The organism is Aquimarina sp. Aq78, assembly GCF_900299525.1.
Classification (GTDB): domain Bacteria; phylum Bacteroidota; class Bacteroidia; order Flavobacteriales; family Flavobacteriaceae; genus Aquimarina.
Genome location: NZ_OMKA01000020.1, coordinates 57,672 through 173,014, shown reverse-complemented (window position 1 = coordinate 173,014; position 115,343 = coordinate 57,672). Strand labels below are relative to the sequence as shown.

Below are 115,343 nucleotides of genomic sequence, written 5' to 3'. Positions count from 1 at the left end.
TGGATACTTTTTATAGTCTATGCTGCGTGTTTCGGTATGGAGTTAACAGTTTATGGAACGATGGATGATTATCTTCAAAATACATTTCAGCTTGAAAGAATTACAGCAGGAAATATTGTATTGTCATTTGCGTTGATGAATATTTTTGCAAGAACCTTGGGCGGTGTTTTTGGGGATAGGTTTGGGAAAATGAAAGGTTTGAGAGGGCGTGTTTTATTTCTTGCAATTATTTTAGGAATTGAAGGGATTATGTTATCTCTATTTTCGGGAATGAATGAGTTGACTTTAGGAATTATATTTTTGATAGGATTTAGCATTACGGTTCAAATGGCAGAAGGAGCTACTTTTTCGGTTGTACCTTTTATTAATAAGAAAGCAATTGGATCCATTTCTGGTGTTGTTGGTGCAGGGGGAAATGTAGGCGCCTTTATAGCTGCATTGGTATTAAAATCAAAATCAGCAGTTGCAGAAAAGAAAGCAATAATCTATAATCAAGATTTTAGCCAGGAAGCTATACAAGCAGCTCAGACTTTTGCTTCGTCTGAAGCCGTATCTAATGGATATTTTACTATTGGAGTTTTTGTGGTTTTTACTGCTGCTATCTCACTTATGATTAAGTTTTCTACAGAGGATGAGAAAGCAGTTGCGAAAGAAATGAAAAATACTCCTGCGTATAGTTAATGATAATATAACTCTAAATTAATGTTGGAGTATTTATGTGTTTTTATGGAGTTAATTATAAAATATTAGCCATCTTTTTTTATAAGAGATTTAATAAAATAAACCTTCTATAATCTCAAAATCTATTTTTAAACTACAGTATTTTATTGAATTGATAATTCTTTTAATTCAAACATAGAAAACAGTTATGAAGCTATGATGAATACGTATTAATACTTAGTTTTGATATAAAGAAATTGTGTATAAAACTATATCTTATGCCTACATTCAAATCATACAAAACAACATGCTCATACTGCGGAGTTGGTTGTGGAATTATAGCAAAAAAAGACGCAAAAGATTTGATTACGGTAAAAGGAGATCCGGACCATCCAGTTAATCATGGAATGTTATGTTCTAAAGGGATGAATCTTCACCATGTAATTCAAGATAGAAGTGATAGAATTCTATATCCAGAAATGCGCTGGAGTAAAGGGCATGACCGTCAACGGGTATCCTGGGACCAGGCTCTAGATAGGGTAGCATCAGTTTTTAGTACGATAATCGAAAAATATGGCCCGGATAGCGTTGGATTTTATGTTTCTGGGCAATGCCTCACCGAAGAATATTATCTAGCAAATAAGTTAGTAAAGGGGTTCATAGGAACCAATAATATTGATACCAATTCTAGACTATGTATGAGTTCTGCTGTGGTGGGATATAAACAGGCATTCGGAGAAGATAGTGTTCCAATAGCTTATGATGATATAGAACTGGCAGATTGTTTTATGATTGCCGGAGCAAATCCTGCTTGGTGCCATCCTATTTTGTTTAGAAGAATAGAAGCGCATAAGGAAAAGAATCCTGGCATAAAGATTATAGTTGTTGATCCTCGTAGAACACAATCCTGCGATATAGCAGATTTACATTTACAGATTCTTCCAGGAACAGATGCAGTTTTATACAATGCAATCGCCAAACGATTAATTGATCGAAAAAAAATTAACAAGAGTTTTATTACTAATCATACAGATAATTATGAAAAGTTTAAAAAATATTTACAATCAATATCTCTATCTAAGGCTGCTATTACCTGTGGGATAACGGTTGCAGATATTAAAAAAGCAGCTTCCTATATTGCAGATGCAAAAGGGTTTATTACCCTGTGGGCAATGGGATTAAATCAAAGCTCTATTGGAGTTAATAAAAACAATGCATTATTAAATTTATCTATACTCACAGGGCATATTGGTAAACCTGGATCTGGTCCATTTTCTTTAACGGGGCAGCCTAATGCAATGGGAGGAAGAGAGGTAGGAGGGATGGCTAATTTGTTGGCAGTTCATAAAGAACTTTCAAATGAAGAAGACAGGAAGGAAGTAGCAAATTTTTGGGGAGGAAAAGAGATTTTAGAAAAACCTGGGCTTACTGCTACTGAAATGTTTGATGCATTAGAAAATGGAAAACTAAAAGCCATTTGGATTATATGTACTAATCCATTAGTAAGTCTTCCTAATGCTAATAAAGTAGAAAAAGCTTTACAGAATGCCAGATTTGTTGTAGTTCAGGATATATCACATCGATCTGAGACAATCCAGTGTGCAGATTTAGTACTTCCAGCTGCCGGATGGGCAGAAAAGGAAGGTACAATGACAAATAGTGAGCGTAGGATTACTTACCTTAATAAAGTGATTGATCCTCCGGGAGAAGCAATGCCAGATGTAGAAATTCTTTGGAATTTTGCACAAAAAATGGGGTATCAAGGATTTGATTATAATACAGTAGAAGAAGTATATAAAGAACATTGCACACTTACCAGAGGAACCAATATTGATATTTCTGGACTTAGCTACTCACGTCTTAAAACAGAAGGGAGTTTTCAATGGCCCGTACCCAAGAATAATCACCCGGGGACATCGCGATTATTTGAAGATAAAAAATTTCATACAGATACTGGAAATGTAAAATTTGTAATCCCAAAGTTTACTAAACCAACCTCTGAGTTATTGACAGAAAAATATCCATTGATTCTTACAACAGGTAGAGTACGTGATCAATGGCATACCAGAACAAAGACAGGTAAAGTAAATAGACTACGAACTCATACTCCAGATCCTTATTTGGAAATTAACCAAGTTGATGCATTTTTGAGGAAAATAAAAGAAGGAGATATTGTTATTATTGAGAGTAAACGAGGTAAAGTACAGGTAAAAGCAAAAATTAGTGATGGTATTAATAAAGGGGTGGTTTTTCTTCCGATACATTGGGGTAAAGTTCTGGGTAATGATTATGCAAGAGCAAACAATTTGACGACAAGTATTATTGATGTAACATCTAAAGAACCTGATTTTAAATATTCTGCGGTTCGGGTTTATAAATTTGTAAAACCAAAACAAAAAATCTGTATAGTAGGAGCAGGAACAGCTGCATATCGTTTTATTCAAACGTATAGAGAATTTAATACCGAGGATGAAATTGTAGTATTTTCTAAAGAACCATATCCATTTTATGACAGAGTTTTACTTCCTGAATATATAAGTGAAGAATTAAAATGGGAACAATTGCAGAAGATGCGAGAGGGAAATATGAAATCACTTAATGTAACGCTCTTCGTAAGTAACCCTGTTATTGAAATTAATAGAGAAAAAAAATATCTTATTGATAGTAAAAGTCAAAAACATGATTATGATGTTATCTTGATGGCAACTGGTAGCCGCGCATTTATCCCAAAGGAAGTCCCGATACATCGTCCGGGAAGATTTACTCTACGCAATCGTAGCGATGCCGATAAGTTAAAATCATATCTCAATCAAACAGGTATACAAGAGAATAGACAGCATGTAACCATAGTAGGTGGTGGATTACTAGGGTTAGAATTGGCAGCAGTACTTCGTAAAAAAGAAATAACAATTACAATTGTACAAAAAGGAAACCGATTAATGGAACGTCAACTTGATATTGTTGCCAGTCGTTTATTAGCAGAACATGTTAAAGAAAAAGGAATTCAAATCTATTTTGACAACGAAGTAGATACTGTTTTTAAACAAAATAAGGGCGATTTACTGGTTAATTTAAAGTCTGGTAAATCCTTTAACTGTAATGCAGTAGTGTACTCTATAGGTACAATCCCTAATATCGATTTGCTTAAAAAAACAGGAGTTCATTGCCGCCGAGGAATATTGGTAAATCAATATTTGCAGTCAAGTGATTCTAACATATTTGCTATTGGGGAAATTGCTGAATTTAACGGAAACTTATTTGGCATTACTGCAGCAGCAGAACAGCAAGCTGATATTGTAGCTAAATATTTGTTGGGGGATTATAGCGCAATATATAAAGGTTCTGTGTTTATGAATATTCTCAAATTTGAAGATCTAGACCTTTGTAGTATTGGTAATATAGATGTACCTGCCAATGATAACTCTTTTGAAGAAGTGGTATTTATGGATGTAAGCAGGCGTTTTTATAAGAAATGTATTGTGAAAGATGATAGATTGATAGGAGCTATTTTAATGGGAGATAAAAAAGAATTTGCCGATTTTAAACGTCTTATAGAGGAAAAAATAGAATTATCAGAGAAACGAGACGAATTGTTAAAGTCTTCAAAACCTGATAGACCTGTTATAGGTAAACTTATTTGTTCCTGTAGTCAAATAGGAGAAGGAAATCTTGAGAAAGAGATTACATCAGGATGTGAGGTTTTTTCTGAACTATGTAGCAGAACCGGAGCGGGATTAGGTTGTGGTAGTTGCAAACCCGAAATAAAAGAGGTGTTGAAAAATGTCTTACAATTGACTTAGTTATGAAAAAAGAAAAATATTTACATCGAGTAGATGTTAAAGGAGGTGTTTTGTCTCCGATAGAATTGCTACGTATTATTAAGTATGCTCAGAATCTGGGACTTGATGTTTTTCATTTTGGATCTCGGCAGGATATTATTTTTCCTAAAAAAAATAGTAATGGAAACATTATTACCAGAAATGATTTTTTTGACTCGTCTTTTTTTGCCTCAGAAACACAACAAAATATCAGCTGTTCTTATGTTTCTATTGATATTTTTAATGCTACCGTCTGGTTAAGAGACACGACCTATTTATATATTCTTGAGGAATTTAGGTATAGTCCAAAATTAAAAATAAACATTACTGATCCTAAGCAACAGATCGTTCCTGTCTTTACAGGTGATTTAAACTTTATAGCTTCTTCTCATGAAGATTATTGGTATTTATTTTTAAAGTTACCCGACTGGGAAGAAGTGTTTTACCCTGTGTTAATTTATACATGGGATATTGCAAAAGTTGCAAAAGCGATTGAAAATAAATATCAAAACGCGAATAATGTTAATGAGCTGTTTCAATTTTTGAATAAGAACCTAGAAACTAATAATAAAGTAATAGAAAAACCACTTCAAATTAATTTTGGCCCGTTTCCTTATTATGAAGGAATGAATAAAATGGATGAACATCAATATTGGTTGGGGTTATATTGGAGAAACAATAGATATAATTTAGAATTTCTAAATACTCTATGCGAATTTTGCATAGAATATCGAATAGGAAAAATATGTCTAACTCCTTGGAAATCTTTTATAATAAAAGGAATACCAAAAGAAAGTAAGTTGGTTTTGGAAAAATTACTAGGAAAATTTGGTATAAATGTTCGACACTCTGCCTTAGAATTAAACTGGCATATACCAGTTGATAATAAAAAAGCATTTGATCTAAAAAAGTTTTTAGTGATGAACTTTGATCAAAATGATATCAGTACCTATGGATTAACTTTTGGAATCATATTTAAACATGATCAAAAGCGATATTTTACATCTATAATGATTGAAGAAAATAAGATATCAGACATTATTCAGGATTTTGTAGTAAGGCCAACATATAATGTGTTATATGCTAAAAATTTTAACCCTAATACCCAACAATATATTGTATATGCGCAAGATATAGATCAAATGGATTTACCAGGAATATTACTCGAATTAACAAAAACATATTTTCGGAATTTAGGAAAAACAGAAGATGATCAACCCCCTGAGCTAGGCATTAAAAAAGAAACTCTTGAGATTGAAGTATATCAATGTAATAATTGTCAAACTATTTATGACTCTTTAATTGGAGATGTGCTCAACAAAATCCCTAGAGGAATAGATTTTGTTGAATTACCAGACAATTATAGTTGTTCTCTCTGTGAGGCTCCAAAAAATAATTTTAAGAAAATTAAAATGCTGGTGGAGTAAAGGTTATTCTGATATTAAGTTAAGGAATAGAATAGTGTAGACAGTAATGATAACCAAAATTTTCACTTATGAATTTAGAAGAAATAATTATGGTCTCTATTTCAGAATTTTTAGAAGTAGAAGTACATAGAGATACAGAGGCTTTGGATTTAGCTTCCAAAATCGAAATTGTAAAAAAAAGAATACAGGATAAAACTAAAAATAATCCAAACTCTTCTTTCGGCAAAAACAAATTAAAAGACTGTGAGTATGAAATGTTTTTTAGTAGCAATCCTAATGATAAAATTAAAATAGATGGTTGGATTCCTATAGCAACCGAAAATGTTAAAGAGATCAACAAAATTTCAGAATATATCGAAACAGGACTTTTAAGAAAAATTGAAATTCATACAATATAATTGTTAATACTTCTGTGTAAAAGTATTCTACTTCTTTATCTTTTTGAGTAAGTTTTAAACTTATTTTTACTGACGAACTTTATGGAACTGTACAATCATAAAATATAGTTCAGAAAATAAATTACCGTATGACAGAATATGTACTTTTAACAGATGATCAAAGTTATTTTGTTGAATATCTTATCGGCGAACTAGTATTATCAAATAGTATTAGTGAGGCGATGAAGTTTAACGATGAGCATCTTGCATTAAGATTTAAGCAAATGTTGCATAATTCGTGTGAATTAGTGACTAGTGTAAATACATATATTGCATAATTTAGGATAGTAAGAAGCTAGTTTTTACCTAGCCACGAATCAATTTTAGAACATAATCCAGATCAGGATCTCTACCAGAGATTAAATCATCAATAGAGAATATAGTTTGTCTATCAGGAAGCACACCAGACCCTTTAGGAACTCTTTTGTCTTTTACATAATGGTTGATCTTTTCCATATACATTACCATTATTATTTTGGAATTAGGAAATTCATAATACACAGGAAATTCTCCATTAGAAAAATGATATCCACCACCGGTCTCTTCTCCTACTAAAATAATATTTGGATCATTTTTTACATTTAGCGCAAAGGTAGATCCTGCAGAAAAAGTTGCTCCTCCGGCAAGTACATATACATTTCCTCGAAACCTATCTTTATCAGGAACCATAATGGCTTCCATATCATCAAAAACAAGCTTCCATCCATCATATATAGGATGGTTATAAAACTTATCTTTTAAAAAAACCTTTTCACTAAGATACGTTCTGGTGACATATTTTCGCTCCGGAACGGCAAGTGAAGCGACATACTCACTAGTTATCTGTTTAAATACATTGTTGGTTATAAATGAGAATAAATGTACTGCATTAGGTCTAAAACCTCCATCATTTTGTCGAACATCAACAACAAGATTGGTAATTTTCTTTTTATTAATTTCTTTGAAAATTTTTATCAGATTTGATTTAAAAATCCTGATGTCTCCTCTAAATGAATTAACAACCAGAACAGCCGTATTTAAGTCGTCTTTGTAATATACAAATGGGCTTTTGTTATTAATAAATGTATCAAAGTAATCAAAACCATTTTCTTGCTTATGGTATTTAGCAAAATAAGAATTACGCTTGGCGTTTCTAAGTCTTACAGTTACAAAAGATTCTGCTGGTAAGACTATATTTGTTTCTGTTCCATCTGGGGCTGTATAGTCAATATTAAATTTTTTCTCAACACCATATTCATATGCAAAGTACAACCCGAATTTTAACTCTATTTCTCGATATTTACGAGTGAGATTATATCCATCACTAGACACATATTTCTTTAGGCGATGTAAAATTTCATAAGTTTGGTGGCCATTAATTCGATTAATTTTTGAACCTATCGGGATATCAAAATCATCGGTATCTGTATAAAACTCTGTATTTATCAATTTAAGAATCAAAGGAAAATAATATTGATCTGTTTTTATGGTATTGGGAGCAAAAAACAAAAGATGTCCATCTTTTATTTTATCTGTAACCTCGAGGATGTTTTGATATAATTTTATATCAGAATCTGTTGTAGTCAAAGATTCTTTTGCAACCTTAAAGACATACTCTAAAGAATCTTGATCAATATATTCGTATAAACTAGGGTGTCCTTTTTTAAGGATATTTTCAAAAATTCTGAAATCTTCTCTAATCGCAAGAGAATCCATACGTTTTTGTGCAGAAAGTACACAGGTAAGTGTGCAAAAAAGTACAAAACACTGTATTTTTTTCATTAGATGATTTTAACGATATAACTTAATTGACTTCTTTAGATTGCCTATTGTTGCAATCTTTTTATTTTCCCAGATGTAAAAGTAATGAAATTGTTGAGTGATTTTTATGTATTACTGAATTTAATAAAATGAGTTTACTAAAAAAAGAGTATGAAAAACATACTCTTTTTAGATTGCAAATTGTTTTGTTTTTAGTTTAATTTTCGCAGTTGTCTTTGTATTTTTTTGATTGCTGATTCTATAGATTTTTCTGGTTCTATAACATTATATTCACCCCAAAATACTGGATCAGAGAATCCAGATGCTTCATCACTAATTACTACAGAAGATTTTAACTGGTCTCTTGGTCTAACGGTTTCGTTATTGATATTTTTTTTCCAATCGGTAACCGCCATTTCTACATTTAATTTATAGACAGAGTTAAATAATTTCTTTTTCCAATTGATTTTTACGACAAGATCAATCCTTCCATAACCATAGTACCATTTCCCATCTTTTTGGCGATAATCAATAGTGTAAGATGCCTGGGTAGGGTATACTTTTGCTTTTTTTGGTTTTTTTCTAACAAACATTTTACTAACCTCTTCTTTATTTTCCATATTAAGACTAAAGACTGCTTTGGTCATTGCTAATGTTTCGGCATCTATATACAATTTTCCGTAATACAATGGCTCTTTTATGTAAGAACGTTGTTTAAAATTTAATACATAAATATACTGATCATGAATTTTTGTGGACTTATCAAAACTAAAAGCATAAGTATCGGTCATGTTTTCTGTAAAAAGAATCTCGGGGTTTTTCATCACATCAATATAAAGTGTACTGGTAGGCCCTCCCTGTAATTTTAATGTAAGTGTGTCTAATTTTTTATAATCGGCACTTTTTCGGGCTTTAAAAAGCTTGATGATATCTGTTTTTGTGGATTCATAAGGATTTTTATAAACATCTACTACGGCTTCAGAAAGAGAAACATAGCTTCTACGTTTTTTGATAGTTTCTCTATAAAAAGCAGTCATAATGCTGTTTTCATTAAGGTAATTGCTTCCTTTTCTTTTTATTACTTCACGTATAAGTGCATTTGGATCCTTTGGGTCAATATTAACTTCGGATAATTCAGTGATAGAGACATTAAGTTTTATTTTTAATTCCTTACCATTAAATTTTGATAGCATAATTACCTTGTCTCTGTATCCAAGATATGAGGCCGTTATTTTACCATTAGCCATATCTTTAGGGACCTTTAATGAAAATTTCCCTTCATCATTTGTAACTGTAGAAATATTAGTTTCATTTACAGCAATAGATGCAGATACCAAAGGGCGATTGGTCTCATTATCGAGTAAATATCCTTTGTATTCATTATAGTTGGTGTCATCTTGATTACTATCCTGAAAATAGGTGAATGCTTGTATATGAGCAGAGTATGAGAGGGTTAGCAAAATAAACAATAGAAAAGCAGTATGCCTATTGTGAAAAAAAATATTTTTTTTATTCATAGCTCGAGTTTTTTTGGTTGTAAATTCTTTTTTAAAGAGCTTAATCCTACATTACAAGGTAAGAAATTTTACCGAAGAAAATTGATGTCAATACGTTAAAACAGTAGCTTATGTTAAATTTCTGATTGTTTTAAATAAGATTAATGATACTTGTAATGATCTCCAAACCAGTTCCTGAGTTTAATGTTTAAAATTTCTGTAGTAAAGGGTTTAGTAATATAATCATCCAGTCCTTTGGCGATAAATCGCTCTGCATCACCGGGTAAGGCATTAGAGGTTAAGGCAATTACCGGAGGGACTTTTTTATAGTTTTTACGAATCAGGTTACAAGTTTGAACACCATCAAGTTCTGGCAGATTGATATCCATTAAGATAAGATCATAAGTGTCTTCTTTAAACATGTCGAATGCTTGTTTCCCGTCTTTTGCTATATCTGATGTACAACCAAGATATTTTAGAATTTGTTTGGATACCATTATGTTGGTTTCAGAATCTTCTACTAACAATACATGTAAATTATAGTTGTAATTTTTTATTCGTGTAGGAACTTTACTTTCTTGAACTAATAATGGTGTGTTGGCGATATTTGTTTTAAAAGTAAACCAAAAATTACTGCCTTTTCCGAGCTCGCTTTTTACACCAAGTTTTCCTTGCATTAGATCTACTAGTTTTTTACATATAGAAAGCCCTAGTCCGCTTCCTTGACCAGCTAGGATTGTTTCGTCATTAAATTGGCTGAAACGACTAAAAAGTGTTTCCTGATCTTTTTTACCAATACCAATTCCAGAGTCGATCACTTCCACTTTAATGGTTAAATGATCATTTTTTTGAGATACAGCAGAAATATGTATGTGTATCTCTCCACCATTAGTAAATTTTATGGCATTACCAATAAGGTTAGAAATAACCTGAGTTAAACGATTACCATCTGCTATTATATTTTCGGGCAATTCTTCAGGGTATTTAGGAATTAAATTAATTTCTTTAGCTGTAGCAGTAGCCAAAAAGAGATCTACATTTTGATGAATTAATTCTTTAAAATTAATGGGAGTAGGGGATAAATTAAATTTTCCTTCTTCCATTTTTGATAGATCCAAAATTTGATTTAAGATTTCTAATAAATTATGCGAAGATTGGTGAATTGTAGTAACATATTCTTTTTGAAGATCATTAAGTTTTGTAGTGTTAAAAAGTAAATCAATCATACCTATAACCCCAACCATAGGGGTTCTGATTTCATGACTCATATTAGCAAGGAACTCTTGTTTAAATTTTGAGCCCTTTAAGATTTGTTGATTTTTTTCTTTTAATTGATCTAGATTTCTACCTCCAAACATAGCAAACAGGCCCAGAAATAGGGGAGCAGTATCTATAATATAATGAATAGGGAAATTTCTTTGTACATAGGTTATAGATTGCCATGAGAATTCAAGGTCAAGTCTGGCAATGTCAATACTTGTGGCCAGAATAGGAAATGCAAATCCGAAAGATATCCCGTATAAAGTATATCTAGCCGCTTCAGATTTGAACCATGATATTCGTGCCATAATAATAATTTTGTGAGCTCTTACGTTTTTTATTATTTAGTTACGTTCTTTATTATTTAAAAAACCGGCGTATTAGGGAGAAGCTTAGGGAGAATAATTGCTAAATATAGTTTTTTTTTGAAATATTAAGCAATGTTTTAAGGATTTATATACCAGAGGATTAGAGTATTCTTAAAAAAATCCACGACAGGGGATTGTCGTGGATTTTAAACCTTACTTTTAATGATTAAATCACATTTTGAAAATTATCTTTTTTAATTTGTATCCATCAATTTTAATTAAATAGGTCTTTGGGTCAATATAATTTTGAATATAATCATCAACTTCTCCTTTGTCTAATAATCTTCCAGACATGTTGTAAAGACTATATTTAAGGCCTTGGGGAACTTCTTTTATATCTTTAAAGGTTTTTTGATCTGTAGTTTGTTGACAGGTATCATCTGCCAAAAAATTATTGATAAAAGTAATTCTTCCTTGCTCTTCTCCTTCTAATGTTACGGTTGCTGTATCATCGATATCAATAATACCATTACCTGTTAAATCACCAAGAATTATTAAACAAGCGTTTCTTACTTTAATACGTACTCCAGCTTCAAGATGTAAACTTTCTGTAATGAAAATAACACCTTCTTCAGAATTTTCGTCCAAACCATCAACTACAGTGTTTTCTGTTACCGACATTAATTTATAAGAAATGTCAATTTTAGTGTTTGCAAATGTTATGCTTGTTAATAACAAGGCTAATAAGGGTAGAAATTTTTTCATAAAGTTTGGTTTTGGGGTTGAACTTCAATTTTGTAAGTAATTACTTACTTTAAATGATTTTTTATCGTTGTAAAACACAAAATCAACGACAATATACAACATTTTATGCTAAAAACGTAACTTTATTAAGCTTAGTATTGATTTTTATTTTTGATTTGTAAACAAAAATCACGCATGACCCTCTGGTTACGGGTAGTTTATTAAAAATTATTTTTTTGTTTTTTTTAACAATTTTTGAAAGCAGACACCATATTTGTTTGATTTTAATGAATAATAAATTAAAATATATTTAGACATGAGTATTCGTTTTATTCATTAGATTTATATTCTTATTCTTAAAATCTAATTATTACAGAAATGGTAAAACTGTTGTTGTTTTTTCAACAATTTAGTATATGGTTTAAAATACTGTTGAGCGAGTTGTCTAATAACCTAATTAGCCTCTTTTTTATTTTGGCTTTATATTTTGCTTTATGGCATTTTCCTCAAACTATAGATTTATTGTTAATCCTTAATCAAGCAGATGCCTTTATGTTCGAGGTACCGTTGTATTTTTTCTTACTTATGGTCTCGGCATTTTTGATCTGGAATATACCAAAGTATTTCTACTATTATAATTATAAGGATATCTCGTTTTCTAACCTGATCGGCTTTATACCTAATCAACATTATAAATTTCAGGATAAAAATAAATCGGTTAGATACCATTACCTGGTTAGAGTACATATGAGAAAAGTACTGCCTAGAATATTAGCTCTTTTGTTATTGATTATTTCTGCTTTAAGTATTCTTAATGCGATGGAGTTGTTTGAACTAGATAATATCTACACTAATTTTTTAGAACCAACAAATACACTTATTTACTGTATCTTTTTTTTATTTCTTTTATCAGAACCTACTATATACGGTCATATACAGGAATTTATTAATAAAATCCCCAAGACGAATGCGTTTATAATTCTATTATCGGTAGGATTGATTGTTTTTATTATATCTCTGGGTACTTTAAATACTCAAACAGAAAAGGATTTAGGGAATCTTTTTCTGTCTAATTGTGCACTGGCTTTGTTTTTCTTTACATTATCGTTTAATAGCTATCGTTTTTTAAAAGAATTTCCTCAAAAGCTCTTTTATGGGGTTGTTCTCTTTTCAGGTTTTATTTTATTATTTTCTTTTCTGGCACTTAATTTTGTTCCCGAATGGGCTAGTAGAATAAATCCTTTATCTATTTTAATATTATCATTATTAAGCTTGTTTATGATAAGTTTTGTGCTAATTCTTTCTGGTAAAAAGCTAAAACTACCTTTATTTTCTATAGTTGTTGTTTTATGTTTATTTTCTTCCAGACTTTTTTCAGAAAGTTCTGATCATTATCAGCTTACCATAAAACCTTCAGAAGTAGATAGGCCAGTTATGGAGCAATATATGTATCAATGGATAAAAGATAGAATTGATATCATAGAAAAGAAAGAAGGGAAGTTTCCTGCTCTTTTGGTTTCTTCTGAAGGAGGAGGGTCCAGAGCTGGGCTTTGGTCTTTTTTAGTACATAGTTATTTGTATGAGAAGTCTAATGGAAGTTATTTTGAAGAAAATTTACTATCCTTAACCGGAGCATCAGGAGGAAGTGTAGGCAATGCTATGTTTTTTGCTGAAGCACAACTTGCTATGTATGATAACAAAAAGGCTAATTTTAAAACTAAATCGACCGATGGATACCCGGATTTGAAATATAAAGCAAGTGCAGTGTATAAAGAAAATTATTTATCTGTTTCATTACTTTCACTATTAGGTAGAGATCTGTTTAAGGAAACAACAAGTTTGTTTCGTTTTAAAGACAGAGGCAAACTGTTAGAAGAACAATGGAGTGATATTTACAAAAAATACTTTTCTAAAAAATCGAATGAAGATATCTTACAGAAAGAATTTTTATCTTTTTATAATAATATTCCCAATACAGAAGAGAAGACAACCCCACCACTTTTGTTTATTAATACTACACATACACAGACAGGAAACTATAATGTAATAAGCCCCGTTAAATATGCTCATCTAAGACCTCTTACCGGGATGCGTGATTTTATAGAAAATTTGCAAAAAAGCTACCCCGATAGCTCTATTGGATTATCAACAGCAATGCGTATAAATGCAGGGTTTCCTTATATAACCCCGGTTGGAGAGGTAAAAAAATCTTCTATTTCAGGTGAAGAATATTCTGATCAATATGCAGATGCAGGGTATTATGATAATGTAGGAGGTATAGTATCCAAAGGTGTTGAAGAAGTTTTTAGAAATGTATTACGAGATTCTTTCCCTGAGTTACAGGATAAAATCAATATCAAACATATTATCATTGCTAATAGTGAAGAGCGTAAAATGATAAAAACGCAAACACAATATAAAGCCCCTTTAACAACCTTGCAAAATGTTAGATATGGGCATACTCAGGAAATTATCAAAAAACTTGGGAGTAAGTATATAATAAAATTAGAGCCAACTATGATACCTCTTTCTTTATCAGAATCAGAAAATATAGAAAAAGAAGTTCTTATGATTAAACCAGTTTTACCGTTAGGTCGATACCTGTCGACTGTGGCAGTTAGATCTATGGAAGCAAGGTTGAGTAAGGTAAAACCACAATTAGATTCAATTTTAACAGTAAACTAAGACAGTTGTCATTTTTTTTTGTATTTTTGTCATAAAATAGGTAATCATGAGTGCAGTATCTCCATTAGATTTTGATAGTTTCGAAAATAAAGGTTTATTACGATACCTTAATATAGATATCCCTTTACGTAACATGTATGATTTTATTGAGCTATCAAGAAATGGGATAGATAAAAAGGCATTGCTACATCTTGCTAAGACTATTGGTTTTGACCTTAAAGAACTTGCACATATACTTCATATGTCTGAACGCACTATCCAACGTTATGATTTAAATAAAAAATTAGGAACAGAAGCTAGCGCTAGAGTATTACAGTTGGCTAAGCTTTATGCAAGAGGAGAAAATATTTTTGGAGACCTTTCTCGTTTTAAAAATTGGATGGGACACCCAAGTGTGGCATTAGCCATGAAAAAACCAAAAGAATTATTAGATACTACATTTGGTTTTCAGTTACTTAATGAAGAATTAGTTAGAATAGAACATGGAATTTTTGCCTAATGCGAGTATATCGAATAGCTAAACAAAAATACATAAAAGATCTTACCGGAATCGGAGCAAAAACAGTAGGAGGAAGATGGAATCCTAAAGGAGTTGCTGTTTTGTATACTAGTACTACAGCAGCACTTTCGGCCCTCGAAGTACTAGCTCATTTGCCAGCTGCATATTTTCCAGATGATATGTCAATTGCTACTATAGAAGTTCCTGATACATTAATTACCACGATAGACATAGAAAAGATACCAGATAATTGGAATCAAATTCCTGTACCTATCGAGATTCAAAATTTTGCAATGCAATGGATTGCAGAAGAACAATACCTAGGTCTTAAAGTGCCTAGCATCATAATTCCGAAAGAAAGAAACCTTCTTGTTAATCCAATGCACCCTAAATTTGATAAAGTAAAACTTATTGATGTTGAACCATTTTGTTTTGATACCAGGTTGTTAAAATAAAATCTGTTTGTTAAATCTTATTTTTTCGTTAAAACTGGGTACAAAACTCACCAACATATTTCATTTTGTATAAATTACGAGCTTAATATACGTAACGAATTTTCGGTTCAGACGTCATATTTACTAATAACTAATCTTAATTTAATAACAGAATGAGTATAAAAATGAAAAATGTTTACTTTTTGGCTGCATTTATTTTCGCTTTTGTGAGTTGTAAAAACGAAACAAAAAAAAGTGATAGCGAAAGCGAAGTAGTAGCTGAAGTAGAGAAAGTTCCTGGCATAGTTCTGGAAAACATGGACACAAGTGTGAGTCCTAAAGATGATTTCTATAACTATGTTAATGGGAGTTGGATGAAAAACACAAAAATTCCTGATGACCGTACAAGTTGGGGAGGATTTGGAGTTCTTCGTAAGTCTACAGATCAGGATGTGTTAGATATTTTGGCAAATGCCAAAAAAAGTGGAAAATATGGTGCAGATACAGATCAGGCAAAAGCACTGGCTATTTTTGACACAAAATTAGATACGATAGCAAGAAATGAGGCAGGTATAAAACCATTACAACCTGCACTTGATGATATTGCATCAATTAAAAATTTATCCGATTTACAAACTGTATTGGCCAAAAACCCTTCAGTTTCTTCTCCGTTTATGGGTATCGGTGTTCAAGCAGATCTAAATAACAGTGCGATGAATGCTGTATATTTAGGAGCAAATGGATTAGGGTTACCTGATCGTGATTATTATTTAGATCAGGATGAAAAGTCAAAAGAGATTCGTGAGGAATACAAAAAGCATATTGTTAAAATGCTACAAATATTGGGAGACTCAGAATCTGATGCGACTGCTTCAGCAAATAAAATTCTTGAACTTGAAACCAAGTTGGCAGAACCAAGATTGGATAAAGTAGAAAGAAGAGATGCTCGTAATTATAATAATCCTAGAACAATAGCAGAAGCTGATAAAATATTATCTTCAATTGATTTCAGTAAATTGATCAGTGATCTTGGTGTAACCAAAAAGTTTGATACTATAATTATCGCTCAATTGCGTTATACTAAAGCCTTAGACGGTTTTTTAAAGAATACACCCATCGAAGATTTAAAAACTTTGGTAAGATGGGATACTTTTAATAGTGCGACTAACCAACTAACTACAGATATAGAGAAAATTAATTGGGAGTTTTATAGTAAGTATCTAAGAGGTCAGAAAGAACAACGTCCTGCTGATGAGAGAGCTTTAGCTGTGGTTAATGGTACTGTAGGAGAAGCCTTAGGACAATTGTATGTAGATGCAAAATTCCCGCCAGAAGCAAAGGCAAAGGCAGAAAAAATGATTGCCAATGTAATCGATGCTTATAAAGCACGTATTCAGAACTTGGATTGGATGGGAGATGAGACCAAAACAAAGGCTATCGAAAAACTAAATAAGTTTACAGTTAAAATAGGTTACCCAAATAAGTGGGAAGATTATTCTGAAATGAAAGTATCTGCAGATAAAACCTATTTTGAAAATATGGTAGCGGTAAATAAGTGGGCTACAGATAAAAACTATGAGGACATAGGAGAACCTGTTGATAAAACAAAATGGGGAATGTCACCACAAACGGTTAATGCATATTTTAACCCGCTTAACAATGAAATTGTATTTCCTGCAGCAATACTTCAACCACCATTCTATAATTATACTGCAGATGAAGCGGTTAATTACGGAGGTATTGGAGCTGTGATTGGTCATGAAATATCTCATGCTTTTGATGATTCTGGAGCTCGCTTTGATGCAGATGGGAATCTTAAAAACTGGTGGACAGAAGATGATCTTAAAGCTTTTACAGAAAGAGGAGATGCACTAGCAGAGCAGTATAGTAATTTAGAAGTACTAGATAGTGTATATGTAAATGGTAAATTTACATTAGGTGAGAATATTGGAGATTTAGGAGGAGTATTAGGAGCATATGATGGGCTTCAGAAATTTTTGACAGAAAATGGTAGACCAGAAGATATCGATGGATTTACTGCAGAACAGCGTTTCTTTATGTCTTGGGCTACAGTATGGCGTACTTTAGTACGTGATGATGCTTTAAGAACTCAAATAAAGACAGATCCACATTCTCCGGGTAAAATACGAGCTATACAACCTTTATTAAATGTTCCTGCATTTTATGAAGCTTTTGATATAAAAGAAGGAGATAAAATGTATTTGACACCAGAAAAACGAGTACATATTTGGTAAAATATAATATGAAATGTATTAAAACCCTGCTCAACAGCAGGGTTTTTTTGTTTAAGGTCATTTGAACTTTTTGTCTGGAAGTGAAAAAATAGGCTTTTGTGCTATAATAAATCCATTTTTGAGTAGCATAGCCATAGCTACGATGCGAAAAAAGGATGAAATTAGGGTGTAAAATGCATTTTTGTAGCCCAGAATTAAAAGTTCAAATGACTTCTTCAAAACGATTGATCTTCTTTAACTTCATTCATTAATAAAAATGCTTTATTAACATATTCTTTTTCTAAAAATAAAGTGAAATAGTTTGAAGTAGAAATGACTTCAAAAACAGGAATGCCTTCATAAGCTAATAGCTTAAAAATATAAAAATATAAACCAATTACTTTAGAATTATCTTCGGGTAGCGCAATAGAAATAGAAGATAAATCATCTGCAACAGAGATACAGACTTCATTTTTAAAATGTTTCTCAACAGTAGATTTAAGTGATGAAGACACTAATATATTACTCTCTTGAAAATTACTGGAATATGTAAAATAAGCTTTTGTTTCGTTTTTTACACTTTCTAAAAGATTACTCTGACTGGTTAAAATACTATTGGAGTTTAAAAATGTATACTCGGTTATCCCCGATCGTACCATGATATCACCAAGATTCCTTAGATTATCAATATGTTTTATTTTTCGTGGGTGATAACGCCTTAATGCCATCACAATAGAACCAGGTTTAACAGGCTTTTTCATGATTTTTTCCACTTTAGGTAATAGATCGACAGCCAACGAACTGAAATTAATAATGTCCCTTGATAGTGCGTCCTCTAGAAAAGGCTGATGCCTTAAAATATTGTGTACACAATCTGTAATTGTTTTCATTGTTACATATTTAACATTCTGTGCAAATTTATGCTTTTTCTTTTAAAATATTTATTATTTGTGAGTTATTAATTAACTATGCATTGTTAAAAACAAATGAAAAAGCAAGATTGATGAAAATTTTAAAGTTTGGAGGAACTTCTGTAGGATCTGTTGAAAACCTAAATAAGGTAAAGGAAATTTTAATCTCGGATCAAGAAGATAAAATTGTAGTTTGTTCTGCAATGTCTGGTGTTACAGATCAGTTAATTCGTCTTGTAGAAAATGTGAAATTTAACGATGTTGATGCTATTACGAGAAATTTACATCGATTAGAAAGCAAACATAATGATGTTATTGATGAACTAATTGAGAATCAAGAAACAAGAAATGTTCTTAAAGACGGATTATCTACAATGATTACAGAAATGTTTGAGATCTCTAGTCAAGAATACTCTGAGGCTGTTAACTCTAAGCTCATTACCTTTGGTGAAGCTCTTTTGACATATATATTCTCTGGATTTCTAAAAGCAGAAGGTATATCTAATGTTTTATTAGATGCAAAGGAATTTATGTATGTAGGATCTGTTGAAAACCCAAACATAGATAAGGTTAGTGAAAAACTAAATAAAGTAATAGAAAGTAATATCCATACGTCATTATATATTACTCAAGGGTTTGTATGTAGAGACGAGGTAGAACAAATTAGTCATTTAAAAAGGGGAGGTAGTGATTATACAGCTACAATTATTGGAGCAGCATTAAACGCTTCAGAAGTACAAATATGGACCGATATTGATGGACTACATAATAACGATCCAAGGTATGTTGATGAAACACATCCTATCTCTCATCTTACATATAATGAAGCAGCAGAATTAGCATATTTTGGAGCCAAAATTCTTCATCCGCAAACTATTTCTCCTGTTGTAGGTAAGGATATACCAGTACTTCTTAAAAATACATTTGATCCCGAAGCACCAGGGACTGTAATTTCTAATAAAACATATCAAAAAGGATTAAAGGCAATTTCAGCAAAAGATGGGATTACAGTGATTAAAATTAAGTCTAATCGAATGTTGATGGCTCATGGATACCTGAGAAGAATTTTTGAAGTCTTTGATAACTATCATACTTCAATAGATATGATTACAACTTCAGAGATTGCTATATCATTAACAATTGATAATACAAGTAACCTGGATGAAATCGTAAAAGAAATAGAAACCTATGCAGAAATAACCGTAGAGCAAGATCATAGTATTATATGCATTGTAGGAGAATCGGTTATCAATGATAAGAATTCATATAGGCTTTTCGAAATATTAAATTTCATTCCGGTACGTATGATATCTTATGGAGGAAGCAATAATAATATATCTATTTTGGTAGATACCAAAGACAAAATACCAACACTAAAATTTTTAAATAAAAAACTGTTTCAAACTACAGTAGAAGCAGTTGTATGATTGTTTGTTATGTAATTTTATACATAAAATAAGTAGGGCATGAGCTTGGGGTATTCTATCATACGTAATATATCTTTATAAAGCGAGGGCCCTACTTTTCAATTTTAACCTTCTTAAGTCTAAACAGAGTAGGTTATTTATCTTTAAAATGTATCCTGAAATATTTTTGATACAAAATCCCAGTTTCATTTTTTAAAACTCATCGTACCTATGTTTGCATGGATGTAAAACACAACACATGCTTACAAAAGTTTTTGGGAGTGCTGTTTTTGGAGTCGAAGCAACATCCATTACAGTCGAGGTGAATATTGATAAAGGAATCGGATATCACCTTGTAGGGTTACCAGATAATGCAATACGAGAAAGTAGTTATCGTATAGCTGCCGCTTTGCAAAACAATGGATACAAATTACCAGGAAAGAAAATAACGATTAATATGGCTCCTGCAGACTTAAGAAAAGAAGGATCTGCTTACGATCTTACCTTAGCTTTAGGAATTCTTGCAGCAAGTTCACAAATCAAAGGAGATACAATTTCAGAATATTTGATTATGGGAGAACTATCTCTGGATGGAAGTTTGCTGTCAATTACAAAAGTAAATGCTAAAATACATTAGTTTATGCAAAAAATACAGAAGTAAATGCTAAAGAACGAAAGAAAAAAAACATATTGGTTGTAGTAGTTAAAATATGTGCTTCGATGTATATTCTCTCTTTTTACATACCTAAAAATATATTGGCAAGGTTAAAGAATTAAGCATACCTGTAAATAAATAGTGATTTGATAATCTGTTGATATGTTGTGAGTTAAAAATAAAATTGTATATTTAGATTAATTACCCCGTGCTGAAAACCATTATTCGGCATGGGTTTTTTTATTTAACTTATAATCAAACATGTTATGAAATTAATTTATGTATTTTTTTTATCATTTATTTTATTGTTAGGTTGCAAAAAAACAGAAAAGACACAAGAAGAAATTATTAAATCAAATGTTACAGGGGAAGCAACGATAGAAAAGAAGGACAATGGAGAATATTGTGTAACGTGCGCTAATGGGTACAAATATTGTTGCACTTCTCCTAAAAGTCCTGTCGTAAATTGTATTAAAAAGACTGGATATTGTCAGTGAATTTAATTTTAGACCAAAAGCTTTACTTTAAAAGGGAAAAGATAATAACACTAGTATGAGTAATAAGACTTAGATAGTTTTATAAAATTTTAATTTTCAAGAATATCAAGAATAAAGTATTATTTAAAATGAAGATAACCTAAGAAGGATTAGAATCTTAAGTAGCATTACCTGCACAGGATTTCACTATAACATGGAATATGAATATTTTACCATCTTTTCAATTCCTTTGTAAAGCCTATAGATCTACTTGTAGATAAGGTATTCAATTGTAAATGATGTTATTTGATTTTCATTCTAAAGAAAAAAATATCAGACTTTAGATTAAGGTATTATTTAATAGTGTCATAATTATCAAGTAAATACCCATTAATAGGTATAGTTTTACTTTCCTTTTAAGAATTATTTTAACTATTTGAAATTATGCTTATTATTCTAAAAATAAAAACTAAAAATAGGTTTGTGCTAAATTTTTTGCTTTTACTACTAATTGTCCTCTTTAGCAGTTGTAATAGTTGTGAAAAAGAACAGAAGAACGAGCACAAATTAGAAAAAGGTAAGGAAAAGGGTAAGGCATTGTTAATAGGAATGCGAAAGACTAATATTTCGAAGTATAGTAATACAGCAACCTTTCGGAGCAGGTCTAATATTAAAAGAATCAAAAAAATATTGGAGAAAGAAGATTTTTCTAAAATCGAAATTTTGGAGAGCCCAAAGGATACTGAGTTTTTAAATTCTCTTAAAATGATGATTAATGAACTTAATAATGATGAGCTTTTGGTAATCTATTATTTCGGTCACGGAGGGCAAATAGAAGATGATATTGGCGGTTATGATAATGAGTATGATGGCTTGGATGAAACATTTGTTACAAAAAATCGAGAAGTTAGGGATGACGAAATTTATAAAATCCTTAATGAGGCTTCAAGTAATGGAAAAATTCTTTTCATAATAGATGCATGCAACTCTGAAAGCTTAATAAAGTTTACTCAAGTTATTCAACATGATATAGCGATTGAGTTGGATTCTAGCCTAGATGTACTTTATCTGGGAGCAACAAATGATGGAAAGGAAATACCTCCAAATACCTTTTCCAAATTATTGGAAAAGGTTTGGGATAATGGGAAATTTGATGGCAATTATTTAGATTTTCATAATGAACTCATAAATGAATCACGAAATATAAGAGGAATGAACCCTATTCTTGATGATGAATGGGCAAGTGAAGGTTTTATAAAACGACAACCATTCAAAATTTATTAATATGAAACATAAATGTCTTATAATTATAAATTTTATATTTTTATTTGGATGTTCTAGCATCCAAACAGTGAGCTTAAGTGATAGTAAAAACTCTAACGATGGCTTTTATTACACCTTACCGAGGCAAAACCTTATAGTAAGTTTTGATATTAAAAAGACTACTTTATCCAAAGGGAAGTATTCAGATTTTGCTGAATCTTGTTTGGGACTCAAGCCTGATAAAGAATTTTATAATGGTAAGGACCCAAAAATTATTTACAAAGTAAATAGTGTAGCTATTAGTCCAAAGACATATTTAGACAATAAACATATCTATCAATTAAAAGTTAATCAAGCATTTGTAAATAAAACAAACTTTAGCTTAGAATATGCTAAGAATGGTGAATTGACTTCAGCAGCTCAATCGATTGAAAGTCAGGTAATTCCGTTTGTGGTAACAGTCGCAAACACGATTTCAAGTTTGTCATTATCTTCTTTAACCTTATCAAGCAAAGATTATAATATTCAGAAAGGATGCACAAATGAATTTGCAAAAAATGATATAGAGCTTTTGTCAAGCTTGCAGGCTACAACTCAAGAAATTCTTGAAGCAGAGACACAAATGACCAATGAGCAACTGGATAAACGTCTTGAGAAAATTGAGGGAATGAAATCGAGTATTCTCAGTAAGTTTATAGGGATTAAAAAAATAGAAACAAAGAGACTTACATTTGAAATAACACCTGAAGAATTCGTTGGGAAAGAATTTATTACATTATTCAAAATTCATAAGCAATTAGGGTTGAAGAGGGAGTACCCTAAGAACTCTAATGGAAAAGTTTTAGAAGACTATATTATATTTCAATCCAAATCAAAGTCAGACGAAAATTTTAAAGATGTAAAAATAAAGGTGGCTGTTGAAGATGGTGTAACTAAAGCGATTGAAAATCATATTTTTGAATCGAAAAAAGAAAAAAAGGAAACTAATCAATCGAATGAGAATTCAGTTAAAACTGTACCAAAAGGTGCTTTTTATTATAGAATACCTTCTAATACTAATATATTGGTTAAGAAAGAAAACGAAATAATAAAGAATATTAACTTGCCATTGCCGCAATTAGGGACAGTGGTTTTGGCTCCTGACAATTTAAGAAAGTTTAGTTTTAAACTCTATCCTGGCTTAGGTTCAATTCAGATAATAAGTGCTAAAACAGATTCTCTTTCTTTAAAAGATATAGATTCATTAAGGAATACTGTTTTCAAAAATAAAGAAGATAAGACTATTGAATCACTTGAAAAAGAATTAAAGATTAAAGAATTGAGAGATAAAATAGAAAAAGTTGGTACCAACAACGAAGAAGAAACTGAAAGCGGAAATGAAGGATGATTAGTTCTTTCTGTTTTTAAGAGGGGGTTTCCAAGTTTTAGATAGCATTATAGATTTTACATCACTATATGATAAAGGGTAGAAATTATGACAATCTACACCTATATCAAAGGATAATGAATTCGGATTATCAGGTAATGTTCCGTGGGAATGACCGTATAAGTGATATGTACCCCAATGTGAAGCGTTCCATACTCGCATTCCGTAGTGAAAAAGCACTAGTAATTGATTTCCTTTCTCGAAATCGGCATCATTAACTATTAATTCGTAATAGTCCTTTATCCATTCAAATCTATCTTTACAACTTTCTGCAGATTTTTCGTGGTTGCCTTTTATCAGATAAATTTTTCCATTTAGTCTACTTAAAATTTTTTCTAATTTTTTAGGGTTGATTAAGCCAACATCTCCCAAATGATAGACATGATCATTTTTGCGAATCTTTTCATTCCATTTATCAATTAGAACTTCATTCATTTCTTCTATACTCTGAAACGGTCTATTAGAGAATTTTATAATATTACTATGACCAAAATGATGATCTGATGTAAAAAATATTTTTCCCATTTACTTTAGTTATATAAGAATTCATTTACAAGGTAGTAAATACTGCTCATAAATTATAATATATGTAATTCCTACAAAAGCTAAGTCTTATAAAATGGTCGTTTTATGAGACTTTTGTGACACCCTGTTAGAAATAATTTAACTGGTAACATTTTCGGTCTTTTTTATTAGTTTTGTAAAATAACCTTTTATGAGACAATTATGATTGTTGGATATGCAAGAGTATCAACACCTGATCAAAAAATAGAATCACAAATAGATTTACTTAAGGAAGCTGGGTGTGAAAAAATTTATACAGATATTGCCAGTGGAGTTAGAGAAGATCGTTCTGGATTAAATGAGATGATAGAATACCTCAGAAAAGGAGATATAGTTTATACTTATAAAAATGATAGAATCTTTAGATCATTGAAAAACATGATTAATCTTATAGATACTTTTAATGAAAAAGGTATTCATTTTAAAAGTCTTAGTGAGCCAGAATTTGATACAACATCTGCTAATGGAAAGTTTTTACTACAGATCTTTGCTGCTGTAGCGGAATTCGAACGTAATCTTATTAGTGAACGAACTAAAATTGGTCTAAATAACGCAAGAAAAAGGAAAAAACTTCTAGGAAGACCTAAAGGGCCTAAAAAGGAAACAATAGAAAAATATCAATATGCGAAGCACCTTTATGATAATCAAGATATTCCGATTGAGCAAGCCTGTAAAAAAGCAGGGTTGAGTAAGGCTACTTTTTATAGAGTTGAAAAGGATATTTGATGTTTTATCCAGGAAGACAATATAAAAAATAGTTTAGCGTAAATAACTAAGTTGTTTTTTTACTCCAGTAATATTGATTCTATATCTTACCATCTCTTTACTGGCATTAAAATGTATTGAGATTTGTTCTAAAGACATGTTCTTCTTTAAAGCCCAAATTAACGCTGGCCTAGGAAGCTGCAAGCAGGCTCCAAGCCATTCTGCTTCATTTTCTTGATTTTCATCATGATTTCTTAAAAAGCCAGATAATCCATTGATTTTCTTATCATCAGGAATTTTATGTTCGCAAATGATATGAGCTAACTCATGCATTAAATTACTTTGTTGTCTAGATGAAGAATGTCTAGGATTATGAATAATAATATATTCTTTATTATTTATTGGAATAGTGGCGGCTGACCAATGTTTGCTACCAGAATTTAATAGTTTATCAAGATGTTGTTCTGACATACCGTTAATTTCTTTTGGTTCAAATATGGGAATATTAAGATATTTAGATAGGTCAAAAGCGCATAGAGGAGAAGAAGCTACTAACCCTAATTCTTTTCTTAATTCAATAGCTTTATCGTCGGACCATTTTTTAAAGCCTCTTCTATATTTAGTTCCTTTTTTGGGCAGCGTCATATGCGAGATTAATCATTTGAATTAATGCTTCAGAAGTTTCAGGCGATAAAGTTTTATCAGCTCTAAGGTGAGCAATAACTTCTACCTTTGTATTTTCTTCATCAGAATTTGTTATTGTAAAAAAATCTGAAGGAACTTCGAGCCATGTACATAATTTAAGATATGTGTCTATATCAGGTAAATTTCCTTGCTCTACTCTGGATAAGGTTGAAGCACTTATACCAATTTCAGAGGCTAGTGCTCGTAAACCTATTCCTCCTCTTTTAGATTTGATCATTTCCGAAAATTTCTTTGTATCTAAGGATGTGCTCATTTGGTGAGGTGTTAATAGATTGTTGATAACGTTTCGTCAAATGTACAAATGTTTCTTTGGTAATACAAAGGATTTATCGTTTCTTTGTTAAAACAAATGTATCATATGTAGGATTTTAAGTTTTTAACTTTGCAAAATGATACTAAGTTAAGTTTAGAGACAAAATCTAATAGGGTAATTTTTAAATTGTTTATCGAAAAAAATGTATGCCAAAACTTAAAGTTAACTGACATTTAACTTATTTGGCATAAATTTAAGTGAAAATATGGCATAGAAACAACAAAAAATGCCAATATGTCATAATAAGACATAATGGCTTAATTTTTGTAATAAAATAAAATTGTGAATTGTTAAAATAAAACTATTAATTTCATCTATTGTTATAGGCTGACATCCTCTTTCAATAGTTTTTAAAAGTTTTATTTAGGTGTTTTTTATTAAGGATATTTGGTAGATATCCGGATGCAAATATATATTAAAATTGCTAATAACAATGTTAATAACGTTAAATTTTGAAAATTATTGTCGTAGAGAAAATTGAATATGTAGGAATTTAGAAGCTATAAAGCTTTTAAAATTGAGTGCTAAGTAATGAATTTAAGCACTTTAAGAAATAAGATAATAATTTTAAAAATTTAAAAAAAATGACAAACATTAGTTCATTTTATAGGTTGGGTATTCAACAGCCCGAATTACAATTTGTTGACATAAAATTGGATCAGGATAATTTATTATTTTTCGATCCGAGATTGATAGAGTATCTACAAACTCCTTTAACGAAAAAAATGCAAAAGCATTTAGAAGTATTTTGGGGCGAAGTTATTAAGAGCGTAAAGCTCAAATCATATGAAAAATCTAATTATTTATTATCTGGTTTAGGGGAACCAAATGAAACCAGATTGGGTTATTCGTTAGATAGACCATATGGTAACTCGGTTGGAAATAAATTGATAAAGAAAATATTCGATACAATTTATAATAATTTGGCAGTTAGGACCGGTGTATTAAGTCATTTTGCAGATATAGAACTTTTCTTTGAAGACATTAGTTCAGATAGGATTTCAGATATGACTACAAAAATAGTTAAGTCTGTTCTGATTGATTACACACAGGAACAATGTCGACTTCATAATATACCTATGGAAAAATGTATACAAAAGGACATATTTGATTATGAAAATGTAAAATGGATAACAAAGAAAGTTGAACTTCCAATTTATAATGGAAAACCAATTTTGTTTACTCCTAAGGCTATAGTTAGGTTGGAAGGTGCAGCAGGTAAAAACGTTAGTTGTTTTTATAGATTTGCAATTAGACAATTTGTTAGTCATGATAGAAATATGCTGAAAGATGTAAGTTCAACAGGCAAAGATGGGAAGATTCTAATTAGAGATGTGCAAGCTAAGTATCCGGTTTCTAAAGAATCACTTGCTAATTGGTCAGTTCACCATTACGGGAAGTTATTGGTGGATTATAAAACCGACCATTTGCAAGGTAGGTTGAGACCTCTTTCTGATATGGAAATAATGGAAATTGTTTATGACTCAAATCATTCTCAGACAGGTTAATTATTCTTAATTATATATAGTTTTTAAAGCAGGCTCCGGTCTGCTTTTTTATTTGATTTACTTCCTTACGATTTTAGTCCTATAAAATGCTATTTTGTAAGACTATTTTAAAGAACCAAAAATGGAACGATACTCAAAAAGAAACTACGTTACTAAAATTAGCATAATAAAGCGTACATTTTAAAGTATTGTTTCTAACTTAATTTATTTACACTAAGTATTACTTAGAACGTTTATAGTTCTGGTTTTCCTGGAACCGTTTTGTAACTTATTTCTTCGTCTATTCTTTTCTGCCATTTACGTGCTTGGTTTTCAAAATTTATGAATGTTCTTTTTTCATTATTAGCTCTTTTTTTTTCTTCTATGAATTCAACACCCCATCGATAATATCCTGTATACATAAGGCCTAAAAAATCGTAACATATATCTTCATCAACAACTTTATTTTTAATACTTATTGATAGGACTTCGAAAAGATTAAAAATTCTTGTAACTGTATGTTGTAGCAATTTCTTATCCGTTTCATCCTGAAGTTTTATTATTGATTTCGAATAATCTTCAGATACATTATTTACTTCTACTTTTAGGTCAATTGTCAGAATTTTGGAAAGCTCTAAATAGTCTCCAGATACTAAGTCGTTAATAAACTCATGAGTAGTTTTTCTTCTATTCCACTCTTGATTTTTTCTTATAGTGATAATTATTAGATAAGCAGAAATTGAAAGTATTATGATGTGAGTAATCTTATAAGATATTTCAAAAGTTTCCATAAATTATATAGGTTTTAAGTCTATAAATCAATCAAATAACCCCATACTCGAAGAATGTTTCGAATATGGGGTTATTATTTTAGTTATATGTAACTAAGTTAACAATTTTTGAAGGATTAATTACACAACAATCTGATATTTTCAGATATGTGCTAAAATGTTTGATTAAAAATAAGTTTTCTAAAACTATTCGAATAGGTTTTTATTTTAACGAAATTTTTAGTAATTTTAAAATACCCTAATGTCGAAACTATATGTTTTGGATTAGGGTTTTTTTTATTAAAAATAACTCTATCAAATGGACTCTATCTTTAAAACCATTAGTGCTGTTGCAGGAATTGGCGGAGTATCTTTAGGTGTTCTCTTAATAATATTCAAAGAAGTCATTAGAAAAAAAATATTTCCCAAACTTGATCGGTCTCAATCTTATAGAATTATTAGAGCAATTATTTTTTATACTTTTATTACTGCTATTATTGGATTAGTATCTTATGTCGTTATAGAACTAAATAGAACAAATAGACCAGAACCGATTGTAATTCAAACAAATGGGGATAATTCTCCGGCATTAGAGTCTTCAGGAAGTGTTGAAATTAACTACGGAGACAATGAAGAAGTTCATAACAACAGTAATCCTGGCAAATGACTTTTGGCAAAAAAATAAGTTTCTTATTACAATACTTGAATATTCTTTATCTATTGATATTATGTAATATAAATAATGCCTATTCTCAAAAGATAATATCAACAACAGGGGAAAACAGCCCTTCAATTATTGCAAAAAAAATATCTATTAACTATGGTGTAAGGACCAAAACTGTGGAAGAACTATTAAAGATCTATGAAAAACAAGGAGTTTCACAAAAAAAAAGAGAGGATAAAGTCAATAGTCTTTTAGAAAAATATAAAAATATTATTAGTAGGAAAAAAATTATAAAAGAGTCTGAAATTGACCAGTTAGGAATAAAAAAAAAATCTGAAATTCTGAACATACTTAACTGGGATATTTTTTTATCCACAACAGGTCAAAATAGTCCAGCCATATATTCTCCTGAATCAAATGTAGAAATTTGGTATGGTATCTCTCCAAAAGCATTTTTAGCAATATATCAAACACTGGAAAATCAAAAACTAGAATCTTACTCTTCAAGAACACAGATGAATATTTTTCGAAAGCAAGCTATAAATTTTGAACAGCAACTGACAGAATTAATCGAAAAATATAAAGTACTAAAACATAAATTATCTTTAAGAAGTAGTTTCGAAGAAATGGCTAGAAAAGTTAAAATTCTTTTGGATGAAGGAGAAATTTTGGAAGCTGAAAGAATATTAGAAAATGACGCACTTAATAGGAATAAAAGTTCTGCGTTAAGAAATTTTGAAGTAGGTAAGATTAAAGAAATTAACTTGAAATACAAGGAAGCAACAAAGTATTATCTAATTGCTAGTACGCTTGAAGAACAAAACTGGGAATATTCAATGGCTTATATTGATAAATTATTCGACAATGGATTGTATTCTAAATGTGCTAAACAAATAAAAAAATCTGAAAAATTTCTATCGAAAAAAGATAGCTTATATGAAAAAAAGAGTAGAATTTTTAACAGATATCTTGGAATGACCGGTCTTTTTCTAGAAAAGTATGATGAAGCTATAATCTACTTTAACAAATATTTGAATTTAAAGAATATTGATGATATAGATTCTTTAAATCTTGCAGCAAGCTATCATAATCTTGGGCAGGTATATTACATGAAAAGGTCTTTTAATCAAGCTATAGTTTATCATAATAAGTCTTTAGAAATAGTAGAAAATATAAATCCTAATAAAAAGGGAAAATACGAAAATATTTTAGAAGGAGGGATTTATATAGGTCTCGGTAATGCATACTCTGAAATAGATTCAATAAATAAAGCAATGAAACATTATGATAAATCTCTAAAGATTCATTTGAAAAATGTTACCACTGAACATCCTAGGTTAGGTGAGGTTTATAGTAACATAGGAGATTTTTATTTAAGAATACGCTTACTTGAAAAAGCGGAAGAATACCTTAATAAGTCTTTAGAGATTTATCATAATGTTTACGGTAATCAATATGTTAAACTACACAATGTTTATTATAACCTTGGTGTTTTGTATTCTTTGAAAGGAAATCAATTAAAAGCTTTAGATTTTTTAAATAAATCTTTAAAGATTCGTCTAAACGAGTTAGGGGAGAAGCACCCAAAAATACCCATTACATATTCAACAATTAGTGGTATATATATTAAAAAAAATGATCCGGTTAAAGCACTTGAATATCACAATAAATCTATAGAGATATACCTAAAAATTGCAGGAGCTCAAAGTTATTATGATATAATTGTTAAAAACAATGTACAATGGTTTATTTATTCTCGCACAAAATCATACCGATTAGCATTAAAACCCCTAAAAAAAAATCTAAATATTTACTTAGAGGTTTTTGGAAACCAACATGTTTTGTTGGAGGAACTTTACTATGTGATTGGTGTTACCTATTTTCAAAAAAACCGTTTAGAGAATGCAATAGATTTTTTTGAAAAATCTTTAAAGGTTTACTCAAAAAATAATAAGCATTATAATAAAGTTGTTTCTCAAATTTATACTTTTTTAGGAAATATCTACATAAAGAAAAAAATGCTTGATAAAGCAATAGATTCCTTTGAAAAATCTTTAAAAATTGATTTAAGAATACACGGGAATCAACATTCTGATATTAAGGTTAAAACAGAATATTTAAATATATTAAAAACAAAAAAGCTTTAAAGTAATTTGTTTGAGGTTACTTTACAGATTATAAAAATGGCCTTCGATTAAGTTTCGTAAACCCTACGTTTTAGAGAACTAAAAGGATTTAATCTTCGAGTTGTTCATTTTTCATAATGGAATACCCTATTCCAAACCTCTTTACCTCGTGAATTATGATGTTTTCATATTTGAAAGGAAATCCCATCAGTACCAACCGCCCCATCTAAAAAGCCAATCCATCCTGATAATATTAGACTTTCAGGTAATAATTGCCATGGCAACCAGGCTTTTATTGTTCCATTTTCAACCCATTTGGGATGCATATGTAAGACATTGGTCCTTGCCCCGTTCTCCATTACCACGTTTGTCATAGATCCCACAAACCCGTTTTCAAGTAAGGTTCGGTCATTCCAAGCTAGGTTTTGAGTATCCCGCATGTTATCTTCATTGGTTAACTGTCCGGTTTAGAACCTTACCCTTGAGGCAATTTCTATTAAAATTATCATAACAATAATATTTTTAATATCTATTTGTTTATCAATACTTGATACAGATTTTCTTTGGCAACTTTAATCAATTCCTGATCCAGTCCTGATCCAGCCTGGATTGACAACTTTTTCTAACATCACTTTAACATCTCTAGCAAATTTTGGAGCTAAAATATCGGCAGCTCCAATTTGTAATTTACCTACAGGCGTGTTTATTGTTGTCGTTCCACAACCCCTCCCGTCTAGCCCAGGTTGTGCTGTTGGATTGTTGCATTGTTCTTCTACCATTCTGTTCCAAATGCTGACAAAATCGTTATGCTCCATTTTGTTTTGGCAGTACTTGACATTTTCAACAGTATTTGGAACATACGGTTGCCATGGACCATTTGGCCCAGGCGTGCCTCCGCTTCCTCCACTAGTATTCATAACTACACCCGATACATTTTCTGCTGGGTTCTCACAATCTTGTTGGCGCATCATTTTTTGTATATTATCTAAGGAATATGCATTTTTTATTTGAGTACGCCTTTTGCAATAACTTTCCCAATCAGCTTGGGGTTCCTCCCCAGGGATTGGATCATTAGTAGAATTTTCGCTGTTACTTTCGGTTCCTGTATCAGTAATCGCATTAATCAAAGCGACCCCACCAGCAACAGTTAGAGTTGCCACAGCAACAGCAGGAGCCGCCGCCGCGGTAACAATAAGCGCAAGCCCCATAACAGCGCGTGCTCCCCAGATACCAGCAGTCACTCCCCAATCACTAACCAACTCTGGTCCTAAAATATTCGAAGTGCTCTTTAAGACTTCAGTGCAAAAATTGTCAATTACATCTGCAGGCTTACTCATAGAATTTCCAAATGGTTGAATAGAAGGCATGCTAAAACCGCCAAAAACACCATTCTCTCCGCAACCCGAATAAATGGTATTTCTGTTAGCACTTGCTCCGATACCAATTTGTGGTTCGCCGGTTGAAGCACCCCTTGTTCTTCCCATTTGGCAAAAAATGTTTCGTCCATTTATCATTTCTTCATAATTTTTAAACGCTTCTGCTGTCTCCAACACAAATACAGAAGTCCTTCTATTTAAGCCATCATAAACTTCCATATGATCTATTACACCATCTAAATTATAATCTAAACGGATAACCAATTTTTTGTGGTCAGTAAGCGTAAGTAAACCAATATTTTGACCAAATTTGTTTTCAATGAATTTCGATATACTATTTCCATCATTATGTAGATAACCATAATCTTTGGCTCCTGAACTTACTTGTGATATGTTTAAATTATTGGCGTAGTCGTATTCTACTTTATCCAAACCTACTAAAGTGCCATTACCATTTTTACTTGGGTCAAACATAAACATGGCCGTATTTAAGTATTCTCTTCTAGTACCATTACTATCATGCATATAGACTCTATACCTTGGAGTTTCAGATAATGACTCGTATGTGAGCACATTAAACCATTCGTTTGGTGGTATGTTATCTCTATTTAAGTTCAATATCTGCCACGTATTCGTACCTGGTCTTCCAGCAATATTAAAATTTTGATAAGAAACTGCCGTGTTGCTCTGGTTTGCTGACCGAGGAGATTTGGACCTTTGAGTGGTGAAAACTAATTTTTCCGGCTTGTTGTTTGTATAAGTATTGTCAATCATCTTAACTCTACCCCCATGAATAGCAACACCAGCTGTTGTAAATATGTCTTCATTGATGTATATGTTAAATACACAATTCATGGGCATTCTTTCTAGGTTCTTATTAAATATGTACCAATACCCATTTCCATAATAAATACCCACAGAATTCTTATTACTAATTAATCTAGATCCATTTCCTTGAACCATTCTAACAACTTGCTGTGATACAATAAATTTTGCATTGGGATTATTATCCAGTCGTGGATGCCGCAATCGGGTATCGTACGAACCCGTATATATTTGGATGTTACCTCTATTTCTATTTTGATGGATATACACGTTTGGATGATCTCTTGGCAAGGCAAGTACGTTGAAATTTGCACCTCTTGGCATTCTAGTTCGGTCAAGATTGATTATTTGCCATTTATCATTCCTATAGCGCACACCAATTGGATGATTATCTGTTGATTTACTGCTTGTAACATTTTGGGTTACGAACAATGCCCTTTCGGGTTGGTTATTGGTTAACGGATTGTCAATGGAGGTTGTGTGACGCAACGGTCGGGTAAGTTTGGTATTCGAATATGTAGTTCTGTGTAAGAATGCACTACCATAGCTCTCTTGAGAAAATAGCATATCGGGAACTAAGACCATGATTAATAAAATAAAAAAAAGTGGTTTACCCGAAAATTGTGGCTTATTCATTACTATTGTTTTTAATGGTTAATAAATGCGTATAGAGCCTTTCTACCTATGATGCATTGGGCTTATGGCCCTATCATTATGAAGATACTTTGAAGAAAGACTAGGTGGGGGGTAAAAAAACGACTAAAATGTAATCTGATTTAAGAATGTTTGGGCAGCCTTATTTTGAAAACCCAAATAAGAAGCAAGCGTGGTTTGGGTCAACTGTTTGAATTGTTTACGAAAATGGGACTTATCGTGGTATTCGTATTGGCATAGTAGATCGATCAACGAAGCGTTGGAACAATTAAAATCATTTACAATATGATTGACCTTAACAATGGTAGCATACTGATGGGGGCAAAGACCAATACGTTCTTTAAAGGATCGCTGTAAGTGTCGCTCACTTACTTTTAAGGCTTTAGCCAGCGAATTTGTGGTAATAACGCCTTTTCGTTTAATGATCTCCGCTACCGCCCAATCGGTGAATACTATATCTTGCTGGGCCTGCCCTATGAAGGAGACAAACCATTGTTCAAATTGCCAGATGCGATCGGTAAAAGGAGTCCCATCCATTTTTTCATGAAGCTTCCTAAGACCTTTGGAGATATGATAATCTGCTTCAAATACCGAATTCCGTAATTCATTAACGGGGATTTTTATTAACCGACTAATGGTCGTAGGGTGCATAACCACTACAAATAAATCAGTCTTTTTAAAAAAGTTTATAGAATAAAAACTATCACATTGACCACTAAAATAGATTGGAAAATCTATAAGACAAGGAGATTGATTACAGATTTCAAATTCTATTGGATTTGAGAAATTAAACCCGATAAAAGTATAACCTGTAGGTAAGGTGTGCTGTTTATACAGAAAATTACCATCTTGTTCATTATTCAAAATTTTTTGTTGAAAATAAAATGAAATATATGGTTCTAATAATTTAGAAGGCTTATGCGTAATAAACTCTTGAGAAGCCATATTTGAAAATAGAATTTAGAATCTTATTCAAGTTTTGCATGCATTACTGTCCCATATAATGGTCAACATAGTTTACCATTAATTAAATTGAAGGTTTTCCTTTAAACTTAAGTTATATAGTCCATAGAAATGATAAATAGAAAATCAAATACTAAAATAATTCTTAAAAATAAAGAATTTTAGCTTCATTATGTCGGGTTGAATACCCCCTATTACATGGGGGATATGCCCTGTTGCTATTTATAATAATAAGTTTTTTAGTTACCTAAAACGTACATTTTAGAGAACTGTTTTAAGTTTATCCGTATTTCATTTTAGTATAAATTATTTTTAATAAATTGTATATCATTTTAAAAAAATAATTTCCCCGATCAATGTCAGAAAGAAAACATAAACTTAACTTCCCTGAAGCACCTGGAGAGTATTGGTATTTATATTGGATTGAAGAGATTGATCGGAAAAGTAAGACTTGGAAAGTTCAATTATACTTTGTTAATAAAAACAATTTAGATGATGAATTAAGAGATTTTAATTTAAAATTTACCTGTATTCAAAATATACCAGCTTCTTATTTAAGTGAATACAATATAGGAACTTTATATAGTATCAAAGGAGAAAAGGCTGTACAATATGAATTAAAAAAATCAAGAAATATTAAGGTTGTATCTTCAGGAGAATTATATCAAACAAAAAAAGAGTTTCCTTTAGTTGGAAATAAGTATTTTCCTTTAATAATGGGAACACGTGAAAAGAAATTTTCTTATTTGAAATTTTTTCATTCCTCAAAGTATAGACCTAAAGTGTTTGCCTATGTTACACCATATTGTATTGCTCAGTATTTTTTGTTTTCATCTAGTCGTTTCATAAATAAAATTCTTTCAGGTGAGTTAATGTCTGGTTTTGAACTTGATAACACAGAGTTTTTAAAAAAAGAAGGAACTGATAAAACAATTGCAAAAATCCCATATGATCAAGCTAAACTTAAAAATAAAGAAGCTATTGCTATAGCTCCTTTATTATTTCTTAAGAATGGAGTAGGAATAAAAATGATTGAAAGTATATATTCTAATTTGCATCATCAACTTCTTTTATCTAATACAGATGATGAGACATCAAAAAACTATTTATACCTTAACTTTGAAATGTCTGGTTATGAATTAGAATTGGAAGGTAAATTTTACGAGACCAGTAGAGATAATCAGAATGATAAAGAATCTGGTTCAGATACTTTTATAGCTTATAAAATCAACAATATCTCTTTTTTTGATAAAAACCCTTACATTGTTGATCAAATAGATTTACTTCCTTTTAATTCCAAAACTTCAACGGAAGAAAGAGAGAATCTTGATCCAATAGATGTTACAAGACCTGCAGAACCCAATACACAATTTTTATCATTATTGTTACACGAAGAAGCATCAAGTACATCGAATACCATAAATGATACTCTAGAAACAAATCAAAAAAATCCTTTTAATATTCCTGTTCTTGTTAAGGATAGAGAGGATCAAAAAGAAGCATATAATGTTACTGTAATTGATAGTTTAGATGAATATGAAGGTATAGTTAGAGATTTGCAAAACTTTTCAAAGGATGTGAAAAACCTTCGTGAAGATATAATCAAAGAATATATGCACGAAGAATATTTGGACAATTTTGTGTACTTCACAAAAGTAATTGCTTACCTGAAAGAAAATTATAAGATAATTATTTCTAATGACCCTTTAGGTATAGGCAGGTCTATGTATCCAGTAAAATTTATTGATAAAGACACGAAAGAGCCAAGAGCTATGGATTTGATCGAACTTAAACATCTTTATGGTTATACTTATTTAATTGAATTTGGTAATGGTTTGATAGGAATATTTAATGACTTTAACTTTAATCAAATTCCTTATCAAAAAATAAGACAACTAGTTAAGATTTTTTTAAAAAAAGAAAAATCATTGGAAAAAGGCAGGTTACTTTGGACTGCAATTTTTGGTGACTCTTTTTATTATAAACGAGAATTTAATATTGTAATCCAAAGAGGTGTTAAACATAGTAGAGAACAAAAAAATAATGGAAAGAGTGTTATCTCTATGACAGGGGATAGGATTTATGAAGATAGAATACTTAAAGATTCTCTTTAAATATTTTATAAAACCAAAATGGTAATTTGTTATTATCCTTGGAAAAATCAGAATAACGAATATTATTTGATTTACAGAATTTAATAAAGTTTATAGGCCATTTATCAAGTAAGGTGTAAATAAGAGGAAGTATTACTTTTCTATAGGATAAAGAAGAAAATTGATTGGATCGATATTGTTCAGTATGTTTAATGTTGAATTCTTTTTTCATACCATTTCTAACTCTATTCCATGTTTCTGATTTTGTACATGATTTCCTGAGAATAAGAAAAAGAATTTTAAAATATAAAAATGAATATTGGCTGTGTATATTATAACCTTTTTTAATGGTTTTATTTATATAATATTGATATTCAGTTAATAGTTTTTCATTATCTGATACGGCAACATAGGAAAGTCTGAGGTCATATTTACAATTCCAACATAAGTAAACAGGTAGTTCAAAGTAATCATTTTTATCTCCAATAGACAATCTTTGAAAAACAATTGGTTCATTACATTTAATACAAGAATCTATTAAATGGCAAGAACAATCTAGACATATTATGGACGAAAGAAGTCTCCATGATTTTTTGAAATAAGGGTCTTTGGTAAGACATCCTGGGCAAGCTAATAAACCCTTTCTCTTTCTTGCCCTATGATAAATTCCAAGGTTAAGAACACCTTCAATAAATGCATAATTTGAACTTTCTTCAAAAATAATATTCTTATAAGAAGTAAGCTGAAGAGAGTTAATTTGATTTTTAGATAATGGAGTGTAATTGCTAATTTGTCGAATAGTATCGTGTGGAAGCCATTTATCCATATCTCTTGTCCATAAATTAGATTTGTTTAGATAATACAAGATAAAAGAGAAAGGCTTAATTTTATGCTCTCGAGAATTTCTAAAAAGCCAACTAGAAAGTAACTCGTCTTTTTTTGGAGGTATATATCCTGGCCATAATTGATATTTTGAATCATAAAGATTCATAATCTATATATCATTTTACGCCTGTCACTGGGTGAAGTGTAATCGATATTTTCAATTACGTTACGATTTATTTTTTCAATTTTTGATTCGATTGCCAAAATAGCAGATAATTCTAGAACTTTTGTGATTTCTCCAATAAGGCCTTCACTCTTAGATAATATTAAAGTCGCTAACGAATTTTCTATTAAGTATGAAGGTTGTTTTAACGGAAGTATTTTTTCAAAACTAGCTAAAAGACGCAGGTATTCTTGATCATTATTCCATTTAGGTAATACTTTAGGTTCAAATCTATTTGCAAGTTGTGAATCAGTCTGAATAGCATTGAAAGCATCTCTAGTTCCAGAGCAAACAATAGGGATTTTAAGTTCATTCGATAAATATTTAATAACATTTAAGAATGAACGTTGCTTAGACATTGTTCCAGCTAGAAGATGATGAATTTCATCTATAATCAACATTTTAAGCTTTAATTTTTTAAGTAAGTGGATTACACGTTGTTGTCTTAGTTCTACTTTCTCTGCAGATCTGTAAGGAGCAAATAGACTTTCTAATATAGCATTGTAAAATCTTTTTTCATCTGGATCAGGTGGTGCTTGAATCATAAGTACGGAAAGTCTTAATTCCTGAGTTTCTTCATCAATGTGTGACCCGTTTTGATTAGCAAAACGGTCAAGCAGTACGGTTTTACCATTATTAGAATCTCCTACAAGTAGAAGGTTTGGCATGCGTAAGTTTTTCGGATAGTCTAAAAGATCATCAAGTTTTTTTTGAATTTTTTTAGCATTAGTGTAACCTATCCATTTAAATTTTTTAATGGATTTTATGCGTTCTTTATCAGAAAAGTTATTTATTAATTCTATAGTTTTAGGATGTAAATGCTTCATCATCGATATCTTCAAAAGGTAATATTTCTGTTTCTTGTCGAGTCAATATGGGTTTCTCTTCTTTTGGATCATTTTTTTTCATATTCTTTAAATGAACTTTTTCATTTCGTTTATCAGAATATCTGGAAAATCGTTTAAGCCTTTTAGTTTCTCTAATTGATTTAAGTTCGATTTCTTCCATGTTTTTATAAGCAATAAAAATGGAATCTTCATCTATAGGAATGTTATCTTTTTGCAGTTTATTTACAACCTCATTGAATTCCCAAATAGAAATTGGAGGTTTTGAAGTATCTCTATATGGTACCTCGAAGTATTCGTTTAGCTCTGTATCATAGAAGTAAATTATACTAATATCTCTAGGGTCTCTCTTAAAAATGAATTTACGTTTTCGACTATTTTTTGATTGATTTTCTTTAGAATGGATATAACGTTTTAATACTTCATCATAATAATAAATATGATCTATTACAACTCCATATTCCTGTATCGTTCTTTCAACAAAGGGCATAAAATCTAATCGAACTTTTCGTTCATTTAAAAGTTTTGGAGGAACTCCAATACCTTTTTTACCAAATATACCTTGTCTATATTTTTCTAATGGAGGCATGTTTATCGTAGAATGATTTTTTTTATGATAAACATTAATAATATATGTTAATAACCATTTTTCAAATTCATTGATAGTAAGTGATGCTTTTGCTTGAGAGTTGTAATTTTCTCTTTCTGATATTTTAGAGAATGTTGTTCCAGGAAGGTTATGAATTTCTTTTGCAAAAGTTCCTAAAAGCCTTTCAACATGACCTCCCCAGTGTGGTGTTGCTACAGGCCTATGTTCTATATTAATAGCATAATTTTGACAAGCTCTTTTTAACATTTCTCCTCTGAACTCCTTAGCGTTATCTAAATGAATAGTCGCCATGGTTCCCCAGCAGGGCCATTCTCCATTAATACCGTGTTTTTCAAGTATCATTTCTTTTGCTAAAATTGCATTCGCAATACAAAGACCAGTTCCCATAGCACCTGGTGGATCAAATGAAAGATGTAATCCTACCACCATTCGGCTGTAAACATCTATAGCTAAGGTTAAATAAGGTCGTCTAAAAGCTTTTCTGTAATGTTCATCCACTAAAATTATATCGACACAAGTGTGATCTATTTGTACAACAGAAAGTGGGTAATTCGCCCCAGGAAATTCACTTCTTATTGGTTCAAACTTATCTCTAGCTTTACTTTTCCCATATCTCTTTCTTAATACTTCTTCTTCGGATAAATTTTTAATTCTATTTCTAATTGTGTTAGGGTGAGGGGGAGTTATATCTTTGTCTTTACATTTAATTGTTATAGCTCTAATAATTTTTGAAATAGATTTTTTTGAAGGATCTAAATAAAGATCAGTTATTGTATTATTTATAATATCATTGGAAATTGAATCAAGTCTACTTTTGTTTTTACCTCCTAGTCTTTTAGAACCACATAGTGAAGAAATGGTTTTGGTCTTATTGTATATTTTTATCCATCTGTATAGAGTTGTAAAATGGATATTGTTTGCTTTTGCTATATTCTTTATATAATCAGAATTAGTTTTGTTATTTAAAATAGGTTTTAATATATCATATCTTTTTTTTGCTAATAACCATTCTTTTTCAGTTAAGGCATCAATCGGTATATCTTTTTTAATGTCAGAAGATTCGATATGTGGTTCAACCTTATTTGTTTTTATAGTATGAACTATGTTAGACTCTAACATCTGAATAGTGATTAGGTCTAGATCTACTATTTTTATTATTACAGCAGGACTATTATTGTAATTTACTTTTACTCCAGGTTTGAAGGATAATTGTGCCATATCACTGAATCTAAATTTATCTTTTTAGAAAAATCAATAGCAATAAAATTATTGGCTACTAAGTACCAAGTTAAGAAAATTAATTCAGCTCTTTTATCTTGATCCTGAGAACAGGAATTCACAAGTTCTCTAACAGTGCATTTTTTTAGATAGATTATTTTATCATGAAGTTGATCTAAATCGGAATCTGAAGTGTGAAAAACATTTTTCTTAGTTTCAATATCATAAAAATAATCTCGATGTCTTGAAAGGAATTTATAATTAGATAATTGAGTGTTATTTTTTTCTCTAATATGTTTTTCTGTAATTAATCTAAAATTATAATTATTAGCTTTACAATATTCTTCAGCCGCTTGAAATTTTTTGGCTAAAAGATCAAATTTAGATGATAATGTTTTTTCATATTTAATTTCAATAATTTCATTGGGTGTATTATCATGATAACTTACAGCGAAGTCGGGGATGTATTTTTTTTGCTTGTTAGAGGCATCAATATATGAGATCTTAGTAGGTTGTTCGATGTATTGAGATACATTTTTATCAAATTCTAGTAGGTAAATAAAATCCCTTTCTAAAGAAGATTCGAACTGTAAGTTTTTTTTCTGCAACTTGAAATTTATAGTTCCAGATAAGGATGAGTGTTTAATGGCAATTTCTCTAACTCTTTTTTTAAATTTTAGCATCTTCTTCTGTATTTATTTAAGGTGCATTTTAGTTTTAATTGTGTTTTTAGCAATTTCTTATGTATAAATAACTTTATATTGCTTTAATTTTTAGCATCTTCTTGTAAATATAACAGTTGGGGGTGGAAGCTATCCGCAACCTGGGGAAATTTCACTATCTCATAACGGAGTTTTATTCTTGGATGAATTACCAGAATTTAAAAGAGAAGTACTCGAAGTAATGCGCCAGCCTCTTGAGGATAGAGAAGTAACTATTTCCAGAGCAAAATTTACTGTAACCTATCCCTCAAGTTTTATGCTGGTTGCAAGTATGAATCCTAGTCCAGGAGGATATTTTAATGATCCTAATGCACCTGTAACCTCTTCCCCGGCAGAGATGCAACGCTACCTTAGTAAAATTTCGGGTCCATTATTAGATAGAATAGATATTCATATAGAAGTTACACCTGTGCCTTTTGATAAGTTGAGTGAAGAGCGTAGGGGAGAATCCAGTGTGGAGATAAGGAAAAGAGTTATTAAAGCCAGGGATATCCAGACCGAAAGATTTATAGAATTACAAAATATCCATTACAATGCACAGATGGGTGTAAAGCAAATCAGAGCATACTGTGTTTTAGATAACACTTCTAAAGAATTACTAAAAACTGCAATGGAACGATTAAATCTTTCTGCCAGAGCATACGATCGTATTCTAAAAGTATCTAGAACTATTGCAGATCTGGAAAAATCAGAATCAATTTTGGGAGATCATATTTCTGAAGCAATACAATATCGTAGTTTAGATCGCGATGGATGGTTAGGGTAATCGTAGAAAGCAGTAAAAAAATAAGTTTTATTTGTGTTAATTAAGATATGATTTTGGAAATATAAATGTACATTTCTTTAATTATTAAAATTCAATTCGTAACAAAGGACTATAAAGATAGTCCTACATATAATTGAAGATGATATGGAAATTTAACTCTTTAAAACCAATGACCTTATTTTCACTATCACATTTCACAAAATCAATTTTGTCAGTTTTTGGTAACTCTACATACTGTAGATATTGCCTTGTTTTTTATGTTTTTACTTTATGCTTTGATGTTGTGATTGGACAAAACAAAGCAGAAGAAAAAGAGGTGTCTTATTTGATTTCAGAAAAAGAAAAACTGTTTATTACTCAATCTGATTCTATAAGAAAAATAGAAAATTTTATCAAAAACGCATTCTCCAAAGAGAAAGATACTATAAAAGGTTTAGCCTATTGCAAAGTTTTTTTGCAAAGAGGAAAAATACAAGAAGATTATAATATTCAATATTTCTCAAGCTATCAAATTGCATATATAGAATACATGCGTTCTAATCACAGTAACACGATAAAAAATGCTTATATATCTGTTAAAGCTGCAGAAAGAATAAAAGATACCATAAAGATTTTTGGAAGCCACAGTTTGCTAGGAGGTAGTTATTATGTTCTTGGAGCGTATGAAGAATCACTACAATCTTATCTTAGTGCCAAAGAGCTTTCTAAAGGTATACCGAATTTATCATATAAGTTTATAAGTCATACCAATATAGCTAATGTGCGTATGAAATTAAAACGATATAGAGATGCTATTAATGAATATGATTTAGTACTTAAAACCTTAGAGAAAGAAACAAAAAATAATTTTATTCAATATAAAAACACCTACCTAAGCTCATTATTAGGAAAAGGCAAATGCCTGGCAGAAATTGATAAGCTTGACGAGGCTTTAAAAACTAATAATCAAGGTGTTTTGTTTGCAGAGAATTATGATTTGCCTATATATAAAAGTTATTTTTATATCAACCTCGGAGATATCTATTATAAAAAAGAAGAATACCATAAGGCGTTAGGGTTTCTTAAACAAGGAAAAGACATTTTTGTAAACAACACAGGAGGACAACAAACCAATTTGTATATAGCCAATTATTATATGGCAAGATGTTTATATCAACAAAAAAAATATGATGAAACGATTTCTTTATTGAACAAAAATTTTGACCTAATCGGTGATAACATAGAGGCAGATAAAATAGAAAACATGTATAAACTGGCAATCGAAACATCAAAAATGATGGGTGATCAGGAAAAGCAGATATCTTATTATGACAAGCTTCAAAATAGTATTCAGGTAAAAAGTGAGAAAAGATTAGTGGCCAAAGATTTATTGTATGAAGATGATTTAAAAGATTTTAAAATCGAGAATAATAAACTGGTAAGTGAAAAAACAAAAAGTATAACAAGTAAGAAAATTATTGTTACTATATCCATAATATTAATTACAATGCTATTGTCTGTTTTTCTGGTGTATCGAAGGAAAACTAAGATAAAAGAACAAAAGTTTCTAAAAGTAATTGAAGATATTAAAGAGAAAAAAACTATAGATCACGAACCAGAAAACCCAGTTAAGGAGGTAAAAATAAAAGACGAGAAATCAGAAAAAATTCTCAAGAAACTTCAAAAATTAGAACATACTCATTTTTATATCTCACAAGACTGTAATTTATATTCAACAGCAAAATTACTAAATACCAATACTACCTATTTATCAAAAGCCTTAAATGAAATAAGAAAGAAGTCATTTAATCAATATCTCAATGAGTTGAGAATTAATTATGCTTTGCTAAAACTTAAAGAAGATCGCATGTTTAGATCGTATACTATTAGAGCAGTGGCTAAGGAAACAGGTTATAAAAGTGCTACTACATTTATTAAAGTTTTTAAAAGTAAAACTGGACTAAACCCTGCTTATTATATTAAGAAACTAGAGCTAAGCTAGAGGTTTATTGTTTAAATTTATAAATATGAACAATTCGGATTATTAGATAAGCCCAAATATTGATACTTTGTTTTTAATGTATAACTCTTAAAATTTCAATCATGAAAACGAAGTATTTTTTTATTTTCCTTGTCGTATGTATTCCTTATTTTATTAATGCACAAGAAACATTAGTCCCTCAGAATCGTACCGTTGATGTATCCATATCTGTCACAGATTCCTTTAATGATAAAGGGATAATAGAACAGGTTGTAAAGTTAAAAGGCCCAGAAAGGTTAGCCTTTAGGCCACATGATATTATAAGGCTAAAGCTTAATTTGGACTATAGCTCCAGTATAAATACAACAAAATATCTTAGATTATCCATTACCGTAATGCCCAGTGACCCATTTGGAGCCAGTGCACCTGTAATTATACCTCCCGTAAAAAACGACCCCATACCGGCACCATCAATCGTAGAACCGGTATTTGATTATCCTTATGTTTTTAATACACCTCTATTTTTAAAAGAGAAAAAGAATACAATTACATTGCGTTTGATGGAGTATGATAATGAAGAAGATTATCGTAATGATGAAGATGGTAGCGATGGGGTGTGGTTGGAAGATATTTTAGAAATTGATGTATTTATAGGCAAACATCGTTCTGATCGTACATCAATGAAATCTACTTATCAAAATGCAATTCAATTTTATCCTAATCCTGTTAAAGATCATTTGACTATTGAATACTTTGGTGAGAAGAGCAATGATCATAAAATTCAAATAGATGTGTATAATAACAATGGGATAAAATTAAGGAGTAGCATTCTAAAAAGAAAAGGCAACATAGGATCTAAAACCATGTATAATTTTGAAACATTAGATCTTGAAAAAGGAATATATTATTGCCAAATTACCTGTGGAGAAAATAGGTATTATAAAACTCTGATAAAAAACTAAAACCACTACTCAAGATGAGTTCGATAAACGAAACCGTCTAACGATACGTCTAGACGGTTTTTGTTGTTGAACTCATTTTAATGTATTCTTATCATACCTATAAACGAGGATTTCTTACTACTAATCAACTATTTTGATTACCCAAACACATAAGAGTTGCCACTCTAATACGATGAGAATAACAATTCTTCAAGAAGTACCATTTTGATAAAATCAGGCTATTGATTTTTGGTTGTTCAAATTTATAAATATGAATATTAACCCTTTGTTTTAAAGGGATACACCACCTAATTTTGAGATAAGTGCTTAGCATGTGTTCTACTTCTGGAACTATTTGCAAACAAGACCTAGTATTTTAAAAATTAAAAAAGAAACTGTCTCAAAGATGTAAAAACTTTTTAGGGCATATAAAAATATTCTTGCAAGGATAGACATAAACTGTGAGTGTCTATAAATGTTCACACAAATACGATTTTTTAAATTAATAGTTATGTTAAAAAACATTGTAAACCTTAGTGGTGTAGATCAATTAAAAAGAGACGAACAAGCTTTTATTAAAGGAGGGATAAAGATAGACTGCAATTCTGATGCAGATTGCCCTTTTTTATGGCCGGTATGTAGTAATAATGGTCATTGTATTAGAGGATAATGTATCTTGGATTCGGATGAGACGAATCAATTAATAAGAGGCTAAGTTCTATGTAGTTTAGCCTCTATTTGACACATAAATAATTTCACATAATAAATCATAAAACAACTTTTATATCATGAAAAAACTAATGTTTAGATCACATTACCTTGTTCTATTTCCTATGATTTTAGGATTGCTTTTAATCTCTTCCTGCGAAAAAGAAGATACAGATAATGAGCCGGTAGAAATAGTGGACACCAAAGAAGTGTCAGAAAAATCATTTCCTTTAGATCCTGATTTAAGAGAGCCTAATATTCCTAGACCAGGATATAATGCACCTTGCGTAGTTAGATTATCATACTTGTCTTTTTTAAGAAGATGTCCCGAAAACTCTGGAGTAATGAATTATTGGATTAATATATTGAATTCTCAAGGGTTTGATGATATGACAAAAGGATTTGTAACTTCAAACGAAGCAAGCGTGAAATGGAATTCTCAATATAATAGTTATCTAAGTAGAAATGGTCTTAGTAGTAATCAAGTAGATAAGCTTATTTATATAACGTATAGAGGAATGCTTTTAAGAGAGCCAGATGTAACAGGAGGAATGGGTTGGACCAATCTGCTATACGATAAAGGGCTAAAAAAAGTTCTTAACGGAGTAGCTAATTCTCAGGAATTTCGAAACAGATTGGCTAATATTTCAACAGAATGTACAAATGCAGCAAATCAATGTACATATTAACCTGTGGTTTGTTTTTAATCAAGGTTTAAGAATCTTCCGTGTAAGTAATTTACCTCGTTTTAGAGTTATACAGTTTTGTTGTTATGTTGAGAAAAATAGCAATATTTCTTTACTACATTGAATCTGTTGATGTATGATTAGAAAATTATATTTCAAAAATACAAACAAACTCAGATAAACTATAGTAACTTAACTAACTACAATTTTTTAAAAGGAGCAAATACTACTTATCGATAGAAGGGCCTTCCAAGAAAACGGAGGGCTTTTTTATTCAAAATCTTCAATTTAATCAAGAAATAGATCTGCATAAACAAACTCATTTGTTTACTTCATAAAAGCTCTTTTAAGAGAGTTCGCAGGCATAAAATAGATTCCTTTAACTTTATTTTAATAATATATCTATAGAAATGCTCATTGGCAAAGATTATTTTTAGCTCCATAAAACAAAAAATATAATTATGAAAACTCAGGTTCATAGGGTGCTCCTTGTAGCAGTATCCTTTTTATTTTTAGGAGTTATTTCTTGCAAGAAGGAAACAACTTCTGAAACACAAACAGAAGAAGTAGGTAAGTTATCTATTGATTTCGAAAAATATGAGTTAGAAAACGGACTTCAGGTGGTATTACATCAAGATAAGTCTGATCCAATCGTTTCAGTTGCGATCCAGTATGGTGTAGGCTCTAATCGAGAAAAACCGGGAAGAACAGGATTCGCACATTTATTCGAACATATGCTGTTTCAAGAATCAGAAAATGTACCTCAAGATCAATTCTTTAAAAAGATTCAGGATGTTGGAGGAACACTTAATGGAGGAACATGGCAGGATGGAACCATATATTATGAGGTAGTTCCTAAAAATGCTATGGAAACCGTATTATGGTTAGAGTCTGATAGAATGGGCTTTCTAATTAATACAGTTACAAAAAGTGCTTTCAAAAATCAACAGGAAGTTGTACAAAATGAAAAAAGACAACGTGTAGATAATAATCCTTATGGACATACCAATTGGGTAATTGATAAGAATATTTATCCAGAAGGACATCCATATAACTGGCAGGTAATAGGAGAATTAGTAGATCTTCAAAATGCTACAGTAGAGGATGTGAAAGAATTTTATGATAAATATTATGGGCCTAATAATGCCACTATAGTACTTGCTGGAGATTTTGAAACAGAACAGGCTAAGGCAATGATCGAGAAGTATTTTGGCGAAATTAAAAAACGTCAACCAGTAGAAAAATTAAAAGTGCAGAACGTTACTTTATCAGAGACCAAAAGATTTTCTCACGAAGATAACTTTGCAACTACTGCGCAATTGAACATGGTTTGGCCAACAGTAGAACAATATACTAAAGATGCATATGCATTAGATTTCTTAGGACAATTGTTATCCGAAGGAAAAAAAGCTCCATTATATAAAGTTTTAGTAAAAGAAAAAGAATTAACCTCGGATACCAATGCATGGAATAGATCTATGGAAATAGCAGGTAAATTCAGAGTAAGTATTACCGCTAATGATGGTAAAAGTCTAGTTGATATCGAAGCAGGAGTTTTTGAAGCATTTAAGAAATTTGAAGAAGAAGGAATCACTGAAACAGATATCGAACGTATTAAAGCAGGACTTGAAACACAATTTTATAACGGAATCAGTAGTGTGTTAGGAAAATCATTTCAATTAGCACAATACAATGTATTTGCCGGTGACCCAGGATTTATTACCGAAGATATAGAAAATATTAAGAAGGTTACAAAAGAAGATGTGATTAGAGTGTACAATACATACATTAAAGATAAGCCTTATGTGATCACTAGTTTTGTCCCTAAAGGGAAATTGGATCTGGCAGCAAATGATTCAGAAAAAGCTGCAGTTGTCGAGGAAGTTATTAAAGAAAATGTAGAAGAAGCAGTAGCAGAAACAAAAGAAGAAATACAAAAAACGCCTTCAGCTTTTGATCGTTCTGTAGCACCAAAAGAAGGAGAATCTCCAAAACTGAATATCCCTCAATCCTGGAGTACTTCATTGTCTAATGGAATGAAAGTATATGGTTTAGAACAAAACGAACTCCCATTAGTTAATTTTAGTCTGATAATTTCTGGAGGACATTTGTTAGATTCATTTGATAAAGTTGGAGTAGCAAACCTAATGACCGATATTATGATGGAAGGTACAGTTACCAAAACTCCAGAGCAACTAGAAGAAGAGATAGAGTTACTGGGAGCTTCTATTAGAATGTATACTACAAGAGAAGCAATTATTATCAGAGGTAATACTTTGGTTCGTAATCTTGACAAAACAATGGATTTGATAGGTGAAATATTATTAGAACCAAGATGGGATGAAGAAGAATTCGGAAGAATAAAAACGAAAACTATTAATGGAATTAAAAGATCTGCTGCAGATCCTAATACGGTAGCAAGAAATGTATATAATAAACTTCTTTATGGAGAAAAACATATGTTTGCTTATCCTACCAGTGGTACTGTAGCTTCTGTAGAAGCTATTACTATAGATGATTTAAAACAGTTTTATACTAATAATTTCTCTCCTTCAGTAAGTAAGTTTCAAATTGTAGGAGATTTAAATCAGGACAAAGCACTTGCTGCTCTTAAAAACTTAGAAAGTAAATGGGCCAGCAAAGAGGTAACTATTCCAGAATATGAAGTAGTTAATACTAGAGATAAATCATCTTTATACTTTGTTGATATCCCTAATGCAAAACAATCTGTAATTAATATAGGGTATCTTTCTATGGCACGTACAGATGAGGATTATTTTCCAGCTACGGTTATGAATTATAAATTAGGAGGATCTTTCTCAGGAAATGTAAATCTAATTTTAAGAGAGGAAAAAGGATATACTTATGGTGCACGATCAAGGTTTAGCGGGAGCAAAATCCCGGGAACTTTTACGGCATCTTCAAGTGTTCGTACCAATACTACTTTTGAGTCGGTAAAGATTTTTAAAGATGAAATAGAGAAGTATAAAAATGGTATCTCTGAAGAAGATTTAGCGTTTACCAAAAATGCCTTAATAAAATCCAATGCTCGTAGATTTGAAACTCAAGGTGCATTATTAGGGATGTTACAAGAAATGGGGAGGTATGATTTTGAATCAGATTATATAGCCAAAGAAGAGAAAGTAATAGAACAAATGACCTTAGAACAGCATAAGGCACTGGCAAATAAATATCTTGATGAAACCAAAATGGCATACCTGTTAATTGGAGATGCAGCTACACAATTTGAGCAATTTAAAAATGCAGGGTTTGATGAAGTGTTGATGTTGGATAAAGAAGGAAAAGAAGTGAAGCTTACCGACGTGAAGATGTAAATTCATATTGGAAATGATAGTAAAGGGATATGATGTAATCATATCCCTTTTTTTATTTCAAGAAGGAAAAGGTATTTTGTTGATGATCTTTGGTGAGTAGTTTTGAGAATTTATAAACTATTTCCTGTTCTTATCAACAATCACATACGCATGATTCCGGAAATTGATATTTTTAGGAAAGTAGATATTTTAAACTTACTAAATATTGATTATGTACCGAATACTTTTTCTGATTTCAATGCTTGTTTTATTAGGGTGTAATAAAAACAATGATACTCAAAAACAACCATCCGAGGATGTAAAAACTCAAGAACAACCACAAGAAAATCCGATAGAACAGCCTTTACAACTTACGTTAGAGCAAGCCAATACATTGGTAGAACTACCATTAGCTTGCTTACAGGTAGAATACCCTAATAAACTAGGACAAACGTTAGGAGGGAAAGAAAATATCGGAGAACCTCACGTATTGCATCCTACATTCTATGGTTGTTTTGACTGGCATTCCTCAGTCCATGGACATTGGTCATTGGTGAAGTTATTAAAAGCATTTCCCGATCTGGAAAAAAAGGAAGAAGCAAAAACCAAATTACTTCAAAATATGTCTAAGAAGAATATTGAAGAAGAAATCAAATATTTTGAAGGAAAACATAACAAATCATACGAGAGAACATACGGTTGGGCCTGGTTGCTCAAACTGGCCGAAGAACTACATACCTGGGATGATCCGTTAGCAAGAGAATTAGAACAAAACCTACAGCCTCTAACGGCGCTGATCGTACAACGGTATATTGATTTTCTTCCAAAACTTAAATATCCAATTCGGGTAGGAGAGCATACGAATACTGCCTTTGGGTTATCCTTTGCTTGGGACTATGCAAACACTCTGGAGGATCAAAAACTAAAAGACCTTATCGAAACCAGAGCAAGAGAATTCTATGCCAATGATCAAGATTGTCCTATTGGTTGGGAACCTAGTGGATATGATTTCCTATCTCCTTGCTTTGAAGAAATGGATGTAATGAGAAGAGTGCTGAACAAAGAACAATTTGATAGTTGGGTTTCTACTTTTATGCCTCAGCTTAAAGCCAAAAATTTTACCATTAATGTAGGAGAAGTGTCTGACCGTACCGATGGAAAATTGGTTCATCTAGATGGACTTAATTTTAGTAGAGCATGGGTGTTATATGGGCTTGCTAAACAATATAAGGAGTATGCACATCTTTTTTCAGTAGCAAATACACATGTAAACTATTCTTTGCCTAATCTGGTTGGGGATAGTTATGAAGGAGGGCATTGGTTAGGATCATTTGCTATTTATACACTTGATGTTAATACGAAATAAATGAAGAAATTTTTTAATATAGGCCCAGGAACATGGGTGACTGCAGCTTTTATTGGTCCAGGTACAGTAACTGTATGTACATTAGCAGGAGTACAGTTTGGGTTTTCATTACTATGGGCATTGGTGTTATCTATTGTAGCTTGTGTTGTTTTACAGGAAATGGCAGCAAGATTAGGTGTAGTCACCCAAAAGGGATTAAGCGAAGTGCTAAAATCTCAATTTGATAACAAAATTGTAAGAGGAGCTCTTATTACATTGATCTTGTCAGCAATTTTTATTGGAAATGCCGCATACGAAGCTGGTAATATTAGTGGGGGAGTACTCGGGTTGTCTACAATCTTAGAATCTTCAATCGGGATTTCAGAAAATTACCTAAGTATCGTGATCGGTGTGATTGCCTTTGTATTACTATACATAGGTAATTATAAGGTATTAGAACGAAGTTTAATCGTACTGGTTTTGTTAATGAGTGTAGCTTTTATAGTAACAGCAATAGTGACCAAACCGGATATTTCTATGATCTTTAAAGGGTTTGTTCCTAACTTCTCTAGTGATAATGTACTTACCATTGTTGGTCTGATAGGGACAACAGTAGTACCTTATAATCTCTTTCTACATGCATCTATTGTTAGTGAAAAGTGGAAATCTACAGAAGACCTTCCAGAAGCAAAAAAGGATACTGTAGTTGCAATAGTACTAGGTGGATTAGTATCAATGGCAATTATCATTGCTGGAGCAGCTATACAAGAAGCAGAAGTAAATAATGCAGCCGATCTGGCAAAAGGGTTAGAACCGGTTTTTGGTTCAATGGCAAAATATGTACTATCTATTGGGTTATTTGCAGCTGGAATTACCTCTGCGATCACAGCACCTCTTGCAGCAGCTTATGTGGTAAAAGGGTGTATGGGTTGGCAAAAAGGACTCAAAAGTAAATCCTTTAGAGCAGTATGGATGTTTATCCTTTTTTTGGGAGTTTTGTTTTCTTCTTTAGGTATAAAATCAATAGTGATTATTCGATTTGCACAGATTGCAAATGGACTCCTTTTACCAGTAATAGCAATCTTCCTTTTATGGGTGATGAACCAACAAAAAATATTAGGAAAATATACCAATTCATGGAAACAAAACCTGATCGGGTTTTTCATTCTTGTCATTACTTGCTTTTTAGGATTTAGAGGTATTTGGAAAGTAATTGAAAGTATGTAGGAATTTGTGATAACAAATGTAGGAATATGAAGAAAATTATTCTTAATGCAGATGTGGGGGAAGAGGCAGGTTTTGATACCGAAATTATGCAATATATCTCTTGGTGTAATATTGCATGTGGAAGCCATGCAGGAGATGCTGAGGTAATCCAAAGAACGATCGAATTGGCAATGAAGCATAATGTAAAAATTGGTGCACATCCATCATACCCTGATCGTGAAAATTTTGGCAGAACCAAAGTTGAAATGCCATATGATGATTTGGTAAAAACAATAACCGAACAAATACAGTTGGTGAAATCTTATACCGAAAAAGCAGGAGGGAAATTACATCATGTAAAACCACATGGAGCACTTTATAATGAAGCAGTGAAAAATGAATCAGTAGCTTTAGCAATTATTGAAGCTGTAAAAAATGTCGATAAAAGTTTATCTATAGTTACTTTGAAAAATGCTAAATTATCGTATCTTTCCTGCGGAGATTTTGAGGTCAGGCACGAAGCTTTTGCAGATCGAAATTATAATGATGATTTGACATTGGTTTCAAGAAAAGAAAAAGAGGCTTTGCTTACAGAACCAAAAGAAGTTTTTGATTATGTAAAAAGAATGGTTTCTGAAGGTAAAGTAAAAACTAAAAATGGAGTAGAGGTTCCGATTTTTTTTGATACGATTTGTGTGCATGGAGATAACCCAAAATCTGTTCAGATTTTAAAGTATTTGTATACAGAGTTTTCGATTTTAAATTTGTTATAATGAGAAGCTCATGAAATACAAATTACAATATAAAAGATATTCTGAAAGAGCAATTTTAATAGAATGGCCTTCAGGAATTGATGAAAATATCCTTCATGACCTGCTTTTCTTTAAAAAATCTATACTTTCTTTTTATGATAAACCAATTGTTGAGGTAATTTCTGCATATAACTCGTTGTTAATTTATTATGTGTCTACTATAGAGGATTTCTATGATGAAGTTTTGATGCTAAAATCATTGTATTCTAAAGGATTTGGTGAAACAAGGTCTGAAAGTAAGCTGTGGAAAATTCCTGTTTGTTATGCTACTTCTCTTGCTCAGGATTTAGAAGCATTTGCAGAAAGTAAATCTCTTACGATAGAAGAAATAATTAGGTTGCATACTACTCCATTGTATACTGCATATTTTATTGGTTTTTTACCAGGCTTTTTGTATTTGGGTGGTCTTGATGATCAATTGCATAATGCTAGAAAAATGACACCTTCTTTACATGTCAAAAAAGGTGCTGTGGCAATTGGTGGAAGTCAGACAGGAATATATCCTATAAATAGCCCAGGAGGATGGCATGTAATTGGGATGTGTCCTCTGGATTTTTTCAACCCTAAAACAGAAGATTGTTGCTTTATATCATCGGGAGATAAAATTCAGTTTATATCGATAGAAGAAAATGAGTATAACGATATAAGTACTTCTATTTTAAATAATACTTATATGCCAAAATCTGTTAGTTTATGATTGCGGATGTCGAAATAGTTAAGCCAGGACTTTTTACTACAATTCAGGATGAAGGGCGTTTTGGTTTTTCAAAATATGGAATTCCAAAAAGTGGAGCAATGGACCAAGTGTCATTTGGATTTGCAAATTTGATTTTAGGAAATACAAAAAATGCAGCATGTATCGAGTGGACAATCCAACCCCCTGTTTTAAAATTTCATGAAGAGACAACTATTGTTTTAACAGGTGGCAAAACAGATGCGTTTTTGAATGATCAAAAAATAGAAATGTATCGTGAGATTCAAGTTTGTAAAAATGATATTCTTAAGATAAATTTTTGTAAGAAAGGAGTATATGGTTATGTAGGAATTAAAAACGGATTCCTTTCAGAAGAAGTGTTATATAGTAGATCCTTTTATAAGTCAATTACACTTCAGTTTCGATTGGATAAAAATGATAAAATTCCATATCAAAGTAGTCGTGATTATACCGATCATTTTTCTGCAATTTCTCCACCTTTATTTTTAGAAAACTCAAATGAATTAGAAGTGTATAAAGGACCTGAGTTTGATATGCTAAATGATGCCCAAAAATCTAAAGTATTAGAATCTGTTTTTACAATTTCTAATACCATAAATCGAATGGCAATTCAGTTAGAAGAGAAGATACCAAATATATTACCTTCGATTATTACATCACCTGTATTGCCAGGTACAATACAATTAACTCCATCAGGAAGTTTAATTGTATTAATGAGAGATTGTCAAACTACCGGGGGATACCCAAGAGTTTTGCAACTAACCGAAACTTCTATAAACCACATAGCGCAAAAACGAATGAAAGAAAAGTGTAGTTTTAGACTAATCGAGTTTTGAGATAATATAAAATTACGTTAGTCAGAGTGTTTGTTATTCCTAATCATTTGTCATTTCGGCCCTTCGACTCGCCTCAGGATAAACTAAAGATTGGAATCCACTTTGGGTAACGCAATAATGGATCTTGGCTGCTTGTCATCCCAGCGAAGGCTGGGATCCATAATTCCCCGATTATTTGTTGAAGAACAATTGGTATTTATTGATTTAATGTTAGGGCAGATGTTTATCATAAACAACATTTTTGCGATCTTTGCAATTGCCTTAATACAAGTGCTTTTATGAGTTCCTTAAAATTTTTATTTCCTGTCAAAATTATATTCCTGATTCTTTGTTTGATCTCTTGTTCTGCGATCCATGCACAATCCACACAAGATACCATCATCGCTTCTCAGTATTTCTCAAAAGGAGAAGTGTTGTTAGCCGATAGAAAACAGGATAGTGCATTAGTGTATTTCGAGAAAGCATTAGTAATATATAAGCAATCAAACTCTCAAAAACGAATAGCCGATTGCAGTGATAAAATTGCAAAAGCTCACAAGGCGAGTTACAATTTTGATCAAGCGATGGTGTATGCTAAAAAAGCATTGGATGTACGTTTAAAAACGTTTGGTGGCAATCATCCCCAAGTAGCATATTCCTACAATGATATCGGTCATATTCTTAAGCAACAAGATCAATATGAAGGGGCAATGCAGTATTACCAAAAAGCTTTGACTATTCAGAGGGATGCTTTTGGGGATAAAGATCATCGTGTGGCCGATTGTTATCATAATATAGGGACCATCCATCATGTGTTAGCACAATATGATCGGGCTATGAAAGAGTATAAAAAAGCCCTAACGATTAGAATAAACACTTTTGGTAACAAACACCAAAAAATAGCCAATAGTTATATAGATATAGGAACGACGTATTATCATTTGGGAAAGAACAGAGTGGCTTTAAAGAATTATCAAAAAGCTTTAGCAATAAGAACTCCTATTTTTGGGAAAAATAGCCCTGAGGTAGCTTTTTGTTATAATCATATAGGGAATATTCTCCTTCGATTTGATAAGTATGATAAAGCTTTAGAGTATCAAGAAAAAGCGTTGGTAATAATGAAAGATGTTTTTGGAGAAGATCACCCTAATGTTGCATTATGTTATGAAAGCCTTGGTATTGCGTATCGACGTATGGGAAAACATGATGCAGCTATATTGTGTGGTAATAAAGCCTTAACTATTCTTGTTCAAAAATTTGGGAAGACACATGGAAGAATAGCAAATATATATAATGGAATAGCAATTATCAATTTAAAAAAAGGAGAGTATAATCGATCTCTTAAGAATAATCAAAAATCCTTAGCCATTAAATTAAAAATATACCCAAGACAGCATTCTTATATAGGGTCTAGTTATAATAATATTGGCCTTATATATCAATTTAAAGGGGAGTATGATAAGGCTTTATTGTTTTATAAAAAAACTATCGCAAATTATCTAAATACGTTAGGGCGAAACCATAGTGCTGTAGCACGGACATTTAATAATATAGCAAACACTTATAAAGCTAAAGAAGAATATGGGTTAACTTTGGATTACTATCAAAAGGCCCTAAGTATAAGACTCAATACACAAGGAGAGTATCATTCTGATACTTCGTATACGTATCTTGATATGGGAGATCTTTATGTTTTAAAGAAAGACTATACAACAGCATTACGATTCTATCAAAAAACATTAAAAGTTCAAAAACGGCTATTTAGAGAAAGTCGTTACTATATCAGTGATGTTCTTGATAAAATTGGAAACCTGTATATGGAGCAAGAGAAATATGATAAAGCTCTGGAGTATCTGCAAAAAAGTATAACCATAAGACTTCGTACCGATGGTAATCATCATCCCAGAACTGCAAAATCGTATAACCAGATCGCAGAGTTGTATCATCAAACAAAAAAAAACAAAAAAGCGATACAGTATTATGAAAAAGCTATTACTGCCAACACCAACCCTGATGTAAAAAGCAGTGATGAGGATAGTTTGAATCTAGGAGATTATATGGATTTAAATGCCTTATTAACTACTTTTTATGGTAAAGCCAGGGTGTTACAAGGGCGATTTAGTGTTAATAATAATCCAAGTGATCTTAAGGAAAGTGTAGTTGTCTTTCAAAAAGCAGATAATTTAATGCAGGGTATACGAGAATCATTACATACGTATCAGGATAAACTTACTTTTGCTAAACAAGCTCAAAAAGTATATGCAGGAGCTATACAGGCACAATTGTTACTTCATCAAATTGATCAAAAGCAAGAATCGCTACATCAAGCTTTTTATTATGCTGAAAAAAGTAAAGCTAATACCTTAAAAGAATTATTAGCAGAATCTAATGCAAGGAGCTTTTCGGGTTTACCAAAAACAATCCTCGATCTGGAACAACATCTAAAATCAGAACGTTCTTTCTATATCTCAGAGAGGATACAAGAACGATCTCAACAGATTGCGGATACTGCTAAAATTACAACCTATGAAAATAAACTATTTGATCTTGATAGAAAGCAAGATTCGTTGACTCAAATTATAGAAAAAAATTATCCAAAGTATTACCAGTTAAAACATCAAAACAAGATCATATCTGTTGCAGATATTCAGAAAAAACTAGGTGAGAATACTATATTACTAGAGTTTTTTGTGTCGGATAACAGTACGTATGCATTTACGATTTCTAAAAAAGAGATAAAAGTAACCACACTACTTACCACAGAACTCAACAAGAATATTGAAGCGTTAAGAGCTGCTATTGTGGCTAAAAATACGATAGTATTTAAGACGATTTCTTATGCATTGTACAGTCAATTAATTGCTCCTGTTAAAGATAAAATCAAAGGTGATCAACTTATTATTATTCCCGATGGTTCGCTATGGCACCTTAATTTTGATGTATTGCTGACTAAAAATGATCTATCATACGATCCTAAAGCACTATCATATCTCCTCAAAGAATATGCTATAAGCTACGCCAGTTCTGCGAATTTGCTGTTTGTTCCTTTTAAAAGTGGTTTGCAATCCAAAAAACGGCAAGAATGCCTTGCGTTTTCTTTTTCTGATGGTGAAATTATAGATACAAAAACAATGAGCTTGGCCGCACTAAGAGCTACTAATTATGATTTGCCGGGAACCCGTAAAGAGATTAAGGCAATCTCAGATATTATCGATGGGCAATATTATTTTGGATCACAAGCGATAGAAGCTAATTTTAAGAAAAAAGCCAGTCAATATAGCATCCTGCATTTGGCATTGCATGGTGATGTAGATAACGAACATCCCGAAAACTCTAAACTCCTGTTTACCAAAGGTAATGATACTATAGAAGATAGTTATCTATATAGTCATGAGTTGTTTGCAATGAATATCCCTGCGGAACTCACTGTGCTTAGTGCTTGTAATACCGGATCAGGGAAAATAGCCCAGGGAGAAGGGGTTATGAGTCTGGGTAATGCTTTTCAATATGCAGGAACTAAAAGTTTATTATTGAGTAGTTGGGAAATATCGGATCAAACCACTCCTGAACTAATGAGATTGTTCTATACTAATCTTAAAGAAGGGATGCATAAAGCAAGAGCATTACAACAGGCTAAAATACAATATCTCAATACGGCACATATCAATCGAACAGATCCCTTTTATTGGGGAGGGTTCTATTTGGTTGGAGATTCGTCTCCAATTCCTTTTAAAGAGTATACGATGTTGTATTGGTGCATAGGATTAGGGATATTAATAGTATTCTGTATTGGTATACTCTGGTATCAGAGAAAAAGGAAAAATGCCAGACAGTTGTAAAACGTTTGTCATCTTAACTCTGTAATGTTGTTTGGTTTTATAGTGTCAGTCTGAGCCTGTCGAAGACATTTGAAAAAACAGATTTGAAAGCACTTCGACAAGCTCAGTGTGACACTCGAATATCTTTTATGTTAACTAAAATCCTTCGATCAACTAAGAACAGGCTTGTCGAAGGACTTAGAAAGAAGTACTACCATTGATGTATTCTCTAACGTGCTGATTTTATTTATATGTTCTTACGTCTCATCGAGTGATTTTATCAATAGCAATAGCGGCTGATAAAATTGTATCGAGATGCAATAGCTTATTACTACAGTTGGGTCTCGATTGCTCTGCTAAGTCCTTTCAGTAAGCTAGGTCTGTCGATGGACTTAGTAAAGCTATCAGGAATAGCTTTTTTTGATCAAAAACTCTATTCTCGATACACTTCTTCAGCCTGTGCTGAGTTATGTCGAAGTATCGAAGCACTCGAATTGACGAATTTTAGATCAAAAAACGAAAAAATATACAATGAGTTGTACTAATAGGGGGAAAACACCCTTTTGGTAGTAGGGGTAAATACCCCTTGCGATTTTTTTTAGATTTTTTTTTAGTGCTTTAGGGTGTTGAAAAACAGGAGTTTGATGTGGTTTGGGTGTTGGGTGGTTTTTGATTTTAAGGTAGGGTGTATTTGCTTTGCTGCATGTTTTTTGGATATATTAGCATCAATCTAATCTAATTTAATCTAAAATAATATAACGTTATGGGAAAAGAACTACCAAAAAAAGGAGGAAAAGGAAAAAAAGGAGGAAAACCTAAAAAATGTATAAGCATAGAAGAAGCAAAAGAATTGCAACATGTATGGTGTTGTACAAGAACACCAGAAATTGATAAGTGTATTGGATTCGAAGATACCAGAGAATTTTATTGGAGTGTCGAAGAATTACAGGAATATCTTAAATACGTAAAAAAGAAATCTAAAAAACAAGGGATTGATAATCCTGGAATTCGAATGTACTTTGGTGCATATCCTGAATCTAAATGTAAAAGTAAGAAGGGATATTCGACTATCTTTTTAGCACCAACAGGAGCACCTGCAGGTGAGATGGGTAAAGGTGGTGATAGTGCACCTAATAATTATGATATTGAGCCATATAATTATGGGAATAGTGGTAATCCTCCACAAATTTATTAATGAAAACATTAAATATTCTTTTTCAAGTTGCTGAGTTATTAGCAGCATTGGCAGGAACCTTTTATATCATGAAATACCGTGTTGATAAACTAACACGGTATTTTGTGTATTTTTTATGGCTTAATTTTCTTGTAGAGATGGTAGGGAAATTACCTACTTATATACCTGCATATGATGAATTGTCATTTTTAAAAGAAACTTTTTTGATTAAGAATGCGTGGTTGTATAATATTCATTCGATAGTTAGTATTGTATTTTATACATGGTATTTTAGGGAAAATTTATTATCTAAAAAATTTAAGTTTACTCTTGATATTTTAATAATTTTATTTTTTATTACATCTGTTCTTAATTTATTGATTACAGACGATTTTTTTAAAGTTCATTCTTCTTTTCCAATGATTACAGGGACTTTAATCATTTTGATAAGTGTCTTCTTTTATTTTTTTGAAATGTTAAAAAGTGAGAAAATATTAGAGTTTAATAAGGATTTGGTTTTTTATGTTGCCATTGGGACAATGGTTTTACATTTGGTAGTTGCTCCCTTGTTTATTTATAGTGCATACTATTCTAAAGAAAATGTTGATTTCATTAAAATCCGTGTTATAATTCTTTACTGTGCTATAATTTTTACCTATACTTGCTATACCATTGGTTTTATTGTATGCTCGCGAAAGAACAGATCTTATTAATTATATATTTTACCATTATTATTCTATTTTTTGTAGTATTTGGTATCATATTCTTCGTGGCTTTTCAGCGTCGAAAAAACAAACTACTTCTTGATAAATTTAGGGCAGAACAACGTTTTGAAGATGAGATTTTTAAATCTAAGATAGAGATCCAGGAACAGGCACTTAAAAATGTAAGCTGGGAGCTGCATGATAATATAGGGCAATTGCTATCGACTGCGGTGATGCAAATTAATATTATGGGAGCTACCATAGATGATAAAGCATCAGAATCACTACAGGATGTTAGAAAATTAGTAGGGGACAGCCTGCAAGAAATACGTACCTTATCCAAAACTCTAAATCATGAAGTGATTCAAAATGTAGGACTAGAGAAATCTATTAATGTAGAGCTCAAACGTTTTGAAAAACTTAATTTTTTAACACCTTCACTTACCGTAAAAGGAGAAGAAGAATATATAAACCCCAAAGATGAGATTATTCTATATCGCATCATTCAGGAATTTTTCTCTAATACCATAAAACATGCAGAGGCCTCAAATCTTGAAGTAGAACTGGAGTATACTCCAGAAACACTCAATATTAGAGTACAGGATGATGGCGTTGGGTTTGATCCAAAATCTGTTCAGGCAAATTCTGGTTTGTTAAATATGAAAAGCCGTGCATCTCTGGTAAACGCAAAACTGGACTATACATCTTCACCAGGAAAAGGAGTTTTGCTTACCTTGTCATATCCTATACAACTTAACGATTGATTTAATACATTTGTACTAAATAAGAAGCTACGCTTCAATGTATATGATTATAAGATTTAAATGTTTGAAAAAATAGATAATTAAATACTATACGTACAAAAAAAACAATACAGATAAAAGGAGCTATTCTTAACTAATATCCATACCATCCAAAATATAATGGCGAATTTGATCTGAGAATTAATAAACAATAAAAAAAAACAGATGAAGAAAAAGACTATAGTTATTGTCGATGATCATCTTTTATTTGCACAATCACTGGAGAGTTTAATATCTAAACTTGAGGAATATGAGGTGTTGGCTATTCTAAAAAATGGAAAAGAGCTTACTCAATATTACCTACATAAAAGAAAAACGCCAGACCTTATTCTTTTGGATGTAAAAATGCCTGTGATGGATGGTGTGCAAACGATGCAATGGCTTAAAGAAAATCGACCCGATCAAAAAGTGCTGGCACTAACGATGGAGGATGATGAAGAAACCATTATTAGAATGCTTAGGGCAGGAGCCAAAGGATACTTGCTAAAAGATATACATCCCGAAAATTTTGAATTTGCCATGAAAATGGTGATAGAACAAGGGTTTTATTATTCGGGTAAGATAGAGACGGCACTACGTAATTCTGAAGAAGCCGGAGGTAGTAAAAACCTGCAAGAAAAATTAACAGATAAGGAACGAGTGTTTTTAAAATTTGCATGCTCAGAACTTACCTACAGAAGTATCGCCGGAGAAATGGGGTTGAGTCCTAAGACGATAGAAAATTATAGAGAAACGGTTTTTAAGAAGCTAGAAGTAAAAACCAGGGTAGGTCTTGTAATCTATTGCATGAAAAATAAACTTTTTAAGATTGAGTGAAACCCTATTTTGAAAAGCTTGTAAAGCGCATTCAAAATAGTTGGTTGAACCAATCCCAGTGTAGACTGGGATCCATTTGTGGAGAAGAGGGCATCTTTGTTTTGAAAAGCTTGTAAAGCGCATTCAAAATAGTTGGTTGAACCAATCCCAGTGTAGACTGGGATCCATTTGTAGTGGAGAAGAGGGCGTCTTTGTTTTGAAAAGGGTGTAAAGCGCATTCAAAATAGTTGGTTGAACCAATCCCAGTGTAGACTGGGATCCATTTGTGGAGAAGAGGGCGTCTTTGTTTTGAAAAGAGTGTAAAGTGTATCCAAAATAGTAGGTTGAACCAATCTCGCCCTGTACTGAACTTGTTTCAGTATCTAGTGGGATCCATTTGTGGAGAAGAGGGCATCTTTGTTTTGAAAAGGGTGCAACTTGAGTTCGACGTAAGAAAATCACGTCAATTCGAGTGATCTGACGAAGGAAGATTGTATCGAGAATAGTGATTCTCTATCTAAAAAAACTATTCTCGATAGTTCTACAGAGCTTGCCGAAGTGCAGTTTTTCTCCATTGAATTCTGAAAAACCATTCGAATTGACGCTTTTTTATAACATTTTAGCTTAGGTGGAACCCAGGTTTGTAAAGCGCATTCAAAATAGCAGGTTGAACCCATCCTAGTGTAGACCTGATTTCAATGTAAAGGTTTTTGTAAGAAAATAATCTGCCTTCCTGAATAATGCTTGTTGTTTTTGTGGTGATTATCAAATAAATTAACATTTTACATAGTAAATATGTTTTAAATCATGATTTTTATTGATTATTATCATGTTTTAAGTGTTAAATTATTGTAAAAATGCTATTCTGGGTAAAATAGTATTAAGTGTTGCTAGTATAGTATATTTCAGGGACTTAGAATAGAGTTAATTTTGTGCACTAACACAAAACTTAACTATCTAATGAAAACTACAAACACGTTTTTATCGATTCTAATGGAGTTGATAATTTGGCCAATTATAGGTCAACACCAAAAAGAAAAGAGTTGCTCATTCGAGGAAACTCAGCAAGAATACTACGAAGATAACCCGGAGGCTTTTGAAAAAGCTAAAGAATTTGAAAAAATACTTCAAAAACAAGCCTTATTAAAAAACAGAACCCCGGCAAAGCAGCAGAGTTTAGTACATTAAAAGAAGCAAACCAAAACAGTTCAGGTTAATGCAAATCAATTAAGTGCAGGACTGTATTTGGTAACAGTTAAATTAGGAAAACGAACAGATTCGGTAAGAGTTATGGTCGAATAATCCTTAACTGAAATAGACTATTTATTTTCGACCTTAGCAGTAAGGTGTAGAACATAACGAGTGGTTTTAATCTAATACAATCTCTCTTGAAATCAAATCAAGAGGGGGGGTATAAATTCTTCAATTTTTTTAATCACCATTAAACTTAGGTTATGAATTCACAAAAATCACTAGTAAAGAATACATCTTAGGATGTATTCAAAAAAAGAATGGCAGTATGTGTGCTATTCAACGAAAGTATTGTTGCTAAAGGCTACAGTGAGTTTTTCAATTCATTGTTTGCTTCTGCAAAAGGTGTTGATTTCCATTTATCAACAACTTCATTAACTATTAAAAATTAAATCATGAAAAATCAACTTGTCTTATTTGTAGGCTTATTTGTTTTCCAATTTGGATTTTCACAAACCAATAATTTTTGGAAAAAAAATAGTAGCCCAATTGAAAACGAAAACATTTCTTCTTCTAAGAAGAATACAGAAACTTCACACCAAAACACGTACAACCTTAGTGTTGAAAAATTAAAAGAAATTTTATCTCACTGTCCCAAAAGATCTAATTCATTTGGTCAATCGAATGTCATTATTACGCTTCCTACCGAAGATGGAAAATTTAAAGAATACCGTATAAAAGAAACAAGTGTTTTACATCCAGATTTAGCCAAGAAGTTTCCAGACATTAAGTCTTATGTTGGTACATCTGTTAATGGAGAAGGCGGAGTAGTACATTTTAGTTTGGGGTATAATAACTTTAGGGCTATGATTATGAAATCTGATGCTACAATAACGGATATCAAACCTTCTACTAGTAATAGTAAGACCTATATGGTTACTTCAAAAACGGATGGATCAGAAAAACCAATTAACTGTCAAATAATTGATAATACAGTCGAAACTTTTTCAGAAAAAAGTACAAAGCAAGCTGAAAAATCAAACAAAGCAAGAAAAGATGCTAATGATGGTCGTGTTAGAGTCTACCGAATGGCTATAGCAGTAACGGGAGAGTTGTCTAAAATTTATACTGATAAGGCAAACGTTACAAATGGTTCAACTCAACAAAGGAAAGCCGCAGTACTTGTCGAGTTGAATGCACTCATGACAAGAGTGAATGCGGTTTATGAACGAGATCTTGGAACTACGTTTGAGTTAGTGTCCAATATTGACGCTTCCATTTTTCTTGACCCAGCAACTGACGGTTTTACGCATGGTAATACTTCAGCATCAGTAAATGAGGTTCAAGCTATTCTTGATGCTACAATTGGTAACGCTAACTATGATATTGGCCATGTTTTAGATTCAGATGGGACTGGACGTGGAGCTTTAAGGGCTGTATGTGTTGATAGTAAAAAAGCTCAAGGAGCTACCGGTGCACATCCTTTCACATCTGTCGCAGATTATTTCTATCGCACATTCGTTCATGAAATAGGTCATCAATTCGGTGCTAACCATTCGTTTAATAACTCATGTGGTGGTAATCGTCTTGACGAGGGTGCTGTTGAACCAGGAGGAGGTAATACTATCATGGCATATACAGGTTGTGCTCCTAATACAGAAAATACGCAATATGTTTTTTTTCATGCGAAACAAATAGATGAAATGTGGAACCATATTGTAAGCACAGCAGGTTGCGGTACAACAAAATCAATAGGTAATAGTGCGCCAACAGCTTCTATAGGAGGTAATTATACGATTCCAAGATCTACTCCATTTGTATTAGAAGGATCAGCTAGTGATCCTAATGCTGCCGATCAACTAACGTATACCTGGAATCAAATGGATAAGGAAATAGCTCCTATGCCTCCTCGGGCTACGTCAACTAACGGTCCTGTATTTCGTTATGTACCTCCTTCAACATCTCCAAATCGATATATGCCTAATCTTACTGCGATAAAAGCAGGAAATGCTTCTTCTGAATGGGAGGTAACACCTTCTGTTTCCAGAACTATGAATTTTAGATTTACAGTAAGAGATAATCATCCGGGAGGAGGTAATACAGATTCTAAAGATGCTGTTATTACGGTAAGTGGGACTGCTGGTCCTTTTGTTATCACTTCTCAAAACACTAGGTTTGATGCACCTATAGGCTCTACGCAAACAGTAACCTGGAACGTAGCAGGAACCACAGGAAATGGGGTAAATGCAGCGACTGTTGATATTTTGTTATCTACAGATGGTGGAAATACATACCCAATAACATTAGCTTCTGCAGTACCTAACGATGGTTCTCAACAAATTACAATACCAGACAATGAAGGAGGTGTAAATAGAATTATGGTAAGAGGTACGAATAATATCTTTTTCGATGTTACAAATGCTAATTTTAGTATTACCAATGGAAATTTGGATCCTATGCCTACAAATTATTGTGCTGCAGGTTATCAAGGTAATAATTATATAGACGAAGTTGTCTTTGGAGCTATCAATAATAAAAGTGGAAATGGTGGGTATTCTGATTTTACTAACCTGGGAACCAACATTACTAAAGGCGAGTCTGTTGCTTTAACCGTTAATCCGGGAATCGATTTCTGGGATCCTAATTATTTTGGAGCTTGGATTGATTGGAATAAAGATGGAGATTTTACAGATGCGGGTGAAGAAGTTTTATTGAAAACCAATGGTGCCGGTGGTGTAACAACAACAGTTGTAGTTCCTAATACCGCAAAAAGTGGCGCGACCAGATTAAGAGTACGTTATAAAATACATACTGCCCCTGAGCCTTGTGGAACAGCAAGAACTAATGGTGATGAAGTAGAAGATTATTTTCTATTTATTAAAGGTGGAAGTTCTAATCCAACCTGTAATGATGGTATTCAGAACGGTAATGAAACCGGAGTTGATTGTGGTGGGCCTGATTGTAACCCTTGTACCACCAATCCAACCTGTAATGATGGTATTCAAAATGGTAATGAAACTGGTGTAGATTGTGGCGGGCCTGATTGTAACCCTTGTAATACAAATGTAACCTACTGTGCAGCTTCGACCACTCAAAATGCTACCTTACACATTACCAATGTTAGCTTAGGATCTATAAATAATAGTTCCACAAATGCTGCATATAATGATTTTACCAATCAATCTACAAATCTTACTAGTGGGCAAGCAACTGCATTAACGATAACCATGAATAATAATAGTTGGACATTTAATGCAGTAGGAGTATGGATTGACTGGAATAATAATGGTGATTTTACTGATGCTGGAGAGAAAGTGTATTCTAGATTTGCTGCGGGTCCTTATTCGGCTAATATTACTCCTCCTTCTGGAGCAGTTTCTAATACTTCGTTGCGAATGAGAGTTCGAGTAGGATATGGGTCTGAAGCAAAAATAACACCTTGTGATACTGATACTTATTTGGGCGAAGTAGAGGATTATACCATAAGAATTGGAGGTACATCTACACCAACCTGTAATGATGGAATTCAGAATGGTAATGAAACCGGAGTTGATTGCGGAGGATCTTGCAGTCCTTGTGCTACTAATGGAACTGTGGTTTATGTGGATATGAGTGACGAAACAACAAACTCTTCAAGTACCTGGAATTTCTTTAGAATAGAAGTTGGTGATGATAATGGTTTTGGAGCATGGTTCACTAATAATTCACTTCGATTAGTGAGCTATGGAAAAAATGTGGTTTGTGAAGGAACAACTAGTAATGCCACATTTATCGGAGAAGGAATTGAGGTTGGTGCAGCCAGTAATTTTGTTGCTAATGCTAATAGTTTTGTGGTAAGTTCATCTTCATATACAAATTGGAGAGGTAAATCTGGTTATATAGGATTTACTTTTAAAATAGGAGGAAACACACATTATGGATGGTTTTATGCTACAGTAGCTAATGATGGATTGTCATACATTATCAAAGATTATGCATATAATACTACAGCGGGTCAAGGCTTACTTACAAAACGACCAACCAGACAAAAAGAGAGAACTTCAGAAAATAGGGTTAGTATGTACCCTAATCCATTTGAAGAAACTGTTACCATAGATGTATCAAGATTAGAAAGTGATACATTTACAATAACCGTATATAATTTGTTAGGAAAAGAATTGATCAATGAAGAGTATAGTAAAAACCCAGGTACCATACTGTTAGGAGATAAAATAAAATCATCTGGAAATTATTTTGTGAAAATACAAGCTAATAAACATACAGAAACCTTAAGGCTTGTTAAGTTTTAACATAAAGTTGAATTCTAAGTAGTCAAAACTGAGGATTTAAAATAGGACCTTTCATTGTAATGAAAGGTCTTGTTTTTAATGAAATCAAGAAGAGTTTATATAAAAAAATAATTTAGTATTTGTATTTCAAAAAAATATTTTCCTATATTTGGACATATAAATGAATACCAGAAACATAAATATTAATACAGTCATTATCATTAAGGTGATTATTTCACCTCGATAAGGGATGTATTAATACTATATATATGATATTAAAATCCCTTTACTCAAGTAAAGGGATTTTTTTGTATAAAAGGTATTAAGATTAGAATTTAAAATTAATTCTGAACAATAGAAATGAGAATATTTAGCAGTATAATTAGTAATGTCATTGTCATTATTGTGATTATTTCACCATGATGAAGGGATATTATTGTATAAAAATAAATACAGACTCCCTTCAGAAATGAAGGGAGTTTTTTTTGATATTGAACTGATTTAAACTTTTTGGTTTTAAGCGAAAATTAAATGTTTTTTAGTCCTACTTGAAAGCTTTTTTGAGTTGCATAGCAGGGCTACGGAAAGAAAAAAAGACAAAAATAAGGCTGAAAACAACAATTTTTTAGCAAATCGAAAAAGTTTAAATCAGTTCACGCAATGAATACTTAAATAAAATTATCAAATAGTGATTGTAAATTTTCAAAACATAAGTGATTGTAAATCAATGCGTAAAGCATGTAAAGGCACTATTGGATATTGTAAGGGTATTGAATAATGTATAAGTGTTTAGTTGCAACAAAATAATTTTATACTGTGGTTTATTCAATCTAATGCATACATCATAGGGTAAAAGTTAAAATTTTAAATAATTCGTAAAAACTGATATTCAAAAAGAAATGAGCATCAATAAGTATAGTAAACAAGTCACTCAAGATGACACGCAACCTGCGGCACAGGCAATGCTTCACGCAATTGGTTTAACCGATGAGGATTTTAATAAACCATTGGTCGGAATTGCCAGTACAGGTTATGAAGGGAATCCATGTAACATGCACCTTAATGACCTTGCTAAATTGGTTAAGCAAGGAACATTAGAAGAGGATGTCGTCGGACTCATATTTAATACTATTGGAGTAAGCGATGGGATTTCTATGGGAACACCAGGAATGCGTTTTTCATTACCATCTCGTGATGTAATTGCTGATTCTATGGAAACTGTAGTACAAGCAATGTCTTATGATGGGATGGTAACCGTTGTTGGTTGTGATAAAAATATGCCAGGTGCATTAATGGCAATGCTTCGATTAGATCGACCTTCAATTTTGGTCTATGGAGGAACCATAGCTTCTGGATGTCACGAAGGTAAAAAATTAGATGTAGTTTCTGCTTTTGAAGCCTGGGGAGAAAAAGTAGCAGGAACGATAACACAGACAGAATACAAAAGTGTTATAGAGAAAGCATGTCCGGGCGCAGGAGCTTGTGGAGGGATGTATACCGCAAATACTATGGCCTCGGCAATAGAAGCGTTAGGAATGTCATTACCTTATAATTCATCGAATCCAGCTATAAGCAAAAATAAAGAAGAAGAAAGTATCCAGGCGGGTCGTGCTATGCGAGCGTTATTAGAAAAGGATATCAAACCTAAAGATATAGTAACCAAAAAATCACTAGAAAATGCAATACGATTAGTTACCGTACTTGGAGGTTCTACAAATGCCGTATTACACTTTTTGGCAATTGCCAGGGCTGCAGATGTAGATTTTACATTAGCAGATTTTCAGAGGATTAGTGATGAAACTCCCTTTTTGGCAGATCTTAAACCAAGTGGGAAATACCTAATGGAAGATGTGCATGAAGTTGGAGGGATTCCTGCTGTGTTAAAATATCTTTTAAAGAAAGGATTACTACATGGAGATTGTTTAACCGTTACCGGAAAAACAATTGCAGAAAACCTATTAGACGTACCTGATCTTAAAGAAGGACAAGACGTTATCAAGCCTTTAGAGAACCCAATTAAATCAACAGGACACCTTAGAATCATGTTTGGTAACCTGTCTGAAGATGGATGTGTTGCAAAAATTACAGGTAAAGAAGGATTGCGTTTTCAAGGAAAAGCTAAGGTTTTTGAAGGGGAATATGATGCTAATGATGGTATCAGAGATGGAAAAGTAGAAAAAGGCGATGTAGTCGTCATAAGATATGAAGGACCAAAAGGAGGGCCAGGAATGCCAGAAATGTTAAAGCCTACTGCTGCTATTATGGGAGCCGGTTTGGGTAAAGATGTAGCCTTAATTACTGATGGAAGATTTTCGGGAGGAACACATGGGTTTGTTGTTGGGCATATCACACCAGAAGCACAAGAAGGAGGCCTGATTGCTTTAGTAAAAGATGGAGATGTCATTACTATTGATGCAGAGACAAACTCGATTACTGTAGCTATTAGTGAAGCTGAGATAGAGAAAAGAAAAGCTTCTTGGGTTCAGCCAGCATTAAAGTTTGATAAAGGAGTGTTGTATAAATACGCACATACAGTATCCTCTGCATCACAGGGATGTGTAACCGATGAATTCTAATTCTGGCAATTTGTAATTCTGTTGAAAAACAGGATCAGAATCTAAAAATGACAGCATTTGATGCTGATAAACGATAAATTATCATTCTGATGAAGATCAGAATCTAAAAAAAGTCTAGACTCTAGTTTCTAAAAGTCTAGCCTCTAAAATAAGAGTGTATGGAAACACAAACGCAAACGTTAAGAAAAGAAACCAAAATATCAACAAAACGTATGACTGGTGCAGAGGCAGTAATTCGATGTCTGTTGGCAGAAGGAGTAGATTTAATTTATGGATATCCCGGCGGAGCCATAATGCCAGTCTATGATGAGTTATACAAATATAGAGATCAATTACATCATGTATTAACCAGACATGAACAAGGAGCAACACATGCAGCACAGGGATATGCAAGAACAAGCGGCAAAGTTGGAGTCGCTATTGCTACTTCTGGACCTGGAGCTACTAATTTTGTAACCGGAATCGCTGATGCGCAAATAGATTCTACACCAATGGTATGTATTACAGGTCAGGTTGGATCACATTTGTTAGGGTCAGATGCATTTCAGGAAACCGATATTATAGGAATCTCTACACCAATTACCAAATGGAATCATCAGGTTACCAAGGCCGAAGATATTCCTGCAGTATTAGCAAAAGCTTTTTATATTGCTCGCTCTGGTCGACCAGGCCCTGTGTTAATAGATATTACAAAAGATGCACAGTTTGGCGAATTAGACTTTGTGTACTCAACATGTAAAGGCGTACGTAGTTATAAGCCAGTACCCGAAACAGATTTAAAAAGTTTGGAACAGGCAGCTAAACTGATAAACAAAGCAAAAAAACCAATGATTGTCTTTGGTCAGGGAGTAATCCTTGGAGAAGCAGAAGAAGAACTAAAAAACTTTATAGAGAAATCAGGAATCCCATCTGCATGGACTATTTTGGGACTTTCGGCACTACCAACATCACACCCATTAAATGTAGGAATGGTTGGTATGCATGGTAACTATGGGCCAAATAAGCTGACTAACGAATGTGATTTACTACTAGCAATCGGAATGCGCTTTGATGATAGAGTTACTGGTAACTTAGAAACTTATGCCAAGCAGGCAAAAATCATACATTTTGAGATTGATCCAGCAGAGATAAATAAAAATGTGAAAGCAGATGTTGCAGTAATGGGAAATGTGAAAAATACATTATCACAGATATTTCCGATGGTAAAGTCAAATTCTCACGATTCATGGGTACAAGAGTTTAGAGATTATGATGCAATAGAATATGATAAAGTAATTAAAGAAGAATTGTATCCTAGTAATGAAGGCCTATCTATGGGCGAAGTGCTTAGAAGAATTAATGAAGAAACCAAAGGAGATGCAGTGATTGTATCTGATGTAGGACAGCATCAAATGATGGCTTGTAGATATGCCGAGTTTAATAAGTCTAAGAGTAATATTACTTCTGGAGGTTTAGGTACAATGGGATTTGCATTACCTGCAGCGATTGGTGCAAAAATGGGAGCCCCGGATAGAGAAGTAGTAGCGATTATAGGAGATGGCGGATACCAGATGACAATACAGGAGTTAGGTACAATTTTCCAGACCAAAGTACCAGTAAAGATCGTAGTGCTAAATAATGATTTCCTGGGAATGGTACGTCAATGGCAACAACTGTTTTTTGATAAACGATATGCTTCTACAGAGATGGTAAATCCAGATTTTATAAAAATAGCAGAAGGGTATCATATCAAATCTACCAGAGTTACCAAAAGAGAGAATTTACAAGAAGCAATCGCAGAGATGATAGCGTCAAAAGAAGCATATTTTTTAGAAGTATGTGTCGAAAAAGAAAATAATGTGTTTCCGATGATTCCTACAGGAGCATCAGTTTCGGATATAAGATTAGAATAATAGAATTTTTGTTATTCTGGCACTTGGTCTCTACTTAATATAGACTTCGGCTAGGATTTATGCAATGATACAATATACTAGTAATGAAAAAAGAAAATTATACCATATCAGTATATACTGAAAATAATATAGGGTTGTTGAACAGGATTTCAGCAATATTTTTAAGACGTCATATCAATCTTGAAAGTTTTACAGCTTCTGTATCAGAGATTAAGGATGTATTTCGTTTTACGATCGTGGTGAACATAACTGAAGAACAGGTAAAAAAGATTATTGGGCAGATTGAAAAACAAATAGAAGTAATTAAAGCTTTTTATCATAAAGATGATGAGACCATTTATCAGGAAACTGCTTTGTTTAAGATCGCTTCAAAATTACTATTTGAGGAACGTAAAATCCAGAATGTAATAAAGGATAGTAATGCTAATATCGTTACTGTGACTCCAGAGTTTTTTGTATTAGAAAAGACAGGGCGACGAAGAGATGTAGAAGCTTTGTATGATCAATTAGAACCTTATGGCTTAATGCAATTTGTACGTTCGGGAAGAATTTCAATAACAAAAGAAAAGTTACATATTTCTAAAATATTAGAAAATTTTGGAATGGAAGCAGTGTAAGGGATAGTAGTGACATCCTTTTTGGTTGACTCCTTCAATAACTATAGGATGACAATCAAAAAGATATAGCGAATAGCCCGACCCTGAATTTGATCAGGGATACACCATAAAAATCGAAACAACTAAAAATAAAATTAAATCAAATTTCCTAACGGAAATCACAACAAATTAAGAAAGAAATGGCAAATTACTTTAATACGCTATCATTAAGAGATCAATTAACACAACTAGGAAAATGTAGGTTTATGGATGCTGAAGAGTTTTCGGCAGGAGTAGACGCATTAAAAGGGAAAAAAATGGTTATCGTAGGGTGTGGAGCCCAGGGACTTAACCAAGGGTTAAACATGAGAGACTCTGGTTTGGATATTTCGTATGCGCTTCGTGAAGCAGCGATCAAAGAAAAAAGACAATCTTTCAAGAATGCATCTGATAACGGATTCAATGTAGGGACCTATGAAGAATTGATTCCTAATGCTGATGTTGTTATTAATTTGACACCAGATAAACAACATACTCAAGTGGTAAACACAGTAATGCCATTAATGAAAAAAGGAGCTACTTTATCATATTCACATGGATTTAATATTGTAGAAGAAGGTATGGAAGTGAGAGATGATCTTACTGTAATTATGGTGGCACCAAAATGTCCGGGATCAGAAGTGAGAGAAGAGTATAAAAGAGGATTTGGAGTACCTACATTAATAGCGGTACACCCAGAGAATGATCCTAAGGGACATGGTTTAGATCAGGCAAAAGCATATGCAGCAGGAACAGGAGGTCATAGAGCTGGAGTGTTAGAATCTTCTTTTGTAGCCGAAGTGAAATCAGATCTTATGGGGGAGCAGACAATTCTATGTGGATTATTGCAAACCGGATCTATTTTGTGCTTTGACAAAATGATAGAAAAAGGAATAGATCCAGGATACGCTTCCAAATTAATTCAATATGGCTGGGAAACCATTACCGAAGGGATGAAGTATGGTGGAATCACTAATATGATGGATCGATTATCAAATTCATCAAAAATTAAGGCATTTGAACTTTCTGAAGAATTAAAGAGTATCATGCGCCCGTTGTTTAGAAAACATATGGATGATATTATGCAAGGGCATTTTTCAAAAACTATGATGGAAGACTGGGCTAATGATGATAAAAATCTATTATCGTGGAGAGCAGCAACAGGAGAGACGGCATTCGAGAAAACTCCCGCAGGAGATATTGAGATTTCTGAACAAGAATTCTACGATAATGGAGTATTGATGGTGGCTATGGTAAGAGCAGGAGTTGAACTAGCTTTTGAAGCGATGACAGATTCTGGAATTATTGAAGAATCAGCATATTATGAATCGTTACACGAAACTCCACTTATAGCCAATACTATTGCACGTAAGAAATTGTTTGAGATGAATCGAGTGATCTCTGATACGGCAGAATATGGTTGTTATTTATTTGATCATGCTTGTAAGCCTTTATTAGCAGATTTCATGAAAAAAATAGATACCGATGTTATCGGAAAAGCATATGATGAAGGGAAGAATAATGGAGTGGATAATGCTAAACTAATAGAAGTAAATGCAGCTTTAAGAAATCATCCTATAGAAGTTATTGGTTCTCGATTAAGAGCATCGATGACAGCAATGAAACCGATAGTATAGTACATTTAATTTTGTCAGGCCAGATCTGTTAAAGTTTTGAGATGTGTATTGTGTAACCTTTGATGGGTCTGAGCCGGCAAGAATATACCAGTTTAACTTTGAAATCGTGCGTATAGAAATTGAATTTATTTTGCACGTATTCAAGACAAAAAATATTAGCATAGCCATAGCTACGGTTATATTTTTTAACGAAAAATAGGAGCAAAAGAAACTATTTATTAGTGCTATTTCAAAGTTAAAATGGATAATATAAAAGAAGAGTGTAAACTTAAATTATGAGCACCATAACCACAACATATTTTCCTGAATTAGAGGATATTCAGAAGGCAGCTTCAACAATAAAAGAAGTGGCTATGGTTACTCCTCTTATGAATAGCATTCGGTATTCTCGCAGATACGATGCTAATATTTTATTGAAACGAGAAGATCTTCAACGTGTTCGTTCCTATAAAATTAGAGGTGCTTTTAATAAAATAAGCTCACTTACCAAAGAAGAGTTAGAAAAAGGAGTTGTTTGTGCCAGTGCGGGTAATCATGCACAAGGAGTAGCATTCGCCTGCCATCATTTGGGAATAGAAGGTACTGTTTATATGCCCTCGGTAACACCAAAACAAAAGGTAGAACAGACAAAAATGTTTGGCGGTGATCATGTAAAGATTGTTCTTGAAGGCGATACATTTGATGATTCTTATAAAGCAGCAATGGAAACCTGTACTTCTGAAGGAAAAACATTTGTACATCCATTCGAGGATCCAAAAACTATAGAAGGACAAGGAACAATTGGACTTGAAATTTTTAAACAGACAGATGTACCGATTGATTATATTTTTGTAGCTATTGGTGGAGGAGGATTAGCTTCAGGTTTATGTGGAGCAATGAAAGCTTTATCTCCAAAAACAAAAATTATAGGTGTTGAACCAGAAGGAGCACCTTCTATGTTATCATCTATCCAAAATAATAAGAATACAGAGATTTTTAATATTGATAAGTTTATCGATGGTGCAGCAGTTCAGAAAGTAGGAGATCTCAATTTTGATATTTGTAAAGAATATCTCTCTGATATGTATACAGTTCCTGAGGGATTGGTATGTCAGACTATTTTAGATTTATACAATAGAGATGCTATTGTAGTTGAACCAGCAGGCGCGTTAACCTTGGCTGCTCTTGAATCTTATAAAGATAAGATCAAAGGCAAAAATGTAGTTTGTATTGTGAGCGGTAGTAATAATGATATTACACGTACTGCCGAGATTAAGGAAAGGGCATTGTTATATGCAGATTTAAAACATTATTTCATAGTTCGTTTTCCGCAACGAGCAGGTGCATTAAAACAATTTGTAGGAGAAGTACTAGGACCGAATGATGATATCACTCATTTTGAATATTCAAAAAAATCAAGTAGAGAAAATGGCCCTGCAGTAGTTGGGATTGAACTAAAAGACAAGAATGATCTAGAACCTTTGGTGTCCAGAATGAAGGCCCTTAATTTCTTTGGAGATTACCTTAATGATAAACCTGATCTGTTTCAGTTTTTGGTGTAAGTCTAGTAGCTTCTTTTCGACCAGACACTAACTAGATAGAGTGATCAAGTACTACGGGCAATATGGGTAAACTAAATTCATAGGAATCACTAATTTTCAAAATCCAAACTATAGCTTTTCCCCCATTCGCATATATTCTCAAAAATAGGAAGTAAATCTTCTCCTCTGCTAGTGAGGATATAGCGAACCCCAATAGGTGTAGAGTCTGGAATAATAGTTTTAATAATAATTTTTTGTTTTTCTAAAATCTTTAACTTTCTACTTAAAACTTGCTCTGAAATGTTTGGTAATTCTTCCTTTAACAAATGAAAGCGATTGACGCCTTGTGAAATTGAAAATATAATTTGTGAAGCCCAACGTACTCCAATAATATCAATAGCGACATTTAATGCACATTTTTTGTGTAAATACCTTTCGTTTATAGAATTTGTGGAATTTTCTTTACGCATAACTGTATATTTTATAGCTCACAATTTTGTTAGTTATTGTATAGGATAAAAAACTTAATGATTTTTGCATTAAAATTACAAAAACGTGAAACTTTAATAGCATGAAAAATACAATAACATTATTAATAATCTCAATTTGCATTATCTGTTGTAAAGAATCAGAAAAAAAAGACAATACCCCGATAAGTACAAATGTCAAATTATATGTTTTGGATGGAGGTTCTATTTTAGTAAACAAATTAGAAGTTTTTTCTCAAGACACAACATATACAGGCCAAGTAAAACAACTTGTAGATCCTTATTACGTAATTACACATCCAAAAGGAAATTTAATTTGGGATGCCGGATTACCAGAGAGTTTAGTTGTTGATAAACCCTATACAGAGCCCACTGGAGTATTCTCTATGCAAAGATCAGATTCATTAATAAATCAATTAAATTTAATTGGTTTTAAAATTGAAGATTTCAAATACATTGCCTTATCGCATACACATTTTGACCATATTGGACACGCAAATTATTTCAAAAATGCTACTTGGCTAGTACAAGAAAGCGAATACAATTTTGTAACTAGTGATGCAGAAAAATCAGCAAACATAGACGTTTATAATGCTATAAAAGAGTTAACCAATATTAAAAAATTAAATGGAGATTTTGATGTATTTGGAGATGGAACAGTTATTATAAAAACTATGCCGGGGCATACCATTGGTCATCAAGTTTTATATATAGAAGCGGGTTTAAAAAAACCAGTTTTATTGACTGGAGATTTATATCATTTTGAAGAAAATCGAAAAAACAGGGGTGTCCCATCTTTTAATTATGATGTAGAAGAAACTATAAAAAGCATGACCGTTTTTGAAGATTTTGCAAAACAGAATAATGCAGAAATAATAATTCAACATTCTAAAAAAGATTTTGAAAAATTACAAGAACTATTAAAAAAATGATAATCCTAGTAACCTGATTTTGAATTCAAAGTGTAAATGGAATTAATCAAAACTAGGATTTGTATTAAAAAGAGAGGTTTGGTAAAAATTTCATCACTTAAAACACTATTTCATAGTTCGTTTCCCGTAACGAGCGGGTGCATTAAAACAGTTTGTAGGAGAAGTACTAGGCCCAAATGATGATATCACTCATTTCGAATATTCAAAAAAATCAAGTAGAGAAAATGGCCCTGCAGTAGTTGGGATTGAACTAAAAGATAAGAAAGATCTTAAGCCTTTGGTCTCTAGAATGAAGGCACTTAATTTCTTTGGGGATTATCTAAATGATAAACCTGATTTGTTTCAGTTTTTGATATGATATACTACTTAAGTATAGCTTTTATCAAAACTCTTTTCTGTTTTTTTATTAGAAACCTAAGGTATAGAATATCAATTTGATAGTTAAAGGTTCATGATTTTATTAAAACGGTAAAAGTTAATTAGTTTTACTGTTTTTTTGTTTTACGTATTAATTTTTTATGTAATATTGTACCATCTAGTTAACGAAAGGGGCTGCGGCCGACGATTTAGAGTTACTATTATGAAAACGGCAAATTACATATCTACAGAGAGTAAAGTTCAATATTTGAACAAATTTGATAATCCAAGTATTCCCGCACGCCGCTTTCGTCGCCCCTTGGGGGTCTATATTCTTTTGAAGTAGGTGCGTCCTACTTCCCCTAGAGACATCGAATCCATTTTAGAAAAACTGAATTTTTAAATTTTGTTGTTCAAACGACATATTTAAAATATTTGGTAGCAATTCTTATCACGACAAATAGCGAGATATGATTCGCACATCAGCCTGGATTCAGAAAAATCAACACTAATTTTAATATATAAACTTCTTTAATAAGCGGGATTCGTTTATGGAAAAAGTAAAAATAATAATTGCTAACGAAAACCATTTTCGTTATGCAAAGGAAATATGCGAAGTAATATCCGACTCTGCCAAAGTAAGAGGAACCGGTATTGCTAAACGTACCCCAGAATATATACAAACTAAGATGCAAAACAGGAATGCGGTTATTGCCGTATCGGGCAATCAATTTGCAGGATTTTGTTATATCGAAATCTGGGGTAATGAAAAACATGTAGCACATTCTGGTTTAATAGTACACCCTAATTTTAGAAATCAGGGTCTGGCAAAAAAAATCAAAGAATTTACATTCAATTATTCTTTGAAAAAATACCCGATGGCCAAAGTGTTTGGTATCACGACAGGATTAGCTGTAATGAAAATCAATTCTGATTTGGGGTATAAACCCGTTACATTCTCAGAATTAACAGATGATCCTAAGTTTTGGGCAGGTTGTAAAACGTGTACAAATTATGATATTCTAACATCTAAAGAACATAAAATGTGTTTGTGTACCGGCATGTTATATGACCCTTTGCAGAAAGTAAAGAAAAAAGAGAAATGGTACGATAAAAAGGTACTAAAAAGATTAAAAAATATTAAACAAACGATGCTTGCAAGCAATAAACAATTGTTGTTATGGAAAAAGTAGTATTAGCATATAGCGGAGGACTGGATACCTCATATTGTGTAAAATATCTTATTCATGAAAAAAAACTGGATGTACATACCATTTTGGTGAACACAGGCGGTTTTTCTGAAGAAGAATTAAAGGATACAGAAAAAAGAGCCTATGAATTGGGCAGCTCATCTCATGTGAATAAGACTATTCTAAATGAGTTTTATGAAAAAGCTATTAAGTATTTGATTTATGGTAATGTATTAAAAAATAATACGTATCCACTTTCTGTAAGTGCCGAACGAATTTTTCAGGCCATAGAGGTTATTAAATATGCCAAAAAAGTAGGAGCAAAGTATATTGCACACGGAAGCACGGGAGCAGGGAATGATCAGATAAGATTTGATGTGATTTTTCAAACATTAGCCCCGGAGATCGAAATCATTACTCCGATTAGAGATTTAAAACTTTCTCGTCAGGCCGAAGTAGAATATCTAGAAAAGCATGAGGTCTATTACAGCTGGGAAAAAGCACAGTACTCAATCAATAAAGGTATTTGGGGAACCAGTGTAGGAGGGAAAGAAACGCTTTCTTCTCATAGTGCATTACCAGGTACGGCATTCCCTAGTCAACTTCAAAAAGAAAAAGAAGAAATTATCACGTTAAACTTCGAAAAAGGAGAACTCATTGGATTAGATGGAGTTAAGGATATCCCGGTGAATACTATTCAGAAACTGGAGGAACTGGCAAGTGCTTTTGCCATTGGCAGGGATACCCATGTTGGAGATACAATTATTGGTATTAAAGGGAGAGTAGGATTTGAAGCGGCAGCGCCAATGGTAATCATTAAAGCTCATCATCTTTTAGAGAAACATGTTTTAACCAAGTGGCAGCAATATTGGAAAGAGCAATTAGCCAACTGGTATGGTATGTTGTTACATGAAGGAAATTATCTGGATCCTGTAATGAGAAATATAGAAGTATTTATGGAAGACTCTCAAAAATCAGTAACAGGAGATGTAAAAGTGAAATTGAAACCCTATCATTTTACTTTAGAAGGAATCGAATCAGATTTTGACATGATGAAATCGGATTTTGGGCAGTATGGCGAGATGAATAATTCCTGGACATCTGATGATGCCAAAGGTTTTATAAAAATCTATGGTAATGCGAATAAGATATATCATAATGTAAACCCAAGTGAATCATGATACAAGTAGGAATAATAGGAGGATCAGGATATACAGCAGGAGAACTGTTAAGGCTGTTAGTTCATCACCCAGAAGTAAAGCTGGATTTTGTCTACAGTACAACAAATGCAGATGTATTGATTCATAAACAACATCCGGATTTAATAGGAGAAATAGATCTTAAGTTCACAGATACGATAAACCCAAATGTAGATGTACTGTTTTTGTGTTTGGGTCATGGTAGATCAAGATCGTTTTTAGAAACCAATACGTTTTCAAAAATGACTAAAGTAATTGATTTAGGAAATGATTTTAGATTGAATGGTGATCAGGAATTTCTGGAAAGAGATTTTGTATACGGTTTGCCAGAATTAGAAAAAGAAAAGATTAGATCAGCAAAGAATATTGCAAATCCGGGATGTTTTGCCACCGCCATACAGTTAGGGTTATTACCATTAGCTTTTGCAGGTAAACTTAAGGATACAATTCACATTAATGCTACAACAGGAAGTACAGGAGCTGGTGTGATGCCAGGAGGTACCACTCATTTTAGCTGGAGAGATAATAATTTTTCTAGTTATAAAGTATTCTCACATCAGCACCTGGGAGAGATTAAACAAAGCCTTAAACAAGAACAAAATGATTTTGAAGCTCCTGTTTTCTTTATTCCAAATAGAGGAAATTTTAGTAAAGGAATTTATGCCACCATGTATACAAAATATGAAGGTAGCGAAGAAGAAGCAAAAGAACTGTATAGATCATATTATAAAAAGGCTGAGTTTACTGTGATTTCTGATGAAGAAATTCATTTGAAACAAGTAGTAAACACGAATAAATGTATACTACACATCAGTAAGAAAAATGGGATGTTACTAATCACATCAGTAATTGATAACTTGATTAAAGGAGCATCTGGACAAGCCATTCATAATATGAATTTAATGCTAGGATTAAAGGAAAAAACAGGATTAGAATTAAAGGCGAGTGCATTTTAATGCTAACAGATGAATATCATGCAGGCTTATTGAAGTGTTTAAGAATCCGCGATGAAGAGGAATCTTTAACAGATTTAGACTGACAAAACAAAATATAAAATGAATAGAATAACAATTATAGGAGGAGGAAACTTAGGCAAATCAATAATTTCTGGATTGGTCAATAGTGATTTGTTCGAAGCTACAGACATTACAGTAGTAGATAAGTCAAAATATAATTTGAAAGAAGTTGAAGAAAAGCTAGGTGTATCTACATCGCAAAATATTGTAGCATCTATAAAAAATGTAAAATGGATAATTCTTTGCGTACAGCCAAGACAGTTGGATGTTGTTTTACAGGAAATAAAAAGTATAGTAGCAACAGATCAAATATTGATTTCTACTGTAACCGGTACGTCAATTGCCGAAATCAATGAGGTAGTCCCGAATAATAAAGTAATACGGGTAATGCCCAATACAGGGGCTGCCAAAAAACTATCAATGACCTGTATTGCTGCTAATGAAGATGCGAAAGAAGAATTAGCTATAGTACAAAAGATGTTTGATACCATTGGTAAAACGCTGGTTATAGAAGAACGTCTAATGCAGGCTGCTACAGTTTTAGGAGCAAGCGGAATAGCCTTTTTTCTTAGGTTTTTAAGGGCTATGATACAAGGAGGGATTCAAATGGGGTTTCACCCTCATGAAGCCCAAATCATCGCTGTGCAAACCGCAATAGGAGCCGCCACATTAGTAGCAGAGAATGGAACTCATCCAGAACGTGAAATCGATAAAGTTACAACACCTCAGGGATGTACTATAGAAGGTCTTAATGAGATGGAGCATCAAGGCTTAAGCTCATCTGTGATAAAAGGAGTGATGGCTTCTTATGAAAAAATAAATACAATTAAATAGTTGATAGTTGTCAGTAGATAGATATTCACTGGCAACCATCAACCAATAACTAATACTATGAAATTATTTGACGTATATCCTTTATATAATGTAGAGCCTATAAACGCTTATAACGCTATCGTTGTGGATAAAAATGGAACAGAGTATTTGGACATGTACGGAGGGCATGCTGTGATTTCAATAGGTCATTCTCACCCTCATTATGTGAAAAAAATAAAAGAACAGATAGAAAAAATAGGTTTTTATTCTAATGCTGTTCAAAATAGTTTACAAACTAAATTAGCAAAAAAACTCGGAGCATTATCAGGATATGATGACTATCAACTGTTTTTATGTAACTCTGGTGCCGAAGCCAATGAAAATGCACTGAAATTAGCTTCTTTTTATACAGGAAAATCAAGAGTTATAGCATTCCATAATGGTTTTCACGGGCGAACATCTGCCGCTGTAGCTGCAACAGATAATGCTAAAATCAATGCACCATTAAATACTCAGCAAAACGTCACTTTTTTGCCGTTAAACCAAATTGAACTTGTAAGAACTGAATTAGAAAAAGGTGACGTGTGTGCTGTGATTATAGAGCCTATACAAGGAGTAGGAGGACTGGACGAAGGTACTACTGCCTTTTTTACAACTTTAGAAACCCTATGTCATGAGTTTGGTGCTGTTTTAATAGTTGATGAAGTACAGTCTGGCTATGGCAGGAGCGGTAATTTTTTTGCACATCAATACCATGAGATTACACCAGACATTATTTCTATAGCAAAAGGTATGGGTAATGGTTTTCCGATAGGAGGTATATTAATTGCCCCACATATAAAACCCGATTATGGGATGCTGGGAACCACTTTTGGAGGTAATCATCTGGCTTGCGTTGCAGCATTGTCGGTTCTTGAAGTAATTGAAAATGAACACCTTATTGATAATGCAAGAATAACAGGAGCATATTTTGCTTCTAAGGCACATCAAATTCCCGGTGTGCAAAAAGTAAAAGGGAAAGGACTAATGTTAGGATTAGAGTTTGATTTTGAAGTTAGCGAACTTAGGAAAAGACTGATCTATGAAGAACATATTTTTACGGGAGGAGCAATGAATAAAAAACTATTGCGAATTCTTCCTCCATTAACTATTGGGAAAAAAGAAATCGATCAATTTATTAAAGCATTACAAAGTGTATTGGTAGAAAAACCAATGATTTAAAAGATAAGAATGAATAATTACTTTTCAATACAAGATATAGATTCATTACCCGGTTGGGTAGAAGAAGCTATAGCGATAAAGAAAAACCCTTTATCCAATAAGACTTTGGGTAAAGATAAGACGATAGGATTGTTATTTTTTAACCCAAGCCTTCGTACACGTTTGAGTACTCAGAAAGCAGCCTTAAACCTGGGAATGAATGTCATGGTCATGAATTTTACTGGAGAAGGCTGGTCGCTAGAGTACGGAGACGGAACCATAATGGATCAAGGAAATTCTGAACATGTAAAAGAAGCTGCTCAGGTAGTATCTCAATATTGTGATATACTAGGAGTACGAGCTTTTGCAAAATTAGAAGATAGAGATGATGATTACGGCGAAAAAGTACTTAATGGTTTTATAAACCATGCTTCAATACCGGTTATCAATATGGAAAGTGCTACTAGACATCCATTGCAAGCGTTAACAGATGCCATAACTATTACCGAATATAAAAAAATAGACAAACCAAAGGTTGTACTATCATGGGCACCGCATCCAAAAGCCTTACCACAGGCAGTTGCTAATTCTTTTGTAGAGATGATGCAGCGTATGGACGCAGATTTTGTAATTACCCATCCTGTGGGATTTGAGTTAGCCAGTCAGATTACTAAACAGGTGCCCATTGATTACAACCAGGAAAATGCATTAAAAGATGCTGATTTTGTATATGTCAAAAACTGGAGTGCTTATGAAGAGTACGGTAAAGTCATAAATGATGATCCTTCCTGGAAAATCTCAAACAAAAAAATGAATTTGACTAATGACGCTAAGCTTATGCACTGTTTGCCAGTAAGGAGAAATGTAGTCGTAGATGATGTAGTACTGGATAGTAAAAATTCTATTGTTATCGAACAAGCAAATAATAGAACATATGCTGCACAATTGGTTTTAAAGAAAATACTTGAAAAATCTTAATGTGATGAAAAAAAGATTATTGGTAGCCAAGATTGGCGGGAATATAATAGAAGATCCAGAAGCATTGACTTCTTTCTTAGAAGGTTTTTCTAAAATAGAAGGCCCAAAGATTTTGGTTCATGGTGGAGGAAAATCTGCTACTCGACTTGCAGCGCAATTGGGAGTAAAAACCGAGATGATTGATGGTCGAAGAATTACTTCTGCAGAGAATCTGGATATTGTTGTGATGACTTATGCCGGGTTGTTAAATAAGACCATTGTTGCTGGTTTACAGCATCACCATTGTAATGCTTTGGGGTTAACAGGGGCAGATGCAAATGTGATTATTGCAAAGAAAAGACCTGTGCAATTTGTGGATTATGGATATGTTGGTGATGTGGTTAAAGTAAATAGTAACATCATAAAAACATTTTTGAATCAAGAGATTACACCTGTTTTTTGTGCCGTTACCCATAATAGTCATGGACAATTGTTTAATACAAATGCAGATACTATAGCTTCAGAAATTGCTTCTGAAATGAGTGCTGATTATGAAGTGTCGTTATTTTATTGTTTCGAATTAAAAGGTGTTCTGGAAAATATAGAAGATAAAGATTCTGTAATCGAGCATATTAATTTAGAGAAATATACCGAATTAAGGGATGCACAAATTATCACAGAAGGAATGCTTCCAAAACTTCAGAATTGCTTTGATGCTTTACAGAAAAAGGTAAGTAAAGTACATATTGCTAATGCAGATTTTATAAAGGATAACAAAACTAAACATACGACTTTAAGTCTATAAATACTAATGGAAAAACTAACACGTGAAGCGATTGAGCTTTTACATCATTTAATAGAAACGCCATCTTTTTCTTCAGAAGAGGAAAAAACAGCTCAATTGATCGAGAAATGGTTCATCCAAAATGATATTCCTTTCGAGAGAGAAAATAATAATATATGGGCATACAATAAGTATTTTGACGAATCTAAACGTACTATTTTATTAAACTCTCATCATGATACGGTAAAGCCCAATGGAAACTATACTAATGATCCATTTAAAGCTTTTGTAGAAGATGGAAAACTATTTGGTTTAGGAAGTAATGATGCGGGAGGTTGCCTCGTGTCTTTGTTAGCTGCATTTACTTATTTCTATGGTAAAGAAGGGTTAAAATACAATTTTGTTATTGTTGCTTCTGCAGAAGAGGAGAGTAGTGGTCCTTTGGGGTTAAAAAGCGTATTAAAATACCTTAAAAATGTAGAGTTTGGCATTGTAGGAGAGCCAACACTAATGCAATTAGCCGTTGCAGAAAAAGGCTTATTGGTATTAGATGTATCGGTAAAAGGAACAGCAAGTCATGCTGCTCATCCTAATGATGATAATGCAATTTATAATGCTCTGCAAGTGATCCAATGGTTTAAAACATATGAATTTGAAAAAACATCAAAAGCCTTGGGTAAAGTAAAAGCTACGGTGACGCAGGTTAATGCAGGGAAACAACATAATGTGGTGCCCGCAAGCTGTGACCTGGTGGTGGATATACGAGTAAATGATAAGTATGATAATGAAGAGATTCTGGAAATTGTAAAAAAACAAATGCCTCAGTATGCAGAGGTAACCTCCAGATCTCTGGATTTAGGATCTTCATCAATTGCTATAGATCATCCCATTGTAAAATCCGGGATAGCACTAGGAAGAAGTACCTATGGATCACCAACATTATCTGACCAGTCAGTATTGAGTTGTCCTTCATTAAAACTAGGGCCGGGAGATTCGACCAGATCACATTCTGCAAATGAGTTTATTTATGTAGATGAGATCAAAGAAGGAATCGAATTGTATATAAAAATTTTAGAAGGTATAGTATAAATAATAAAATGGTTTAAACCACTTCAATAAAAAAATAGCTAATGAAACTTTGGGATAAAGGATTACCGACAGATCAAAAGATAGATAGGTTTACAGTGGGTAATGACAGGCAATTGGATATGGTAATTGCCAAGTATGATGTACAAGCGACATTGGTTCATGCTAAGATGCTGTATAAGATTAATTTACTTTCTGATAAAGAAATTTCTGAAATTGAAAAAGAATTGAATATATTGGGGCGGGAAATAGAAAAAGGAGTTTTTGTGATAGAAGACCGATTTGAAGATATACATTCTAAAATTGAGTATGAATTAACTCAACGAATAGGAGATGCGGGTAAGCGAATACATACCGCCAGATCACGTAATGATCAGGTTTTGGTGGCGATGCATCTATATATGAAGGATGAATTACTTCAGATTAAATCTCTTGTTAACGAGCTATCTCAGAATTTACTAACCCATGCAGAAACGTATAAGGATGTATTACTTCCTGGATATACGCATATGCAGATAGCAATGCCTTCTTCTTTTGGACTTTGGTTTTCTGCCTATGCAGAAAGCTTTGTTGATGATTTGTATTTTGTAAATGCAGCATTAAAAGTTGTTGATCAAAACCCTTTGGGAAGTGCTGCCGGATATGGTAGTTCATTTCCAATAGATAGAGAATTTACCACGAGAGAATTAGGATTCGAAACTCTTAAATATAATGTAGTTGCTGCACAGATGAGTAGAGGAAAGTCTGAAAAATCTACCGCTTTTGCCATGAGTAGTGTAGCCGCGACTTTATCTAAATTGGCAATGGATGTATGTTTGTATATGAGTCAGAATTTTGATTTTATGAGTATTCCATCAGAATTTACTACTGGATCTAGTATTATGCCACATAAGAAGAATCCAGACGTCTTTGAATTAATAAGAGGAAAATGTAATAAAATTCAGGCACTGCCTTACGAACTAAATTTGTTAATCAATAATTTACCGAGTGGATACCACAGGGATTTACAATTGCTTAAAGAAGGAATTGTACCCGCTATTCAGGATTTAAAAGCATCTCTGGAGATGACTATGTATGCACTCAAAAATATAAAGGTGAACAAAAATATTTTGGATGACGATAAGTATGATTATCTGTTTAGTGTAGATACATTAAACGAATTAGTGATGCAAGGTATGTCGTTTAGAGATGCATATATAAAAATAGGGTTAGACATTGAGAATGGACAATATACCCCCGAAAAGAATACAAAACATAGCCATAGTGGCAGTATTAATAATTTATGTCTTAACAAAATAAAAAAGAAATTAGAGGAAGTTTGAGGGAACAATACTTTCGAAAAACAGGTGAATTATGTTAGAACGCAAGCTACTCTATAGGATTAGTTTATAGTTCTTAAATAAAAAATTGAAAATGTTAATAAAAAGGCATATCTTAATGATATTGAAGAGAAGCTGAAGTATATTTAATTGAGTGTAAGTTGAGTTAGTTTGATTTTTTCGCTTCAGCCTAGACCCCCAGAGGAGTTGTTAACCACTGGGGGTTGTTTTTTTATGATTAGCGATATAGTATGCCTTAGAATTAATACGAGAGGAAGATGATGTAATAGGGATAGTAAGATGGCATACCAAAAAACTCCACATTAAAAATGCAGAGTAATTTAGTGTTTTGGAAAGAAATTTGATTAAACCCGGATTACGCTATATGTGCTTCACACGAAATCCATTCTTCGTCCCCATTAGAGTCTTCAGATACTCCACAATCCATCATTACAGAACCTTCTGGATAATATTGCACAAATGTGCAATTATTGACCTGCTCTGCAGTACATTGATCTCTTCTGCCTCCGCCGATTAATATTAGCTCTTCTCGGGATAATACTTTGAATTTTTTAAATGCTTCTAAAGAATTTTTCATGAGTAAATAATTTATATTGATTAATGTATGTACTAAAATACAGTATTAACCAAAGCATAACAAGATAATAAATGTTATAGTTTACCTATTAACGATTTAAAAAATGGATAATTATTACGAAATCAAGGCTTTTAGATCATTGATTACATTGATGTTATGTCTAAGATTAGCATAAAGGATAAATAAAATAAGTATGGCAACGATAAACCCTAGCAGGATCCCATTATTTCTACTCGACAATTTTTTAGAAGTCTTAAGATACGCCTTAGAAATCTTCTTTGCATAATTAGTCACCAGGGCAAAAGCAGGTGCAAAAATTAAAACGATAACCAGCATATCTATTAGTACCAGAAGGTATCCCTGTTGATCGATATGTTTCTTTACATATTTTAAGATATACTCATTGATTAACGCAGCAGATAAAACGGCTACGGTGTAGATAGCATATTTGGTGGTTTGTCGATTACTCATAGTAGGGCAACTATTCTTAATTTAATTTGGGGTTAATACAATTAATTCTGGCGGTTAAGGTAAAATCTAAAATTTAATATTCAAAATAAAGATTGCTTTTTGATAAGGATAAAAGATTAAAGTTTAAAAAGATCTTTGATAAGCTCAGGACAGGCTGGTTGAAGGGTTTTTTATATAGCTCCTCGCACTCTTTTTATCGACCATCGGTATAGGTATATCGATCAGCGCAATATGGATACCTTTCCCCGCACTCCTTTTATCGACCATCGGCATACCGACACCTTCCCCCGCAAGGAGGAAACCAATCCCCGCAATAGGATAAGACTCCCTCGCTGCGGGGACACCTCAACCCTGTGCGCGGGTCAGTAATAGCAATAGATTGCTAATATTTGTATAAAAGATTTCGAACCAAAGAAGTTCTGTTGATAATGCTTTTTAGATGTGTATTTAAAACCTGAGTTCGACGTAAGAAAATCACGTCAATTCGAGTGATCTGATACTTTGACATAGCTCAGTACAGACTGGAAGATTGTATCGAGAATGGTGGTTTTCTATCTAAAAAAGCTATTCTCGATACAGTTTTTCTCCATTTTATTCTGAAAAACCACTCGAATTGACGCTTTTTTATAACAGTATAGCTTAGACCGAACTCAGGTTTAAAGTATCTACTTAAATTACTTCTTTATAAAACTTTTAACGATGTCCTCTTTAGGGTATTTGATTTTTATGAAATAACAGCCTTTAGAGAAACGACTAACATCTATATATAACTCATTGTCTAAAATATTAACAGAGGACTGTCTCAATATTTCTTTCCCCGAAATATCATACATGAAAAATTGTATATCTTCTGGAAGCTCATCAAAATCAAATGAAACACTAAGGTAGGTATCTGCCGGATTAGGAAAAACTTGGATAGTATTGGTAGTTTCTACGGGCAACGGTGGTGGTGGGTTTTCATTATCCCCTGTAGTAAACGAAAAATAAGAAGTCCAATCTCCTGTATCATTGTCTTTTATTCTCCAACAGTATTCTGTGTTTATAGTAAGTGTATTTTCTGGAACAACAAATGATTTTTCAGATATATTAGACGCTGTAAATATAGGGGCCATTTTGTTAGTATTTGCAGACGCTGACTTAGAAAACTTATAAAAAGTATTGGGCTCACTTACGATATAGATTGTTTCTTGATTATCTACAGTTATTCCCTCTGCCTGGAGAATTCTATTGGGTAATGTACCATTTGCACCATTAGTACCAAGATCTAAACGACTATGTTCTTTTCCGGTCATATCGGTTTCTACTAATGCCCTGGATTCATGGCTTAATACAAGAAAATGAGTTTCTTGCTGTATGGTATTACTTCCCAAATGATGTAAACCAGACAAATCATTAAACCCAAAATTATTTGTAGCAATATCGAATGGATTGGTAACCGTAGGAGGAGTTGATAAATCTGCGGGTATCTCTAAAGAGTATATAGTTAACGGGCTTTTTTCTTTTACGAGGATTAATTCATTTGTATTTGGATTATAGGACACACCTTCCAGTCCATTATTTGCTCCCCAATTACCGGGTAATTGAATATAATTTGCAGGATAAGAAATTGTTGTTGTTGTGTTTTCTACAGTAATTTTAACAGCACGCCCTCTTTTTTCTTCAATAACAAAAAAATCAGTACCATTAATCCATACCAAACCTTCTGTATCATTAAAACCCTGTAAGGGGATAGCTCTTATGACATCACCATCTAAACTCAATTCATACAGTCTGGGAGGATCGTTAATCACTGCAAAAATTGTATTAGTAGTGCTGTTGTAAGTTAACCCGGATAGATCATCAGGAATCTGTGCAATCGTTTTGGGACCCTCGATAAGATTAAATTTATCCAGACCCAGACCGGTTGTAGGATTTGGAGGAGGAGGATCTATAGGACTACAATCTGTTATTTCTAAAGAATAAGAACTTGCAGACCCCGACCATTCTAAAGTAGGAGTAATGGAAATATTTTCTGAACCATTATCTGGTCGAATTAGTGCTAATTCATTATTTTCTACCGCACCTGGTGCTACTGCACCGATATCGGCATTTACCCGTAGCCTACCTAAGATATCATCTGCAGGAAGCTGATCTGCTCTTGCCATATTAATAACTGGGCTATTGGCCTCGGGTGTTCCATACGTGTTTACTAAACGTTCGAATGCTTCTCTAATAGTAACCGAACCATCTTTAAATTGGTTTAAAGAAGAATTATAATGAGGAATGATTATATTATTTTGACCTCTTAGCAGTGGATTAGCCGTTATACCGTTTGCATCATCTGCACTGTTAATTTTATCACTGCTATCCTGAGGAATAGGAGTACCATTATTCCAATATAGGTTAGTATCTAAACTATAAGTATCGGTATGAGATATAGGGCAATCTGAAAAATCATTCATAGTCCCGGTGGGATCCGACCATATATTATTGTAAATATTAATATTGTTGATAATTGGATTTGTAGGTTCTCTATTAAATCTAAAAGCATATGCATTAGCAGGTAAATCTCCTGTTACTGTATTGTTTCTGAATGTAATATCTCTACATCCCTTAATGCCAAATGGTGCTCGCATAGGATTACTACTATTTCCCAGCATCAAGTTATTTTCTATCATAACATCAAAGGCCTGGTAGTGAGGTTCACTGTCTTCTCCTATAAGTACAAAGTTTGTAGCTATTGTTCCTTCCCAATTTAGAAATACATTTCTACGGATTTTAACATTTCTTGAACCGGTATAGATATCATTACTACCGCCACTATCTTTGATAACAATAAAACTACTGGTAGCATTGTTATTTGTACGGCCACTACTCGAAAAATCGTTTAAGAAAATGTTGTCCTGTATAATTAGATTTTCGACACTATTACCGTCGATATGCTCATCAGATCCAGCTTGATTAAAAAATAAATTTCCCTGGAAAGTGATATTGTAACAAGCTGCATTTACCTTTACAAGATCATTATTATAACTATCATGTATAATACAATTCTGAAATGTAATATCATGTACATCACCATTACCATTTCCATCAATATGAATAACTAAGGGGGCAGCACCGGGAGCATCATGAGCTATATCAAAACCATCAAAAGTAATACCATGGCAACCATTAGGGTTTGTATATGCAGTAATAACGGTAGTATTGTTGCGTAATTTTGCCATATATGGCACTTGTGATTTTACCAAAACACCAGTAGTAAAACTTCCACGAATTCTAACACGCCCATTGTATGTGCCAGGTTTTACCAAAATTGTACTACCATCTGTAACAGTATTAAGAGCATGTTGGATCGTTGCCCAGGGAGTATCGTTAGAACCATTGCCACTAGAATCATTTCCGTTTACAGCTACGTAGTAGGTGGTTTGGCCTGTTAAAGAAATGGAGATAATAAGTAGTAAGAATAATAGTATTTTTTTCATTTGACTTTTCATTTAATGTTGGGATACGTCACTAAATCAGTAGAAGCTAACTTTTTATTCTACAGATTTGTTTACAAAAAATAAAGGGACAAAGTGTAAAATTAAATGAATTAATGCATAAAATACCCCCTGTTTTCAGTGAAAAAAAACTTGATAATTTGAAGGTGTCTATTAAAATTAGAATCTATAAACTGTGATATTAAAAATAAAGATTGCCTTTTGATAAAAAGTGATCATATCGAAAATAGAGTAATACGAAACAGATATGAAGAATGTAAAAAAAATAATAGTTACTAGGTATCTTATAGAAAATGATGTGTTTTTGAAGTAATTTTCTTTTACGAGTATATCTATTAAATAATAAATTGCCATAATTTTGTTCTAAATTATTTTATTTTTTGAGTTAGAGGATAAAAAAACGAATTTGGAGCTTGTTTCTTATAAGGTTATATATGTATGGAGTTAGATAAAATTTTATTTCTTTTAATAGATTCTATCGAAATGTCTCAAGCATTATCTATTGGAGCCTTTTTATTGTTGTTAAACAAGAAAAAGAAAAACTCCTTACTTTACTTAGGCTTACTTTTGATTGTATCTGGGTTTTCATCTTTATCAGGTATTTTTGAAATATTTAATGTTTATGTTAAAAGCCCATATCTCGAGTTTTTATCGATTAACTTTTCTTTATTAATTCCTAGTTTACTTTATATTTATGTAGAAAAAACATCGGTACTCAAAAAAAAGAGAATAAGTTATGTTCTTCTTATACCTGGTATCATTCAGTTTTTTATAGGAATTGTCTTTTTCTTTTTACCTCTAGAGAAGAAACTTACAATAGAAGAATCTATTCTATATAATTTGTTGGTATTAATTGGAATATTATATGGGTTTACTATTATTGTGCTAACCCTTATAAAAGTTAAGAAACATTCAAAAGTACTGAGAAACCAGTATAGTTCAGTAGATCATAGAGAGCTTAAATGGGTTAGTCAGTTTATAATTTTTTTATTTATATTTTTTATCACTATTATTTTTCTTGATTTTTTAGCTTCAGAGTTTTTTGAAGAGTTAATAGGATCTGTGTTTGGGCTTTTTATGACCTATTGGATAGCATATAATGGGTTATTTCAACAAACATCAAAAAATCTTTTTCATAAACCTTTAGAAAATGATGTTGTTTTTGAAACTCAAAAAACATCTAAGAACAATTTCCAAAAGCAAGATATAGATATAGAAAAGTATAAACAGGTTTTGACAAAGATAGAATCTGTAATGAAAAACGAAGAATTATTTCTAAATCCAGAATTAACTATTATACATATAGCAGAAAAAATTAATGAACATCCTCGTAGAATATCTACTACAATTAATAAACTACGCGAAGAAAATTTTAATAGTTATATAAATAAATTTCGTGTAGAAAAAGCAAAGACAATATTGTTAAGTGATAAGACCAAGCGGTTAAACATTGAGGGGATTGGTCAAGAAGCAGGATTTAAAAGTAATAGTGCTTTTTATACAGCATTTAAAAAAAACCTAAAAACCACGCCTTTACAGTTTGTAAAAACTGCTAGTTAATTACAAATTACTATCGATTTCTGAAATCTGAAGTACTTAACCTTTCCAAAATTAATTTTTACTAAAGTTTATTTCCAGTTTTGCGCTAGAAATAATTTTAAAACAAAGTGAAATGAAAAATTTTAGGGCCAGAACTTTAACAGGAATATTAATCGTTTTAATTTCTTTAAGTGGATTTTCTCAAGAACTGTCTGTAACAAAATCTTCAAGCGCCAATATTAATAAATTACCAGAATACATTATTATCACTTCAGAAAACACAAAACTACTGGGAGGTATAGGTATTAGCATTGATTATAAAAGATCAGGTTATAAAGAAGAATTACGTAACCTAGAAGAATTACTACAAGACGGCGATAAACTTAGAGTAAGAAATCAAACAGATTTATTGAATTCGATGTCTATATTAGGGTTTGAATATGTTGATGCATATAATGCTAATTCTGGTACATTAGGTGTTGGTGGTGGAGATGATGTCGAGGTTTTTGGAAGTAATTCTAAGTTTAGAATCAATATGGTCTTTAGGAAAAAAGAACAATTTCGTTAATAGAACTTCATTCATTACAAATTTGATCAAGTTATATTTGAGAATCTGATGTATAAAAAATCCCAGCATAAGCTGGGATATTAAAGATGAATAAATTATAAAGGGATATTACCATGTTTTCGATCAGGGCGCTCAATTATTTTATTTTCGAGCATGCTAAATCCTTTAATTAGTTTTCTTCGGGTATTTTTTGGTAAGATAACCTCATCTACGAATCCACGTTGTGCAGCTCGATATGGATTAGCAAATTTCTCTGCATACTCAGCTTCTTTTTCGGCAAGCTTGGCAGCTGGATCATCTGCAGCTTTGATTTCTTTTCTAAAAATAATCTCACTGGCACCTTTGGCACCCATCACTGCAATTTCTGCAGAAGGCCAGGCAAAGTTAAGATCAGCTCCAATATGCTTAGAATTCATCACATCATAGGCACCACCATAGGCTTTACGTGTAATCACGGTTACTTTGGGTACAGTAGCTTCACTTAATGCGTATAGTAATTTAGCTCCATGTACAATGATACCATTCCATTCCTGATCAGTTCCTGGTAGGAATCCGGGAACATCTACCAATACTAATAAAGGGATGTTAAAGCAGTCACAGAAACGTGTGAATCGTGCAGCTTTTTTAGAACTATTCACATCCAAAACTCCAGCCAGAAATTGAGGTTGATTGGCTACAATCCCAATACTTCTTCCGCCCAGACGGGCAAAACCTACAATGATATTTTCGGCATAATCTTTATGAATTTCATAAAAGGAGTCTGTATCGATAACCCCACCGATTACCTCGTGCATGTCATAAGGTTTATTAGGGTTATCAGGAACAATAGAAGAGAGGTTATCTCTTACCTCATCGGTTAAAGTGTATTCTAATTTTTTGGGTTGTTCTTTATTACTTTGTGGCAGGTAACTTAGTAGTTTTTTTACATCTTCGAGACATTCTATATCATTGGCAGAAGTGATATGCGCTACTCCCGATTTTGTAGAATGGGTACTGGCACCTCCTAATTCTTCTGATGTTACTTCTTCGTTAGTTACTGTTTTTACTACATTAGGCCCGGTAACAAACATATAACTGGTATCTTCTACCATCATGGTAAAATCTGTCATTGCCGGAGAATATACAGCACCACCGGCGCAGGGTCCCATAATAGCTGAGATCTGAGGGATCACCCCAGAGGCTTGTACGTTTTTATGAAAAATATCTGCATATCCACCAAGAGAGCGAACTCCTTCCTGGATTCGGGCTCCACCAGAATCATTAAGTCCTATAATTGGTGCTCCCATTTTTACAGCCATATCCATAACTTTACAGATTTTCTCGGCATGAGTCTCTGATAAGGCACCACCAAAAACGGTGAAATCTTGTGCAAAAATATAGATTAATCGTCCGTTTACAGTTCCGTATCCGGTAACGACACCATCTCCATAATAGATTTCTTTATCCATCCCAAAATCAGTAGTACGGTGTGTCACCAAAATACCAATTTCTTCAAAAGAACCTTCATCAAGTAAATATTCTACACGCTCACGGGCGGTTAATTTTTTCTTTTGATGTTGTTTTTCAATACGTTTTTCTCCACCACCTAATTTTGCCTGAGCAATTTTATCTTGTAATGTTTTTATTTTTGAATCCATAATATTAGAGTGTTGGTATGCGTAACGTTTTTTGATCTTCGATGTATTGTTTCATAGCAATCAAGGAGGCAATTTTAGCTTCTTCTTCCATTGCTGATTGTATGATATCTGTAGTGAAATATTTCTTCACAAAATGTGTGTCGAAATTACCAGATTTAAAGGCTTCATGTTCAAACACGAATTTACCAAATGATAATGTAGTTTGTACTCCTTTGATATCATAATTGTCAATTGCTTTTATCATCAATTGTATGGCTTCATCACGAGTTTTTCCGTAAGTAATCAACTTTGAAAGCATGGGATCGTAGTAGATAGGAATATCCATTCCTTCTTCAAAACCATTATCCACTCGAATCCCTTTTCCAACTGGTATTTGGTAGGTTTCTAAATGCCCCACACTAGGTAAGAAATCATTTAACGGATCTTCTGCATATACTCGTAGCTCCAGAGCGTGTCCTTTTATTTTTAGGTCTTCTTGTTGTATTGGTAGTTTTTCGCCTCTGGCTACTTTTATTTGTAATGCTACAAGGTCTGTTCCTGTTATCAACTCGGTTACCGGATGCTCTACTTGTAGTCGTGTGTTCATTTCGAGGAAGTAGAAATTTTGCTTTTCATCTAAAAGAAATTCTACAGTCCCTGCACCAAGGTAATCACAGGCTTTGGCTACTTTAACGGCTGCTTCTCCCATTTCAGAACGTAGTTCTGGAGAAAGTACAGCAGAAGGAGCTTCTTCTACTACTTTTTGATGTCGTCGTTGTACACTACATTCTCTTTCAAATAAGTGCACGACATTGCCATGGCTATCTGCCATGACTTGTATTTCGATATGTCGTGGTGAAGCAACATATTTTTCGATAAATACAGAGCCATCTCCAAAAGCCGAGGTAGCTTCGCTAATGGCACGATTCATTTGTGATTCGAGATCTTTTTCTTCTTCTACCACCCGCATTCCTTTTCCACCACCACCGGCAGAAGCTTTAATTAAAATAGGAAAACCTATTTCGTTTGCGATTTTTTTTGCTTTATCAACATCTGTAATGGCTTCGTCTATACCAGGAACCATAGGAATATCATAGGCTTTAACAGCATCTTTGGCTGCTAATTTGCTTCCCATAACCTTTATAGCTTTGGATTTTGGACCAATAAAAATGATATTGTTTTTCTCTACTTCTTCTGCAAAATCTGCATTTTCGCTAAGGAATCCGTATCCAGGATGTATGGCATCTACGTGTAGTTGTTTAGCTACTTCAATGATTTTAGATCCTAATAAGTAGGATTGGTTAGAAGGAGCTTCTCCAATACAGACAGCTTCATCTGCGAATTTTACGTGTGGAGCATTTCTGTCTACGGTAGAGTATATGGCAACGGTTTTGATTCCCATTTTGTGAGCTGTCGTCATCACCCGAATTGCAATCTCACCTCTATTTGCTACTAGTATTTTTTTCATATTAAACTATATTAGAACACATTGTTCTGTTTAATGCCTATGATAGGCTAAGCGAATTCAATTAATAATTGTCCTTTATCTACTGCATCTCCTGTAGTGGCCGAAATGGACTTAATAACTCCATCTCTTGGAGATAGAATAATATTTTCCATTTTCATGGCTTCCAAAATAAGTAAAGGGTCATCTTCTTTTACTTCCTGACCTGTTTCGACCTGAATATCTAACAGTAAACCTGGCATAGGAGCTTTGATAGCATTTACCTGCTTAGCAGATCCAATAGAGAATCCCATTGCCGCGATTCTGGTATCTAATTCATTAGTAATGTTAACCTCATAGCTGTTGTTGTTAACTTTTACAGTATATTTTTTAGTATTGAAATCTGATTGTACAATTTCTGTATGAAAAGATTTGTTGTTTTGAAGAATGTGGTGGGTCGATTTTGAATTACTTACAATATCTATTTTTGAAATATCTTCTTCGGTAAATTCAAAATCAAAAACCTTATTTACCTTAACTTTATATGCGCTACTCATAAGTGTGAATATTTGATTTGCAAGATAAAAATAGATATTATATTTACGAGAATTTTATACTCATATTTATTCTCATGTCATTTATAGAAGGTTACGTAATAGGGTTGGGGATGATCATTTTTATAGGCCCTGTATTTTTCTTGTTATTGAACAGCAGTCTTCAATTTGGTTCTAAAGCCGGAACAGCAGTAGCATTGGGGATTATATGTAGTGATATTGTATATGTACTGTTGTGTTATTATGGACTTTCTTCTTTTGTAGATATTGATCAAAATCAATTTTGGATCGGAATCATAGGTAGTGCAATAGTTTTTGCTTTAGGAATTAATTACTTATTAAAAAAGACAAAAACTACTGCAGATGTATCTATTCGTTCTAAAGGATTACGGACCTTTTTTTTGAAAGGATTTAGTGTCAATTTCTTTAACCCTTTTGTTTTTGCAATATGGATAGGGGTATATAACTATGGGTTACATAAATACCTGGCAAGTGAATCCCTGTTGATTTTTATAGGAGCTGTTTTGGCAGGTATACTAACTACTGATTTACTTAAAGTGTTTTTATCTAAAAAGGTAAAGAAATTTATTTCGCCACAAAGACTCTTAGTGGTTTTTAAGGTTACAGGAGGTATTCTTATTCTGTTCTCTATTAGGTTGTTGTATTTGGTATGGTAAAAACTGATGAAAACGATTTTGGTTATATTTGAGTAACAACTTTAAATACTAACTATTATGGAATTTAATTTTTTGATTACCGCATTAGCTGCATTGATCCCTATGATCTTAGGGTTTATCTGGTATAATCCAAAAGTTTTTGGTACTGCCTGGATGAATGCTTGCGGGTTTACAGAAGAGGATTTAAAAGGGGGGAATATGGCTCTTATTTTTATTCTATCCTACGTCTTTAGTTTTTTCTTAGCTTTTATATTAAACACCTTTGTAATTCATCAGTTTGGATTTTTCTCAAGTATTATGAGTGAACCCGGATTGAGTGAAGCTGGTACAGAAGCCTATCAATATGCACAAGATTATATGGCAAAGTATGGGAACAATTTTAGAACTTTTGGTCATGGTGCCCTGCATGGTACAATGGTGGGACTAATGGTAGCATTTCCAATATTAGCTACTAACGCAATGTTTGAAAGAAAAGGAGTTAAGTATATAGCTGTTAATGCAGGATATTGGATAGTTTGCCTAGCTTTAATGGGAGGAGTAATTTGCCAGTTTGCATAAAAGAAACAATATACTATGAAGTGGTTTAAACTTTTTTGATTGAAGTGAAAAACAGTTAATTTTTATTCATATTGAAGACTTTTTTGCACTTCATAGCATTGCTACGAAGTAATAAAAAGACAAAATAGGGGGGAAAGGAGCGTTTTGGAGCCAATTGAGAAAAGTTTAAACCACTTCTATAAAAGAGCCTTAATTTATTAGGCTCTTTTTTTATGATTTATTACCTAACACTCTATTAAATAATTTTTTAAGCATGGGAGAAGCATCATCCATGTTTCTTTCTCTTTCTTTGGCAGTTAGAACCCCATTGTTGTCATAAAATAATTCATAACTAAATACAAACCTATTAGCTTCTTTACCTACCCCCATTTGCCCAAATCTAAGGTCGTTAAAAAATAACTTATCGTCAGTCTTTTCTATAGTATACCAACCTTCTGATAATTTAATTAATCTTGGAATCAGAGGATCATCTTTCATTTTACCTAACAGGTGGTGATTCTTTGGGAATTCTGAAAAAACAATAATATCTTCTTTTTCTAATAAAGAGTAATATGCTATCAAAAATGAGTCTTCGGTTTCTACATTAGCAGTCCATAAAATACTATTGAGAGGAGTTGGTTTTGTTTGAATCTCTTTGTATCGAATATGTTGGTTTTCGAGATTTGTCTGAAACACTCCGTAAGTATACCATTTTAACCCCAGCGTTATAAACATATAAACACTACTAATGTATAATCCAAGTGTATTGAATTTTCTTCTTTTAGGATGTGTACGTTTATAAAACATAGCCAAGATCACAAAAATCAAAAATGGTATGGTATACAAGGGATCTACAACGAAAATATTTTTAAATGAAACTTTATAATCAAAAGGCCAGAATAACTGAGTCCCCCATGTAGTAAATGCATCTAATATGGGATGTGTAAAAAGACCAACAAACATTAGTCTGGTCCAATCTTTCCAGTCTGCTTCATTATTGCGATAGATTTTAGCGACCATCCAGCCAAATATTGGAGCGGCGATAATGCTAAAGAGTATAGAGTGCGAAAACCCGCGATGCAATTCGTTTGCTGTAACATGATCAACAAAAAGTTTAGATAGCACGTCCAGATCAGGAATAGTTCCTGCAATGGCTCCCCAAAGCATAGCTTTGTTACCTACTTTTCTACCCAGAGCAGCTTCTCCTACTGCAGCTCCTAATACGATTTGGGTTAATGAATCCATTAGTCTAATTGAAGTTTAAAAGGGTTTCTAATTTCATATTCACTTGGAGAAATCAATTCAACCAAAGGTTTTAAAAGAGTGTTTGAAATCGAATTGCCGTGTCGCACATATAATTTCATTTCTACAGGTTTTGCTCCTACACAGCTTTTTATAATTTCTGCAGTTCTCCCTAACCTAAGATCTTGTGCATTTCTTGTAATTGCAAAATTTACATAATCATATAACATCTTTTGATAGATGGCATGAGTAGTATTGTAATTATAATCAATACCAATATGATTGGCATCTATAACACCATCAAGAACAAAAGCAGTTGTAAACCCTACTAATTTCTCATCGAGAAAGTATCCCTTAAAAACAAAAGTATTGTTTAGTGATTTCTTTAAACTTTTAAAAGTAGAAGCGTTAAGTTTTCCTATTTTAAAATCTGCTTTTTCGATTACAGATAGATATAATCTATTAATATCATTTTCATAAGCACCAATATCGTCGGCGGTGAAGTTTTTGGTGATGATTTTTTTAGATTTCTGAACTACTTTTTTTACTCGTGTTCTAAATTTTGTTCTCATACTGGCGGTATAATCTTCAAAAGTATTCCAATTAGAATGTATCTGTAAAACCATATTTACATCAATTTTAAACTCTCTAAAATCGTGTTTTTTAATATGATCACTATGATCAAAAGATTCTGGCCAAAACTCTTTCAATAATATAAAAGATGGTTTGTCAGAACTTTCTGATTTGCGTATTTTTTGTAAAGCATCAGATAAACTTTCAAAAGCTATTTTTGGAGATAAATGATCTTGATTATAGACAAAACCATGTTCTCCACAAGAAAATAAGTTACCACAGACCAAAACTCTAACATCCAGGTTTTTAAATAATGTGTTTTTTATAGCATCACTGATCTTACATGGGAATTCCTGAAGTTTTAACTGTGCAGAATTAAATTTAATAAGTTGTGCTGTAGCAAAACCAACAGGAATTTCTTTATCATAAAACAAAATGTATCTAAAACGAATAGTTTCAGACAGCGTGTGTTCTAATGTTTTAAGATATGCTAAAGAAAGAAATATGTTGTTTTTTGGATTTACAGTATTCCAATCAATTTCAGGTATTTCATCAGTATGATCGTAAACAACATAGCATAATGATGTGGTTTTGCACTTATTTTTTATTTTATCAAACATATATCCCTTGCAGTAGTTTTCAGATGTATTATTACCTGAATGTATTTCAAATTTACATTTATTTTTTTAGTCTTTATTAAAAGTATGCCAAAACTGATATTGAATAGAAAATAGGTTTTTTAAATCATATACGACTCTGTTGATCTTAGATTAGGGTAAAATTTCCTCATTTTTAGTAGATGAAGAGGGTTTGTTTATTATTTCATTTTAGAAAATAAAAAATAGGATTTTGTTTATAATCAGGTTGTTATAATTTTTTTTCTCTAGATATGAAAACCCCTGAAAACAGTGAAATCTTCATAAAAGTTTCAAAGTATTTTTGAAGTTTCTGAAGGATATGAGATTACATTATAGACATATCTTGAGAAGTGTAATGAAAGAGTAAGCAAATCAATTTAGTATAACTTTTAAAACTTAAAACCATGAGAAAATTTTTATTATTAGTGATGTTATCCATCACATTTACCACATTTGCACAGAACTACCAATTAACCGTAAGTGGATATATCGGTTCAGGTCCATCTTCTTGTGGATCATTAGAAGGTTTACAATCGATAACGGCCATATTCGATGATGGTTCTGAAGATTTCTTGTTTAATAATTCACAGGGAATACGATTTATAAATAGAAATTATTCCTTTTCTCAGGTATATAGTGAGAATAAACGTTTGGTGGGAGTAAAGTTTAAATCTGTTTCTAGAATTAGAAAAGCTTTTAGATGCAGAAGTAGAAGAAGTCAAAAATTAGTAAGTGTTAGTTCTCCGTCTTTTTACAAAGAATTTACAAAAAATGAAATCTACGAACAGAGAATAAATAGTGGTTATGCAACTATAACTGTTGCTCAAAGCATAGATGCTAATAAATCGAATGAGAATATTGTTTTGACAGATGATAAAGAGTTATTAAGTGTGCTATCGGGTAACGAATCAAAGTTATTTGAAACTTCAATTTATCCCAATCCATCACCAAACGGTAGATTTAGTGTGAATGTCTCTTCTGTTAAGCCATTACCTGTATTAATACAAATCTTTGATTTGGTAGATAAGAGAAAAATACTTGAAGATATAAAAGTAGGAAATACAGAATATGTTTTCGAATTCAATTCATATAAATTGAAACCAGGGTTTTATTTGGTTCAGGTAGAATCGGGAGGAAAAAAAGAGTTCGAAAAGCTTATTATAGAATAAAAAAACAGACCACATAAGCTTAAACATAGCCACTTATTTTTAAGAAATAAGTGGCTATGTTTTTATTGATCTAAAATTTAGTTAAAACTACGCGTTTTTGTATTAGTTTTTTTAAAGCATAAAATGCTTTATTTCAGAAAATTAATTTTAGAGAATACATTTCACCGTTAAATTTGTGTTGTTAAACGAAAACTATTTCATAAAATTTAGTTTTGTTATGGCCATATCAAATAAGTTTATTTCCTTTGAATGTAATTGGGAAATTAAATGAATACATTGGTGAATTGTGTCTTGCTTATAGATGATGACAAGGCTACAAATTTCTTTAACGAAAGAGTTGTTACCAAACACGAAGACTTTTATCAGGTTAATACTGTACAAAGTGGTTTGGCGGCTCTAGATTATCTTAATGCTGTAGAGAATAATACAGCAATAAAACCTGACCTTATTTTTTTGGATATCAATATGCCTGCAATGAATGGGTGGGAATTTTTGACCGAGTTTTCTAAGCTGGATCAAAAAGTAACAGCTGATATTAAAGTGATTTTGTTATCAACATCTTCTAATCCAGACGATGTAAGAGCATCTGCCAAAAATCATTCGGTCGATGACTTTATCAATAAACCTTTATCTATGGATTTATTGGATGATGTGCTAAAAAACCATTTTTGATTATGAAAAAATTAAAACGTTTTCTTCTCATTGATGATAGTAAAGCAACTAACTTTTTTAATAAAACAATTATAGAAAAAGTACAGTGTGTAGAAGAGGTTTTTATTGCAGAAAATGGAAAACAAGCGTTAGATCTTATCCAATCCGAAATTATTCCTGAAATTATATTTTTGGATATTAATATGCCTGTTATGGATGGTTGGGAATTTATTACCGAATATCAGCAATTAGATGATAAATATAAGGGATCTATTATAATACTTATGCTGGGAACAGAGTTAAGTAAGGAAGATGAAGAAAGAGCAGAGCGTATTTTGGAAATAAAAGAATACGCACAAAAAATGTTGACTAAAGAGAGTGTATGCAGGATTGTGACAACGTATTTTAAACGGTCAGAGTTGGATTCTTGCTCAGAATCATATAAAAAGATTATATAACTTCAGATATTGCCCCCATATATATTTGTATTTTGAATGAACTTATGATAGTTTTGGATACACACAAAGCAATCTATTTAAAATCTAAATAAGTAAACATATTAAAGCACAAACTAAAAAAAAACCTCCTATTTTGTTAATTCAGTATAGGTTATACCTTACTGGTTTACTATTTCTTTGTTTTATTTCTGGAGCATTTTCTCAATCAAGGGCAGTTATATCAGGTAATGTTTCTGACCAATTTGGTAATCTACCAGGAGCTAGGTTAGTTATAGAAGGTACAGATAAAAATACAACAACAGATGTTAATGGTAATTATAGCTTTGATGTTGATGAGGGAGAGTATATAGTTACTTCAGAATTTGTGATGTATACTTCTGTTTCTAAAACAGTACAGGTTAAGGTTGGAGATACTGCAAAGGTGGATTTTGTTCTGGAAACGGGATTCTCAATAGATCAACCGGTTTCTTTGGGATCACGGGCCAAGCCAAAATCAATATTAAAGAATACAGCGGCTGTAGATATTATTTCACCACAACAGTTAACAAATTCTTCTCAGGTAGAATTGAGTCACATTCTTCATTATTTGATTCCTTCTTTTCATTCTACACATCAAACAATAGCAGATGGTACAGATCATATAGATCCAGCAACACTTAGAGGATTAGGACCAGATCAGGTGCTTGTGTTGGTTAATGGTAAGCGCAGGCATAATAGTTCTTTATTAAATGTAAATGGTACTGTGGGTAGAGGATCGGTAGGGACTGATTTTAATGCAATACCCATAGCATCAATAGAGCGTATCGAAATATTACGAGATGGGGCGACCTCTCAATATGGTTCTGATGCTATTGCGGGAGTAATTAATATTATCCTGAAAAAACAAACAGAAATTATTCAACTCGATAATAGAGTAGCAATAAACACCGAGGGGGATGGGCTTAATGTGTATTCTTCTGCAAATTTTGGATTAAAAATAGGAAAAGAAGGGTATATAAATGTTACAGCAGAATATAGAGATAGAGAATCTATAAACAGATCCGGAGACTATACAGGTACAGTATATTCTAATGATATAACAACTGATCAAGCGCTAATCGAGGAAAATAATTTTTTTGCGCAGACAGGGTATTCTAACAAACGAGTAATGGAAATCGGAAGCGCAGAAACCCAGAACCTTGCGTTATCATTTAATGGTGAAATAATAATGTCTGACTATGCAACATTTTATATGCATGGTGGTAGAAACTACAGAGAAGGAACATCAAAGGGATTCTATCGTTTTCCTAAAGATCAAAACAGGGTAGTTTTAGAGTTATTCCCAAATGGTTTTTCTCCAGAAATCCTTACCGATATTCAGGATGATGCAATTACCGGAGGAATAAGAGGAATTAAAAACGAATGGAATGTAGATTTTAGCCACTCTATCGGGGTTAATAGATTAGATTATACTGTAAATAATTCTAATAATGCCTCCTTAGGAGTAACATCCCCCAGAACTTTTTATGCAGGAGGGTTTATCTACAAGCAAAATACAACAAACCTTGATCTTTCAAGAACATTTGATTGGCTTGAGGGGGTAAATGTAGCTTTTGGAGCAGAACTAAGAGTAGAGAATTATGAAATAGTTGCAGGAGAAGAAGCTTCTTTTATTGATGGAGGAAGTACATATACCAATACTTTGGGAATAGAATTGCCTAGAATTGTTGGGGCACAAGTTTTTCCTGGTTTTCAGCCAGAAAATGCATTAAATCGTTTTAGGACAAATAGCTCTGGTTATCTGGATATAGAAGCAAATATAACAGAGAAACTTTTAGTTAGAGGAGCAGCCAGATATGAAGCATATAATGATTTTGGAGGTCAGGCGATCTGGAAATTGTCAGGTAGATATAGGGTTAGAGATGAAATTAGCATAAGAGCAGGGTTTTCTACAGGATTTAGAGCGCCTTCTCTTCACCAGGTATTTTTCCAGAATATAAGTACACAGTTTATTAATGGAGAAAGTGTACAAGTCGGTACCTTTAATAACGAAAGTGCTGTTGCTACAGAAGCTTTTGATATCAGAAAATTAAAACCCGAATTATCTAGTCATTTTAATACTGGTTTCAGTGGAAAACTAAACGATAATATTACTTTTAGTTTTGATTATTATTTAATTAATATACAGGATAGAATTGTTCTTTCAGGAAGATTTGCAGAAGGGTATGAGGAAATACTGGAGCCTTTTAATGTTGGTGCTGCTCAATTCTTTACAAATGCAATAGATTCCAGAACATCTGGTGTTGATCTATCATTATTTTTTAAAACAACTCTTGGTACAGGAGAATTTAATGCTTCATTGGCAGGTAATTTTACTAAGACCAAGGTAAAAGGTCCAATTAAAGTTTCACAAACATTACAAGGACAAGAAGAAGTACTGTTTAACAGAGAAGAAATCGCCAGAGTAGAGTTTGCACAACCAAATTATAAAATAAATTCATTGCTTTCTTATGATTTTGAGCAGTTTGGATTTCAGGTAGTGAATACACTTTTTGGAAAGGTTAAATTTATTCACCCAAATGATGGAGATTCTGTAAATTGGGTGGTAAATGATTTTACAGGAAATATAGAATCTAGAGATCAGGTGTTTTCTCCTAAACTCGTAACAGATATTGCAATATCATATCAGATTAATGATTATATAAAATGTACTCTGGGAGGAAATAATGTTTTTAATGTCTATCCAGATAAACATAAACATGCCGCTAATACAGAAGATGGAAACTTTATGTATAGTAGGAGAGTGCAGCAGTTTGGTGTTAATGGATCGAATTATTATGTAAGACTGTTACTTAGATTATGATGTATAGGCGTCAATATATATCGACAGCATATACTAATTTGATGGCTATATTCTTATGCGTTATTGCAATGAGTTTTTCGTTAAAAATAAAAGCTCAGGAAACAAGTAATGAAGAAGTAAAAAGATTACAGCGTGCCATATTTGTTTTTAACTTCGCGCAGCAAATAGGTTGGCCAATTATAGAAGAACAACCAAACTTTAAAATAGGCGTACTGGGACCTGATCGAACAATACTAGATCTGAAAGCCATGTCCCTAAGGCGTAAGATCCAAGGTAAACCTGTAGAGATTGTTCGATTTCAATTTGTTAAGAATGTAAAAGATATTCAGTTATTATATGTAAATCATAAGTATAACTATGATATGCATTATATCCTAAGTAAGATCTCGGGAAAAAACATAATGCTTGTAGGAGAGGATTATAATTTTAATGCCTCTATGATTAATATGGTTAATGTAGGGGATTCTTTTGAGTATGAGATTAATGAAAGCAGAATAGAAAAAGAAGGGTTTACTATTGCTTCTTCGTTAGGAAAACATGCTATTACTTCTTCAGAAAAATGGAAACGCTTATACCGAAAAACAGAAAAAACCTTAAACAAAGTACAAGAGGATAAAGATAAACAAGAGGCTATATTAAAAGATAAAGAACAGAAAATACAATCTCAGGAAGAAAAAATAACAGATCAATTAGAAAAAATTGACAGTAAGGAAGGAGAAATTAACCAAAGAAATAAAAAGATAGAAAGCCTTTATACTGAGAGTGAAATACAACAAAAAAAATATAAAGAAAAGGTTGTAATCGAAAGGGAACTCGAAAAAAACATCCAGGAGCAAGTTGCTTTTATAAAAAGTCAGGAAGAAAAAATTATACAAAGCAACCAGGAAATTAGCATGCAAAATGAATTTCTTGGAGAGCAGAAAGAAAAGATCAAGGAACAGGAGCGTGTATTAAACCAGCAAGCTTCAGAACTTGATGCTCATAAAAAAGTAAACTTTTTACTCATTGTTCTGGTGCTTCTTACTTTTTTCGTTAGTTTTTTTATTTATAGAAATTACCTGGCTAAGAAGAAATATAATAAAGAGTTAGAGGATAAAAACCTTGAGATTTATAATCAATCTGTAGAGTTGGAGGCAAAAAATAAAGAGTTAGAACAATTTGCATATATAGCAAGTCACGATCTCCAGGAACCTCTTAATACAATATCGAGTTTTATAGGGTTATTAGCCGAAGATTATGGAGAAAACTTTGATGAAGCAGGAAAAGAGAGCATGACCTTTATTAAAGATGCAAGTGTAAGGATGAAAAAACTGATTGATGCTCTATTAGAATATTCCAGATTAGGAAGAAGTAAAGAGTATGATAATGTTGATTGTGCTACCGTTATACAAGAATTAAAAAAGGATCTAAAAGTTGTTCTCGAGAAAACAGGGACAAAAATTAGAATGGAGAATTTACCAGTAGTTAGAGGTTCAGAAATAGAGTTTCGATTATTGTTTCAAAACCTTATTAGTAATGGTATTAAATTTAATGCTTCAGGTACTATTCCTGAAATAGAGATTACATGTGTCAAAAAAAGTGACCCAGAAGATGTATCAAAAGGTTTTTGGCAATTCTCAGTAAAAGATAATGGTATTGGGATACCAGAAGAGCACCAGGAACGAATATTTGCAATTTTTCAAAGGTTACATTCTAGAGATCAATATGAAGGCACAGGTATTGGTTTGGCTCATTGTAAAAAAATCGTAGAAGCTCACGGAGGTAAAATATGGCTTACATCCAAAGTAAAAAGTGGAAGTACCTTTTACTTCACCATTCCATTTTAAATGAAATACTATGTTTTACGTTACTGAGGTTTTACCAGTAAGTATGGTTAGAGAATAGAGGATAACGTAATATTATGGATCAGTTCATTATCTTTGGTAAAAAGAATCAAAAAGTAGTATACATTTATTTAAAAAAACCAGGGGGTATTGGAAATTTCTTCAGCATATCTTGACATCCTTAAAAAAGAAGGAAATAAAGCATTGGCAATTTGTCAAAATTTAAATACAAATAAAGAATTTAGAAACACAGTTACTACTATTATAGATGATGGTTTTCGAGGTGTGAATTATAAAGCAGAGCATATCCTTTTACATGATATTGTTAAGGTATTTGATGATTTTGAAGATATACATGTTGACACCGCCAAAGTATCAGCAAAAGTGAAATTTATTCTGGTTTATTTTTATGAAAAATTACAAGGTAAAGATTTAAGTAAAGCTTATGATCTAAAAAAGCTTAATGAACTTCCTTTATCATCTCAGTTTAGTAAAAATGTTACTACTGTTAGAAACACCTCTTTTTTTGAACCTATTGATGAGGTTAAAACCGAATTTGCCTTACCTGTTATTTTGGCAAAATTCAAAAGTGACCAATTACTAAGTATAGGTTCGTTTCTAAGTAGAATAGCTTCATTGATCGTTAATGCAGATGGAATAATTACAGAGAAAGAACGAGATTTTTTAAAACGGGTATCACATAAGACAAACCATCCAAAAATAGTTGTGAAAAAAGCTGGATATAATGAAGTGCCAGAAAATGATACGCTCGAGATTGTACTTCAGGAACTTAATGAACTTATTGGTCTTAAGGATATCAAAAAGAATATTGAAGACCTTACGAATTTTTTAAAGATTCAAAAAATAAGAAAAGAAAAAGGGTTAAAAACCTCTTCTAATTCTTTACATGCTGTTTTTATGGGGCCTCCTGGTACAGGTAAAACTACAGTTGCACGTATGCTGGGAAGAATATATAAACACCTTGGTTACCTAGAGAAAGGACATTTGGTAGAAACAGATAGAGCAGGTATGGTAGCAGGTTATGTAGGGCAGACAGCAATCAAAGCAGACGAAATTATAAAATCAGCTATTGGTGGTGTTTTGTTTATCGATGAGGCATATTCACTTACTTCTGGCGGGTTTAATGATTTTGGAAGCGAAGCGATAGAAGTTCTACTAAAGCGAATGGAAGATCAGCGGGATGATTTAGTCATTGTTGTAGCTGGGTATCCAGATGAAATGCAGGAATTTATACAAACTAATCCAGGGCTTCAATCTCGATTTAATAGATATTTTGAGTTTGATCATTTTACTGCCGAAGCATTGTTAAGCATTTTTAAGCTTTTTGCAAAAAAAGCCGATTTTATACTTACCGAAGATGCCGAAGAAAAACTAATGGAAATCCTCGATAGAATATATGAAAAGAGACACAGAGGTTTTGGAAATGCAAGAACAATACGAAATCTGTTCGAAAAAATTATAGAACGCCAAGCCAATAGAATTGTTTCGATAACTCCGATTACTGAAGAAATATTGATGACTTTGACCGAAGAAGATATTCCAGAAATATTAAAAACAGTAAAAGAAATTATTCTTTTCGAAGAAGAAGAGTAACGGTGTATGTATAGGTTTCTATTGGATTTGTAAGTAAAAGTTGTGAGAATTGATGATCCCAAATACTTATTCCTTTGTTATTTTAGTTCCAAAAAGCTTTCTGATCTCTATTTGTAAATTTGATTTTTATTCATGAAACGTCATTCATGATTTCTTTCAGGTCATTCATTGCTTCAGAATAAATAACTTTAGGAACATCCCGTAATGTGATAAGACGATTATCTGTTTCATTTCTGGGTTCTGAAAACCAAAAGCTATCGGTTTGAACAAACCCCAATGGCGTGAAAAAGCACCTTCCTAAAACCATTTCTTCATCAAACATCCCTTGAATTTGCAAATTATCAGTTTCTATAAAAACTTCTATTCTACCTTCCTTAAAAGCTTTTTTATAGGATAAAATACTTCCGCCGCCCCCAATACTTCCTTTTTTCCAGCCTCTTTTTTGTGCTCTGTTTTTAAATTTTCCTGCAGGTAAGGTTCTGTTTTCAAAACTTCTGGATAATGTTACTTTATATAATTTTTTAGGAAGTTGGATTATATTCCTATCTAATTGTTGGATAACTGGAATTATTTTTTGACTCTCGAAATATTCTTTCCATTTCATTTTTATTTTAGCACCTATAAAAATAGGATGTACCAACCGTATTTGGTCATTATAGCTAATGTCCAGGAGTTGTTGTTTATGGTTTTTTAACTCACCACTTGCTGTTATAGTAAAGGTACTCTCATCATTCTGTTGCCAAATCAGAGTCTGACCACAAGCAAAAGCAATAGGGTGGTTTAGAAAGAATTTTTTCCAATCCTTTCCTTTCCAAAACCTTTGTATAACTAGGTAATTCTCTAAACTATACCTAAAATGTTGTATTGTTTGCTTAAGTGTGGTGTTTAGATTTTCCAACATTTTCTTGATATCTTTAGATACTTTGGTAATTGATTTTAGTTGTTTTCCTTGTAGATTTTTAACACTAAACTTAAGCTGTGGACCTATAAATATGATATACCTGTTATTTATTACTTTTTCTTTATTTATAAAATCGAAATCTGGCATCATCTTATCTTTCAGTTCAAAATAGGTCAATCCCAATTGCTCTGCAATGGATTCAAATGCTTCTTCTGCGGCTCCACGAACATTATGGTGCTTCATATTAAAATGTTGAATAACCTTTTCTAATGCAAAAGCCTCTTTGTAATGTGCAATAGTGGTATAATCTGTTATATTCATTATGACTTCTATTGCAATTTCTATAGCGCCTTGTTTGTAACAACCAACAATATGACTAACAATCTCAAGATTTAACTGTTTGGTCTCTTTTACATATGAAAACAATTCGGTTTTCATTTCTTTTCCAAAATTTTTACATACCCAACCAATAAATACAGGAGTATCATCACGAAACAATTCTGTAGTACAAGACCAATTAAATGTATAACCATCTTCACTTGAATTTTTTCGTTCTGAAATATAGGGTAACATTTTTTTTATATGCATTACAGTCGGTTTCCTGTATTTTTTTCTAGCATTGGTAAATAGAATCCTGTAGCATTCCATCACGCAAATTATACAATCAGAACCCTCTATTTTTTCTATTACAAAGGATTCAATTTTTTTTAGATTGATTTTGCATAATTCTTCTAGCCAACTAAATCGAATATGTTTCTGAGCTTCTTTTCCTGTATAGTATAGAGGAAGATTTTCTAAAAGTGTATCGAGTAAACTTTGTTGTGCGTTACCCAGTAATGATATTAGTGGTTTTATGTAATTTTCATTTTCTAATAATTGTATAGTTCTTGTCTGATTTTCTTTGATGAGTTTGAGTATTACTTCTCCTACAGAATTAACAGACTTATTTTCTCTTAAGAAAGGTGTTTGTTTGGTTGCCTTTAAATAGGCAGAAAGAGCAGTCCATATATCTATATTAAAATGGTCTAATTCTTTTAAAATTAGACCAAAGAGATCTTCACCTTCTTTTTCTGTCCTTAGTTGAGGTAGAAACCATTCTCTAAAAAAAACTTCGTAATAACCATCAAACTGGGTGTCTTTTTTATAGAAAAAAGTATCATTACATATAAACACAAGAAGACGTTGATCGATAAACCTCCATTCTTGTATTGGATTAAATAAAATAGATAAATGATTAAAAGTATTTACTTTTGATTTAGTTATTTGTGGTAACTCATCAGATTCTCCAAAAATGAATTTTAAGATATTTTCAAGACTTTCTATATCACGCTCATTGTACATCTTTTTGTGAAAATCATGAACTACATCAACCCATTGTTTTTTTCTTTTGGCAACCAGTTCAATTGTATTTTCATTCATTTTTTTTAAAACCTTTAATTGATTTTAATCGAGAATTTAAGATGTTTTTATAGATGAATTTTTGTTTCATGGGTATATTTTTATTACTTTTTTAATGGATCATCAAGAAGTGATTGTATCATCATATGATAAAAATAAAGAGAATATGATATTAATTTTTCACGGTTTACAGTGAAAAATTTAAGAATCAGAATATGTAGATTTTTTCAAGTGTCAATGTCCAAATTTTAAATAGATGAAATAAACAAGAAGTTTGGGTAAGTGTTTAAAGAACAGAGTTTTGTTAGATGTAATTCTGGTCTGTTTTAGAATAAATATAGTATTGTTTGAAGTATGTTTGTAAAAATGAATTAAGACATTTGTAATCCTTTTTATTGCTATAATAATGTAAAAAGACGTATTTTAGAATTTTAAGAGTATTGTATATGAGTTGTAACAAATTGTGTTCTAATTACACTAATATAATGAAGTCTATTAATCAATAACAGAATCATACAAAATCATTTGTTTTGTTAAATGCTTTTAATTCATGGCTTGGTAAGGTTTAAAAAAAACAATAATATTTATAAGAATTTATATAAATTTACCTCCTGGATCAGTATTTTAGCAATAATGAGCTCATCAAAAACATTTTAAATGGCTAAAGAAAAATTTAACTGGAAAGGTCTTTTTATTAACGACGAAACTTCAGAAGGAGAAAAACCTAGAGAAACAACTCCAGTACAACCTAGTTCTAATTCTTTTCCAGAATCAGGTAAATCAGTTTCGAAATTTCCAGTAAACCCTCCAAAAACAACTTTGGTAAGTGATAGTGTACTTAATACAATTATAGAGATGTACGAGTCCGGTTTTGAATCTCTTAACAAACCGGGATATGATTTTTACGAATTTTTTAAGGCAATAAAGGCAGTCGGGTCTAATGATCCATCGGTATACAAAATGGCTTTTACAATGGCCCAGGGGGTAGATTCAACCGTATCCAAAAATACACTTCTTACACAAGCAGATTTTTACATTAAAGAAATCGAGAAAGTACATAAGCAGTATCAGAATCAAGGAAACTCTAAGAAATCAAAGATTCTTAGTTCTCAAAAAAACAGAAAAGACACCTTAAATACTGAAATTTCTGACTTAGAAAAAAAATTAATTGAAATTCAGAATCAAATCAGTGTTAAAAAGAATTTACTTCAGTCGGTTGATGCAGATGTTGAAGTATCAGAGATAGATCAAAAAATTGTTGCTAATGATAAAGCAAGATCAAAAATTTTGGAAACTATAGTAGCCGTTGTAGAGGGCATTAAAAATAATATATAAGCAATACATTAATGGATCAAGAATCAAAAAGCCACTTATTAGATTTACCTATTTTAAAACATTTTGATGATGAAAAAGGGGAAATTTCTTTAAACCCTAATAATTGGAGAAATGGTGAAAAGGGACTAAATGCTTTTCTTAAAATAGCATTGTTTGCAGGTTTAGGATACGCTGCATGGGTGTATGTATTACCTCCTTTGTTTACAGCTTTGGGACAGGTAATTGCACTTGCAGGAGTAGCCGTGTTCGTGATATTTTTTATCATGATGTTACCAGTAATATTAAAATTCTTACGAAGAGTTACAAGAGGAATTCATAAGTCCTTAATAAAACATGACCCTTTCGGAGAATTGCAGGAGCAAAAACAAAAAATGCTAATGAATAGAAAGGTTTTTAAAGATTCTAAAGCCAAAATAAGAGCATTAAAAAGTAATATGGAGCTTGAAGCTTCTAAAGCAGAAAAAGAATCCAAAGAATTTCAGGATCATGTAGTGACATTACAAAAACAGGCAGAGAAGATCAGAAATAAAATGCAAGCGATAGTGTCTGAAAAAGGTAGTGCAGGTAAGGATACCGATGAATATGTAGAGCTGCATAGTGCTTTGGCAAAAAAATTATCACAATCACAGCAAGTCGCTCATCAATTAAAGCAAAGTAAAAGTTTTATCCAAAAATATGGTAGTAGAGCTAATGTAATGGGTAAACTGGATAGAAAACTAACTCTTGCTGGTACAGCAATAGATATTAAGATTTCTGATTTTGAAGTAACAATCAAAATGCTGGAAAAAGAATATCAATTTGCAAAATCTGCAAAAGCGGCCACAGATGGAGCAAAATCCGCTATGTTATTTACTAAAGACTGGGAACTAGAATATGCATTAGATGTGATCACAGAAACTATTGCGATGGATATTGCTAAAACTCAGGAAAATCTAACAGATATCGATATGCTAACATCTAAGTATGATATGGATAGTGATGAGCTATACTCGCAATTAGATACTTTGGCAGATAATATTAAAACAGGGAAAGACTATATTCCTGATTCTGAAAAATATAAAAACCCTAACTACAAACTAACAGCTGAGGATAAAGAAGCAAGTGGTGGTTTTGGGAATATGTTTGACTAACTAACCGAAATAAAAACTATAATAAAAATTAAAAATGGGTAAAATTTTAAGAACAAAAAAACTCACTACATTATCCGAGCTTATCATTGTAATCATTTTACTTGGAGCAATCTTAGGAGCGGTGTACTATTTTGCTCCAGGGTTAAGAGTAGGAGAAGCAAAGCAATTAGATGAGCTAAATATAAATAAAGAAGAAGTAGATAATGTTACTACATCAGAAAAACTAGAATTGCCTTCCAATAGCCTTTCAAAAAGTGTTAAGGATAAACCTCTTGTTAGAATGGCAGCTTATGCCTGGAATGCTCAATCTGGTATTATTGTTTCTAATGGAGGGCCAAAAACAACCAAAGGTTCTTTGATGGAGCAAAACGGAGTGAATTTAGAGATAATCCGTCAGGATTGGCTTTCTGAATTGAGGAATATGCAAATGAAATTCATTGAAGAATTTGATAGAGGAGAAGAATTTCCCGATGCAGATAAAAGTGCATTTGCAATCATGATGATGGGTGATGGTGCTCCTTTCTATATTAGTACTATGCAACAGGCTTTAGACGATAAGTTTGGTAAAGATAAGTACCATGTACAGGTCGTTGGTGCAGTAGGACTTAGTTATGGTGAAGATAAACTTATCGGCCCACCAAGCTGGAAAGTTGATCCAAAAAGCATGAAAGGTGCTTTGATCTCTGCAGTATTAGGTGATGGAGATTGGGTAACAGCTTTAAACTATGCCTTTGCTAATGGTTTAAAAGTAAATCCTGATGTTACCACTTATGATCCAGATGCTGTGAATTTTTATCCTTCACAAGATGATGACTATATTAAATCTGCAGAAGAACTTATTAAATCTCAAAAAGCAGGATGGACAGTTCCTCTTAAAGAAGTGAGAAACGGAAA

89 protein-coding genes and 4 pseudogenes (2 of these 93 cut by a window edge) are annotated in these 115,343 nt (G+C 32.4%); 66 read left to right on the top strand and 27 right to left on the bottom strand.

The annotated features are described in order from the left end of the window. From DG435_RS12395 to DG435_RS12375, 5 genes are all read left to right on the top strand, one after another. Positions 1 to 681 carry the 3' end of an MFS transporter gene (locus DG435_RS12395; RefSeq protein WP_106791178.1) on the top strand. It extends 720 nt beyond the left edge of the window, so 681 of the gene's 1,401 nt are visible here — the last part of the coding sequence; its start codon lies off the left edge, out of view; its stop codon occupies positions 679 to 681. A gap of 257 nt (positions 682 to 938) precedes the next feature. Continuing rightward, on the top strand, positions 939 to 4,460 hold the full coding sequence (locus DG435_RS12390; RefSeq protein ID WP_106791177.1) for a nitrate reductase: 3,522 nt from the start codon (positions 939 to 941) through the stop codon (positions 4,458 to 4,460). Positions 4,461 to 4,462: 2 nt separating this feature from the next. Continuing rightward, positions 4,463 to 5,905: a rubredoxin gene (locus DG435_RS12385; protein ID WP_106791176.1), complete on the top strand. Its 1,443-nt coding sequence runs from the start codon at positions 4,463 to 4,465 to the stop codon at positions 5,903 to 5,905. A 68-nt stretch (positions 5,906 to 5,973) separates the two neighbouring features. Beyond that, positions 5,974 to 6,303, top strand: a complete 330-nt coding sequence (locus DG435_RS12380) for a hypothetical protein (protein ID WP_106791175.1) — start codon at positions 5,974 to 5,976, stop codon at positions 6,301 to 6,303. A 128-nt stretch (positions 6,304 to 6,431) separates the two neighbouring features. Then, positions 6,432 to 6,620, top strand: coding sequence for a hypothetical protein (locus tag DG435_RS12375; protein WP_106791174.1), 189 nt, complete (start codon positions 6,432 to 6,434; stop codon positions 6,618 to 6,620). A gap of 28 nt (positions 6,621 to 6,648) precedes the next feature. Here the strand turns inward: DG435_RS12375 and DG435_RS12370 are convergent, their stop codons facing one another. The 4 genes from DG435_RS12370 to DG435_RS12355 form a co-directional block, all read right to left on the bottom strand. Next, positions 6,649 to 8,103, bottom strand: a complete 1,455-nt coding sequence (locus DG435_RS12370) for a S41 family peptidase (RefSeq protein WP_106791173.1) — start codon at positions 8,101 to 8,103, stop codon at positions 6,649 to 6,651. A gap of 191 nt (positions 8,104 to 8,294) precedes the next feature. Further along, entirely contained in the window at positions 8,295 to 9,599 is a 1,305-nt protein-coding gene (locus DG435_RS12365; protein WP_106791172.1) for a carboxypeptidase-like regulatory domain-containing protein, read from the bottom strand. 140 nt (positions 9,600 to 9,739) lie between these two features. Then, on the bottom strand, positions 9,740 to 11,146 hold the full coding sequence (locus DG435_RS12360) for an ATP-binding protein (RefSeq protein WP_106791171.1): 1,407 nt from the start codon (positions 11,144 to 11,146) through the stop codon (positions 9,740 to 9,742). A gap of 231 nt (positions 11,147 to 11,377) precedes the next feature. Next, entirely contained in the window at positions 11,378 to 11,911 is a 534-nt protein-coding gene (locus tag DG435_RS12355) for a hypothetical protein (RefSeq protein WP_159025447.1), read from the bottom strand. A 453-nt stretch (positions 11,912 to 12,364) separates the two neighbouring features. Between DG435_RS12355 and DG435_RS12350 the strand changes: the two genes are divergently transcribed. The 4 genes from DG435_RS12350 (at position 12,365) to DG435_RS12335 (ending at position 17,763) form a co-directional block, all read left to right on the top strand. Further along, positions 12,365 to 14,575, top strand: coding sequence for a hypothetical protein (locus DG435_RS12350; protein ID WP_234420907.1), 2,211 nt, complete (start codon positions 12,365 to 12,367; stop codon positions 14,573 to 14,575). Between the two features lie 46 nt (positions 14,576 to 14,621). Continuing rightward, positions 14,622 to 15,074: an antitoxin Xre-like helix-turn-helix domain-containing protein gene (locus DG435_RS12345; RefSeq protein WP_024770390.1), complete on the top strand. Its 453-nt coding sequence runs from the start codon at positions 14,622 to 14,624 to the stop codon at positions 15,072 to 15,074. Further along, positions 15,074 to 15,529 (top strand): RES family NAD+ phosphorylase, encoded by a 456-nt coding sequence (locus DG435_RS12340; RefSeq protein ID WP_106791168.1) that lies wholly within the window; start codon positions 15,074 to 15,076, stop codon positions 15,527 to 15,529. The genes DG435_RS12345 and DG435_RS12340 overlap by 1 nt, the downstream gene beginning before the upstream one ends. 164 nt (positions 15,530 to 15,693) lie before the next feature. Continuing rightward, positions 15,694 to 17,763: a M13 family metallopeptidase gene (locus tag DG435_RS12335; RefSeq protein WP_106791264.1), complete on the top strand. Its 2,070-nt coding sequence runs from the start codon at positions 15,694 to 15,696 to the stop codon at positions 17,761 to 17,763. A 215-nt stretch (positions 17,764 to 17,978) separates the two neighbouring features. On the opposite strand, the gene DG435_RS12330 is transcribed toward DG435_RS12335, so the two are convergent. Then, positions 17,979 to 18,632 (bottom strand): hypothetical protein, encoded by a 654-nt coding sequence (locus DG435_RS12330; RefSeq protein WP_024770387.1) that lies wholly within the window; start codon positions 18,630 to 18,632, stop codon positions 17,979 to 17,981. A gap of 113 nt (positions 18,633 to 18,745) precedes the next feature. Here DG435_RS12330 and DG435_RS12325 point away from each other — a divergent pair, with 113 nt between their 5' ends. The 4 genes and pseudogenes from DG435_RS12325 (at position 18,746) to DG435_RS12305 (ending at position 23,840) form a co-directional block, all read left to right on the top strand. Beyond that, a complete protein-coding gene (locus DG435_RS12325) occupies positions 18,746 to 20,080 on the top strand; it encodes an aspartate kinase (RefSeq protein WP_106791263.1) in 1,335 nt (444 codons plus the stop codon). A 238-nt stretch (positions 20,081 to 20,318) separates the two neighbouring features. Then, positions 20,319 to 20,669: pseudogene (locus DG435_RS12320) on the top strand (magnesium chelatase domain-containing protein); the annotation flags it as partial. Between the two features lie 1,004 nt (positions 20,670 to 21,673). Beyond that, positions 21,674 to 22,474: a caspase family protein gene (locus DG435_RS12310; RefSeq protein ID WP_159025445.1), complete on the top strand. Its 801-nt coding sequence runs from the start codon at positions 21,674 to 21,676 to the stop codon at positions 22,472 to 22,474. A 1-nt stretch (position 22,475) separates the two neighbouring features. Further along, positions 22,476 to 23,840, top strand: coding sequence for a DUF4831 family protein (locus tag DG435_RS12305; RefSeq protein ID WP_106791165.1), 1,365 nt, complete (start codon positions 22,476 to 22,478; stop codon positions 23,838 to 23,840). On the opposite strand, the gene DG435_RS12300 is transcribed toward DG435_RS12305, so the two are convergent. After that, positions 23,841 to 24,404 carry a metallophosphoesterase family protein gene (locus DG435_RS12300; RefSeq protein WP_106791164.1) on the bottom strand — a complete coding sequence of 188 codons (564 nt, stop codon included), beginning with the start codon at positions 24,402 to 24,404 and terminating at the stop codon, positions 23,841 to 23,843. It lies immediately after the preceding gene. A gap of 201 nt (positions 24,405 to 24,605) precedes the next feature. Between DG435_RS12300 and DG435_RS12295 the strand changes: the two genes are divergently transcribed. After that, complete coding sequence (locus DG435_RS12295) at positions 24,606 to 25,169, top strand: recombinase family protein (protein WP_106791163.1); 564 nt, start codon at positions 24,606 to 24,608, stop codon at positions 25,167 to 25,169. A gap of 33 nt (positions 25,170 to 25,202) precedes the next feature. Here the strand turns inward: DG435_RS12295 and DG435_RS12290 are convergent, their stop codons facing one another. Next, complete coding sequence (locus DG435_RS12290) at positions 25,203 to 25,793, bottom strand: ImmA/IrrE family metallo-endopeptidase (protein ID WP_106791162.1); 591 nt, start codon at positions 25,791 to 25,793, stop codon at positions 25,203 to 25,205. After that, positions 25,768 to 26,106, bottom strand: a complete 339-nt coding sequence (locus DG435_RS12285; protein WP_106791161.1) for a helix-turn-helix domain-containing protein — start codon at positions 26,104 to 26,106, stop codon at positions 25,768 to 25,770. Before DG435_RS12285 ends, DG435_RS12290 begins: the two co-directional genes overlap by 26 nt. A 644-nt stretch (positions 26,107 to 26,750) precedes the next feature. Here DG435_RS12285 and DG435_RS12280 point away from each other — a divergent pair. Beyond that, positions 26,751 to 27,674, top strand: coding sequence for a hypothetical protein (locus DG435_RS12280; protein WP_106791160.1), 924 nt, complete (start codon positions 26,751 to 26,753; stop codon positions 27,672 to 27,674). A 233-nt stretch (positions 27,675 to 27,907) separates the two neighbouring features. Here DG435_RS12280 and DG435_RS12275 read toward each other — a convergent pair whose 3' ends face one another. After that, entirely contained in the window at positions 27,908 to 28,444 is a 537-nt protein-coding gene (locus DG435_RS12275) for a DUF4760 domain-containing protein (RefSeq protein ID WP_106791159.1), read from the bottom strand. Positions 28,445 to 28,742: 298 nt separating this feature from the next. On the opposite strand from DG435_RS12275, the gene DG435_RS12270 reads away from it, so the two are divergent. Further along, entirely contained in the window at positions 28,743 to 29,090 is a 348-nt protein-coding gene (locus DG435_RS12270) for a hypothetical protein (RefSeq protein ID WP_106791158.1), read from the top strand. Continuing rightward, complete coding sequence (locus DG435_RS12265; RefSeq protein ID WP_106791157.1) at positions 29,087 to 31,234, top strand: tetratricopeptide repeat protein; 2,148 nt, start codon at positions 29,087 to 29,089, stop codon at positions 31,232 to 31,234. Before DG435_RS12270 ends, DG435_RS12265 begins: the two co-directional genes overlap by 4 nt. A gap of 164 nt (positions 31,235 to 31,398) precedes the next feature. Here DG435_RS12265 and DG435_RS12260 read toward each other — a convergent pair whose 3' ends face one another. From DG435_RS12260 to DG435_RS12250, 3 genes are all read right to left on the bottom strand, one after another. After that, on the bottom strand, positions 31,399 to 31,653 hold the full coding sequence (locus tag DG435_RS12260; RefSeq protein ID WP_106791156.1) for a hypothetical protein: 255 nt from the start codon (positions 31,651 to 31,653) through the stop codon (positions 31,399 to 31,401). 132 nt (positions 31,654 to 31,785) lie between these two features. Further along, positions 31,786 to 33,999: a hypothetical protein gene (locus DG435_RS12255; RefSeq protein WP_159025444.1), complete on the bottom strand. Its 2,214-nt coding sequence runs from the start codon at positions 33,997 to 33,999 to the stop codon at positions 31,786 to 31,788. Positions 34,000 to 34,173: 174 nt separating this feature from the next. Next, the gene (locus DG435_RS12250; RefSeq protein WP_106791154.1) at positions 34,174 to 35,013 is read right to left on the bottom strand and encodes a helix-turn-helix domain-containing protein; all 840 of its coding nucleotides are present in this window, start codon (positions 35,011 to 35,013) and stop codon (positions 34,174 to 34,176) included. A gap of 374 nt (positions 35,014 to 35,387) precedes the next feature. Here DG435_RS12250 and DG435_RS12245 point away from each other — a divergent pair, with 374 nt between their 5' ends. Beyond that, a complete protein-coding gene (locus tag DG435_RS12245) occupies positions 35,388 to 37,145 on the top strand; it encodes a hypothetical protein (RefSeq protein WP_106791153.1) in 1,758 nt (585 codons plus the stop codon). Here DG435_RS12245 and DG435_RS12240 read toward each other — a convergent pair. Genes DG435_RS12240 through DG435_RS12225 form a run of 4 tightly spaced genes read right to left on the bottom strand, consistent with a single transcriptional unit; the run spans position 37,129 to position 41,528 of the window. After that, positions 37,129 to 38,115 carry a TniQ family protein gene (locus DG435_RS12240; protein WP_106791152.1) on the bottom strand — a complete coding sequence of 329 codons (987 nt, stop codon included), beginning with the start codon at positions 38,113 to 38,115 and terminating at the stop codon, positions 37,129 to 37,131. The two genes, DG435_RS12245 and DG435_RS12240, sit on opposite strands and share 17 nt — an antisense overlap. Continuing rightward, on the bottom strand, positions 38,112 to 38,999 hold the full coding sequence (locus DG435_RS12235) for a TniB family NTP-binding protein (protein ID WP_106791151.1): 888 nt from the start codon (positions 38,997 to 38,999) through the stop codon (positions 38,112 to 38,114). Before DG435_RS12235 ends, DG435_RS12240 begins: the two co-directional genes overlap by 4 nt. Beyond that, a complete protein-coding gene (locus tag DG435_RS12230; RefSeq protein WP_106791150.1) occupies positions 38,980 to 40,845 on the bottom strand; it encodes a Mu transposase C-terminal domain-containing protein in 1,866 nt (621 codons plus the stop codon). The genes DG435_RS12235 and DG435_RS12230 overlap by 20 nt, the downstream gene beginning before the upstream one ends. Further along, the gene (locus tag DG435_RS12225; protein ID WP_106791149.1) at positions 40,815 to 41,528 is read right to left on the bottom strand and encodes a TnsA endonuclease N-terminal domain-containing protein; all 714 of its coding nucleotides are present in this window, start codon (positions 41,526 to 41,528) and stop codon (positions 40,815 to 40,817) included. The genes DG435_RS12230 and DG435_RS12225 overlap by 31 nt, the downstream gene beginning before the upstream one ends. Before the next feature lie 115 nt (positions 41,529 to 41,643). Here DG435_RS12225 and DG435_RS12220 point away from each other — a divergent pair. The 11 genes and pseudogenes from DG435_RS12220 to DG435_RS12175 all read left to right on the top strand — a co-directional run. Beyond that, positions 41,644 to 42,333, top strand: a pseudogene (locus tag DG435_RS12220) (YifB family Mg chelatase-like AAA ATPase); the annotation flags it as partial. Positions 42,334 to 42,616: 283 nt separating this feature from the next. Beyond that, positions 42,617 to 44,314, top strand: coding sequence for an AraC family transcriptional regulator (locus DG435_RS12215; RefSeq protein ID WP_159025443.1), 1,698 nt, complete (start codon positions 42,617 to 42,619; stop codon positions 44,312 to 44,314). Positions 44,315 to 44,415: 101 nt separating this feature from the next. Beyond that, positions 44,416 to 45,255: a T9SS type A sorting domain-containing protein gene (locus DG435_RS12210; protein WP_106791147.1), complete on the top strand. Its 840-nt coding sequence runs from the start codon at positions 44,416 to 44,418 to the stop codon at positions 45,253 to 45,255. A 490-nt stretch (positions 45,256 to 45,745) separates the two neighbouring features. Beyond that, positions 45,746 to 45,904 carry a hypothetical protein gene (locus DG435_RS25545; protein WP_159025442.1) on the top strand — a complete coding sequence of 53 codons (159 nt, stop codon included), beginning with the start codon at positions 45,746 to 45,748 and terminating at the stop codon, positions 45,902 to 45,904. 118 nt (positions 45,905 to 46,022) lie between these two features. Continuing rightward, a complete protein-coding gene (locus tag DG435_RS12205; protein ID WP_024770376.1) occupies positions 46,023 to 46,631 on the top strand; it encodes a hypothetical protein in 609 nt (202 codons plus the stop codon). A 458-nt stretch (positions 46,632 to 47,089) separates the two neighbouring features. Next, positions 47,090 to 49,963 (top strand): pitrilysin family protein, encoded by a 2,874-nt coding sequence (locus tag DG435_RS12200; protein WP_106791146.1) that lies wholly within the window; start codon positions 47,090 to 47,092, stop codon positions 49,961 to 49,963. Positions 49,964 to 50,174: 211 nt separating this feature from the next. Next, entirely contained in the window at positions 50,175 to 51,308 is a 1,134-nt protein-coding gene (locus DG435_RS12195) for a DUF2891 domain-containing protein (protein ID WP_106791145.1), read from the top strand. Further along, positions 51,309 to 52,514: an Nramp family divalent metal transporter gene (locus tag DG435_RS12190; protein WP_106791144.1), complete on the top strand. Its 1,206-nt coding sequence runs from the start codon at positions 51,309 to 51,311 to the stop codon at positions 52,512 to 52,514. Positions 52,515 to 52,540: 26 nt separating this feature from the next. Continuing rightward, positions 52,541 to 53,266 carry a 5-oxoprolinase subunit PxpA gene (pxpA, locus tag DG435_RS12185; RefSeq protein WP_106791143.1) on the top strand — a complete coding sequence of 242 codons (726 nt, stop codon included), beginning with the start codon at positions 52,541 to 52,543 and terminating at the stop codon, positions 53,264 to 53,266. Between the two features lie 10 nt (positions 53,267 to 53,276). Beyond that, a complete protein-coding gene (gene pxpB, locus DG435_RS12180; protein WP_106791142.1) occupies positions 53,277 to 54,002 on the top strand; it encodes a 5-oxoprolinase subunit PxpB in 726 nt (241 codons plus the stop codon). Beyond that, a complete protein-coding gene (locus DG435_RS12175; protein WP_106791141.1) occupies positions 53,999 to 54,856 on the top strand; it encodes a biotin-dependent carboxyltransferase family protein in 858 nt (285 codons plus the stop codon). Before pxpB ends, DG435_RS12175 begins: the two co-directional genes overlap by 4 nt. 83 nt (positions 54,857 to 54,939) lie before the next feature. Here the strand turns inward: DG435_RS12175 and DG435_RS25540 are convergent, their stop codons facing one another. Next, positions 54,940 to 55,086, bottom strand: coding sequence for a hypothetical protein (locus tag DG435_RS25540; protein ID WP_159025441.1), 147 nt, complete (start codon positions 55,084 to 55,086; stop codon positions 54,940 to 54,942). 48 nt (positions 55,087 to 55,134) lie between these two features. Between DG435_RS25540 and DG435_RS12170 the strand changes: the two genes are divergently transcribed. The 13 genes and pseudogenes from DG435_RS12170 (at position 55,135) to ilvA (ending at position 75,869) form a co-directional block, all read left to right on the top strand. Continuing rightward, positions 55,135 to 58,674 (top strand): CHAT domain-containing protein, encoded by a 3,540-nt coding sequence (locus DG435_RS12170; RefSeq protein ID WP_106791140.1) that lies wholly within the window; start codon positions 55,135 to 55,137, stop codon positions 58,672 to 58,674. Positions 58,675 to 59,416: 742 nt separating this feature from the next. Then, entirely contained in the window at positions 59,417 to 59,848 is a 432-nt protein-coding gene (locus DG435_RS12165) for a hypothetical protein (RefSeq protein WP_106791139.1), read from the top strand. Beyond that, on the top strand, positions 59,848 to 60,540 hold the full coding sequence (locus DG435_RS12160; protein WP_106791138.1) for a hypothetical protein: 693 nt from the start codon (positions 59,848 to 59,850) through the stop codon (positions 60,538 to 60,540). The genes DG435_RS12165 and DG435_RS12160 overlap by 1 nt, the downstream gene beginning before the upstream one ends. Before the next feature lie 56 nt (positions 60,541 to 60,596). After that, the gene (locus DG435_RS12155; protein ID WP_234387036.1) at positions 60,597 to 61,295 is read left to right on the top strand and encodes a sensor histidine kinase; all 699 of its coding nucleotides are present in this window, start codon (positions 60,597 to 60,599) and stop codon (positions 61,293 to 61,295) included. 204 nt (positions 61,296 to 61,499) lie between these two features. Then, complete coding sequence (locus DG435_RS12150) at positions 61,500 to 62,150, top strand: response regulator transcription factor (RefSeq protein WP_024771321.1); 651 nt, start codon at positions 61,500 to 61,502, stop codon at positions 62,148 to 62,150. A 939-nt stretch (positions 62,151 to 63,089) separates the two neighbouring features. After that, the gene (locus DG435_RS12145; protein WP_106791136.1) at positions 63,090 to 63,317 is read left to right on the top strand and encodes a hypothetical protein; all 228 of its coding nucleotides are present in this window, start codon (positions 63,090 to 63,092) and stop codon (positions 63,315 to 63,317) included. Positions 63,318 to 63,332: 15 nt separating this feature from the next. Next, positions 63,333 to 63,431, top strand: a pseudogene (locus DG435_RS26095) (hypothetical protein); the annotation flags it as partial. Positions 63,432 to 63,775: 344 nt separating this feature from the next. Next, positions 63,776 to 67,609 carry a GEVED domain-containing protein gene (locus tag DG435_RS12140; RefSeq protein WP_106791135.1) on the top strand — a complete coding sequence of 1,278 codons (3,834 nt, stop codon included), beginning with the start codon at positions 63,776 to 63,778 and terminating at the stop codon, positions 67,607 to 67,609. A gap of 878 nt (positions 67,610 to 68,487) precedes the next feature. Beyond that, on the top strand, positions 68,488 to 70,164 hold the full coding sequence (ilvD, locus tag DG435_RS12135; protein ID WP_106791134.1) for a dihydroxy-acid dehydratase: 1,677 nt from the start codon (positions 68,488 to 68,490) through the stop codon (positions 70,162 to 70,164). A gap of 158 nt (positions 70,165 to 70,322) precedes the next feature. Then, positions 70,323 to 72,056 (top strand): biosynthetic-type acetolactate synthase large subunit, encoded by a 1,734-nt coding sequence (ilvB, locus tag DG435_RS12130; RefSeq protein WP_106791133.1) that lies wholly within the window; start codon positions 70,323 to 70,325, stop codon positions 72,054 to 72,056. Positions 72,057 to 72,139: 83 nt separating this feature from the next. After that, a complete protein-coding gene (gene ilvN / locus DG435_RS12125; protein ID WP_074409252.1) occupies positions 72,140 to 72,673 on the top strand; it encodes an acetolactate synthase small subunit in 534 nt (177 codons plus the stop codon). 179 nt (positions 72,674 to 72,852) lie between these two features. Continuing rightward, positions 72,853 to 74,328, top strand: a complete 1,476-nt coding sequence (ilvC, locus tag DG435_RS12120) for a ketol-acid reductoisomerase (protein WP_106791131.1) — start codon at positions 72,853 to 72,855, stop codon at positions 74,326 to 74,328. 275 nt (positions 74,329 to 74,603) lie between these two features. Next, the gene (gene ilvA, locus DG435_RS12115; RefSeq protein WP_106791130.1) at positions 74,604 to 75,869 is read left to right on the top strand and encodes a threonine ammonia-lyase; all 1,266 of its coding nucleotides are present in this window, start codon (positions 74,604 to 74,606) and stop codon (positions 75,867 to 75,869) included. Between the two features lie 89 nt (positions 75,870 to 75,958). Here ilvA and DG435_RS12110 read toward each other — a convergent pair whose 3' ends face one another. Next, entirely contained in the window at positions 75,959 to 76,318 is a 360-nt protein-coding gene (locus DG435_RS12110; RefSeq protein ID WP_106791129.1) for a helix-turn-helix domain-containing protein, read from the bottom strand. A 101-nt stretch (positions 76,319 to 76,419) separates the two neighbouring features. Between DG435_RS12110 and DG435_RS12105 the strand changes: the two genes are divergently transcribed. From DG435_RS12105 to argH, 11 genes and pseudogenes are all read left to right on the top strand, one after another. Continuing rightward, positions 76,420 to 77,268, top strand: a complete 849-nt coding sequence (locus DG435_RS12105; RefSeq protein ID WP_106791128.1) for an N-acyl homoserine lactonase family protein — start codon at positions 76,420 to 76,422, stop codon at positions 77,266 to 77,268. Positions 77,269 to 77,362: 94 nt separating this feature from the next. Beyond that, positions 77,363 to 77,626 (top strand): annotated as a pseudogene (locus tag DG435_RS12100) (threonine dehydratase); the annotation flags it as partial. Between the two features lie 550 nt (positions 77,627 to 78,176). After that, positions 78,177 to 78,818: a GNAT family N-acetyltransferase gene (locus DG435_RS12095; RefSeq protein WP_106791127.1), complete on the top strand. Its 642-nt coding sequence runs from the start codon at positions 78,177 to 78,179 to the stop codon at positions 78,816 to 78,818. Further along, entirely contained in the window at positions 78,806 to 79,996 is a 1,191-nt protein-coding gene (locus DG435_RS12090; protein WP_106791126.1) for an argininosuccinate synthase, read from the top strand. The genes DG435_RS12095 and DG435_RS12090 overlap by 13 nt, the downstream gene beginning before the upstream one ends. Next, the gene (gene argC / locus DG435_RS12085; protein WP_106791125.1) at positions 79,993 to 80,970 is read left to right on the top strand and encodes an N-acetyl-gamma-glutamyl-phosphate reductase; all 978 of its coding nucleotides are present in this window, start codon (positions 79,993 to 79,995) and stop codon (positions 80,968 to 80,970) included. Before DG435_RS12090 ends, argC begins: the two co-directional genes overlap by 4 nt. Before the next feature lie 99 nt (positions 80,971 to 81,069). Next, positions 81,070 to 81,864: a pyrroline-5-carboxylate reductase gene (proC, locus tag DG435_RS12080; protein WP_106791124.1), complete on the top strand. Its 795-nt coding sequence runs from the start codon at positions 81,070 to 81,072 to the stop codon at positions 81,862 to 81,864. Positions 81,865 to 81,921: 57 nt separating this feature from the next. Further along, positions 81,922 to 83,064, top strand: a complete 1,143-nt coding sequence (locus tag DG435_RS12075) for an aspartate aminotransferase family protein (protein WP_106791123.1) — start codon at positions 81,922 to 81,924, stop codon at positions 83,062 to 83,064. 9 nt (positions 83,065 to 83,073) lie between these two features. Beyond that, positions 83,074 to 84,021: an N-acetylornithine carbamoyltransferase gene (locus DG435_RS12070; protein ID WP_106791122.1), complete on the top strand. Its 948-nt coding sequence runs from the start codon at positions 83,074 to 83,076 to the stop codon at positions 84,019 to 84,021. A 4-nt stretch (positions 84,022 to 84,025) separates the two neighbouring features. Continuing rightward, entirely contained in the window at positions 84,026 to 84,805 is a 780-nt protein-coding gene (gene argB, locus DG435_RS12065) for an acetylglutamate kinase (RefSeq protein ID WP_106791262.1), read from the top strand. A 6-nt stretch (positions 84,806 to 84,811) separates the two neighbouring features. Continuing rightward, positions 84,812 to 85,873 carry a M20 family metallo-hydrolase gene (locus DG435_RS12060; RefSeq protein WP_106791121.1) on the top strand — a complete coding sequence of 354 codons (1,062 nt, stop codon included), beginning with the start codon at positions 84,812 to 84,814 and terminating at the stop codon, positions 85,871 to 85,873. Between the two features lie 41 nt (positions 85,874 to 85,914). Beyond that, positions 85,915 to 87,192: an argininosuccinate lyase gene (gene argH, locus DG435_RS12055; protein ID WP_106791120.1), complete on the top strand. Its 1,278-nt coding sequence runs from the start codon at positions 85,915 to 85,917 to the stop codon at positions 87,190 to 87,192. 373 nt (positions 87,193 to 87,565) lie between these two features. Here argH and DG435_RS12050 read toward each other — a convergent pair whose 3' ends face one another. From DG435_RS12050 to DG435_RS12040, 3 genes are all read right to left on the bottom strand, one after another. Next, positions 87,566 to 87,787, bottom strand: coding sequence for a hypothetical protein (locus DG435_RS12050; RefSeq protein ID WP_106791119.1), 222 nt, complete (start codon positions 87,785 to 87,787; stop codon positions 87,566 to 87,568). Positions 87,788 to 87,901: 114 nt separating this feature from the next. After that, positions 87,902 to 88,258 carry a hypothetical protein gene (locus DG435_RS12045; protein ID WP_106791118.1) on the bottom strand — a complete coding sequence of 119 codons (357 nt, stop codon included), beginning with the start codon at positions 88,256 to 88,258 and terminating at the stop codon, positions 87,902 to 87,904. Between the two features lie 674 nt (positions 88,259 to 88,932). Beyond that, positions 88,933 to 91,722: an SdiA-regulated domain-containing protein gene (locus tag DG435_RS12040; RefSeq protein ID WP_159025440.1), complete on the bottom strand. Its 2,790-nt coding sequence runs from the start codon at positions 91,720 to 91,722 to the stop codon at positions 88,933 to 88,935. A 456-nt stretch (positions 91,723 to 92,178) separates the two neighbouring features. On the opposite strand from DG435_RS12040, the gene DG435_RS12035 reads away from it, so the two are divergent. Together DG435_RS12035 and DG435_RS12030 are read left to right on the top strand one after the other, a co-directional pair. Next, entirely contained in the window at positions 92,179 to 93,300 is a 1,122-nt protein-coding gene (locus DG435_RS12035) for an AraC family transcriptional regulator (protein ID WP_106791116.1), read from the top strand. A 112-nt stretch (positions 93,301 to 93,412) separates the two neighbouring features. Then, on the top strand, positions 93,413 to 93,847 hold the full coding sequence (locus tag DG435_RS12030) for a hypothetical protein (protein WP_106791115.1): 435 nt from the start codon (positions 93,413 to 93,415) through the stop codon (positions 93,845 to 93,847). 95 nt (positions 93,848 to 93,942) lie between these two features. On the opposite strand, the gene DG435_RS12025 is transcribed toward DG435_RS12030, so the two are convergent. From DG435_RS12025 to DG435_RS12015, 3 genes are read right to left on the bottom strand one after another with little or no spacing between them, the layout of a single operon-like run. Beyond that, positions 93,943 to 95,484, bottom strand: coding sequence for an acyl-CoA carboxylase subunit beta (locus DG435_RS12025; protein WP_106791114.1), 1,542 nt, complete (start codon positions 95,482 to 95,484; stop codon positions 93,943 to 93,945). 4 nt (positions 95,485 to 95,488) lie between these two features. Further along, positions 95,489 to 96,931, bottom strand: coding sequence for an acetyl-CoA carboxylase biotin carboxylase subunit (gene accC, locus DG435_RS12020; RefSeq protein ID WP_106791113.1), 1,443 nt, complete (start codon positions 96,929 to 96,931; stop codon positions 95,489 to 95,491). Between the two features lie 47 nt (positions 96,932 to 96,978). Continuing rightward, positions 96,979 to 97,464, bottom strand: coding sequence for an acetyl-CoA carboxylase biotin carboxyl carrier protein subunit (locus DG435_RS12015; protein ID WP_106791112.1), 486 nt, complete (start codon positions 97,462 to 97,464; stop codon positions 96,979 to 96,981). 74 nt (positions 97,465 to 97,538) lie between these two features. Between DG435_RS12015 and DG435_RS12010 the strand changes: the two genes are divergently transcribed. Together DG435_RS12010 and DG435_RS12005 are read left to right on the top strand one after the other, a co-directional pair. Further along, positions 97,539 to 98,138: a LysE family translocator gene (locus DG435_RS12010; protein ID WP_106791111.1), complete on the top strand. Its 600-nt coding sequence runs from the start codon at positions 97,539 to 97,541 to the stop codon at positions 98,136 to 98,138. A 57-nt stretch (positions 98,139 to 98,195) separates the two neighbouring features. Beyond that, a complete protein-coding gene (locus DG435_RS12005; protein WP_106791110.1) occupies positions 98,196 to 98,696 on the top strand; it encodes a DUF1761 domain-containing protein in 501 nt (166 codons plus the stop codon). A 210-nt stretch (positions 98,697 to 98,906) separates the two neighbouring features. Here DG435_RS12005 and DG435_RS12000 read toward each other — a convergent pair whose 3' ends face one another. Both DG435_RS12000 and DG435_RS11995 read right to left on the bottom strand, forming a co-directional pair. Continuing rightward, positions 98,907 to 99,920, bottom strand: a complete 1,014-nt coding sequence (locus tag DG435_RS12000; RefSeq protein ID WP_106791109.1) for a metal-dependent hydrolase — start codon at positions 99,918 to 99,920, stop codon at positions 98,907 to 98,909. Next, positions 99,920 to 101,110 carry a hypothetical protein gene (locus tag DG435_RS11995; protein ID WP_106791108.1) on the bottom strand — a complete coding sequence of 397 codons (1,191 nt, stop codon included), beginning with the start codon at positions 101,108 to 101,110 and terminating at the stop codon, positions 99,920 to 99,922. Before DG435_RS11995 ends, DG435_RS12000 begins: the two co-directional genes overlap by 1 nt. 422 nt (positions 101,111 to 101,532) lie before the next feature. On the opposite strand from DG435_RS11995, the gene DG435_RS11990 reads away from it, so the two are divergent. From DG435_RS11990 to DG435_RS11965, 6 genes are all read left to right on the top strand, one after another. Next, a complete protein-coding gene (locus DG435_RS11990; RefSeq protein WP_106791107.1) occupies positions 101,533 to 102,297 on the top strand; it encodes a T9SS type A sorting domain-containing protein in 765 nt (254 codons plus the stop codon). A gap of 267 nt (positions 102,298 to 102,564) precedes the next feature. Next, positions 102,565 to 102,969, top strand: a complete 405-nt coding sequence (locus DG435_RS11985) for a response regulator (protein ID WP_106791106.1) — start codon at positions 102,565 to 102,567, stop codon at positions 102,967 to 102,969. Positions 102,970 to 102,971: 2 nt separating this feature from the next. Then, positions 102,972 to 103,406: a response regulator gene (locus DG435_RS11980; RefSeq protein ID WP_106791105.1), complete on the top strand. Its 435-nt coding sequence runs from the start codon at positions 102,972 to 102,974 to the stop codon at positions 103,404 to 103,406. 133 nt (positions 103,407 to 103,539) lie between these two features. Further along, a complete protein-coding gene (locus DG435_RS11975; RefSeq protein ID WP_234387035.1) occupies positions 103,540 to 106,248 on the top strand; it encodes a TonB-dependent receptor domain-containing protein in 2,709 nt (902 codons plus the stop codon). After that, positions 106,245 to 108,074: a YfiR/HmsC family protein gene (locus DG435_RS11970; protein WP_106791104.1), complete on the top strand. Its 1,830-nt coding sequence runs from the start codon at positions 106,245 to 106,247 to the stop codon at positions 108,072 to 108,074. The genes DG435_RS11975 and DG435_RS11970 overlap by 4 nt, the downstream gene beginning before the upstream one ends. A gap of 147 nt (positions 108,075 to 108,221) precedes the next feature. Continuing rightward, complete coding sequence (locus tag DG435_RS11965; RefSeq protein WP_106791103.1) at positions 108,222 to 109,685, top strand: AAA family ATPase; 1,464 nt, start codon at positions 108,222 to 108,224, stop codon at positions 109,683 to 109,685. 130 nt (positions 109,686 to 109,815) lie between these two features. On the opposite strand, the gene DG435_RS11960 is transcribed toward DG435_RS11965, so the two are convergent. Beyond that, on the bottom strand, positions 109,816 to 112,005 hold the full coding sequence (locus DG435_RS11960; RefSeq protein ID WP_106791102.1) for a DUF4132 domain-containing protein: 2,190 nt from the start codon (positions 112,003 to 112,005) through the stop codon (positions 109,816 to 109,818). A gap of 636 nt (positions 112,006 to 112,641) precedes the next feature. On the opposite strand from DG435_RS11960, the gene DG435_RS11955 reads away from it, so the two are divergent. The 3 genes in view from DG435_RS11955 to DG435_RS11945 are tightly spaced (at most 34 nt apart) and all read left to right on the top strand, a layout consistent with a single transcriptional unit that may run on beyond the window. Beyond that, complete coding sequence (locus tag DG435_RS11955; RefSeq protein WP_106791101.1) at positions 112,642 to 113,319, top strand: hypothetical protein; 678 nt, start codon at positions 112,642 to 112,644, stop codon at positions 113,317 to 113,319. A gap of 11 nt (positions 113,320 to 113,330) precedes the next feature. After that, the gene (locus DG435_RS11950) at positions 113,331 to 114,449 is read left to right on the top strand and encodes a hypothetical protein (protein WP_024771352.1); all 1,119 of its coding nucleotides are present in this window, start codon (positions 113,331 to 113,333) and stop codon (positions 114,447 to 114,449) included. Positions 114,450 to 114,483: 34 nt separating this feature from the next. Next, positions 114,484 to 115,343, top strand: the 5' portion of a protein-coding gene (locus DG435_RS11945; RefSeq protein ID WP_106791100.1) for an OmpA family protein. It continues 955 nt past the right edge of the window; 860 of the gene's 1,815 nt are visible here — the first part of the coding sequence; the start codon lies at positions 114,484 to 114,486; its stop codon lies off the right edge, out of view.

What these genes read in the sequence shown, in the direction of transcription:
- ilvD (WP_106791134.1), top strand. Translation starts at nt 68,488, where the DNA reads ATGAGCATCAATAAGTATAGTAAACAAGTCACTCAAGATGACACGCAA.
- DG435_RS11995 (WP_106791108.1), bottom strand. Translation starts at nt 101,110, where the DNA reads ATGTTTGATAAAATAAAAAATAAGTGCAAAACCACATCATTATGCTAT.
- DG435_RS12205 (WP_024770376.1), top strand. Translation starts at nt 46,023, where the DNA reads ATGAAAAAACTAATGTTTAGATCACATTACCTTGTTCTATTTCCTATG.
- DG435_RS12150 (WP_024771321.1), top strand. Translation starts at nt 61,500, where the DNA reads ATGAAGAAAAAGACTATAGTTATTGTCGATGATCATCTTTTATTTGCA.
- DG435_RS12365 (WP_106791172.1), bottom strand. Translation starts at nt 9,599, where the DNA reads ATGAATAAAAAAAATATTTTTTTTCACAATAGGCATACTGCTTTTCTA.
- ilvN (WP_074409252.1), top strand. Translation starts at nt 72,140, where the DNA reads ATGAAAAAAGAAAATTATACCATATCAGTATATACTGAAAATAATATA.
- DG435_RS25540 (WP_159025441.1), bottom strand. Translation starts at nt 55,086, where the DNA reads ATGATAAACATCTGCCCTAACATTAAATCAATAAATACCAATTGTTCT.
- DG435_RS12370 (WP_106791173.1), bottom strand. Translation starts at nt 8,103, where the DNA reads ATGAAAAAAATACAGTGTTTTGTACTTTTTTGCACACTTACCTGTGTA.
- DG435_RS12230 (WP_106791150.1), bottom strand. Translation starts at nt 40,845, where the DNA reads ATGGCACAATTATCCTTCAAACCTGGAGTAAAAGTAAATTACAATAAT.
- DG435_RS12140 (WP_106791135.1), top strand. Translation starts at nt 63,776, where the DNA reads ATGAAAAATCAACTTGTCTTATTTGTAGGCTTATTTGTTTTCCAATTT.
- DG435_RS12335 (WP_106791264.1), top strand. Translation starts at nt 15,694, where the DNA reads ATGAAAAATGTTTACTTTTTGGCTGCATTTATTTTCGCTTTTGTGAGT.
- DG435_RS12105 (WP_106791128.1), top strand. Translation starts at nt 76,420, where the DNA reads ATGAAAAATACAATAACATTATTAATAATCTCAATTTGCATTATCTGT.
- DG435_RS12045 (WP_106791118.1), bottom strand. Translation starts at nt 88,258, where the DNA reads ATGAGTAATCGACAAACCACCAAATATGCTATCTACACCGTAGCCGTT.
- DG435_RS12030 (WP_106791115.1), top strand. Translation starts at nt 93,413, where the DNA reads ATGAAAAATTTTAGGGCCAGAACTTTAACAGGAATATTAATCGTTTTA.
- DG435_RS12035 (WP_106791116.1), top strand. Translation starts at nt 92,179, where the DNA reads ATGGAGTTAGATAAAATTTTATTTCTTTTAATAGATTCTATCGAAATG.
- DG435_RS12170 (WP_106791140.1), top strand. Translation starts at nt 55,135, where the DNA reads ATGAGTTCCTTAAAATTTTTATTTCCTGTCAAAATTATATTCCTGATT.
- DG435_RS12145 (WP_106791136.1), top strand. Translation starts at nt 63,090, where the DNA reads ATGAAAACTACAAACACGTTTTTATCGATTCTAATGGAGTTGATAATT.
- DG435_RS12345 (WP_024770390.1), top strand. Translation starts at nt 14,622, where the DNA reads ATGAGTGCAGTATCTCCATTAGATTTTGATAGTTTCGAAAATAAAGGT.
- DG435_RS12225 (WP_106791149.1), bottom strand. Translation starts at nt 41,528, where the DNA reads ATGCTAAAATTTAAAAAAAGAGTTAGAGAAATTGCCATTAAACACTCA.
- DG435_RS12245 (WP_106791153.1), top strand. Translation starts at nt 35,388, where the DNA reads ATGTCAGAAAGAAAACATAAACTTAACTTCCCTGAAGCACCTGGAGAG.
- DG435_RS12360 (WP_106791171.1), bottom strand. Translation starts at nt 11,146, where the DNA reads ATGGCACGAATATCATGGTTCAAATCTGAAGCGGCTAGATATACTTTA.
- DG435_RS12280 (WP_106791160.1), top strand. Translation starts at nt 26,751, where the DNA reads ATGACAAACATTAGTTCATTTTATAGGTTGGGTATTCAACAGCCCGAA.
- DG435_RS11950 (WP_024771352.1), top strand. Translation starts at nt 113,331, where the DNA reads ATGGATCAAGAATCAAAAAGCCACTTATTAGATTTACCTATTTTAAAA.
- DG435_RS12375 (WP_106791174.1), top strand. Translation starts at nt 6,432, where the DNA reads ATGACAGAATATGTACTTTTAACAGATGATCAAAGTTATTTTGTTGAA.
- DG435_RS12175 (WP_106791141.1), top strand. Translation starts at nt 53,999, where the DNA reads ATGATTGCGGATGTCGAAATAGTTAAGCCAGGACTTTTTACTACAATT.
- DG435_RS11985 (WP_106791106.1), top strand. Translation starts at nt 102,565, where the DNA reads ATGAATACATTGGTGAATTGTGTCTTGCTTATAGATGATGACAAGGCT.
- proC (WP_106791124.1), top strand. Translation starts at nt 81,070, where the DNA reads ATGAATAGAATAACAATTATAGGAGGAGGAAACTTAGGCAAATCAATA.
- DG435_RS12300 (WP_106791164.1), bottom strand. Translation starts at nt 24,404, where the DNA reads ATGGGAAAAATATTTTTTACATCAGATCATCATTTTGGTCATAGTAAT.
- DG435_RS12290 (WP_106791162.1), bottom strand. Translation starts at nt 25,793, where the DNA reads ATGACGCTGCCCAAAAAAGGAACTAAATATAGAAGAGGCTTTAAAAAA.
- pxpA (WP_106791143.1), top strand. Translation starts at nt 52,541, where the DNA reads ATGAAGAAAATTATTCTTAATGCAGATGTGGGGGAAGAGGCAGGTTTT.
- DG435_RS11990 (WP_106791107.1), top strand. Translation starts at nt 101,533, where the DNA reads ATGAGAAAATTTTTATTATTAGTGATGTTATCCATCACATTTACCACA.
- DG435_RS12255 (WP_159025444.1), bottom strand. Translation starts at nt 33,999, where the DNA reads ATGGTCTTAGTTCCCGATATGCTATTTTCTCAAGAGAGCTATGGTAGT.
- DG435_RS12265 (WP_106791157.1), top strand. Translation starts at nt 29,087, where the DNA reads ATGACTTTTGGCAAAAAAATAAGTTTCTTATTACAATACTTGAATATT.
- DG435_RS25545 (WP_159025442.1), top strand. Translation starts at nt 45,746, where the DNA reads ATGTTAAAAAACATTGTAAACCTTAGTGGTGTAGATCAATTAAAAAGA.
- DG435_RS12090 (WP_106791126.1), top strand. Translation starts at nt 78,806, where the DNA reads ATGGAAAAAGTAGTATTAGCATATAGCGGAGGACTGGATACCTCATAT.
- ilvC (WP_106791131.1), top strand. Translation starts at nt 72,853, where the DNA reads ATGGCAAATTACTTTAATACGCTATCATTAAGAGATCAATTAACACAA.
- DG435_RS12075 (WP_106791123.1), top strand. Translation starts at nt 81,922, where the DNA reads ATGAAATTATTTGACGTATATCCTTTATATAATGTAGAGCCTATAAAC.
- DG435_RS12275 (WP_106791159.1), bottom strand. Translation starts at nt 28,444, where the DNA reads ATGGAAACTTTTGAAATATCTTATAAGATTACTCACATCATAATACTT.
- accC (WP_106791113.1), bottom strand. Translation starts at nt 96,931, where the DNA reads ATGAAAAAAATACTAGTAGCAAATAGAGGTGAGATTGCAATTCGGGTG.
- DG435_RS12355 (WP_159025447.1), bottom strand. Translation starts at nt 11,911, where the DNA reads ATGAAAAAATTTCTACCCTTATTAGCCTTGTTATTAACAAGCATAACA.
- DG435_RS12195 (WP_106791145.1), top strand. Translation starts at nt 50,175, where the DNA reads ATGTACCGAATACTTTTTCTGATTTCAATGCTTGTTTTATTAGGGTGT.
- DG435_RS12015 (WP_106791112.1), bottom strand. Translation starts at nt 97,464, where the DNA reads ATGAGTAGCGCATATAAAGTTAAGGTAAATAAGGTTTTTGATTTTGAA.
- DG435_RS12325 (WP_106791263.1), top strand. Translation starts at nt 18,746, where the DNA reads ATGAAAATTTTAAAGTTTGGAGGAACTTCTGTAGGATCTGTTGAAAAC.
- DG435_RS11970 (WP_106791104.1), top strand. Translation starts at nt 106,245, where the DNA reads ATGATGTATAGGCGTCAATATATATCGACAGCATATACTAATTTGATG.
- DG435_RS12095 (WP_106791127.1), top strand. Translation starts at nt 78,177, where the DNA reads ATGGAAAAAGTAAAAATAATAATTGCTAACGAAAACCATTTTCGTTAT.
- DG435_RS12295 (WP_106791163.1), top strand. Translation starts at nt 24,606, where the DNA reads ATGATTGTTGGATATGCAAGAGTATCAACACCTGATCAAAAAATAGAA.
- DG435_RS12340 (WP_106791168.1), top strand. Translation starts at nt 15,074, where the DNA reads ATGCGAGTATATCGAATAGCTAAACAAAAATACATAAAAGATCTTACC.
- ilvB (WP_106791133.1), top strand. Translation starts at nt 70,323, where the DNA reads ATGGAAACACAAACGCAAACGTTAAGAAAAGAAACCAAAATATCAACA.
- DG435_RS12380 (WP_106791175.1), top strand. Translation starts at nt 5,974, where the DNA reads ATGAATTTAGAAGAAATAATTATGGTCTCTATTTCAGAATTTTTAGAA.
- DG435_RS12260 (WP_106791156.1), bottom strand. Translation starts at nt 31,653, where the DNA reads ATGCGGGATACTCAAAACCTAGCTTGGAATGACCGAACCTTACTTGAA.
- DG435_RS11980 (WP_106791105.1), top strand. Translation starts at nt 102,972, where the DNA reads ATGAAAAAATTAAAACGTTTTCTTCTCATTGATGATAGTAAAGCAACT.
- DG435_RS12160 (WP_106791138.1), top strand. Translation starts at nt 59,848, where the DNA reads ATGAAAACATTAAATATTCTTTTTCAAGTTGCTGAGTTATTAGCAGCA.
- DG435_RS12235 (WP_106791151.1), bottom strand. Translation starts at nt 38,999, where the DNA reads ATGAAGCATTTACATCCTAAAACTATAGAATTAATAAATAACTTTTCT.
- DG435_RS12390 (WP_106791177.1), top strand. Translation starts at nt 939, where the DNA reads ATGCCTACATTCAAATCATACAAAACAACATGCTCATACTGCGGAGTT.
- DG435_RS12240 (WP_106791152.1), bottom strand. Translation starts at nt 38,115, where the DNA reads ATGAATCTTTATGATTCAAAATATCAATTATGGCCAGGATATATACCT.
- DG435_RS12010 (WP_106791111.1), top strand. Translation starts at nt 97,539, where the DNA reads ATGTCATTTATAGAAGGTTACGTAATAGGGTTGGGGATGATCATTTTT.
- argH (WP_106791120.1), top strand. Translation starts at nt 85,915, where the DNA reads ATGAAACTTTGGGATAAAGGATTACCGACAGATCAAAAGATAGATAGG.
- DG435_RS12285 (WP_106791161.1), bottom strand. Translation starts at nt 26,106, where the DNA reads ATGAGCACATCCTTAGATACAAAGAAATTTTCGGAAATGATCAAATCT.
- DG435_RS12330 (WP_024770387.1), bottom strand. Translation starts at nt 18,632, where the DNA reads ATGAAAACAATTACAGATTGTGTACACAATATTTTAAGGCATCAGCCT.
- DG435_RS12060 (WP_106791121.1), top strand. Translation starts at nt 84,812, where the DNA reads ATGGAAAAACTAACACGTGAAGCGATTGAGCTTTTACATCATTTAATA.
- DG435_RS12200 (WP_106791146.1), top strand. Translation starts at nt 47,090, where the DNA reads ATGAAAACTCAGGTTCATAGGGTGCTCCTTGTAGCAGTATCCTTTTTA.
- DG435_RS11955 (WP_106791101.1), top strand. Translation starts at nt 112,642, where the DNA reads ATGGCTAAAGAAAAATTTAACTGGAAAGGTCTTTTTATTAACGACGAA.
- ilvA (WP_106791130.1), top strand. Translation starts at nt 74,604, where the DNA reads ATGAGCACCATAACCACAACATATTTTCCTGAATTAGAGGATATTCAG.
- argC (WP_106791125.1), top strand. Translation starts at nt 79,993, where the DNA reads ATGATACAAGTAGGAATAATAGGAGGATCAGGATATACAGCAGGAGAA.
- DG435_RS12190 (WP_106791144.1), top strand. Translation starts at nt 51,309, where the DNA reads ATGAAGAAATTTTTTAATATAGGCCCAGGAACATGGGTGACTGCAGCT.
- DG435_RS11960 (WP_106791102.1), bottom strand. Translation starts at nt 112,005, where the DNA reads ATGAATGAAAATACAATTGAACTGGTTGCCAAAAGAAAAAAACAATGG.
- DG435_RS12165 (WP_106791139.1), top strand. Translation starts at nt 59,417, where the DNA reads ATGGGAAAAGAACTACCAAAAAAAGGAGGAAAAGGAAAAAAAGGAGGA.
- DG435_RS12005 (WP_106791110.1), top strand. Translation starts at nt 98,196, where the DNA reads ATGGAATTTAATTTTTTGATTACCGCATTAGCTGCATTGATCCCTATG.
- DG435_RS12210 (WP_106791147.1), top strand. Translation starts at nt 44,416, where the DNA reads ATGAAAACGAAGTATTTTTTTATTTTCCTTGTCGTATGTATTCCTTAT.
- DG435_RS12040 (WP_159025440.1), bottom strand. Translation starts at nt 91,722, where the DNA reads ATGAAAAAAATACTATTATTCTTACTACTTATTATCTCCATTTCTTTA.
- DG435_RS12270 (WP_106791158.1), top strand. Translation starts at nt 28,743, where the DNA reads ATGGACTCTATCTTTAAAACCATTAGTGCTGTTGCAGGAATTGGCGGA.
- argB (WP_106791262.1), top strand. Translation starts at nt 84,026, where the DNA reads ATGAAAAAAAGATTATTGGTAGCCAAGATTGGCGGGAATATAATAGAA.
- DG435_RS12050 (WP_106791119.1), bottom strand. Translation starts at nt 87,787, where the DNA reads ATGAAAAATTCTTTAGAAGCATTTAAAAAATTCAAAGTATTATCCCGA.
- DG435_RS12385 (WP_106791176.1), top strand. Translation starts at nt 4,463, where the DNA reads ATGAAAAAAGAAAAATATTTACATCGAGTAGATGTTAAAGGAGGTGTT.
- DG435_RS12110 (WP_106791129.1), bottom strand. Translation starts at nt 76,318, where the DNA reads ATGCGTAAAGAAAATTCCACAAATTCTATAAACGAAAGGTATTTACAC.
- DG435_RS12070 (WP_106791122.1), top strand. Translation starts at nt 83,074, where the DNA reads ATGAATAATTACTTTTCAATACAAGATATAGATTCATTACCCGGTTGG.
- DG435_RS12025 (WP_106791114.1), bottom strand. Translation starts at nt 95,484, where the DNA reads ATGGATTCAAAAATAAAAACATTACAAGATAAAATTGCTCAGGCAAAA.
- DG435_RS12250 (WP_106791154.1), bottom strand. Translation starts at nt 35,013, where the DNA reads ATGGCTTCTCAAGAGTTTATTACGCATAAGCCTTCTAAATTATTAGAA.
- DG435_RS12305 (WP_106791165.1), top strand. Translation starts at nt 22,476, where the DNA reads ATGAAACATAAATGTCTTATAATTATAAATTTTATATTTTTATTTGGA.
- pxpB (WP_106791142.1), top strand. Translation starts at nt 53,277, where the DNA reads ATGAAATACAAATTACAATATAAAAGATATTCTGAAAGAGCAATTTTA.
- DG435_RS12000 (WP_106791109.1), bottom strand. Translation starts at nt 99,920, where the DNA reads ATGGATTCATTAACCCAAATCGTATTAGGAGCTGCAGTAGGAGAAGCT.